General features: G+C 70.6%; 87 protein-coding genes and 3 pseudogenes (2 of these 90 cut by a window edge). 51 read left to right on the plus strand and 39 right to left on the minus strand.

From position 1 onward, the window contains the following. The 4 genes from MRQ36_RS28300 to MRQ36_RS28315 all read right to left on the minus strand — a co-directional run. Positions 1-1,555 carry the 5' portion of a malectin domain-containing carbohydrate-binding protein gene (locus MRQ36_RS28300; RefSeq protein WP_242799801.1) on the minus strand. Its footprint begins 716 nt before the window's first position, so the window shows 1,555 of its 2,271 coding nt (coding positions 1-1,555); the start codon lies at positions 1,553-1,555; its stop codon lies off the left edge, out of view. A 357-nt stretch (positions 1,556-1,912) separates the two neighbouring features. Continuing rightward, entirely contained in the window at positions 1,913-2,938 is a 1,026-nt protein-coding gene (locus tag MRQ36_RS28305) for a LacI family DNA-binding transcriptional regulator (RefSeq protein WP_242799802.1), read from the minus strand. 157 nt (positions 2,939-3,095) lie between these two features. After that, positions 3,096-4,064 (minus strand): LacI family DNA-binding transcriptional regulator, encoded by a 969-nt coding sequence (locus MRQ36_RS28310; protein WP_242799803.1) that lies wholly within the window; start codon positions 4,062-4,064, stop codon positions 3,096-3,098. 236 nt (positions 4,065-4,300) lie between these two features. After that, positions 4,301-5,899, minus strand: a complete 1,599-nt coding sequence (locus tag MRQ36_RS28315) for an endo-1,4-beta-xylanase (protein ID WP_242799804.1) — start codon at positions 5,897-5,899, stop codon at positions 4,301-4,303. Between the two features lie 303 nt (positions 5,900-6,202). On the opposite strand from MRQ36_RS28315, the gene uxaC reads away from it, so the two are divergent. From uxaC to manD, 3 genes are read left to right on the plus strand one after another with little or no spacing between them, the layout of a single operon-like run. Further along, positions 6,203-7,663, plus strand: coding sequence for a glucuronate isomerase (uxaC, locus tag MRQ36_RS28320; RefSeq protein WP_242799805.1), 1,461 nt, complete (start codon positions 6,203-6,205; stop codon positions 7,661-7,663). Next, positions 7,660-8,982 carry a mannitol dehydrogenase family protein gene (locus tag MRQ36_RS28325; protein ID WP_242799806.1) on the plus strand — a complete coding sequence of 441 codons (1,323 nt, stop codon included), beginning with the start codon at positions 7,660-7,662 and terminating at the stop codon, positions 8,980-8,982. Before uxaC ends, MRQ36_RS28325 begins: the two co-directional genes overlap by 4 nt. Positions 8,983-8,992: 10 nt before the next feature. Next, on the plus strand, positions 8,993-10,237 hold the full coding sequence (gene manD / locus MRQ36_RS28330) for a D-mannonate dehydratase ManD (RefSeq protein ID WP_242799807.1): 1,245 nt from the start codon (positions 8,993-8,995) through the stop codon (positions 10,235-10,237). Here manD and MRQ36_RS28335 read toward each other — a convergent pair. Then, on the minus strand, positions 10,193-11,317 hold the full coding sequence (locus MRQ36_RS28335) for a LacI family DNA-binding transcriptional regulator (RefSeq protein ID WP_242799808.1): 1,125 nt from the start codon (positions 11,315-11,317) through the stop codon (positions 10,193-10,195). The two genes, manD and MRQ36_RS28335, sit on opposite strands and share 45 nt — an antisense overlap. Before the next feature lie 138 nt (positions 11,318-11,455). Here MRQ36_RS28335 and MRQ36_RS28340 point away from each other — a divergent pair, with 138 nt between their 5' ends. From MRQ36_RS28340 to MRQ36_RS28370, 7 genes are all read left to right on the plus strand, one after another. Beyond that, positions 11,456-12,778, plus strand: coding sequence for an extracellular solute-binding protein (locus MRQ36_RS28340; RefSeq protein WP_242799809.1), 1,323 nt, complete (start codon positions 11,456-11,458; stop codon positions 12,776-12,778). After that, a complete protein-coding gene (locus MRQ36_RS28345) occupies positions 12,779-13,756 on the plus strand; it encodes a carbohydrate ABC transporter permease (protein WP_242799810.1) in 978 nt (325 codons plus the stop codon). After that, positions 13,753-14,607, plus strand: a complete 855-nt coding sequence (locus MRQ36_RS28350; RefSeq protein ID WP_242799811.1) for a carbohydrate ABC transporter permease — start codon at positions 13,753-13,755, stop codon at positions 14,605-14,607. Before MRQ36_RS28345 ends, MRQ36_RS28350 begins: the two co-directional genes overlap by 4 nt. Continuing rightward, the gene (locus MRQ36_RS28355) at positions 14,604-15,437 is read left to right on the plus strand and encodes a sugar phosphate isomerase/epimerase (RefSeq protein ID WP_242799812.1); all 834 of its coding nucleotides are present in this window, start codon (positions 14,604-14,606) and stop codon (positions 15,435-15,437) included. The genes MRQ36_RS28350 and MRQ36_RS28355 overlap by 4 nt, the downstream gene beginning before the upstream one ends. Next, positions 15,434-16,609, plus strand: coding sequence for a Gfo/Idh/MocA family protein (locus MRQ36_RS28360; protein WP_242799813.1), 1,176 nt, complete (start codon positions 15,434-15,436; stop codon positions 16,607-16,609). The genes MRQ36_RS28355 and MRQ36_RS28360 overlap by 4 nt, the downstream gene beginning before the upstream one ends. Continuing rightward, positions 16,606-17,466, plus strand: a complete 861-nt coding sequence (locus MRQ36_RS28365) for a sugar phosphate isomerase/epimerase (RefSeq protein WP_242799814.1) — start codon at positions 16,606-16,608, stop codon at positions 17,464-17,466. Before MRQ36_RS28360 ends, MRQ36_RS28365 begins: the two co-directional genes overlap by 4 nt. Positions 17,467-17,552: 86 nt before the next feature. After that, a complete protein-coding gene (locus MRQ36_RS28370) occupies positions 17,553-18,077 on the plus strand; it encodes a gluconokinase (RefSeq protein WP_242799815.1) in 525 nt (174 codons plus the stop codon). Positions 18,078-18,181: 104 nt separating this feature from the next. Here the strand turns inward: MRQ36_RS28370 and MRQ36_RS28375 are convergent, their stop codons facing one another. Next, complete coding sequence (locus MRQ36_RS28375; RefSeq protein ID WP_242799816.1) at positions 18,182-19,051, minus strand: helix-turn-helix transcriptional regulator; 870 nt, start codon at positions 19,049-19,051, stop codon at positions 18,182-18,184. A 101-nt stretch (positions 19,052-19,152) separates the two neighbouring features. Between MRQ36_RS28375 and MRQ36_RS28380 the strand changes: the two genes are divergently transcribed. Beyond that, positions 19,153-19,914 (plus strand): SDR family NAD(P)-dependent oxidoreductase, encoded by a 762-nt coding sequence (locus tag MRQ36_RS28380; RefSeq protein WP_242799817.1) that lies wholly within the window; start codon positions 19,153-19,155, stop codon positions 19,912-19,914. A 79-nt stretch (positions 19,915-19,993) separates the two neighbouring features. Here the strand turns inward: MRQ36_RS28380 and MRQ36_RS28385 are convergent, their stop codons facing one another. Further along, positions 19,994-20,680 (minus strand): HAD family hydrolase, encoded by a 687-nt coding sequence (locus tag MRQ36_RS28385; protein ID WP_242799818.1) that lies wholly within the window; start codon positions 20,678-20,680, stop codon positions 19,994-19,996. 316 nt (positions 20,681-20,996) lie between these two features. Here MRQ36_RS28385 and MRQ36_RS33625 point away from each other — a divergent pair, with 316 nt between their 5' ends. The 5 genes from MRQ36_RS33625 to MRQ36_RS28405 all read left to right on the plus strand — a co-directional run bounded on the left by MRQ36_RS33625 (position 20,997) and on the right by MRQ36_RS28405 (position 24,263). Beyond that, a complete protein-coding gene (locus tag MRQ36_RS33625) occupies positions 20,997-21,128 on the plus strand; it encodes a hypothetical protein (protein ID WP_278187619.1) in 132 nt (43 codons plus the stop codon). A gap of 361 nt (positions 21,129-21,489) precedes the next feature. Continuing rightward, positions 21,490-21,693, plus strand: a complete 204-nt coding sequence (locus MRQ36_RS28390; RefSeq protein ID WP_242801421.1) for a helix-hairpin-helix domain-containing protein — start codon at positions 21,490-21,492, stop codon at positions 21,691-21,693. Positions 21,694-21,759: 66 nt separating this feature from the next. Continuing rightward, complete coding sequence (locus MRQ36_RS28395; protein ID WP_374250855.1) at positions 21,760-22,200, plus strand: hypothetical protein; 441 nt, start codon at positions 21,760-21,762, stop codon at positions 22,198-22,200. A gap of 452 nt (positions 22,201-22,652) precedes the next feature. Continuing rightward, positions 22,653-23,105, plus strand: coding sequence for a dihydrofolate reductase family protein (locus tag MRQ36_RS28400; RefSeq protein WP_242799819.1), 453 nt, complete (start codon positions 22,653-22,655; stop codon positions 23,103-23,105). A gap of 66 nt (positions 23,106-23,171) precedes the next feature. Beyond that, on the plus strand, positions 23,172-24,263 hold the full coding sequence (locus tag MRQ36_RS28405) for an IS630 family transposase (protein ID WP_242795455.1): 1,092 nt from the start codon (positions 23,172-23,174) through the stop codon (positions 24,261-24,263). An 822-nt stretch (positions 24,264-25,085) separates the two neighbouring features. Here the strand turns inward: MRQ36_RS28405 and MRQ36_RS28410 are convergent. Further along, complete coding sequence (locus MRQ36_RS28410) at positions 25,086-25,712, minus strand: nucleoside monophosphate kinase (protein WP_242801423.1); 627 nt, start codon at positions 25,710-25,712, stop codon at positions 25,086-25,088. 417 nt (positions 25,713-26,129) lie between these two features. Between MRQ36_RS28410 and MRQ36_RS28415 the strand changes: the two genes are divergently transcribed. Next, positions 26,130-26,750, plus strand: a complete 621-nt coding sequence (locus MRQ36_RS28415; protein ID WP_242799820.1) for a TetR family transcriptional regulator — start codon at positions 26,130-26,132, stop codon at positions 26,748-26,750. A 122-nt stretch (positions 26,751-26,872) separates the two neighbouring features. Beyond that, complete coding sequence (locus MRQ36_RS28420; RefSeq protein WP_242799821.1) at positions 26,873-28,372, plus strand: FAD-dependent monooxygenase; 1,500 nt, start codon at positions 26,873-26,875, stop codon at positions 28,370-28,372. Positions 28,373-28,464: 92 nt separating this feature from the next. Here the strand turns inward: MRQ36_RS28420 and MRQ36_RS28425 are convergent, their stop codons facing one another. Beyond that, complete coding sequence (locus MRQ36_RS28425; protein ID WP_242799822.1) at positions 28,465-29,160, minus strand: DinB family protein; 696 nt, start codon at positions 29,158-29,160, stop codon at positions 28,465-28,467. 151 nt (positions 29,161-29,311) lie between these two features. Here MRQ36_RS28425 and MRQ36_RS28430 point away from each other — a divergent pair, with 151 nt between their 5' ends. Further along, on the plus strand, positions 29,312-29,737 hold the full coding sequence (locus MRQ36_RS28430; protein ID WP_242799823.1) for a hypothetical protein: 426 nt from the start codon (positions 29,312-29,314) through the stop codon (positions 29,735-29,737). A 225-nt stretch (positions 29,738-29,962) separates the two neighbouring features. Then, positions 29,963-32,890 carry an AfsR/SARP family transcriptional regulator gene (locus MRQ36_RS28435; RefSeq protein ID WP_242799824.1) on the plus strand — a complete coding sequence of 976 codons (2,928 nt, stop codon included), beginning with the start codon at positions 29,963-29,965 and terminating at the stop codon, positions 32,888-32,890. Positions 32,891-32,909: 19 nt separating this feature from the next. Here the strand turns inward: MRQ36_RS28435 and MRQ36_RS28440 are convergent, their stop codons facing one another. Next, on the minus strand, positions 32,910-33,065 hold the full coding sequence (locus MRQ36_RS28440; protein ID WP_242799825.1) for a hypothetical protein: 156 nt from the start codon (positions 33,063-33,065) through the stop codon (positions 32,910-32,912). 181 nt (positions 33,066-33,246) lie between these two features. Between MRQ36_RS28440 and MRQ36_RS28445 the strand changes: the two genes are divergently transcribed. The 10 genes and pseudogenes from MRQ36_RS28445 (at position 33,247) to MRQ36_RS28490 (ending at position 58,907) form a co-directional block, all read left to right on the plus strand. After that, complete coding sequence (locus MRQ36_RS28445) at positions 33,247-33,744, plus strand: cobalamin B12-binding domain-containing protein (protein ID WP_242799826.1); 498 nt, start codon at positions 33,247-33,249, stop codon at positions 33,742-33,744. After that, entirely contained in the window at positions 33,738-35,075 is a 1,338-nt protein-coding gene (locus tag MRQ36_RS28450) for a methylaspartate mutase (protein WP_242799827.1), read from the plus strand. Before MRQ36_RS28445 ends, MRQ36_RS28450 begins: the two co-directional genes overlap by 7 nt. Then, a complete protein-coding gene (locus MRQ36_RS28455; protein WP_242799828.1) occupies positions 35,072-36,079 on the plus strand; it encodes an asparagine synthetase A in 1,008 nt (335 codons plus the stop codon). Before MRQ36_RS28450 ends, MRQ36_RS28455 begins: the two co-directional genes overlap by 4 nt. Beyond that, positions 36,076-37,359, plus strand: coding sequence for a glutamate synthase-related protein (locus tag MRQ36_RS28460; RefSeq protein WP_242799829.1), 1,284 nt, complete (start codon positions 36,076-36,078; stop codon positions 37,357-37,359). Before MRQ36_RS28455 ends, MRQ36_RS28460 begins: the two co-directional genes overlap by 4 nt. Next, complete coding sequence (locus MRQ36_RS28465; protein WP_242799830.1) at positions 37,356-38,633, plus strand: MFS transporter; 1,278 nt, start codon at positions 37,356-37,358, stop codon at positions 38,631-38,633. The genes MRQ36_RS28460 and MRQ36_RS28465 overlap by 4 nt, the downstream gene beginning before the upstream one ends. Then, entirely contained in the window at positions 38,630-38,869 is a 240-nt protein-coding gene (locus MRQ36_RS28470) for an MbtH family protein (RefSeq protein ID WP_242799831.1), read from the plus strand. Before MRQ36_RS28465 ends, MRQ36_RS28470 begins: the two co-directional genes overlap by 4 nt. 186 nt (positions 38,870-39,055) lie before the next feature. Next, a pseudogene (locus tag MRQ36_RS28475) lies at positions 39,056-43,888 on the plus strand (amino acid adenylation domain-containing protein); the annotation flags it as partial. Positions 43,889-43,988: 100 nt separating this feature from the next. Then, positions 43,989-57,347, plus strand: coding sequence for a non-ribosomal peptide synthetase (locus MRQ36_RS28480; protein WP_242801425.1), 13,359 nt, complete (start codon positions 43,989-43,991; stop codon positions 57,345-57,347). Continuing rightward, entirely contained in the window at positions 57,344-57,721 is a 378-nt protein-coding gene (locus MRQ36_RS28485) for a nuclear transport factor 2 family protein (RefSeq protein ID WP_242799832.1), read from the plus strand. Before MRQ36_RS28480 ends, MRQ36_RS28485 begins: the two co-directional genes overlap by 4 nt. 106 nt (positions 57,722-57,827) lie before the next feature. Continuing rightward, positions 57,828-58,907, plus strand: coding sequence for a branched-chain amino acid aminotransferase (locus MRQ36_RS28490; protein ID WP_242799833.1), 1,080 nt, complete (start codon positions 57,828-57,830; stop codon positions 58,905-58,907). 248 nt (positions 58,908-59,155) lie between these two features. Here the strand turns inward: MRQ36_RS28490 and MRQ36_RS28495 are convergent, their stop codons facing one another. After that, entirely contained in the window at positions 59,156-59,719 is a 564-nt protein-coding gene (locus MRQ36_RS28495; protein WP_242799834.1) for a PadR family transcriptional regulator, read from the minus strand. Positions 59,720-59,792: 73 nt separating this feature from the next. Here MRQ36_RS28495 and MRQ36_RS28500 point away from each other — a divergent pair, with 73 nt between their 5' ends. Beyond that, a complete protein-coding gene (locus MRQ36_RS28500) occupies positions 59,793-60,038 on the plus strand; it encodes a hypothetical protein (RefSeq protein WP_242799835.1) in 246 nt (81 codons plus the stop codon). 16 nt (positions 60,039-60,054) lie between these two features. Further along, a complete protein-coding gene (locus MRQ36_RS28505) occupies positions 60,055-61,080 on the plus strand; it encodes an LLM class F420-dependent oxidoreductase (protein WP_242799836.1) in 1,026 nt (341 codons plus the stop codon). Positions 61,081-61,127: 47 nt separating this feature from the next. Here MRQ36_RS28505 and MRQ36_RS28510 read toward each other — a convergent pair whose 3' ends face one another. After that, on the minus strand, positions 61,128-61,424 hold the full coding sequence (locus tag MRQ36_RS28510; RefSeq protein ID WP_242799837.1) for a hypothetical protein: 297 nt from the start codon (positions 61,422-61,424) through the stop codon (positions 61,128-61,130). A 165-nt stretch (positions 61,425-61,589) separates the two neighbouring features. On the opposite strand from MRQ36_RS28510, the gene MRQ36_RS28515 reads away from it, so the two are divergent. From MRQ36_RS28515 to MRQ36_RS28525, 3 genes are all read left to right on the plus strand, one after another. After that, positions 61,590-61,763, plus strand: a complete 174-nt coding sequence (locus tag MRQ36_RS28515) for a hypothetical protein (RefSeq protein WP_242799838.1) — start codon at positions 61,590-61,592, stop codon at positions 61,761-61,763. Positions 61,764-61,784: 21 nt separating this feature from the next. Then, on the plus strand, positions 61,785-62,270 hold the full coding sequence (locus tag MRQ36_RS28520; RefSeq protein ID WP_242799839.1) for an N-acetyltransferase: 486 nt from the start codon (positions 61,785-61,787) through the stop codon (positions 62,268-62,270). A gap of 178 nt (positions 62,271-62,448) precedes the next feature. Then, on the plus strand, positions 62,449-62,712 hold the full coding sequence (locus MRQ36_RS28525; RefSeq protein ID WP_308194931.1) for a DUF1883 domain-containing protein: 264 nt from the start codon (positions 62,449-62,451) through the stop codon (positions 62,710-62,712). Positions 62,713-62,857: 145 nt separating this feature from the next. Here the strand turns inward: MRQ36_RS28525 and MRQ36_RS28530 are convergent, their stop codons facing one another. The 9 genes from MRQ36_RS28530 to MRQ36_RS28570 all read right to left on the minus strand — a co-directional run bounded on the left by MRQ36_RS28530 (position 62,858) and on the right by MRQ36_RS28570 (position 72,784). Further along, positions 62,858-63,253 carry a hypothetical protein gene (locus tag MRQ36_RS28530; protein ID WP_043328857.1) on the minus strand — a complete coding sequence of 132 codons (396 nt, stop codon included), beginning with the start codon at positions 63,251-63,253 and terminating at the stop codon, positions 62,858-62,860. A gap of 32 nt (positions 63,254-63,285) precedes the next feature. Then, positions 63,286-65,295 carry a hypothetical protein gene (locus tag MRQ36_RS28535; RefSeq protein WP_242799840.1) on the minus strand — a complete coding sequence of 670 codons (2,010 nt, stop codon included), beginning with the start codon at positions 65,293-65,295 and terminating at the stop codon, positions 63,286-63,288. A gap of 353 nt (positions 65,296-65,648) precedes the next feature. Beyond that, the gene (locus tag MRQ36_RS28540) at positions 65,649-66,149 is read right to left on the minus strand and encodes an NADAR family protein (RefSeq protein WP_242799841.1); all 501 of its coding nucleotides are present in this window, start codon (positions 66,147-66,149) and stop codon (positions 65,649-65,651) included. A gap of 591 nt (positions 66,150-66,740) precedes the next feature. Then, positions 66,741-68,309 carry an ISL3 family transposase gene (locus MRQ36_RS28545; RefSeq protein ID WP_242792175.1) on the minus strand — a complete coding sequence of 523 codons (1,569 nt, stop codon included), beginning with the start codon at positions 68,307-68,309 and terminating at the stop codon, positions 66,741-66,743. A 35-nt stretch (positions 68,310-68,344) separates the two neighbouring features. Continuing rightward, the gene (locus MRQ36_RS28550) at positions 68,345-69,076 is read right to left on the minus strand and encodes a hypothetical protein (protein ID WP_242799842.1); all 732 of its coding nucleotides are present in this window, start codon (positions 69,074-69,076) and stop codon (positions 68,345-68,347) included. A 73-nt stretch (positions 69,077-69,149) separates the two neighbouring features. Continuing rightward, positions 69,150-69,503 carry a hypothetical protein gene (locus tag MRQ36_RS28555; protein WP_242799843.1) on the minus strand — a complete coding sequence of 118 codons (354 nt, stop codon included), beginning with the start codon at positions 69,501-69,503 and terminating at the stop codon, positions 69,150-69,152. A 443-nt stretch (positions 69,504-69,946) separates the two neighbouring features. Continuing rightward, positions 69,947-70,093, minus strand: a complete 147-nt coding sequence (locus MRQ36_RS28560; protein ID WP_242799844.1) for a hypothetical protein — start codon at positions 70,091-70,093, stop codon at positions 69,947-69,949. 966 nt (positions 70,094-71,059) lie between these two features. Continuing rightward, positions 71,060-71,896: a tetratricopeptide repeat protein gene (locus MRQ36_RS28565; protein ID WP_242799845.1), complete on the minus strand. Its 837-nt coding sequence runs from the start codon at positions 71,894-71,896 to the stop codon at positions 71,060-71,062. Between the two features lie 9 nt (positions 71,897-71,905). Continuing rightward, positions 71,906-72,784 (minus strand): alpha/beta fold hydrolase, encoded by an 879-nt coding sequence (locus tag MRQ36_RS28570; RefSeq protein WP_242799846.1) that lies wholly within the window; start codon positions 72,782-72,784, stop codon positions 71,906-71,908. 90 nt (positions 72,785-72,874) lie between these two features. On the opposite strand from MRQ36_RS28570, the gene MRQ36_RS28575 reads away from it, so the two are divergent. Further along, the gene (locus MRQ36_RS28575; RefSeq protein WP_242799847.1) at positions 72,875-73,372 is read left to right on the plus strand and encodes a CGNR zinc finger domain-containing protein; all 498 of its coding nucleotides are present in this window, start codon (positions 72,875-72,877) and stop codon (positions 73,370-73,372) included. 802 nt (positions 73,373-74,174) lie between these two features. Then, a complete protein-coding gene (gene abc-f / locus MRQ36_RS28580; protein ID WP_242799848.1) occupies positions 74,175-75,812 on the plus strand; it encodes a ribosomal protection-like ABC-F family protein in 1,638 nt (545 codons plus the stop codon). A gap of 484 nt (positions 75,813-76,296) precedes the next feature. On the opposite strand, the gene MRQ36_RS28585 is transcribed toward abc-f, so the two are convergent. Further along, complete coding sequence (locus MRQ36_RS28585) at positions 76,297-76,617, minus strand: hypothetical protein (RefSeq protein WP_242799849.1); 321 nt, start codon at positions 76,615-76,617, stop codon at positions 76,297-76,299. 16 nt (positions 76,618-76,633) lie between these two features. Here MRQ36_RS28585 and MRQ36_RS28590 point away from each other — a divergent pair, with 16 nt between their 5' ends. From MRQ36_RS28590 to MRQ36_RS28600, 3 genes and pseudogenes are all read left to right on the plus strand, one after another. Beyond that, complete coding sequence (locus tag MRQ36_RS28590) at positions 76,634-77,185, plus strand: RNA polymerase sigma factor (RefSeq protein WP_242799850.1); 552 nt, start codon at positions 76,634-76,636, stop codon at positions 77,183-77,185. Further along, positions 77,185-78,195, plus strand: a complete 1,011-nt coding sequence (locus tag MRQ36_RS28595) for a CU044_5270 family protein (RefSeq protein WP_278187620.1) — start codon at positions 77,185-77,187, stop codon at positions 78,193-78,195. Before MRQ36_RS28590 ends, MRQ36_RS28595 begins: the two co-directional genes overlap by 1 nt. A gap of 115 nt (positions 78,196-78,310) precedes the next feature. Beyond that, positions 78,311-78,723, plus strand: a pseudogene (locus tag MRQ36_RS28600) (acyl-CoA dehydrogenase); the annotation flags it as partial. A 2,110-nt stretch (positions 78,724-80,833) separates the two neighbouring features. Here the strand turns inward: MRQ36_RS28600 and MRQ36_RS28605 are convergent. Further along, positions 80,834-81,172: a hypothetical protein gene (locus MRQ36_RS28605; protein WP_242799852.1), complete on the minus strand. Its 339-nt coding sequence runs from the start codon at positions 81,170-81,172 to the stop codon at positions 80,834-80,836. A gap of 227 nt (positions 81,173-81,399) precedes the next feature. Between MRQ36_RS28605 and MRQ36_RS28610 the strand changes: the two genes are divergently transcribed. Next, a complete protein-coding gene (locus MRQ36_RS28610) occupies positions 81,400-84,228 on the plus strand; it encodes a BTAD domain-containing putative transcriptional regulator (RefSeq protein WP_242799853.1) in 2,829 nt (942 codons plus the stop codon). Between the two features lie 253 nt (positions 84,229-84,481). Here MRQ36_RS28610 and MRQ36_RS28615 read toward each other — a convergent pair whose 3' ends face one another. Both MRQ36_RS28615 and MRQ36_RS28620 read right to left on the minus strand, forming a co-directional pair. After that, complete coding sequence (locus MRQ36_RS28615) at positions 84,482-85,330, minus strand: SgcJ/EcaC family oxidoreductase (RefSeq protein ID WP_242799854.1); 849 nt, start codon at positions 85,328-85,330, stop codon at positions 84,482-84,484. A 70-nt stretch (positions 85,331-85,400) separates the two neighbouring features. Then, complete coding sequence (locus tag MRQ36_RS28620) at positions 85,401-86,375, minus strand: sigma-70 family RNA polymerase sigma factor (RefSeq protein WP_374250865.1); 975 nt, start codon at positions 86,373-86,375, stop codon at positions 85,401-85,403. Between the two features lie 743 nt (positions 86,376-87,118). Between MRQ36_RS28620 and MRQ36_RS28625 the strand changes: the two genes are divergently transcribed. After that, positions 87,119-87,490, plus strand: coding sequence for a helix-turn-helix transcriptional regulator (locus tag MRQ36_RS28625; RefSeq protein WP_242799856.1), 372 nt, complete (start codon positions 87,119-87,121; stop codon positions 87,488-87,490). A gap of 116 nt (positions 87,491-87,606) precedes the next feature. On the opposite strand, the gene MRQ36_RS28630 is transcribed toward MRQ36_RS28625, so the two are convergent. From MRQ36_RS28630 to MRQ36_RS28640, 3 genes are all read right to left on the minus strand, one after another. Next, a complete protein-coding gene (locus MRQ36_RS28630; protein WP_242799857.1) occupies positions 87,607-88,677 on the minus strand; it encodes a hypothetical protein in 1,071 nt (356 codons plus the stop codon). Between the two features lie 206 nt (positions 88,678-88,883). Beyond that, on the minus strand, positions 88,884-89,489 hold the full coding sequence (locus MRQ36_RS28635; RefSeq protein WP_242799858.1) for a helix-turn-helix domain-containing protein: 606 nt from the start codon (positions 89,487-89,489) through the stop codon (positions 88,884-88,886). A 338-nt stretch (positions 89,490-89,827) separates the two neighbouring features. After that, the gene (locus MRQ36_RS28640) at positions 89,828-90,865 is read right to left on the minus strand and encodes a helix-turn-helix domain-containing protein (RefSeq protein WP_242799859.1); all 1,038 of its coding nucleotides are present in this window, start codon (positions 90,863-90,865) and stop codon (positions 89,828-89,830) included. A 154-nt stretch (positions 90,866-91,019) separates the two neighbouring features. On the opposite strand from MRQ36_RS28640, the gene MRQ36_RS28645 reads away from it, so the two are divergent. Beyond that, positions 91,020-94,715 (plus strand): S8 family serine peptidase, encoded by a 3,696-nt coding sequence (locus tag MRQ36_RS28645; protein WP_242799860.1) that lies wholly within the window; start codon positions 91,020-91,022, stop codon positions 94,713-94,715. Positions 94,716-94,832: 117 nt separating this feature from the next. Here the strand turns inward: MRQ36_RS28645 and MRQ36_RS28650 are convergent. Further along, positions 94,833-94,925: pseudogene (locus MRQ36_RS28650) on the minus strand (uridylate kinase); the annotation flags it as partial. 682 nt (positions 94,926-95,607) lie between these two features. Between MRQ36_RS28650 and MRQ36_RS28655 the strand changes: the two are divergent. Then, positions 95,608-98,556, plus strand: a complete 2,949-nt coding sequence (locus MRQ36_RS28655; protein WP_242799861.1) for an AAA family ATPase — start codon at positions 95,608-95,610, stop codon at positions 98,554-98,556. A 134-nt stretch (positions 98,557-98,690) separates the two neighbouring features. On the opposite strand, the gene MRQ36_RS28660 is transcribed toward MRQ36_RS28655, so the two are convergent. From MRQ36_RS28660 to MRQ36_RS28675, 4 genes are read right to left on the minus strand one after another with little or no spacing between them, the layout of a single operon-like run. Continuing rightward, positions 98,691-101,366, minus strand: a complete 2,676-nt coding sequence (locus MRQ36_RS28660) for a glucosidase (RefSeq protein ID WP_242799862.1) — start codon at positions 101,364-101,366, stop codon at positions 98,691-98,693. Further along, positions 101,363-101,605 carry a hypothetical protein gene (locus MRQ36_RS28665; RefSeq protein ID WP_242799863.1) on the minus strand — a complete coding sequence of 81 codons (243 nt, stop codon included), beginning with the start codon at positions 101,603-101,605 and terminating at the stop codon, positions 101,363-101,365. Before MRQ36_RS28665 ends, MRQ36_RS28660 begins: the two co-directional genes overlap by 4 nt. Positions 101,606-101,625: 20 nt before the next feature. Further along, on the minus strand, positions 101,626-102,264 hold the full coding sequence (locus MRQ36_RS28670) for an HdeD family acid-resistance protein (RefSeq protein ID WP_242799864.1): 639 nt from the start codon (positions 102,262-102,264) through the stop codon (positions 101,626-101,628). Between the two features lie 22 nt (positions 102,265-102,286). After that, on the minus strand, positions 102,287-102,721 hold the full coding sequence (locus tag MRQ36_RS28675) for a hypothetical protein (RefSeq protein WP_242799865.1): 435 nt from the start codon (positions 102,719-102,721) through the stop codon (positions 102,287-102,289). 177 nt (positions 102,722-102,898) lie between these two features. Here MRQ36_RS28675 and MRQ36_RS28680 point away from each other — a divergent pair. The 6 genes from MRQ36_RS28680 (at position 102,899) to MRQ36_RS28705 (ending at position 108,650) form a co-directional block, all read left to right on the plus strand. Further along, positions 102,899-104,061 (plus strand): IS3 family transposase gene (locus tag MRQ36_RS28680; RefSeq protein ID WP_242799866.1). Its coding sequence is split into 2 segments (ribosomal slippage): positions 102,899-103,177 and positions 103,180-104,061, totalling 1,161 coding nucleotides; the frame shifts between segments, so codons are not numbered across the junction. A gap of 136 nt (positions 104,062-104,197) precedes the next feature. Continuing rightward, complete coding sequence (locus MRQ36_RS28685; RefSeq protein ID WP_242799865.1) at positions 104,198-104,632, plus strand: hypothetical protein; 435 nt, start codon at positions 104,198-104,200, stop codon at positions 104,630-104,632. A 22-nt stretch (positions 104,633-104,654) separates the two neighbouring features. Then, complete coding sequence (locus MRQ36_RS28690; RefSeq protein ID WP_242799864.1) at positions 104,655-105,293, plus strand: HdeD family acid-resistance protein; 639 nt, start codon at positions 104,655-104,657, stop codon at positions 105,291-105,293. An 88-nt stretch (positions 105,294-105,381) separates the two neighbouring features. After that, positions 105,382-105,741 (plus strand): DUF1003 domain-containing protein, encoded by a 360-nt coding sequence (locus MRQ36_RS28695; RefSeq protein WP_242799867.1) that lies wholly within the window; start codon positions 105,382-105,384, stop codon positions 105,739-105,741. Between the two features lie 341 nt (positions 105,742-106,082). Then, on the plus strand, positions 106,083-108,350 hold the full coding sequence (locus MRQ36_RS28700) for a lysylphosphatidylglycerol synthase transmembrane domain-containing protein (RefSeq protein WP_242799868.1): 2,268 nt from the start codon (positions 106,083-106,085) through the stop codon (positions 108,348-108,350). 159 nt (positions 108,351-108,509) lie between these two features. Then, a complete protein-coding gene (locus tag MRQ36_RS28705) occupies positions 108,510-108,650 on the plus strand; it encodes an SDR family oxidoreductase (RefSeq protein WP_242799869.1) in 141 nt (46 codons plus the stop codon). A 30-nt stretch (positions 108,651-108,680) separates the two neighbouring features. Here the strand turns inward: MRQ36_RS28705 and MRQ36_RS28710 are convergent, their stop codons facing one another. Both MRQ36_RS28710 and MRQ36_RS28715 read right to left on the minus strand, forming a co-directional pair. Then, on the minus strand, positions 108,681-110,342 hold the full coding sequence (locus MRQ36_RS28710; RefSeq protein WP_242799870.1) for a hypothetical protein: 1,662 nt from the start codon (positions 110,340-110,342) through the stop codon (positions 108,681-108,683). A gap of 120 nt (positions 110,343-110,462) precedes the next feature. Further along, positions 110,463-111,116: a hypothetical protein gene (locus MRQ36_RS28715; protein ID WP_242799871.1), complete on the minus strand. Its 654-nt coding sequence runs from the start codon at positions 111,114-111,116 to the stop codon at positions 110,463-110,465. A gap of 372 nt (positions 111,117-111,488) precedes the next feature. Between MRQ36_RS28715 and MRQ36_RS28720 the strand changes: the two genes are divergently transcribed. Continuing rightward, complete coding sequence (locus MRQ36_RS28720) at positions 111,489-113,489, plus strand: AfsR/SARP family transcriptional regulator (protein WP_242799872.1); 2,001 nt, start codon at positions 111,489-111,491, stop codon at positions 113,487-113,489. A gap of 125 nt (positions 113,490-113,614) precedes the next feature. On the opposite strand, the gene MRQ36_RS28725 is transcribed toward MRQ36_RS28720, so the two are convergent. The 4 genes from MRQ36_RS28725 to MRQ36_RS28740 form a co-directional block, all read right to left on the minus strand. After that, positions 113,615-113,770 carry a hypothetical protein gene (locus MRQ36_RS28725; RefSeq protein WP_242799873.1) on the minus strand — a complete coding sequence of 52 codons (156 nt, stop codon included), beginning with the start codon at positions 113,768-113,770 and terminating at the stop codon, positions 113,615-113,617. A 251-nt stretch (positions 113,771-114,021) separates the two neighbouring features. Next, positions 114,022-114,447 carry a hypothetical protein gene (locus MRQ36_RS28730; protein WP_242799874.1) on the minus strand — a complete coding sequence of 142 codons (426 nt, stop codon included), beginning with the start codon at positions 114,445-114,447 and terminating at the stop codon, positions 114,022-114,024. Positions 114,448-114,569: 122 nt separating this feature from the next. After that, complete coding sequence (locus MRQ36_RS28735; RefSeq protein ID WP_242799875.1) at positions 114,570-114,896, minus strand: hypothetical protein; 327 nt, start codon at positions 114,894-114,896, stop codon at positions 114,570-114,572. Between the two features lie 29 nt (positions 114,897-114,925). Further along, on the minus strand, positions 114,926-115,343 hold the 3' portion of the coding sequence (locus tag MRQ36_RS28740; RefSeq protein ID WP_242799876.1) for a hypothetical protein. 35 nt of this gene lie beyond the right edge of the window; the window shows 418 of its 453 coding nt (coding positions 36-453); its start codon lies beyond the right edge, outside the window; the stop codon is at positions 114,926-114,928.

The raw sequence follows: 115,343 nt of genomic DNA on the forward strand, positions 1-115,343 counted from the left end.
CGGCGGCCCCGCCGAGCAGGCTGTTGTACTCGGTGTCCAGCCAGTCGCACTCGTCCGGGCCGAAGATCTTGATGGTCGGGTCGACGGCCTTCATCGCCGAGGAGATGGGCTTGATGTAGTTGGCGATGGTGACGGCGACGGCGCTCTGGTCGGGGCGGCCCCGCTCGAGCCACGGCTCGTTGCCGATGTTCCAGTACTTGACCTTGTTGCCGGTCTGCTGGTTGAAGTACCTGACCACGTTGGCGGCGTCGGTCGCGCTCTTGTAGGAGGAGACCTGGATCATGGGCTCGGCGCCCATTGCCTTGATCTTGTTGACCCAGGTGGTGAGTTGTGCGGTGGAGGGGAAGTTCTGGTCGTACTCGATCCCGCCGATCCGGATGATCTTCAGGCCGGCGCCGCCGCTGACGTTCCAGACCGCGTCGCTGGGGTTGTACCAGACGTTGTTGCCGACCAGCAGCGGGCTGATGGCCGGGCCCTGCGGTCCAGGGCCGGTGGGGTTCGGGCTGGGCGACGTGGTGGTCGGTGACGGGTTCGCGCCGCCGCCGATGATCTCGATGCCGTTGACCAGGGCGCTCTGTGCGACGGCGGTGAAGCCGATGTTGAGCTGCCCGTCGGTCACCGTGACGGTGGCGGTACGGGTGAGTGCCGCGTTGCGGCCGACGGCGGCGAAGATGTCGATGTTGTTGATCGCGGTGCCCTCGACGTCGACGTTGAACACCCGTTGCCCGGCGGCGGTGATGCCGGTGTATGTCTCGGCGAAGAGAAGGTTGACCGTGTAGGCGCCGTTGGGTACGCCGACCGCGTAGCCGCTCATGCCGTACCGCTCGGTCTGGAAGATGCGCGGGTTGCTGGTTCCGGCGATGGCGATGTTGCCCCGGTCGGCGATCGCGCCGCCGGTGAACCCGCTGTCCGCGGCCCACACGTTGCCGGCGGTGTCGGTGTAGGCGGCCGTGCCACCCGCCTCGACCCGCACGGTGGCCGGCGCGGCGGGCACGACCTCGATGCCGTCGATCGTCGCGTTGTTCGCCGCGCCGTTGGTGAAGGCGACGACGATCTGACCGGCGGCGGACGCGGTGGCAGGGAACTCCCGGACCACCGCCTTGTTCGCGGCGCCGGCCGCGCCGACGATGTCGAAGTTCGTCAGTACCTGCTGGCCGTTGACGGCCGCGTTGAACTGCCGCTGACCGGCCGCGGTGAAGTATGTCTCGGCGAAGTGCAGGCGGACCGTGTACGCCGCCTGCGAGGTCAACCCGGGAAGCGTGTAGGTGGACGGCCCGTACCGTTCGGTCTGGTACACCGCCGTCGGTGCGGCACCCGGCACACCGGACACGTCGATCACGTTGGGGTGGGTGGCCACGGTTCCGCTGGTGAAGTAGGCGTCGGTGGCGAACGTTCCCGACGCCGGGCCGCCGGCGTTCACGCTCAACACCGCTTGGCCTGCCGCGGCGTTGGCGTCGGACAGGCGGTAGCCGCCGAGGAGGGCGAGGACGGTCGTCAGGGCGGCAATGACCGCGACGACCTTCCCGGTGCGTTGTCGTACGTCCACCAGGGACATGCAACCCATGGCGGGACCTCCGATCACTGAGGAAGACAGGGTGGTGTCGGTTGATCCCGCTGCCGTTGGACCGGCCTGAGTGGAGTGCCGCCGAGAGCGTGAGCATCGGGACGCGTAAAGACTCTTCGATGTGTGCGGGTCAAGTCAAGGAAAACCTGGGAGCGCTTCCAGATTTTTCTGAACGGCGAACCCAGGTGGCTCGTCCCCACTGATAGCTGCCCAGCGCGCGCGGTACTGCCGCAGCTGGCGTGCCGACGATGCTTCGAGCTGGGTACTCCGGGTGAGAAAACTGGGACCGCTTCCAGACGTGGCGTGCCGAGGGGACGTAAGGCGTCCGGGGCGTCGCGGTACGGCCGGTCAGTCCACGATGGCTGGCGCGGAGCCGCGGACCACCAGACGCGTGGGCAGGATGAGCGGGCTGGGATCCTCACCGTCGATGATGCCGAGCAGCATCCTGGCCATCTCGTGGCCCAGCTGCCGGATCGGCTGGTGGACGGTGGTCAGCGCGGGATCGGTGTGCCGAGCGATCATCAGGTCGTCGAACCCGACGATCGCCACGTCTGCGGGGACCGACCGGCCGTGTGCCTTGAGGGCGCGCAGCGCTCCGGCGGCCATGTTGTCCGAGGCGGCGAAGACCCCGTCGAGGTGCGGGTACCTGGCGAGCAACCGGGTCATCGCCGCGGCGCCGCTCTCCTCGCTGAAGTCGCCCGCCTCCGCCATGCCGGGGTCCATCCCGGCGACCGCCATGGCCTCCCGGAACCCGCTGTGGCGTACGACGGCCACCTCGGTGTCGGACGGTCCGGTGATGGTGGCGACGTGACGGCGGCCCGCCTTGATCAGGTGCTCGGTGGCCAGGCGGGCGCCACCCCGGTTGTCGGCGTCCACGTACCAGCGCGGCTCGGTGCCGAGCGGCCGGCCACAGTAGACGACCGGGACGTCGGTGTGCCCACCGAGTCGGCTGAGCAGGTCGTCGCCCCGTACCGCCACGATCATGACGCCGTCCGTCCGGCCCGAGCGCAGCACCCGCTGCAGCCGCTTCTGCCCCTGCTGTGAGTCGGCGAGCACGAGCATGAGCTCTACCTCGGACTTCTCCAGGGCGCCACTGACCCCCACCATGACCTGCACGTAGAAGGGATCGGCGAGGGCTGCCGGATCGTCGTGGGACACCGCGAGGACGACTGCGCCGACCTTGCGGGTGGCCAGCGCGCGGGCGGTCGGGTTGGGCACGTACCCCAGCTCGCGGACGGCGCGCTCGACGGCCTTGCGCTTGGCGCCGCTCACGTACTGGGCGTTGTTGATGACCCGGGACGCCGCGGAACGGGACACGCCGGCCCGCTCGGCGACCTCGGCGAGCGTCGGCCGTCTCGGCGGGGGCGTCTCCATGAACCGTTGGTACCTCTCTGCGGCTCCGCGCCGGGCTGCTCATCGCTTAAGGTAGCGCTCCGTAGCTGCGAAACAGCTTAGCCCGGACGCGACGCGGGTGGCCGTCCACCTGCCGCCGTGCCTCGTCCCGTCCAGCCTGGCCCGGCCCCGGCTGGCGTCAGCGCCTGATCGGTGCCGGACCGGTGCTGTGCCGGATCACCACCTCCGGGGTGAACTGGACGTCCGGCGACGGCTCCTCGCCCGCGAGGTGCGACCACAGTCGGTTCCAGGCCTGCCGCCCCAGCTCATCGAGCGGGATGGCGACCGTCGTGAGCGGCGGGTTCGCGTACCGGGCGAAGGGGATGTCGTCGAAGCCCGTGACGCTGACCTCCTCCGGCACCGAGATGCCGAGTTCGGCCATGCGCGCCAGGGCGCCATACGCGACCAGGTCGTTGTAGCCTACGACAGCGGTGGCGCCGGTGGCGAGGAGGTGTTCCACGGCGGCGTGGCCGTCTTCGAAGTGCGCGCCGCCGGCGACCCGATGCAGGTCGAAGCGGCCGGTGCCGGCGGCCCGTAGGGTCTCGAGCCGCACCCGGTTCGCCGCGCTGTTCGCCGGCCCGCTCAGGTAGGCGACCTGACGGTGGCCGAGCCCGGCGAGGTGCGCGGCGATCGCGCGCATGCCGTGCGCGTGGTCGACCGACACGGTGGGGACGTCGAGGCCGTCGAGCCGTCGATTGAGCAGCACGACCGGAGTGCGTGCGGCGGCGACCTGCCGGAGCACCTCGTCGGGCATCCGGGGGGCGCAGAGCACCAGGCCGTCCGAGCGACGCCGGATTTCCCGGGCGAGGATTGGCTCCTCCTCGGCCTGTTCGTGGCTGTCGGCGATGAGCACCCGGTAGTCGCGCTCGCCCGCCGCCGAACTCAGGCCGCGCAGTACCGCTTGGAACACCGGGTTGCCGAGGTCGGGCACGATGATCCCGACCACGCCGGTGCGGCCTAGCGCGAGGCTCTGGGCGGTTCCGTCGGGTTCGTACCCGAGTGCGGCGGCCGCGACCCGGACCCGTTCCGCCAGCTCCGGGTCGACCGTGGGTAGCCCGTTCATCACCCGGGAGACGGTGGCGCGGGAGACGCCCGCCTCCTTCGCCACCGCGCCGATCGTCGCCCGACCGCTGTGGCGTCGGCGTGACGGCGGCCCACGGTGGCCCGACGGGCTGGGCGCCGTGGGTGCGTGGGAGGCGTCGATGGCATCTCCTCGGACGGGTGAGCCGGGGGTCGCGGGACGCGTTCGGCGTCCTCCATCGTAGTGGCGCACCCGTCCACGGGGACGAGCCGGCCGCCGGGAAGCCAGCTTCCCGGCGGCCGGTCCGTCACCACGTACGCGGGTCAGCGCGGTGCGTTCGCCGCCACGCACTCGCCCTCGTTGGTGTACTTCTCGACGAAGTACACCCAGCCGCCGTTCTTGCACTGGTCCCAGAGTTTGATCTTGGGCTCCTTGGCGAGCCGGGTGGGATCGACGACGCCCCAGTACGCCGGCTTGGCCTGCAGGTTGTCGTCGAAGAACAGCGGTGCCTCGGCCCGCTTCATCGGCCAGTTGCGCAACCAGGTCTGGGTGTCGTAGATGCCCCACGTCGTGACCGACACCAGGTCGTCGGCGTGCGCGGAGAAGACCTCGAACAGCCTCTTGTAGTAGTAGCCCTGCTGGACGAGCAGCTCGTTGCTCACCGAAGGCAGTGCCAGGTCACGGGAGCTCACGCCGACGTCGAGTTCGGTGATGGCCTGGTCGATGCCCAGGTCGGAGAACCGGTTGAGGCTGTCGTCGACCTCCTCGATGGTGGGGTTGAACATGGTCAGGTGCATCTGGTGGCCGATGCCGCTCACCGGGACCCCGCGGGCGATGAGGTCCTTGAGCATGTCGTGGACGGGGCCGGCCTTGAAGGCGAACTCGGTCTCGTAGTCGTTGTAGTAGAGCTTCGCCGTGGGTACGGCGGCATGGGCGTACTCGAATGCCTTCGCGATGTAGTCGGGGCCGAGGATCTCGTACCAGCGGGAGTGCCGGTAGCCGTCGGCCTGCTTCGTGTCGATGGCTTCGTTGACGATGTCCCAGATCGGGATGTCGTCGCCATAGCGCTGCATGACCGTCGTGATGTGGGTCTTCATCCGGTTCAGGAGGATCTGCTGGTCGGCCGGGCTGTTGGTGAGCGGCGCGCCGGTCACGGGGTGGTTGAAGAGCCAGCCGGGCACGCCCTGGTGCCAGACGAAGGTGTGGCCACGCACCGTCATGCCGTTGGCCTTGGCGTACGCGACCAGGCGGTCGGAGTCGGCCCAGGTGAAGTGACCCTCGGTGGGTTGGATGTTGGCCCACTTCATCTGGTACTCGGCGGTGATCGAGTTGAAGTGCTTGCCGAGCACCTCGGAGACCTGACCGGTGAGGTGGGGGGTCTTCACCGCCGCGCCGATGAGGAACTGGCCCTGGTAGACGTCCTTGAGGCTCGGGATGTCCTGCTGCACGGGAGGCGGCGGCGGGAGCTGGGTCACCGTCACGTCGTCGACGTAGAAGTCGAGCCCCGCGTCGCCCTCAATCTTGAACCGGTAGCTCGTGAAGGACGGCGGAAGGGCGACCGTCGCGGCGACCTCGGTCCAGCCGGCGTCGTTCACCAACGCCGAGCCGAGGCTGGCGTACTGGCTGCCGTCGGTGATCGAGGTCGTGTTGAGGCGGCCGGAACCCTCGCCGGCGGCCAGCCGCAGCCAGACCGAGACGCGGTAGCGCTCGCCGGGCTTGACGGTGCCGGTGAGGGTGCGACCGGCACCCATGTACGTGGCGGTGCGGCCGGTGACCAGCAGGCTCTTCGTGCCGGTGCGCGCCTGGGCGGTGCTGACCGCGATGGTCTCGACGCCCGCGGCGGAGGCCCAACCCGTTGCGGTGCCGTCCTCGAACGTGTCGTTGACGACGACGTTGTCGGCGGTTGTCTCGGCATGGGCCACGACTGAGGGTGCCGCCAGCGCCATCGCCAGAACGAGGACCCCTACTGCGGGGATTCTTCGCCGAACTAAAGACATTGATTCCTCCGATTCCAGAAACCGGTTTCTGGGGCGCTAGTCAAGCACCAGCCACCTGGCCGGGCAAGGGAGTGCACGGGTTTGCCGCGCGTTTGCCACGGATCCCGCCGCGGACCCGGTGGCCGGTTCTTCGCCGGCCGACGGCAAACAATGGCAAACGGTTGCCTCAGCCCTGGCGGGCTCACTAGCTTCGCCTGAGTGACACACCCCTGCGGGAGGAACCTCGCTGTGACGACGCACCACGACCTGCCCGCGGTTGCCGACCCGGATCGGCTGTTCCCGGCTGATCCGACCACCCGAGCCGTTGCCCGGGAGCTGTTCGCGCTGGTGGAGAAGGCGCCGATCCTGTCGCCACACGGCCATGTGGAGCCACGGCTGCTGGCCGACGACGTCTCCTTCACCGACGCCGCGACGTTGCTCGTCACGCCAGACCACTACGTCACCCGACTGTTGCACGCAAACGGCGTCGGACTGGACCGGCTGCGGCCGTCGGAGGACACTTCCCCACGGGACGTCTGGCGGGCCTTCTGCGCCGGGTGGCCGGCCTTCGCCGGCACCGCCTCCGGCTACTGGATCGCCAGCGAGCTGCACCACGTCCTCGGCGTCGGCCAGCCGTCGGAGAAGCACGCCGACGCACTCTTCGACGACATCGGCGCGGTGTTGGCGCGCCCGGACCACCGGCCCCGCAGCCTGTTCCGTCGCTTCGGCATCGAGGTGCTGGCGACGACGGACGACCCCCTCGACCCACTCGACACCCACGCCCGGCTCGCCGCGGCCGAGGACCGGTCCGGCGGGCCCGACGCGCCGCTCGGCGGTCGGGTGATCCCCACCTTCCGGCCGGACCGCTACCTGGCCGCCGGCGCCCCCGCCTGGTCCGCGGCCGTTGACGAGCTGATCGCCGTCGCCGGCGACGGGCACACCGGGTACGTCGGCTACCTCACCGCGCTGGCCAACCGACGGGCACACTTCGTCGCGCACGGCGCGGTCTCCGCCGACCACGGTGTCGCCACACCCGAGACGCTGGACCTGGATCCGGTGCCGGCGCGGGAGCTCTTCGACCGGCTCCGGGCCACCCCGGTCGCCGAACGTGACCCGGCCGACGTGGCGGCGTTCGAGCAGCACATGCTCGTGGAGATGGCCCGGATGTCGGTCGACGACGGGCTGGTGATGACCCTCCACCCCGGCATCCACCGCAACCACCACCCGGAGACCTTCGCCCGGTACGGGCCGGACACCGGCCACGACATCCCAGTCCGTACCGACTTCACCGCGGCACTGCGGCCCCTGCTGTCCCGGTTCGGCACCGAACCCGGGTTCCACCTGGTGCTGTTCACCACCGACGAGACGACGTTCTCCCGGGAGTTGGCGCCGCTCGCCGGCTTCTACCCGTCGGTGTACCTCGGCGCGCCCTGGTGGTTCCTGGACAGCCCGTACGCGATCCGCAGGTTCCGTGAGGCGGTCACCGAGACGGCCGGTTTCAGTCGCTCGTCGGGGTTCGTCGACGACACCCGGGCGTTCCTGTCCATCCCGGTGCGCCACGACGCGGCCCGGCGGGTGGAGGCGGGAGTCCTCGCCCGGCTGGTCACCGAGCATCGCATCACGCAGTCGCAGGCCGCCGGGATCATCGTCGACCTGGTCGACGCCACCCCGCGCCGCGTCTTCAAGCTGCCCAGCCGGCCCGGCGCATGACCGCACGGCGGGTCGTCCATCTCGGACTGGGCAACTTCCATCGCGCCCATCAGTGCTGGTGGACCGGGGCGGTCGCGGGCCGGGAGGACGCGGAACAGTGGTCCGTCACCGCGTTCACCGGACGACGCCCGGACGCGGCCGAGCTGCTGCGGGCGCAGGACTGCCGCTACACGCTCGTCGAGCGGAGCGATCGCGGCGACCACTACACCCTGGTCACCGCGATGACCGGGGCGTACGACGGCGCGGACCTCGACGCCCTCCGGTCGGCCATGTCCGATCCGCACACCGGCATCGTCACGCTGACCGTGACCGAGGCGGGATACCACCTGGGCGCCGGCGGCGTGCTCGACCTGGACCGGCCGGCGGTCGCCGCCGACCGGGCAGCCCTCACCGCACCGGACGGCGGGTGCGGCCCCGCCACCGCCCCGGGTCGCCTGCTGCTCGGCCTGCGGGAGCGGCTCCACGCGGACGCCGGCCCGCTCGCGGTCGTCCCGTGCGACAACGTCACCGGCAACGGCCAGGTGCTGCGCCGCGCGCTCCTGACGCTATCCGCGTCGCTGCCGGGTACGGAGTACGCCCGGCTGACGGAGTGGATCGAGTCCTCGGTCACCTTCGTAGACACCAGCGTCGACCGCATCACGCCACGCACCACCGAGGCGGACCGGGCGGCCGTCCGCGACGCGACCGGGTTCGCCGACCGCGCGCCGGTGGTCACCGAACCGTTCCGCGACTGGGTGCTCGCCGGCGACTTTCCGGCCGGCCGCCCCGCCTGGGAACGCGCGGGGGCGCGCTTCGTCACCACGCTCGCACCGTGGGAGCGCCGGAAACTCTGGCTGCTCAACGGCGCTCACTCGCTGCTGGCATACACCGGGATCGCGGCCGGACACCGGACGGTGGCCCAGGCGATCGCGGACCCTCGCCTGGCGGAGCTGACGCGGTGCTGGTGGGACGAGGTGGAGCCGCTGCTCGACGGCGCCGCGGGTGACGTGGCGGGCTACCGGCGCGACCTGATGAGCCGGTTCGGCAACACAGCGATCGCCCACCAGCTGACCCAGATCGCCGAGGACGGCCTGCACAAGCTGCGACTGCGGGTGGCCGAGCCGGCGCTGCTGCGTCGTCGGGCCGGGCTGTCGGCGGAGGTCGCCGCCCGGATCGTCGCGGCCTGGATCGACTTCACCCGTACTCCGGGCGCACGGCTCGGCGCTGCGCCGCCGGGCACCGGCCGGGACACCGCAGCGCAGGTCGCCGTGCTCTCGCCGGCGCTCGCCGACGACCGGGCCTTCGTTGACGCCGTACGCCATCACCGCCGCCACCGATAGGACGACCATCATGACCATCGCCTTCGCCGAGGTACTCGTCACCAGCCCCGGCCGGAACTTCGTGACTTTGCGGATCACCACCTCCGACGGCGTCACCGGGCTCGGCGACGCCACCGTCAACGGCCGGGAACTCGCCGTCGCCGCGTACCTGACCGAGCATGTCGTCCCGCTGCTGATCGGCCGGGACGAGCAGCAGGTCGAGGACACCTGGCAATACCTGTACCGGGGGGCCTACTGGCGCCGCGGACCGATCACCATGGCGGCCATCGCCGCGGTCGACACCGCGCTGTGGGACATCAAGGCGAAGATCGCAGGTCTGCCGCTCTACCAGCTGCTCGGCGGCCGGAGCCGGGCCGGGTGCCTGGCCTACGGTCACGCCTCGGGCAAGGAGTTGCCGGAGCTGTTCGACTCGGTCCGCGCCCATCTGGCCGAGGGCTACCGGGCGATCCGGATCCAGACCGGCATCCCCGGCCTCGATTCCGTCTACGGTGTCGCCTCCAGCGCCAATGCGGCCAGGGGTGCGGGGGAGTCGACCCGGTACGACCACGAGCCGGCCCGACGCGGCGCGCTGCCCGTCGAGGAACAGTGGGACACCCGGGCCTACCTGCGACATGCTCCCGCAGTCTTCGAGGCGGTCCGCAACGAGTTCGGCCCGGAGCTGCCGCTGCTGCACGACGCACACCACCGGCTCACCCCGATACAGGCGGCGAAGCTCGGCAGGTCCCTCGAACCGTACGACCTGTTCTGGCTGGAGGATGTGACCCCGGCGGAGAACCAGGACGCGCTGCGTCTGGTCCGCCAGCACACCACCACACCGTTGGCGATCGGCGAGGTGTTCAACACCATTTGGGATTACCGGAAACTGATCGAGAACCAGCTCATCGACTACGTCCGTTCTCCGATCACCCACGCCGGGGGAGTGACCGGGCTGCGCCGGATCATGGACTACGCGGCGGTCTACCAGATCAAGTCGGGCGTCCACGGGCCGACCGACGTCTCCCCGGTCGGGCTCGCCGCCGCACTGCATCTGGGCATCGCGTTGCACAATTTCGGCATCCAGGAGTACATGAAGCACGACCGCCGCACCGACGAGGTGTTCCGGCCGACGTACCGGTTCACCGACGGCCTGCTGATTCCGGGCGACGAGCCGGGACTCGGGGTGGGCTACGACGACGAGGTCGCCGGCGCCCACCCGTACGAGCAGGCGTACCTACCGGTCAACCGGCTGCTGGACGGTTCGCTGCACGACTGGTGAGACCGGCTGCGGGGCGGCCGGGCGGCGGTGCGTCGCCCGGCCGCTGGACTGCCGGACGGTCAGGTGGGTCGGCAGGATGACGGCGGGGCGGGCGCCTTTGCGTGCCGGGCTGTCCAGGTGCTCCAGCAGCATCGACACGGCGACCCGGCCGGCCCGCTCGATCGGTGCCGTGAGGGTGGTCAGCGGCGGGTTGCAGAAGTCGGCGCCGAAGATGTCGTCGCAGCCCACCACGCTGATTTCCCCTGGGACGTCGACGCCGCGTTCGGCCAGCCGGTCGAGGATGCCGATCGCGATCAGGTCGTTGAACGCGATGCATCCGGTCGCGCCGGTGTTTAGCAGCGCGTCCGCGGCCGCCGTGCCGGATGCGCGGGCCGACCCGAACGGGCCGATCCGGACCGCCGTCAGGCCGTGCCGGGCCATCGCGTTGCGCATCGCCCGCCAGCGCGCCTCGTTGGCCCACGAGTTCGGCGGCCCGCCGACGTAGACGATCTGCTGGTGGCCCAGCGAGACCAGGTGTTCGGTGGCCTGGGCGACGCCGTCGGGACTGTCGATGACGACGCTGCGTACCCCGGGGACGTTGCGGTTGATGGTGATGACCGGCATCTCGGCGGCGATGACGCTGAGCGTCTCCTCGGGCAGGCGGGAGGCGGCCAGGACCACGCCGTCGACCGACCGGCGCACCTTGCCCAGCAGGTGGCTCTCCAGTTCCGGCGACTCCTCGGTGTCGACGAGCAGTTGGGCGTAGCCGGCCGCGCGTAGCTGGTGCTGCGTGCCGCGGATGATTCCGAAGTAGAACGGGTTCGTCACGTCGGAGACGAGGACGGCGACGGTTCCGGTCCGGCCTGAGGAGAGCGCCCGTGCCTGGGTGTTGGGCACGTAGTTCATCTGGCGGGCGGCGGCCTGGATGCGTTCCCGGGTGACCCGGCTGACCCGTTCCGGGCGGCTCAGCGCCCGCGACACCGTGGAGGCGGCGACGCCGGTCAGCGCCGCGATGTCGTTGATCGTCACGCGGCTGTCCCCGCGGGGCGACGGCGGGTCGACGCCATTGTCGGCGGTGTCGGCCGGGCGATCGGTGGTCATGCGGCAAGCAGACCACCGTTGGCAACATATGGCAAGCGATTGCCGCCGGGTTTTGCGGTTGTTACGTTCCCTCCCACGCTGCACCTTCCGCATCGCCTAGGCCTTTCCACCAGCGCCCCCACCACGTAAGGAACGCAGATGAGAGCCCTCCGCACCATCGTCGCGGCAACACTGGTTGCCGCCGTCGGCATCCCCCTCACCGCCTGCGGCTCCGATTCCGCCGGAGACGGCCCCAAGGCAATCAACATGCTCGTCGGAGCCAACGCCATCTACGCCACCGAGCAGCAGGCGTGGTTCGCCGACGTCTCGGCGAAGTTCGAGAAGCTGACCGGGGCGAAGGTGAACTTCGAGACCTTCGCCAGCCCCACCGACGAACTCACCAAGATCCAGACGTCCATGCTGTCCGGTCAGGGACCCGACATCTACTCGCTGGGCACCACCTTCACGCCGACCGCCTACTCGACCGGCGCCTTCGTCAACCTCACCGCCGACGAATGGAGCAAGATCGGCGGTCGGGACCGATTCCTGCCCTCGACCCTGGGCATCTCCGGACCCGACGCCGAGCACGAGGTCGGGATCCCGTTCACCAGCCGGCCGTTCGTCATGGCCTACAACAAGGAGATGCTCGCCGCCGCGGGCATCGACAAGCCCGCCGACAGCTGGGACGGGCTGCTCCAGCAGGCCAAGAAGCTGACCAAGCCCGGCCGGTACGGCATGGCGATCGGCTACGGGGACACCTTCGACCCATGGAAGTTCGTCTGGGCGATGAGCGTGCAGGCCGGCAACCCGCTCGTCAAGGACGGCAAGGCGCAGTTGACCGATCCCGCCACGGTCAAGGCGTACCAGACCTACCTCGGCTGGCTGGCCACCGACAAGGTCGTCGACCCGGCCGCGACCGGCTGGAAGAACGCCCAAGCGCTCGCCGCGTTCGGCGCCGGCAAGGCCGCCTTCATGCCGATGGTCTCCGCGACGTCGCGGGTCAGCCTCGACAAGTCCGCAGTCGCCGGGAAGTACGGCTACGCGCTCATGCCGACGATCCCGCCGGGCGCCACCACCCTGCCGACCGGCGGGGTAGGTGCCACCAGCATCCTCTCCGGGGACAACCTGGTGATCGCCAAGTACAGCAAGAACAAGGACCTGGCGCTGCGCCTGGTGAACATGCTGACCAGCGCCGAGTCGCAGGAGATCTACTACAAGACCTTCGGTGAGCTGCCCACGAACGCCGAACTGGCGACGAAGCTCGCCACCGACCCCACGCTGGCGGCCTCCGTGGAATCCGCGTCCAAGGCACACGGCACACCGTTCCACGGCGGCTGGAGCCAGGTGCAGCTCGCCATGGTCAACGTCGTCGTCCAGTCGGTGCCGAACCTCGCCGCCGGCAAGGTCGACGCCAAGGCCCTCGATGCCCTGCTCGCCAAGGCCCAGTCCGACGCGCAGGCCGCACTCGACAAGGCGAAGTAGATGACGGTCACTGATCCCGTCACCACGGGCGCCCCGGGCACCGGCGATCTCCGCCGGCCCGGGGTGGCCCCCCGGGCACCGCGCCGCCGTCCCCGCTCCACCGCCGGTGCCGCTGGCGCCCTGTGGCTGCTCGCGCCGGGTGGCCTGCTCACCGTGGCCGTCATCGTGGTGCCGTTCACCGTTGCGATCATCATGTCGCTGCTCGACCTGGACCAGTACTCGTTCCGGCAGTGGCTCTCCGCGCCGTTCATCGGCCTGGGCAACTACGCCCAGGCGCTGGCCGGTACGAGCCTGCTGCACGCGGTGTGGGTGAGCGGCTCCGCGGCGGTCGTCGCGACGCTCCTCGCGCTGCCGCTGGGGGTGGCCGCCGCGCTCACCACGCACCTGCCCTACCGTGGCCGGGCCGTCGTCCGGTCGCTGTACCTCATCCCGTACGTGCTGCCCGCCTTCGTCGTCGGCATCATCTGGCGGATCATCCTGCAACCCGACGGCGTCGCCAACCACGGCCTCGCCCAACTCGGCATCGATGGCGGGCTCTGGCTCAACGGGCCGAAGAGCTACCTCGCCCTGATCCTCGTCCAGACCTGGTCGTCCTGGCCACTGATCTACCTGCTCGCGCTCTCCGGGCTGCAGGGCATCGACGGCAGCCTGCACGAGGCCGCCGCGCTCGACGGCGCGGAGTGGGCGGCGAAACTGCGGTACGTCGTCCTCCCGCTGCTGCGCGGCCCGATCTCGCTCGCCCTGATCATCTCGCTGCTGCACATGTTCAACAGCTTCACGCTGCCGTTCGTGATGTTCGGCGTGCCGGCTCCGCAGGACGTGGAGGTGCTGCCCGTGCTGACCTACGTGGAGAGTTTCCAGAACCTGCGATTCGGCCTGAGCGCGGCGATGGCCGTGATCTCGCTGGTGCTGATCCTGGTCCCGCTGCTGGTCTACCTGCGTACGGTCAAACTCGACACCGAGGAGGCTTCGGCATGACCACGGTGCAGCGGCTGCTGCCGCGCCCGCTCCACGTCGCACTGACAGTGATCCTGCTGGCCAGCATCGCCGCCCCGGTCAGCTACGTCTTCCTGGCCTCAGTCAACTCCGACCTGGCCGTCGCCGCCGGCGGTTTCTGGCCGGAGCAGGTCACCTTCACCAACTACGACCGGATCTGGTCGACGGTTCCGCTCGCCAGAGGGCTGGCCAACAGCCTGATCGTCGCCGGCTCGGTCGCCGTGGCCTGCGCGGTGGTCGCGGTCTTCTCGGCGTACGTGCTGGTGCGGTACACCTTCCGGGGTCGGCGTACGATCCTGCGCGCACTGCTCGGCATGCAGTCGATTCCCGGGACCCTGCTGCTCCTGCCCGTCTTCGTGCTCTTCGCGACCATCGGCAACACGCTGGGTGTGGCGACCATCGGCACCCGCTGGTCGCTGTTCGTCACCTACCTCACCTTCGGGCTGCCGTTCTCGACCTGGATCATGGTCACCTACCTGCGGGGGCTGCCCGGCGAACTCATGGAGGCGGCGCGGATCGACGGCGCCGGTACCTGGCAGATCCTGACCCGGATCGTCATCCCGCTGAGCTGGCCTGGCCTGGTCGTCGCCGCCATCTTCGCCTTCCTGCTCGGCTGGAACGACGTGCTGTTCGCCTCCGTCATGACCAACGTCGACACCCGGACAGCGGCCGTAGTGCTCCAGGTCTTCGGCTCGGCGCAGGAGGGCGGCGCCGTCCCGCCGTACGGGCAGGCGATGGCGGCCGCGCTCATCTGCGCGCTTCCCGTCGTCACCCTCTACCTCGGATTCCAGCGCTACATCGTCGGCGGCCTCACCGCGGGAGGCGTCAAGTGACGGCATGGACCCTGACCGGATTCGGGGACGAGATCGATCCGGACCCGGCCGTGCAGCTCGCGGTGCTCAGCGCCCTCGGCGCCCGCCACATCGAGGTACGCAGCGCGTGGCGTACCAACGTCGTGGACCTGAGCGACGAGCAACTCGACGCTCTGGCCGGCGCGATCAACGGGCGTGACATGGCGGTCTCGGCGATCGCCTCGCCGGTCGGCAAGGTCGACGTGACGACCGAGGACGGTGGGGAACTGGTGCGGCTACGCGCCGCCGTGGCCGCCGCGCACCGGTTGGGCTGCCGGTACATCCGGATCTTTTCGTTCTACCGGCCGGCGGAGGTGACCGCGGCCGAGATCCGCGACGCTGTGTTGACCCGGATGCGCGCCTTCGCGGACCTCGCCGAGAGCGCCGACGTCGTGCTGGTGCACGAGAACGAGAAGGACATCTACGGGGACGTGCCGCAGCGGGTCGCCGACATCGTCGAGTCGGTCGGCTCGCCGGCACTGCGCGTCGCCTGGGACAACGCCAACTTCGTGCAGGTCGGCGTGCGGCCGTACGACGACGGCTACGCCCTGCTGCGCCCGCATCTGGAATACCTCCAGGTCAAGGACGCGGTCATGGCGACCGGTGAGGTCGTGCCCGCCGGCCACGGCGACGGTCAGCTGGTCCGGACGCTTACGGCGCTGCGCGACGACGGCTACACCGGCTTCGCCTCCCTCGAACCACACCTCGCCAGCCAGCACGAACTCGGCGGGTTCTCCGGACCGGCGGAGTTCGGCCGGGCGGCACGTGCCTTCGCGAACCTCACCACCTCGATAGGAGTACGACTGCAATGACCGGACTTAGCGTCGTCATCGCGGGCAGTGGCGTCATCGCCCGCACCCACGCGGACGCGATCCTGCGCCACCCCGGTCTGCGGATCGCCGCGCTCGCCGACCCGGACCAGCGGGCCAACGACGAGCTCGCCGGCTGGATCACCGACCAGGGCGCCCCGACGCCGGAACGCTTCGGGTCGCTGGGCGATGCGCTCGGCGCCGTGGCGGCGGACCTCGTCGCGATCTGCACGCCCAGCGGATCGCACGCCGATCTCGCCGCGGAGGCGCTGGCGGCGGGCGCGCACGTGCTCATTGAGAAGCCGCTCGACGCCTCCCTGCCGGCCGCGCGCCGGATCGCCGACGTCGCCGCCCGCGCCGAGGCGGCCGGTCAGCTCTGCGCGGTGGTCTGCCAGCACCGGTTCGACCCGGCGAGCGTCGCGGTCGCCACCAGGGTGCGGGCCGGTGACTTCGGCCGGATCACCTCTGCGGTCGCCAGCGTCCCCTGGTGGCGAGGCCAGCGGTACTACGACTCGGCGGGCTGGCGCGGAACCTGGGAACAGGACGGCGGCGGCGCCACCATGAACCAGGGCGTGCACACCGTCGACCTGCTGCTCTGGCTGCTCGGCGAGCCCGAGGAGGTGTTCGCCTACGCCGGGGCGCTCGCCCACGACGGCATCGAGGTCGAGGATGTGGCCGCGGCGACGGTCCGGTTCACCAACGGCGCACTGGCCGTGCTGCACGCCACGACCGCGGCGTACCCGAGCCTCGGTGTGCGGCTGCAGGTGCACGGCTCGCAGGGCTCTGCGGTGCTCCACGACGACCAGCTGGAATACCTGCACGTGGCCGACGGCCCGGACGCCTCGGCCTACGCCCACGCGGCCGACCAGTCCGCCGACGCCGTTGCGCCGTCGGAGCTGCGCGGCGCGGTCAAGCCGGACGACGCGTTCGTCATCGGGCATCTGAGGCAGTACCAGGACACGGTCGACGCGATTACCGCCGGCCGGCGTCCCGGCGTCACCGCGGCCGACGCGCTGCTCGACGTCGCCGTGGTGAAGGCGGTCTACCTCTCCGCCCACCTGCACCGGCCGGTGCGCATCCGGGCGGTGCTCGACGGTGACTTCGACGATGTCCTCGTCGAGCTGGAGAAGTCGGCCACCGTGGCGGCCCTCGTTCCGGCGCGGGCAGCGCGATGAGGTACTCGGTCTTCACCGCCTCCACCCCGGACTGGACCCCCGAGGAGACGGTCGCGCAGCTCGCGGCGCAGGGCTGGGACGGCGTCGAATGGCGGATCACCGACCAGCAGACGGCCGAGCCGCCCGGCTTCTGGGCCGGCAACCGGGCCACCTTCCCCCTCACCGGCCTGGAGTACGAGCTGCTCCGGATCGCGGAGATCACCCGCACCGCCGGGCTGGCGATGTCCGGGCTCGGCGGGTACGTGCCGGCGTCGGACCATGCCAACGTCGAACGCATGCTCGCCGCGACCGCCACGCTCGGCGCCGAACGGGTACGGGTCACCATGCCGGCCCTGGCCAGCGGCGACTACCGGGAACTGATGGACGCCACCCGTCGGGACCTGGCCCGGGTCGCCGACCGGGCCGCCGAGTACGGGGTAACCGCCCTGGTCGAGCTGCACCACGGGACCATCGCCGCGTCCGCATCGGCGGCCATGCGGCTGCTCGACGGGCTCGACCCGCAACATGTCGGCGTCATCCACGACATCGGCAACCTCACGATCGAGGGCTTCGAGGATCCGCTGGCAGCCTTCCAACTGCTCGGCCCGTACCTCGCCCACGTCCACGTCAAGAACGTCGCCTGGATGGTGACCGGCACCCGGCCGGACGGCGGCCCGCGCTGGTCGGCCGAGTGGGTGCCGCTGCGCGAGGGGCAGGCGGACATCGAGGCGTACCTGGTTGCGCTGCGCCGGTTCGGGTACGACGGATGGGTGACCGTGGAGGACTTCTCCACCGTGACGCCGCTCGCCGAGCGAACCCGGGACAACCTGTCCTACCTGCGAGAACTCGATCGGCGGAGCAGCGGGCGCGGGGCGTGAGGACCGGGCCGGTGGGTCCGCGACCCGCTGCCACTGCCCGTGTGGACCGGGCCGGACTCGACCCGGTCCACGCCAGGCCCCGGGTCGTGATCCTTACGGGCGTCTCCGGCAGCGGCAAGTCGGTCGTCGGCACGGCGGTCGCGGAGGCTCTCGGTCTGCCGTTCGCGGACGGGGACGCCTTCCATCCGCAGGAGAACGTGGCGAAGATGTCGGCCGGCCGGCCACTGACCGACGCCGACCGGTGGCCGTGGCTGGACGCGATCGGCACGCTGATCGACCAGTGGCGGGCCGCCGGTCAAGGCGGCGTGATCGCCTGCTCGGCACTGCGGCGGGTCTACCGGGGTCGGCTTGCGGCCGGGCGCCCCGAAGTGGTGTTCGCGTTCCTGGACGTGCCGCAGGCCGTCCTGGCGTACCGGGTCGCGAACCGGCCCGGCCACTTCATGCCCGCGTCGCTGCTGGCGAGCCAGCTTGCCGCCCTCGAGCCACCGCACCCCGGTGAGCCGACCGTACGGGTGCTGGTCGGCGAGCGGACCACGGTGCAGGAGCAGGTGCTGGCGATCGTCGCGGCCGTCGCCCCCAGTCCGCCCGGTGCCGGCGGTGCGGTGGTGTGACGCTCCCGGTTCGGCTGCAAACAGGGAGTACGCCTCTGCGGTGTGCCGGCGCGAGGCCGGGTCTTGACCTCCACGGGGCAGGGTCTCCGGGTTGGGTGGTTCGGCTAGGTGGTTGTTCCGTTCGCTCTGTGTGCCTTGTCCGGATCGGTTGTCCAGCTGGCCAGCATGGGCAGCAGCCGCGCCGTGGGGGAGTCGGGTTCGACGGTGTAGACGATCAGGCGTTGCTCCGGATCGTGCGGCCCGACGACGAACTCGATGCCGAAGCTGAGCGGTCCGGCCGTCGGGTGGGCCAGGTGCTTGGTCACCGAGGTCCGGAAGGTGACCCTCTGGTCGTCCCACCACCGCGCGACGTCGGGATCGCTGCGGCGCAGCTCCCGCACCAGGTCGGCGAGTCGACGGTCGTCCGGGTGGCGTCCCGTCTCGTAGCGCAGCGCCCCCACCGCGGCGGCGGCGAAATCTGCCCAGTTCACGATCCGCACCCGCGCGTCGGCATCAAGGAACAGCCACCGCGCGAGCGACGACCCCGGCTCCAGAGCAGTCCCCAGCACCGCGCTCAACAGCCCGTTACGCGCCAGCACCTCCGAGCGGCGCCCCAGCAGCAGCACCGGCACGTGGTCGAGCACCCCCATCAGGCGCAGCATCCCCGGGTCGGGCCGCTGAGCGACCTCCGGTCCCGCCCACCGCCGGCGCGAGGTCGGAGCAGCCAGATCCCGCAGGTGGGCGCGTTCGATCTCGTCCAACTGCAGCGCCCGCGACAACGCCTGCACCACCTCATCGGTGACGGTGTGCTGGCGTCCCTGCTCCAGACGGCTGTAGTGGTCCGGGCTCAACCCGGCGAGCACGGCGAGTTCCTCCTTGCGCAGACCCGGCACCCGCCGCGGGCCGGGGAAGGCCTCGATTCCCGCCTGGGCAGGGGTCAGGCGGTCACGCCGAGACCGCAGGAACGCCCCCAGGGCAGCACGGTCAGCAGGCACCCGCCCAGTGTAGGAGCACCCCACAGCGCGAACCTGGTCATGGCGTGACCAGGCACGACGGGCCCTGGTGCGTGCTGCGCGTCCACGGTGAGGTGGGAACCATGACCTCCTCCGAGCAGACCCGCACCGTCCTGATCACCGGCTCCACCAGCGGCATCGGCGCCGCCACCGCCCGGACCCTGGCCGCTCAGGGATGGCGCGTCGTCGTCACCGGCCGCGATCAGCACCGCGGCACCGCCGTCGTCGCCGACATCGAGGACAACGGCGGACACGCGGTGTTCGTCCCGTCCGACCTGACCAGCCCATCGGAGGTGCTGCGGGACTTCGCCCGCGCCGCCACCGAGGCCGCCGGTGGGCGACTGGACGCGGTGGTCCACAACGCCGCTCTGTGCCCAGCCGTCGACACGGTGAGCCTCACCGACACCGATCTGGAGGCCACCCTCGCGGTGAACGTCCGCGCCCCTCATGTGCTGACTGCCGCGCTGGCCCCGATGATGGCCGCACGCGGCCACGGCGCGATCGTCGTCATCGGCTCCTGGATGGCCCACGTCGGGCACCCCTTCGTCGGGCTGTACTCCGCGACCAAGGCCGCCGAGATTCAGCTCGCCCGCAGCTGGGCCGCGGAGTTCGGTCCCCGCGGCGTGCGGGTCAACACCGTCTCCCCGGGGGCAACGCGTACCCCGATCAACGCAGCCGACGGCGACGTCATCGCTCAGATGACCGCCGGCACCCCCGCCGGACGCCCCGGAACCCCCGAGGAAATCGCCGACGCGGTGGCCTGGTTGCTCTCGGACCACGCCGGCTACCTCCACGGCGCGGAGATCGCCGTCGACGGAGGCATCACGGCGACCCGTACCGGTTGAGCCCAGCCGCACGGGCCCACAGACGACAACGCTGATGACCTCGCGCGAACTCGAACCGGGTTTGGCGGTACTGACCGCTCTACTCGGCCGGCGCCATGACCTTGGACGCCTCTCGGAGTATGGCGGCCAGGTCGCCCAGGGTAGCGAAAGCTGGCCCGCCCCAACCAGGATCGGTGTCGTTGTGTTCCATGGTCCGGAAGACGGTCATACCGACCGCTGCCGCCCCGGCCAGCTCACCGTCTGCGCCGTCGCCGACAAAGACGCATTCCGCCGCCTCGACCCCCAGGCGCTCGGCAGCAAGGTGGTAGATCGCCGGGTCGGGCTTGGCCAGCCCGACATCGCAGGAGAGGATCGCGACATCGAACCGTCGGGCGAGCGGACTCTGCGGCCATGCTTCGGCAGTGTCCGAGGTGGCATTGCTGATGAGGGCCAGCGGATGCCCGTCGGCGCGTAGCGCGTCGAGCACGTCCAGGGTGGCGGTCGAGACGTTGTTCAGCACCCGGCGCCCGAGAGCTCGCCGATGCTCACCGGCGCGGGTCACCTGTTCGTTGGTTGGTGTGCCGCCGAGGCGTCCGGCGAGGATGCGGACGGTCTCCTCCACGTCCCACCGGACCAGCCGGTCCCGCCAGGTGGCGTGGTACGCGGCGACCAGCTCGACAGGAGCCACCCCCACCATGACCGCCATCTCGCCGACCACCCGGTCACGCTCCTCGTCGGCCCCCTGGATCAAGGTGTGGAAGAGGTCGAAGATCACCGGTTGGGACATCTCGGCATCCTACTGAGATCGTCACCCTGGCCACGGTCTGTTCGGACAGCCTGCGCCGATGGCTGGCGGGATGGCATCCCACCGCCGAGGAACGGCTCGCCGGCGGAGAGGTGGGTCGGATCTCGGCCTGGACCGGCTGCACCTGCAGGGGCACAGCGTCACCGCTTGGCGGTACGCAGACCTGAGATCACCGGTGGAAATTCTGGTGGAGCCCAGTTGACCCGAACAGCCGCACTTCTGCTACGACGGGCAGCGGTGATGGCCAACACCCGACCTCTCCCTCGACACCGTCGAGCAACTCAGGCAGGCTGCGCCGGTGGCGATCGACCGAAGCGGCGAGTTCTGGCGCGGCGAGGACTTCGCAGACCTTGCCGACCACCTCCGTGAGTTCCCGCCCGGCGGCTATCTGGTGGCGCGGGTAAAGGAGGGTGGTCTGCCTCCGGTGTGAAGGCAAAGCGTTCACTGTCCTCGCTGACGATGCGGAGGGCTGCGCGCAAGTCTGCTGCGTGGCCTGTGGTGAGCGTGCCTTCATCGCGGACAGCGCGGATTACTGGCCGGACGCCGAGCCTGACGAATGTGCGTGCCCATGCGGCGGTGAAGTCTTCCAAGCTGCCCCCGGCTTCGCCCTACGCACGGACGGTGAGGTCCGATGGATCAGCGTTGGACTGCGTTGCACTGGCGACGGCACGGTGGGCGTCTACGCCGACTGGAAGATCGACTACGTCACTTGGCTTCGGCGTTGGACGTAGCTGAGGCAGATCGCGGCGCGCTACGGGATGACGGTGCAGTTGTGGATCGGACCCGACATTATGAGGAGCGTGGACTCTTCCCTCGGCACTCTGCCGAAGATCGGTGCGCCAGCGACGCGGGCCTTGAACAACGCTGGTTACACGGCTCTGAGTGAGCTTGCCGGGGTGCCGCGTACTGAGCTGGCCAAGCTACACGGCATGGGCCCGAAAGCGCTCGAGATCATCCAGAGCACGCTTGAGGAGCACAACCTGAGTCTGGGCTAGCACTCCACCGTCACTTGGCTTCGACGTCGGGCGTGGCGTGGGCACCACAACCGCACCACCGGCGAGTTGGCCTTCTACCTGTGCTGGTCACCCCGCCCGGTGCCGCTGCACACCCTCGTCACCGTCGCCGGCTCCCGCTGGAGCATCGAAGAGCTGTTCCAGACCGGCAAAGGCCAGGTCGGCCTGGACCACTACCAGGTCCGCGGCTGGACCGGCTGGCACCGCTTCATCACCCTGGCCATGCTCGCCCTGGCCGTCCTGAGCATCCTCGCCGCCACCGCGCAGCAGCCCGACGCTGATCCGGAGATCATCGCGCTGACCGTCGCCGAGATCCGCCGACTCCTCAACGCCTTCATCCTCGCCACACCGCTACCGTCAGCACACACCCTGCACTGGTCGATCTGGCGACGAACATCCCAAGCCCGAGCCCGACGATCCCACTACCAGCGCAGACAGGCCAAGTGGCGTTGGAGTATTAGAAGAAGAATCGCGCGTGGATCCGGATGACGGCCGCACACGGGCACCTCCGGCGCGGGCTCGTCAGGCTGCCTCGGCCAGCGACCGTGGCTGGGCGGGGAGGGACGGCGTGACCGCTTGGCTCTACTCGGGACCGAGGTCAACCGATGGAAGTTCTGGTGGAGCCCAGGGGACTTGAACCCCTAACCCCTGCCTTGCAAAGATCAAGACGGCTGTCTGCCGGCGTCGGTCAGTACCGCTCAGCAGCACGCCATTTCGCCCGTGGTCTGTCCCGGGCTGTGTCCGTCGGCGGGCTTGGCTGTACCGATGGCTGTACAGCCACCTGCTAATCCGCAGGTTTTGTTGATGGCTCCCTTCAGCGGAGCGTGCGCTCGGACGTCTCGGAATGGTGTTCGTAGTCGTGGACCAAACGGCGGTGTCTTACGCTAAACCCACCGCATCGTCATCGCGGCGACCGCCGCCGGACCGGAGGACACCAAATTATGCGTAAGGTCGTGGTCTATGAGCTGCTGTCTTTAGACGGAGTTGCCGAAGAGCCGGGAAACTGGATGTTCGACGTCGATCAGCAGGTCTTCGAGAACCTTTCCAGCGTCATCAGCACGCAGGATATCGTGCTGCTGGGACGCGGTACGTACGACTACTGGGTGGATTACTGGCCCAGCTCGGACGTCGAACCGTTCGCCACCTTCATCAACCGCACAGCCAAGCACGTCATCACGTCCAGTAAGCCCGCCACGGAGTGGGCTGGGACGGTCTTGGTGGATGTTCCGGTCGCCGACTATGTTGCGTCTCTCAAGCGTCAGGAGGGCGGTGACATCGGAGTGCACGGCAGCATCAGCTTGGCCCAGTCTCTCCTCAAAGCGGGATTGGTCGACGAGCTGCGACTGGTCATCACTCCGGCGCTAGTGCCTCGTCTTTGGACGTTGGCCGTGTAATCCGTCGGTTCGGAGGCCGTCTCGGGCAGGCTGTCCCTCTCGCTGTTGTGTGGGAGGTGATGCCGGGTGGGACGACGCCCGGAGGTGTTCGTGCGGGCGCTGTCGATGGCCGAGGGCCAGCGGCTGCAGAAGATCACGCGGACCGCGAAGAACCCGGTCAAGCTGCGCCGGGCGATCGTGGTTCTGATGTCTGGCCAGGGCCAGCCGGCGCCCGACATCGCGTACCTGCTCAAGGCCACCGAGGACTACGTCCGCGACGTGATCCACGCGTTCAACGAGCGGGGGTTCGACGCGCTGGACCCAAAATGGAGAGGGGGCACACCGAACAAGATCAATGAGCAGACCCGCGACTGGATCTGTGTGATCGCCCGGTGTGACCCCCGCTTCCTCGGCCAGCCGTTCTCGACCTGGTCGCTGTCCAAGCTGCGTGACTACCTGATCGCCACTGGCCAGGTGGACACGATCAGCATCGAGACCGTCCGGCGGATCCTGCACGAACGCGGCGTCACCTGGCAGACGTCGAAGACGTGGAAAGCCAGCAACGACCCGGACTTCACCGCCAAGATGCGTCGGGTCCTCGACCTCTACGACCATCCACCGGCCGGCGGCCGGGTCATCTGCGTCGACGAGTTCGGGCCGCTGAACCTGCAGCCCCGGCCGGGCAAAGCCTGGAAACCGCAGGGCAACCCGGTCCGACTCCGGGCGACTTACCACCGTGACCACGGTGTCCGGCACATGATCGCCAGCCTCGACCTGGCCACCGGACGAATCCACTACCGGATCCGGGACCGGAAACGATCGAGCGAGTTCCTCGACTTCCTCAAGACCCTGCGGCGCCGCTGGCCAGGACAGACGCTGCATCTGATCCTGGACAACTTCTCCCCGCACAAGCACCCCACCGTCCGGGCCTGGTGCCAGGCCAACGACGTTGAGCTGGTCTTCCTGCCGACCTACAGCTCCTGGCTGAACTGGATCGAAGCCGAGTTCGCCGCTTTGCGCTACTTCGCCCTCAACGGCACCGACCACCGCACCCACGCCGAGCAGGACACCGTCATCGGCGACTACATCCGCTGGCACAACCAGCGCGCCCGTCCGAAAACGGGATACGCGACCAAGTCCAAGATCCGCCACCCAGATTACCCCTTCAAGGCCGCGTGACGAGGCACTAGCCCACGACGGGCGAAAGCTGTTCGACCACGACGACACGCTGCGCCGGCTGACGCTGCTTGACGCGCAGTCCACACCTTCCGGACACCTGCTCTTGGGGTACCGCGCTCTTCCGGCCTGAGCGCCGATCGAGATATGCCGCTCACCCTGACCGTTACACGAGGTACAAGCGGGACTCGTGAGGGAGATCGAGCGGCGAGGCGCCAGTCTGCCCCCATCCCGCGGATAGATGCCAAGGACTGCGGCGCCCGATCGGGGTCAAGGGTGGCCGTAGGCCATCGGCATGCCGACGCGCAGCGCCCTTGACGCCGGCCGTAGAGGATTGGGCATCCGGGGGAAGGACCATGCCCTGGCTCTCGTCGTCGAACCGCGAACAGTGCCCGCATGGCTCGGAGGCAAGCAGCTCTGCTGCGCGGCAGCGATCGCCCCGCCCTCGATGGAGAGCAACCGCGATGGCGATCGTCCCGCCTCAACCCTTCATGCTCCAGGTGCTCCGGAGCGTGGCCGGCCGGCCCGGCCGATGCCGGCCGGAGGTCGCCAGCAGGCCGGGGCCGGGCCGGCGCGGCCCGCTTGCGGGCCGCCTTGATCTGTAGAGCGGAATTCGGCAACCAACTGCTACCGCGTCAAGCATGTGGTGGGACTAGACAACTGCTACCGCGTCTCGGCTGACCGCTTCGAGATCGTGGTCCGGTCGATGACCGACCCGGGGCGGCGGTTGACGCCGGCGCGGCGAGTGTCGACGCGGCCGGGTGTTTCATGGAGGTGGCGCGTGGGTGGTTCCTGCTGTGTCCGGGCTGCGGGGGTGCTCGCCGGTTATGCGAGTGCTCCGGTGGTGATCTCGACCGGGGTGAGGGTGGCGTCGATGGAGATCAGCTTGCCTGATGCGCGGTAATGGTTGAGCGTGACCGCTGCGGCTGGTCGGTAGGACTGCAGGCCTGCGGTGATGCTGTGGGAGCTGTCGTCGGGGCGTTGGAACAGTTCGCCTCCACAGCGATCGCAGACGCCTTGGTGTGCGGGGGCGGCGAGCTCCGTATGCCAGGTTCTGCCGCAGCCGCGGCAGGTGCGACGGCCGGTCAGGCGGCGTAGGACCTCGGTGTCGGGTAGGACGAGGTCGATTGCCCGGTCGAGGGGTGTGCCGAGGTAGGACAGCAGGGCGTCGAGCGCGACCGCGGTGACGACGTGGTTGGGGAAACCGTCGAGGACGAAGCCCTCGGCGACGTCTGGTTGCGTGAGCCGGTTGCGGATCATGGACAGGAGGACATGATCTGGTACGAGTCGACCAGCGTTCATATACTTCACGGCTTGGAGCGCCGCCGGCGTCCTGGCGGAAATGTCGGCTTGGACAACGTTGGCGAGGCTGATGCAGGGAACGCCGAGACGTTCGGCGATGGCGCTGGCGACGGTGTCACGGCCGGAGCCGGGTGGTCCGAGAACGGCCATGCGCACCCGCGCAGCCTATCCGTGCGGCAGCGGGACAGGGGCGGGGCGTCGAGACGGTCATCGCTGGGTGCGGCTGCGGTCGGCTCGTGGGCTGGCCTGCCGGCCGCCCGGAGGGAACGTGCAAGTGAGGAGAAGTAGTTCCTCGCCGCGTCGCCGCCTCAGAGTGCCTTGGATTGCCGGCAGAAGGGCTGCGATCGGGGAGCAGGTGGGAGCGGCAGGGGGGTACAGAACGACCTTCAACTGCGGTGCTGCGCCTGGTGCGAGGGAGTGGCTCGGTGCGGCGGTTGAGGTGGGCGGCCACCGTGGACGATGCCATCGGTGCTCCGCCTTTGCTGAGTGATCTCTTGCGACGCAGCAGGGAGAATTATGCGTGGCGCGCATCTTTGCGTCTTGCGCAAGAATTGATAGCGTGGTGGCATGACGGGGCTGCGGGAGCGCAAGAAGGCCGAGACGAGGGCGGCGCTCGGCTGGGCCGCGATCCACCTCACCGCCGAGCGCGGCTACGACAACGTCCGCGTCGAGGACATCGCCGAGGCGGCCGGTGTCTCCCCGCGTACCTTCAACAACTACTTCTCCAGCAAGGCGGAGGCGATCGCCTCCCGCCACCTGGACCGCAGTCTGCGCACCGCCGCCGCGCTGCGCGAACGGCCCGGCGACGAGCCGCTCTGGGTGGCGCTCACCCAGGCCGCGCTGGAGCAGTTCACGCGCGGCCCCGAGGTCGAGGCGATGCCATCGCCCGCACACCCCCAGTGGGCGGCCGGCGTACGCGCCATGCTGGCCGAACCCGCGTTGCAGGCCGAAGGGCTGCGGGCGGCTGCGATCGCCGAGGCCGAGTTGGCCGCCGCGGTCGCCGAGCGTACCGGCACCGACCTTGCCGCCGACATGTATCCGAGGCTCGTCGCGGCCGCCGCGAGCGCGGCCGTCGGCGTCGCCATGCGGCACTATCTCGACAGCGGCGACCCGCCCACCCCGATCGATCGCCTCATCATCGACGCCTTCACCCAGATCGCCGCCGGACTCCCGGTGCCGTCCCGCTGACGCCCAGGTTCGCGCAGGACACCAGCTCACCCACACCTCCAGCCGCGTCACACCCCGCGGCGGGCCCGGCCGCGTGCCGCGCCCGCCGGGGCAATGCCGCACGCCCCGAAAGGATCACGATCATGATCGATGTCGTCATCGTCGGAGCCGGCCCCAACGGGCTCATGCTCGCCTGTGAACTGGCCCTCGCCGGCGTACACCCGGTCGTCCTCGAACGCCACGCCGCGCCCACCGGCGAGCCCCGCGCCAACGGCCTCGTCGGTCAGGTCGTCCGCCTGCTCGACCGGCGCGGCCTCTACGCGCGGCTCAGCGGCGAGAACGCCCCGCCGTCCCCCCTGCCGGCCTTCACCTTCGGCGCGTTCCCGCTGGACCTCACGATGCTCGCCGAGAACCCGCACTACGCGCTCGGTGTGCCCCAGGCCCAACTGGAGGCCACTCTCGCCGCCCGCGCGACCGAGCTCGGAGTGCACCTGCGCCGCGGTCATGAGGTCGTCGACCTCCGGCAACGCTCCGACGCGGTCGAGGTCCAGCTTGCCGACGGTACGCGGCTCACCTGCCGGTTCCTCGTCGGCGCCGACGGAGGCCGCAGCGCGGTGCGCCGACTGGCTGGTATCGACTTCCCCGGCGTCACCAACGACCGGTCGGTCTCCCGCACCGCCACCGTGACCGTCCCCGCGTCCTGCCTCGACCCCGGGACCGGCGGCCTGGTCGCCCTCGGCTACGGGGTGGTCCCGCCGTTCCAGCACACCCGCACCGCGCGCGGCCTGATCGCCTGGGCCCCGTTCCCCGGCCGCCCGGCGATCCTCAGCACGACGGAGTGGCCGGACACGCCGACGAGCGACGGGACCCCGATGAGCCTGGCGGAGCTACGCGCCAGCGTCGCCCGGGTGCTCGGCGTCGACATCCCCCTCGGTGCTGCTGACGGCCCCGGCCTGCTGCGGCGGCTGGCCGGCGGCAACACCCGCATCGCCGCCCGGTATCGCGCCGGGCGGGTGCTGCTGCTGGGCGACGCCGCGCACGTGCACTCCGCGATCGGTGGCCCCGGTCTCAACCTGGGTCTGCAGGACGCGGTCAACCTCGGTTGGAAGCTCGCCGCCACGGTGCGGGGCTGGGCGCCGTCGGGCCTGCTCGACACGTACGAGACCGAGCGCCGACCCGTCGCGGAACGGGTCGTCATGTCGTCCCAGGCGCAGTCGGCACTGATCGGGCCCGGCGACGAGATCACCGGCCTGCGGGAACTCTTCGCCGAACTGCTGCGCAAGCCGGAGGTGACCGGGCACATCGCGGCGCTGATGTCCGGCGCGGACATCCACTACCCGGCTGACCCCGCCGACCCGTTGGCTGGCCGCTGCGCCCCCGACGTGGTCGTGCACGACGCCCACGGCCCGATCCGCCTCGCCGAGCTGACCCGCACCGCCCGGCCGCTGCTGCTGGACGCCACCGGTGCCTACGCCGAGGTCGCCGCGCCGTGGCGGGACCGGGTGGACGTGGTCACCGGCACCTTGCAGGGCACGGCCGCGACCGCGTTGCTCGTACGCCCCGACTGCTTCGTCGCCTGGTCCGCGGGGGACGCCGGCACGCTGCGCGCCGCACTCACCCGACACTTCGGCCTTCCCCTCTGACCGAGAGTCAGATCCTGAATCGCCGGCGGGTGTCGGCGAGATCTCGGGAGCCTGTTCGCCCTCCGTGTGAGCGCGTGTCTGCAGACGGAGCTTCAGCGGGTCACGTCATGCACGTGATGCTCGATGTCATGCAGGAAGTAGATCGCGAAGGTCTTCACCGTGAACAACGACCCGTTACTCCGCCGACCCGGACGGTCCCACTGATCCGACTTCACCCCGTCAAACGCTGCCGCCGTCGCCTCAGCCTCCGCAGCCAGTTGGTCGGCCACCTCCGTCGGAACCTGATGGAAGTAATCCGCTTTGACAGCGGTAACGTCCTGGTCCCAATTCGCGAAAGTCGGATCGTCCTCCCTCAGCATCAACTCCAGCCGCTCACGGAAGATCCGACAGGTGTCGCGTACGTGGCACGCGTACTCCACGGGAGACCACACCGTCGGTTCCGGCCGCTGAGAGGCGTCCTCCCGGGACAGCGACTCCCGCCAGAAGGGGATCGTGGCCCGCAGCCGGTCACCCGTGGACTCGACGTCCTGCGCCGAGAACCCGCACTGCTGGCACCCCATGCCGATGACGAAGGTCCAGTCGGCTGTCTCAGCCGGAACGGCTGGTGGTTGCTGCGTCATGCTACGCAGCCTGCCCAAGTAGCGATCTTCCGTCAACGTACGCTCCCGCCGCTGAGCATGCTCGCCGCCGCCGCCCACCACGTCGCCATCGGGCGCGACCTCTGATCGGACTCGAAGGTGGTCGCGGTGCGGGAAGCAGCGACGTCCAAGGGCGTGGCTGATGGCCATGGCGCTGTCAATTGCCTGGGAGTTCTCGCTACCGCCCCCGTCGGCATCGTTCCGGCCTGACGGTCGCGCGATCTGCTGTTCCAGGGATTGGAGGAAATAGCGCCGCGATGGGGGTCGGTGCGAGCGTGGTCAGGAACTGAGGGTTCAGGGGATGAGGTGGGTCGCGATGGACCGGGACGGGGTGCGGCGGGGCCTGCGGATCGATGCAGCGCTGGCGGCGGCCGTGGACCACGTCCGGCTCTGCTACGTCTACCTGGACACCGGAGATCTTGACGGGTACGCCTCGCTGTTCGAGGCGGGGACACCACCGATGGGGTCCGGCGGCGGGGCAGCCGTACCCGAGATGCTCGCCTGGTTGCTCCGGTCGGGGTCCAGCGTGCACCACGCGGTGATCGACGTGTTCGGGTCGGACCGGCGGCTCGCTGCCGTGTATCGGTTGACGGTCGGCGGCGAGACATACGACTTGGTGGACATCTTTCGCGTATCCGACCATGCTCTTTTCGTCGACCGGCAGTGCTTCGCCACGTCTTGGACACCCTGGTCGCCACCTCCTGCCCACGGGGACGCATCCAGCTGATTCGCACGTGGTGCCGCGGACCCGACTCGACGACCGACCGTGGTCCGGCCGGTGGTCCGACCACTGCAGTTGTCACTCCGCCATCACCCGGATACGGTCTGTGTGAGACCGCTGCGGCAGGCGGGTACCTGTTGTCGCAGGCAGCGTGGAGAAGAAAAGACGGGGATGGACGCCGGACTTCCGGGTAACGCCGTGGCCGATGTGGTTTTCCGGATGCTCGGGCCCATGGAAATCGGTCCCGATGACGCGCCGGTACGCATCCCCCCGGGCCGTCAGCAGGTGATCCTGGCCGCGCTGCTGCTCGACGTCAACCGGGTCGTCAGCGTGAACTCCCTGATCGACGCGGTATGGGCCGATCGGCCACCGGTGACCGCGCGCAGCCAGGTCCAGATCTGCGTGTCGGCCCTGCGCGCCACGCTGGCCACGATCGGTCTGACGGACGTCATCGTCACCCAGCCCCCGGGCTACCTCCTGCGAGTTCCCGAGGACAGCGTCGACATCTGCGTATTCCGTGGTCTGGTGGCCCAGGCCGTCGACGCCAAGCGCTCCGGCCTGCTCACCGAGGCTGCGGAACTGCTGCGCCGCGCGTTGGCGTTGTGGCGCGGGCCGGCGCTCGGCGGGGACGTCAGCGAGTCGCTACCCGCCCGGGCGGTGCCCCTCGGCGAGGAACGCCTCAGCGCCATGGAGGAATGCATCGACGTCGAGCTCCAGCTCGGCCGTCATCACCGGTTGGCCGCGGAGCTCGGAGGTCTGGTAGCTGCTCATCCGCTACGGGAACGGCTGCGCGGTCAGCTCATGGTCGCCCTGTACCGGTCCGGTCGGTCGGCCGAGGCCCTGGAGGCATATCGCGCCGGGCGGCGGATCACCGTCGACGAGTTGGGTATCGAGCCGGGTGAGCAGCTACGCCGGTTGGAGACCGCGATCCTGGCCGAGGACCCGTCGCTGCGCCTGACGCCTGCGGAGGCGGGCCCGCCCCGGACCGTCCCGCATCAACTCCCAGCGGACATCGCGGACTTCACCGGTCGAGACGCGCAGGTCGCCCAGATCATCTCGGTCATGGCCGAGCCGGACGACCGCGCGGTGCCGGTGGTGGTGATGGCGGGCAAGGCCGGGGTGGGCAAGACCGCGCTGGCGGTACACGCGGCCCACCGGCTCGCCCGCGACCGGTTCCCGGACGGGCAGCTGTACTGCAGCCTGGCCGGGATGCAGCAGACCCCGGCGGACCCCGCGGAGGTGCTGGCCCGGTTCCTCCGGGCGTTGGGCCTGCCCGGTCCCAGCATCCCCGACGACCCCGGCGAACGGGCCGACCTCTACCGCACCCTGCTGGCGGACAAGCGCGTCCTGGTGGTGCTGGACGACGCCGCGACCGGTAACCAGATCACCCCGCTGTTGCCGGGCAGCGACACGTGCGCGGTCCTCGTGACCAGCCGGGCCCGGCTCACCGACATCTCCGGGGCACAACTGGTCGATGTGGATGTGCTCAGCGCCGAGCCGGCGCTGACCCTGCTCACCCGCGTGGTCGGTGCCGAGCGTGTGGCGCGGGAGCCGACCGCGGCGCTCGCCCTGGTGCAGGTGGTCGGCGGCCTGCCGCTGGCGCTGCGCATCGTGTCCGCCCGGCTGGCCGCGCGGACCCACTGGTCGCTGGCGTCGATGGTGGGCCGGCTCGCCGATGAACGACACCGTCTCGACGAGCTGGCGTACGGGGAGATGATGGTGCGCGCCAGCCTGACCCTCACCTACGACGGACTGGAGCAGCGGACCGCCCGCCTGTTCCGGCTGCTGGCGTTGGCGTCCCGGGACAGCGTGCCCCCGTGGGTCGCTGCCGCGCTGCTGGACGACGATCTGCGCCGGGCCAACGCGGAGCTGGACCTGCTGGTCGACACCCAGATGCTCGACGTGCGGGCGGTGGGTCTGGAGGCCGAGGGGCGGTACGCCTTCCACGACATCATCCGGCTCTACGCCCACGACCGGTTGGCCTCCGACGAGGATCCGGCCTCGGTCGCCGCCGCACGGATCCGCCTGCTCGGCGGGTGGCTGGCCCTCGCCGAGCAGGCGCACACGAGGCTCTACGGGGGTGACTACACCGTCCTGCGGGGGACCGCTCCACGCTGGTGTCCACCGGGTGGCTTCCCGCCGGGGACGCTCGACGACCCGCTGCGCTGGCTCGACGACGAACGGCTGAACCTGTGCGCCGCGGTCGACGCCGCTGCCGCCGCGGGCATGGACGAGCTGAGCTGGGAGCTGGCGGTGAGCCTGGTGACCCTGTTCGAGGCGAACCGGTACACCGAGGACTGGGAACGGACGCACGAGACGGCTCTGACGGCGGTACGCGCCGCGGGCAATCGGCGCGGTGAGGCGGCGCTGCTGTGCTCCCTCGGATCGCTGCACCTGAGCCGGGCCCGCTTCGGTGCCGCGCGGGCCGTGCTCACCCCCGCCCTGGACATGTTCACCGATCTCGGTGACACCCACGGTCTCGCGATGGTCTGGCGGAATCTGGCCTCGGTGGACTACCACGAGGGCGCTCAGGACCAGGCCGCGGCCGGATACGCCCGGGCGATCGCCGCCTTCCGCGAGGTCGGCGACAGCATCGGCCAGGCCCACGCGCTCAACCAGCTCGCCCGCATCGACCTGGACGTGGGTGAGTACGGACGAGCCATTGACAACCTGAACGCGGCGCTGGCGATCTGCCAGGATGTCGGCGGAACCCGGGTGGAGGCGCAGGTGCTGCACCGGCTGGGTACGGCGATGCGCCTGCAGGGGCGGGACACCGAGGCCGAGCTGGTCACCGAGACGGTCCTGGAAATGGTCCGCGGCAACCGGGACGTGTACGGAGAGGTCTACGCGCTGCACGCGCTCGGGGTGATCAAAGCCCGGCTGGGCAGGCAGGACGAGGCGGAGCAACTGCTGCGGGCGGCCATGGCGAGCGGGCGGAAGATCCTCCACCAGGTCGGCGTCGCCCGGGCCGGCTTGGACCTGGCGTTACTGGTCTCGGAGAAGGAACCGGACCACGCGATCGCGCTGGCGACCGAGGCGCTGCGTACCTTTGTCGATCGTGGCCTGCCGGCCTGGGAGGTCAAGGCCCGCGAGGCGCTGCGGTCACTGTCGGGGGAGCCGCCCGCCCCGCAGTCCGACCCTGAGGCGGGTCGCGCATAGCGTGTCCGGCCGGGTCGGGCTACTCCCACGGAGTGTCGATCATGACGACGGTGGTCGAGGTGCCCTGATCGGCCGAGGCGTGGCCGTCCGTGCCGTGGCCGGCTGCCGTCACCAGCCCGGTGACGATGCCGGCGGCGAGCGTTGCGATAGCGATGGCCCGGCGGATGCTGCCCATTTCTGACTCCTTCGACGGTTTTCCGGACCTGATCCCGATGTGGTCCGGGTTGACGCGATTGACGCTAGGGACCGGTGCTATCGGCCCCATATTGTCGGGCCGGGTGCCGGCGATGTTCGCCGGTGAACGGTGAGGACGTGGCAATAACCTGCCGATAGAACCTCCACCGACGATTGCCGGCATGGGAAACCACGACGCCACGGCGGCCCCGGTCACGGCACGGCTCAACATCGTCATCAGTGGCGTGTCCTCCGACGCGCACACCTGGAACCTGGTGTTCCTCCAGCTCCTCCTCCAGGAGTGGGGCCACCGGGTGACCAACCTCGGCCCCTGCGTACCGGAGGCACTGCTCCTCGACGAGTGCGCACGTGCCACCCCCGACCTGGTGGTGGTCAGCAGCGTCAACGGACACGGATTCCACGACGGCCTGCGGCTGATCGGCGCGCTGCGGCAGCGTGCCGACACCGCGCGGCTGCCGGTGGTCATCGGCGGCAAGCTCGGCGTGACCGGTGAGCAGGGCGCCGCCGACCGGGTCGCCACACTCATCGCCGCCGGCTACGACGCGGTCTTCGGCGACGACATGGTCGGCGTTGCCGGTGAGGACGTGGACCCGTTCGCGGAAACCCTGCGGCTGTTCCGTTCCTTCGTCGATTCGCTGCCCGCGGCCGTGACATGCTGACCGGTCCGACACCCGCTGCCGTCACCGACGTCGCCTTCGGGGACTTCGTCAGCCAGGCCGCCGCGTCCGGACACCTGGTGGTGCAACCGCGCATGGGGTTCAGCGACCCGGAGCGGATGCGCGCCGGGCTGCACGCGGTACGTTCGGCGCCGGCTGTCACGGTCGGCACGCTGACCCTGGACAGCTACACCCGCGTCGGAGACCACCGGGCCGCCCGCGACGCCCTCGCCGCCGGCACCGACCTCAACGGCTACCCGCTGGTGGCGCACGACCCGGCGACCACCCGTGCGGTGCTGCGTGACGTGCACGGACCCGAGTTTCCCGTCCAGGTACGGCACGGCTCAGCCGACCCCCGCCGGATCTTCACCGCCCTGCTCGACGTCGGCCTCCACAGCACCGAGGGCGGCCCGGTCTCCTACTGCCTGCCCTACGGCCGAACCCCGCTGCGCGAGTCGGTACGCAACTGGACCGAGTCGTGCCAGACGCTGGCCGCAGCCGCCGGTCGGGGCCCCGAACCGCACCTGGAGACATTCGGTGGCTGCCTGATGGGCCAGTTGTGCCCGCCGGGGCTGCTGGTCGCCATGAGCGTGCTCGAAGCGCTCTTCTTCCGCGCCCACGGACTGCGCAGCGTGTCGCTCAGCTACGCCCAGCAGACCGACACCGACCAGGACGTCGCCGCGGTGCGGGCACTGCGCCGGCTCGCCGGGGAGTACCTGCCCGACCTGCAGTGGCACGTCGTCGTCTACACCTACATGGGCGTGTACCCGCGCAGCGTGCCCGGCGCGACCCGACTGCTGGAACTCGCGGCGGAGATGGCCGTACGTGCCGGCGCCGCCCGCCTGATCGTGAAGACCGCCGCCGAGGCGCACCGGATCCCGACGGTCCAGGAGAACGTGACCGCGCTGCGGGCTGCGGCCGCCGCCGCGGACCGGACGCGCCCCGACGTCGGCGCCGGTGGTTCTGCGAATGTGCTGCCCGGCGGCGGCGGTCCGGACGACCTCGTCGGCCAGGTGTACCGGGAGGCGAGCACCCTGATCGAGGCGACTCTGGCATTGCACGCCGACATCGGTCGGGCGCTGCTGTCGGCGTTCGCCCGTGGGCACCTGGACGTCCCCTACTGCCTGCACCCCGACAACGCCGGCCGCAGCGCCACCTTCATCGACGAGTGGGGCCGGTTGCGCTGGGCCCGAACCGGAAACATGCCCATCCCGGCGGACATCGCGTGTCCGCGCCCACTCACCGCGTCCGACCTGATGAAAGCCCTGTCCCATGTGGAGCGCCGGTGCGACGCCGGCCAGACCACCACAACCCGAGTGGAAGTTGAGCGATGACCACCACCTCCGAACGAACCGTCACCCCGTCGCTGCCCGGCACGCCGGGTGAGCATCTGTCGGCACCGGTCACCCGGGCCGCGCTGCGGGTCCAGCACGGCATCCTCACCGCCGCCCGCGCATACCTCGCGGACGCCGGTTTCGTCGAACTGCTCGCACCGATCATCGGCCCCGTCACCGATCCGGGCGCACGCGGCGCCAAGCAGGTCGACGTCGACTACTACGGTCACCGCTACAAGCTGATGACCAGCGTCATCCTGTACAAGCAGGCCTCGCTGCAGGCGTTCGACCGGATCTACTCGATCGCCCCGAACGTCCGGCTGGAACCCCTCGAGACCTGCAACACCAACCGCCATCTGGCGGAATTCCACCAGATCGACGTGGAGATGGCCGGAGCCGGCCGCGACGAGGTCATCGCGGTGGCCACCGGCCTGATCACCCACGCCGTCCGGCACGTGGTCACCCACCACGCGGAGGACCTCGCCGTGCTCGACCGGCAGGTCAGCGCGTTCGACGAGCTGCTCGCGGGCCCCTTCGACCAGTGCACCCACGCCGAGGCGGTCGCCAGGCTGCGGGCGTCGGGGCACGACCAGAGCTCCGCGGCGGAGATCGACTGGACCGGCGAGGAGTTGCTGTCCCGCGCCGCCGCACGGCCGTTCTTCGTCACCGACTATCCGAAGGGCTCCCGCGGCTTCTACGACCGGGAGGACCCGGACCGGCCCGGGACGCTGCGCAACTTCGACCTGATCGCCCCGGAGGGCTACGGCGAGCTGATCAGCGGCGGCGAACGAGAGTCCGACTACGCCACCGTGGTCGCCCGGATGCGGGAGACGGGGGAGAACCCCGCCAAGTACGGGTGGTACCTGCGGATGCTGCGCGAGAGCATCCCGCCCAGCGCCGGGTTCGGCATCGGCGTGCAGCGGCTGACCCGCTACGTGGCCGGGCTGGACGCGGTGTGGCAGGCCAGCGCCTACCCGAAGGTGCCCGGGGTGGTGGCGCCGTGAGCACGAGCGGCGCACCGGCCGCCCTGCGGGCCGACACGTTCCCCGAGGAGGCGGTCAGACACCGGGCCCGGACCGGCACCGAGGCGGTGTTCCCGCCTCGGGCGAGCTACGGCAACACCCTCCTCGGCGCCGGCGACGTCACACCCGCCGACGGGCTCGACGCGTTGCGCCTGGTGCCGCCGGTCTTCATGCCGTTGCGGCTGGAGAAACTGATCGACCTGGCCAGTGAACCGACGTACCGCGACGTCGAGCTGCACACCCGCGTCGGCGGGTTCGCCGCCCCGCTGCCGGCGTACGTGTCCGCCTTCGGCTCGACGCAGGTGGCCGGCGCGGACCTCGGCCGGGCGGTGGCCCGGCAGGCGGGCACCCTCGGCCTGCCGATGGTGATCGGTGAGAACGTCGTGCCGGTCAACGGGTACGGGCGGCTCGGACCGGCCGGCGAGAGCGCGCTACTGGGAAGGCTGCGCGAGTACTGCGCCGCCGTCCCGGACGGGCTCGGCGGGGTGGTCGTGCAGCAGAGCACCGAGGACGCCGACGCCGAGGTGTGGAACCTCGTGTACAGCGACCCGTCCGCGCAGCCGCTGCTGGACAGCGGTCGGCTGGGCTTCGAGTTGAAGGTCGGCCAGGGCGCCAAGCCCGGGCTCGGCGGCATGACCCTGGTGTCGGAGCGGACCGCCGGCCGCCTCGGCGACCAGTACCTGCTCGACCCCGTGTTCGGCGCCGACTGCCCCAGCGTGCTGCGGTCCAGCGCCCCCGGCACGTTCACCCAGGAGATCCTGGCGCACCAGATCCACCTGATGCGCAACAACTACCCCCGGGCTCGGGTCTGGGTGAAGCTGCCGCCCGGCCGCGACATCGCCGAGGCCACCGAGGTCGCCTGGACCGCCGGCGCCGATGCGGTGACCGTCGACGGGGCCGAGGGCGGCACCGGCTGGGCGCCGTCGGTGTTCCTCGCCCACGTCGGCCTGCCGCTGGTGGAGTGCCTGCGCCGGATCGGCCGGTCACCGGCCAGCGGGCCCCTGCTGGTCAGCGGCCGGATGTGGGAGGGCGCGAGAGCCACCAAGGCGCTCGCCCTCGGCGCGAACGCGGTCGGTCTGGGTCGGGCCGCGATCCTGGCCGCCGACACCGACCCGGAGGCGGGGCTGATCCGGCTCGTCGACTGCTTGGCGCTGGAACTGCGGCTCCTGATCAGCGCGCTGGGCCGGTACACGGTCGCCAGCCTGTCCGAGCAGGACACCTGGCATCCGCAGTGGCCGGAGCGGGAAGTGGAGCTGGCATGAATCTCACCGATACGCCGCCGGTCCGGGCACCGGACGGTCTGCTGCGCCACCGGAACTTCCGGCTGCTCTGGCTGGGCGAGGCGACCAGCAAGGCCGGCAGCGCGGTGACCGGCGTGGCGTTCCCCCTGGTGGCGGTCGTGACCCTGGACGCCACCCCGGTCACCATGGGCGTGATCAACGCGATGGCGTGGCTGCCCTGGTTGCTGATGGGCCTGCCCGCCGGGGCGTGGATCGACCGCTACCCGCGCCGACGGACCATGCTGTCCGCCAACGCCGTCTCGATCGCCGTGCTGGTCAGCGTCCCGCTGGCGGCGTGGCTGGGCCTCCTGAGCGTCGGACAGTTGATCGTGGTGTCCTTCGTCGCCGGCACCGCGTCGATGTTTTTCAGCACCGCCTACCAGGCTTTCCTGCCGGCGGTGGTGGACAAGACCGACTTGGCCGAGGCGAACGCCAAACTCCAGGGCACCGACCAGGTGGCCAACCTGGCCGGGCCGCCGCTGGGCGGCCTGATCACCCAGGCCGCCGGCGCGGTGACCGGGCTGCTGGTCGACGCGGTCACCTTCGTCGTCTCGGCGGTGTGCCTGCTGCGGATGCGGGTCGCGGAAGTGCTGCCCGCTCCCGCCGCGCACCGCACCAGCACCCGACACGAGATCGGCGAAGGGCTGCGGTACGTGGGACGGGACCGGTACCTGCGGATCCTGGCCATCAGCGCAGCCGTGGACAACTTCACCCTCAACGCGATGTACGCGCTCACGGTGCTCTTCCTGATCCGCACCGTCGGTGCCGCGCCGGGCGCCGTCGGGTTCCTGCTCGCGGCGGACTTCGTCGGCGGTCTGCTCGGCGCGATCATCGCCCGGCGGGTGGCCGGGCGGCTCGGGACCGCCCGTACCCTGCTGCTCTTCTCGATCGGGACCGCACCCTTCTGCCTGCTGGTACCCCTGACCCAGAACGGGCCGGGGCTGGCCCTGTTCGTCCTCGGGATCCTCGTGCCGTCGATCGGCATGGTGGTCGGCAACGTCGTCGTCACCGGGTTCCGGCAGTCGTACTGCCCGTCACACCTGCTCGGCCGGGTCTACACCAGTTCGCGGTTCATCCAGTTCGGGATCATCCCCGTCGGTGCGGTTCTCGGCGGATGGCTCGGCGCCGTGCTCGGCGTACGGCAGGCGCTGTGGGTGATCACCGTCGCCGTGATCCTCGGCAAGCTCGTCCGGCTCATCGGCCCCATCAAGTCCGCCCGGGACTTTCCCACCGCACCGAAGGAGGACGTGTCGTGACCAACCCGTTCGAGGACGAGGACGGCGTGTACCTGGTTCTGGTCAACGCCGACAACCAGCACTCGCTGTGGCCCGCCCGGATCGCCGTGCCGGCCGGGTGGCGGGTGACCTTCGGCGAGGACAGCCGGCAGGCCTGCCTGGACCACATCGAACGCTGCTGGACCGACCTGCGCCCGGCGGGCCTCTCCACCGGCGCGAACCCGGCCGTCCTGACCGGGCGCGCCACCGACAAGTAGGGATGGTCGACGGTGACTCAGTCACAGCAGCGGCTCGGCGACGTCGGGGCACCGGCCGGCACGGGAACAGGGACGCGGGGAACGGATGATGCTCGCCTCGAGCCGCGCCGACCGGACGAGGTGCCCGGTCACGTCGAGGTGCCCCCGCCCAGGTGGCCCGACGCCGGGTGGAACGACACCGCTGCCGTGTTCCCGGCCGACGCGTGCCTGCACGACCTGATCGCGGAGCAGGCCGCCCGCACGCCGACGGCGACCGCCGTGGTGTCCGGGAACGACCGGCTCAGCTACCGGGAGCTGGACGAGCGCGCCGACCTGCTCGCCGCGCGCGTACGCCGACGGGGCGCCGGCCGCGGTCAGGTGGTCGGCATCTGCCTGGAGCGCGGACCTGAGCTGGTCGTCGCGGTGCTCGCCGTGCTCAAGGCGGGAGCCGCGTACACCCTGCTGGACCCGGCGTTCCCGCCGTCCCGGCTGGGTACGGTGCTCGCCGAGGCCCGCTGCCAGCTCGTCGTCACCGACCGCGACGCGGCCGACCGGCTGCCCGACGCGCCCGTCGAGCTGATCCGGGTCGACGCCGGCACCACCACCGGCTCACCCGCTGTGCCGGACGGCGACGGCGTCGGCGTCACTGCCGGGGATCTCGCCTGTGTCATGTTCACCTCGGGCTCCTCCGGCCGACCCAAGGGGATAGCCACGCCGCACCGGGCCGTCGTGGGCACGCTGCTCGGCCAGTCCTTCGTGGCGTTCGGTCCGGCGCAGGTGTGGTTGCAGTGCGCGCCGGTGTCGTGGGACGCCTTCGCCCTGGAGCTGTTCGGTGCGCTGCTGCACGGCGGGACCTGTGTGCTGCACCCCGGCGGTAGGCCCGAGCCGCTGACCATCGCCGACCTCGTCGAGCGGCACGGTGTGACGGTGCTGCACCTGTCGGCCAGTCTGCTCAACCACATGCTCGACGAGCACCCCGGGGTGTTCGACCGGGTGGGGAACGTGTTGACCGGCGGTGAGCCGGCCTCGGTCGCGCACGTGGCCCGGCTGCTGCGCCGCCGCCCCGACCTGAATCTCGTCAACGGCTACTCACCCGCCGAGTCGACCATCTTCACCACCTGCCATCGGATCGCCCCGGCGGACACCGCGCGGGCGATCCCGGTGGGCGGTCCGCTCCGCAACAAACGGGTGTACGTGCTCGACGACAACCTCGACCCGGTGCCCGTCGGGACCGTCGGCGAGCTGTACATGGCCGGTGTCGGGCTCGCCGACGGGTACATCCACCAGCCCGGGACGACGGCACAGCGGTTCGTGGCGAACCCCTTCGACGCGCCCGGGGAGCGGATGTACCGCACCGGTGACCTCGTGCGCTGGCGCGCGGACGGGGTGCTGGACTTCCTCGGCCGGGCGGACGAGCAGGTCAAGATCCGTGGTTTCCGGGTGGAGCCCGGTGAGATACGGGCGGCGTTGACGCAGCATCCGGCGGTGCGCCAGGCGGAGGTCGTCGTCCGGGAGGACCGGCCCGGCGACCGGCGGCTCACCGCGTACGTGGTGCTCGTGCCCGACGCCGAGGCCAGTGCGGCGGACCTGCGGGCCGACGCGCGGACCCGGCTGCCCGAACACCTGGTACCGGCGGCCGTGGTGATCCTCGACGCCCTGCCCATCACCGCGAACGGGAAGCTCGACCGCGCCGCCCTGCCCGCCCCGACGACGCAGGTGCGCGGTCGCGCGCCACGGACACCGACGGAGGCGACGCTCTGCGCGCTCTTCGCCGACGTGCTGGGGCTGCCCATGGTCGGCGTCGACGACGACTTCTTCGACCTGGGCGGCCATTCCCTCCTGGCGTCCCGGCTGATCAGCCGGATCCGCGCCGAGCTGACGGCGGAGATCGACATCCGGACCCTGTTCGAGGCGCCGACACCGGAGGCGCTCGCCGACGTGGTCCCGGCGGCACCGGCGGCCCGCCCGCCACTGCACCCCCGCCGCCGGCCCGCCGAGCTGGAGCCGTCGGCGGCCCAGCAGCGACTGTGGTTCCTCGACCAGTTCGAGCGGGCGCCGGAGAAGTACAACCTCGTTCGCGTGGTGCGGGTGGCGGGCCCGCTCGACGTCGCCGCGTTCGGCGCGGCGGTGCGGGACCTGGCGGAACGGCACGAGGTGCTGCGTACCGTGTTCCCCGCCGTCGACGGGCGCCCCCGGCAGCGCGTCGCCGACGTCACGTCGGTGTCACCGCGGCTGCGTACCGCCCCGGTCGGCCCCGATCCCGACGCGGCGGTACGCGCGGAGGCGACCGAGGCGTTCGACCTCGCCGGCGAATCCCCGTTGCGGGTCACCGTGCTGCACGCCCCGCACGAGACGCTGATCGTGCTGGTGCTGCACCACATCGCTGGCGACGGCTGGTCCATGCGTCCGCTGCTGCGCGATCTCGGCCTGGCCTACCAGGCCCGGCTCGCCGGACATGCCCCGGACTGGGACCCCCTGCCGGTGGCCTATGCCGACTACACGCTCTGGCAGCGTGACGTCCTCGACGGTGGCGTCGCCGACCGGCAACTCGCGTACTGGCGCGAACGTCTCGACGGCGTGCCCGCCGAGATCCCGCTGCCCGCGGACCGGCCGCGTCCCGCCGAGCCGACCCACGCGGCCGGCACGGTGCCCTTCCGGCTGCCCGCGGACCTGCACGCCCGGCTCGTCGAGGTCGCCCAGGCAGCTCGCGCCACCGTCTTCATGGTGCTGCACGCGGGGCTCGCCGCGACCCTCACCCGGCTCGGCGCCGGAACCGACGTGCCGGTCGGCACGGTCGTGGCAGGCCGTGCCGACGTCGCCCTCGACGACCTGGTGGGTTTCTTCGTCAACACCCTCGTGCTGCGCACCGACACCTCGGGCAACCCGTCCCTGCGTCGGCTGCTCGACCGGGTCCGGGACACCGACCTGGCCGCCTTCGCGCACCAGGACGTCCCGTTCGACCAGGTCGTCGAAGCGGTGAACCCGCACCGGCACCCGGCCCGGCACCCGCTGTTCCAGGTGCTGTTGGTGCTGCAGAACGCGACCGGGACGGAGACCGTGCCGGGCATGGGCGCCACGGTGACGGAGAGCCGGCCGGCGGCGACCAAGTTCGACCTGATGCTCGATGTGGCCGAGCAGCACACCGCCGACGGTGAACCGGCCGGCATCACCGGTGTGCTGGAGTACGCCACCGACCGGTTCGACCACACCACCGTCGCCGCGCTGGCCGAGCGGCTGGCGACGGTGCTCACCGCCGACCCGGGACTCCCGATCGGCGACCTGGACCTGCTCACCCCGGACGAGCGGGCGGCCCTGACCGACTGGAACGACACCGACGCGCCCTGTCCCGCCCGGTGCCTGCACGACCTGATCACCGAGCAGGCGGCGCGGACCCCGGACGCCACCGCCCTGACCACCGGCGACGCGATGCTGACCTACGGGGCGCTGGAGTCCCGCGCGAACCGGCTCGCGCACCGACTGGTCGAGGCCGGGGTACGGCCGGGCGTCGTCGTCGGCGTGTACCTCGCACGCGGTGTCGACCTCGTCGTGGCGCTGCTCGCGGTGCTCAAGGCAGGTGGGGCGTACACCCTGCTCGACCCGGCGTTTCCCGCCGCCCGGATCGCCGCGGTCGCCGCGCTGACGCCCCTCGTGGTCACCCGGCGACCGGATTCCGGCCGCCTGCCCGCCACCACCCGACGGCTGCACCTCGACGACGGGACCTCGGAAGACGGCCCCGCCACGCCGCCGGCCGTCGCGGTCCGACCCGACGACCCGGCATGCGTCATGTTCACCTCGGGCTCCACGGGAACACCCAAGGGGGTCGTGGCGGCCCACCGGGCGTTGGTGGGCACCTACGCGGGCCAACGGTACGCCGACTTCGGCCCGGCAGAGGTCTTCCTCCAGTGCGCCCCGGTCTCCTGGGACGCGTTCGCGCTGGAACTGTTCGGGGCGCTGCTGTTCGGTGGCGTCTGCGTGCTGCACCCCGACGGCCGGCCGGACCCCGAACGGATCACCGAACTGGTGGCCAGGCACGGGGTCACCATGCTGCAGACCTCCGCCAGCCTCTTCAACCACCTCGTCGACGAGTACCCGCAGTCGTTGCGCGGGGTGCGGCGGGTCTTCACCGGCGGGGAGCCGGCCTCACCGGGGCACGTCGCCGCCGCGCTGCGCCGATGGCCCGGGCTGGTGGTGGTCAACGGCTACGGACCCGCCGAAAGTCTCGGCTTCACCACCTGGCACCCGCTCAGCGACGTCACCGAGGTCACCGGTGCGACCGTACCGATCGGCCTGCCGGTGGCGAACAAGCGGGCGTACGTCCTCGACGGCGACCTGCGCCAGGTCCCGCCCGGGGTGGCCGGCGAGCTGTACGTGGCCGGCGTCGGTCTCGCCGTGGGCTACCTGGACCAGCCCGGACAGACCGCGGCCCGGTTCGTGGCCGACCCGTCCGGTCCGGCCGGGGCGCGGATGTACCGCACCGGCGACCTGGCCCGGCGCCGCGCCGACGGGGTCCTCGAGTTCCTGGGCCGGGTCGACGACCAGGTCAAGATCCGTGGGTTCCGGGTGGAACCGGCGGAGGCGGTGGCGGCGCTGACCGCCCATCCGGCGATCAGCCAGGCGGCCGTGGTGGCGCTCGCCGACCCCGCGCACGGCAACCGACTGGTCGCCTACGTGGTCTCCCGGTCCGTGACCGCCGCCGAGGTACGGGCCCACGCGGCGGAGCTGTTGCCCGGTCACCTCGTCCCCTCCGCCGTGGTCCTGCTGACCGAGCTGCCCCGCACGGCCAACGGCAAACTGGATCGGGCCGCGCTGCCCACCCCGGACTTCGCCGCCGCGTCGGCGGGTCGGGCGCCCCGCACCCCGCGCGAGGAGATCCTCTGCGGCCTGATGGCCGAGGTGTTGGGGCTGCCTGCGGTGACCGTCGACGACGACTTCTTCGCCCTCGGCGGGCACTCGTTGCTGGCGACCCGGCTGGTCAGCCGGGTGCGCGCGACGGTGGGGGTGGAGGTGCCCCTCGCCGCGCTGTTCGCCGCGCCGACCGTGGCCGATCTCGCCGTCCGGCTCGACGGCTCGCCGCCCGCACGGCCGGCGGTCAGCGCCAGGCCGCCGGACGCACCGCCAGTCGTCGCACGCCCAGCGCCGGCTGTGGTTCCTCGACCAGACCGACGACGACGGCCGCACCTACAACGCGCCGCAGGCGGTGCGGGTCCGCGGCCGGCTCGACCCGGACGCGCTGCGGGCGGCGCTCGGCGACGTGATGGCCCGCCACGAACCGCTGCGCACCCTCTTCCCGGCGGTGGACGGCGAACCCCACGCGGTGGTGCCGGCCCCGGAGGACGTCCGACCGGTGCTGGACGTCGTCGCCACCCCGGCGCCGGACGCCGCGCAGGTCGTGGCCCGGGTGGCCCGCCACCGGTTCGTCCTCGCCGACGAAGCCCCGCTGCGGGCCACCCTGATCGAACTCGACGACGGTGACTCGGTGCTGGTGCTGGTCCTGCACCACATCGCGTCCGACGGCTGGTCGATGGCACCACTGGTGCGCGACCTGGCCGCCGCCTACGCGGCGCGGCACGCGGGAACCGCGCCGGAATGGGCGCCGCTGCCCGCCCGCTACAGCGACTACGCCCGCTGGCAGCACGCCCTGCTCGGCGACGAGAAGGACCAGGACAGCCTGCTGCACGCCCAACTGCGGTTCTGGACCACCGCGCTGGCGGGGCTGCCCGGGTCGCCCGTGCTGCCCACGGACCACCCCCGGCCGGCCGACGGCGCCACGGCGGGCGACACCGCCGCGCTGCGGATCTCGCCGCAGACCCACGCCCGCCTCGCCGACCTCGCCCGGGCCGGCAACGTCACGCTGTTCATGGTGCTCCAGGCGGCCCTGGCGGCCCTGCTCACCCGCCTCGGCGCGGGCACCGACGTCCCGATCGGCACGGCGGTCGCCGGGCGTACCGACGCGGCGCTCGACGACCTCGTCGGGTTCTTCGTCAACACCCTGGTGCTGCGCACCGACACGACGGGCGACCCGACGTTCCAGGAGCTGCTGGGCCGGGTCCGCGCCGCCGATCTCGCCGCGTTCGACCACCAGGACGTGCCGTTCGACCGGGTGGTCGAGGCGGTCAACCCGCCCCGTTCCACCGCGTGGCACCCACTGTTCCAGGTCATGCTGGTGCTGCAGAACACCGCCGACGGGGAGGTGCACCTCGGTGCGACGCCGGCCCGGCTGGAGCCGGTCCGCACCGGCACGGCCAAGTTCGACCTGAACGTCGAACTGCGGGAGTGCCGGTCCGCCGACGGATCGGCCGGAGGGCTCACCGGCGTGGTGGAGTTCCCCGGCGCGCTGTTCGACCGGTCCACGGTGGAAGCCTTCGCGGCCCGTCTGGTGCGGCTGCTCGACCAGGTCGCCGTCGCACCGGACACCCGGATCGGTGCCGTCGGCCTGCTGGACACCGCCGAACGGGACCGGCTGCTGCACACCTGGAACGACACCGGCGCACCCGCGCCGTCCGGCACCCTCCACGAGACGGTGACCGCCGTCGCCGTCGCCACCCCGGACGCGACCGCCCTGATCTTCGACGGTCACCGGGTCGGCTACGGCGAACTCGACGCCCGAGCCGACCGGTTGGCCCGACGGCTGGCCTCGGCGGGTGCCCGCCGCGGCACCGTGGTCGGGGTCCAGCTCGACCGGGGACCGGACCTGGTCGTCGCGGTGCTGGCCGTACTCAAGACCGGCGCGGCGTACACCATGCTGGACCCGGCCTTCCCGGCGCGGCGCCGCCGCGCGGTGCTCGCGGAGACCGGCGCGCCGCTGGTGGTCACCCACGACGGTGCCGGCCTGGACGGCGTGCGTTGCGTACCGCCCACCGACCCCGATGACGGCGGGCCGGACACCGGCTGCGAGCCCTGGACCGCCGTCCCGGTGGGCCCCGACGACCCCGCCTGCGTCATGTTCACCTCCGGCTCGACCGGACGCCCCAAGGGGATCCTGACCTCGCACCGGGCCGTGCTCGGCACCCTGCTGCACCAGTCCTACGTCGACTTCGGGTCGAGCGAGGTGTGGTTGCAGTGCGCGCCGGTGTCCTGGGACGCCTTCGCGCTGGAGCTGTTCGGGCCACTCCTGACCGGTGGCACCTGCGTCCTGCACCCCGGCGGTGCCCCCCAGCCCGAGCTGATCGCCCGACTGGTGCCCGAGTGCGGGGTGACCACCCTGCACGTGTCCGCCAGCCTGCTCAACTTCCTCATCGACGAGTACCCGACGGTGTTCGACCAGGTCCGGCAGGTGATGACGGGAGGCGAGGCGGCCTCGGTCGAGCACGTCGCCCGGCTACTGGACCGGCATCCCGACCTGCGTCTGGTCAACGGGTACTCGCCGGCCGAGAACACGATCTTCACGGTGTGCCACCGGGTCACCCGGGACGACGCCGACCGCGCCTCGATCCCGGTGGGCAGCCCGATCGCCGGCAAGCGGGTCCACGTGCTCGACGACCGGCTCGCCCTGGTGCCGGTCGGAGTCGTCGGTGAGCTGTACATGGCCGGGGTGGGGCTCGCCGACGGGTACGTGAACCAGCCGGGCACCACGGCGACCCGCTTCGTCGCCCACCCGTTCGGCGCGCCCGGCGAGCGGATGTACCGCACCGGCGATCTGGTGCGCTGGCGGGCCGACGGGGTCCTGGAGTTCGTCGGGCGGGCCGACGACCAGGTGAAGATCCGCGGCTTCCGGGTGGAGCCGGGCGAGGTGCAGGCCGCCCTGACCCGTCATCCGGCCGTCGCGCAGGCCGCCGTGGTCGTGCGGCAGGACCGGCCGGGGGATCCGCGGCTGACCGCGTACGTCGTCACCCGACCCGGCCCGGCACCCACCCCGGCGGCCCTGCGCGACCACACACGGGACCTCCTGCCGGCACATCTCGTGCCCAGCGCGGTCGTGCTGCTCGACGCCCTGCCGGTCACGCCCAACGGCAAGCTGGACCGGGCCGCGTTGCCCGCACCCGCTGCCGACCCCGGCACGGGGGTCGTGCAGCCACCGGCCGACGCCCGTGAGGCGATCCTCTGCGGGCTCTTCGCCGACATTCTCGGCCTGCCGGAGGTGGGCCGGCACGACGACTTCTTCGCCCTGGGCGGGCACTCGTTGCTCGCCGCCCGCCTCATCGCCCGGGTGCGGGCCACGTTCGCCGCCGAGGTGGACATCCGCACCGTGTTCCGGACGCCGACCGTGGCCGGCCTGGCCCGGATGCTCGACGGGGCGGCGGCACGCCGGCCGGCACTGCGACGCCGGACCGATCCGGCCGTCGTCCCCGTGTCGCACGCGCAGCGGCGGATGTGGTTCCTCCGCGAGGTCGACCGTCCGGAGGCCTACAACGTGCCGCTGGCGTACCGGCTGCGCGGCCGGCTCGACCGGGCCGCGCTCGTCCACGCGCTGGCCGACCTGGTGGACCGGCACGAGGTGCTGCGGACGGTCCTCCCGTCGGTGCACGGGCAGCCGCAGCCGGTCACGTTGACCGGTGTGCCGCCCGTGGTCGAGGTCGTCACCTGCCCGCCCAATGATCTTCCCGCCGCCCTGGGACGCGCCCTCGCGTACCCGTTCGACCTGGCCGTCGAGCTGCCGATCCGGGTGACCGTCTTCGAGGTGGGCGCCGAGACGGTGCTGTTGCTGCTGCTGCACCACGTGGCGTGCGACGGCTCGTCGGTCGGGCCGCTGACCCGTGACCTCGCCACCGCCTACACCGCCCGCCACGCCGGCACCACTCCCGACTGGTCGCCGCTGCCGGTGCAGTACGCGGACTACGCCGCCTGGCAGGACCTGCTGCTCGGCGCGGCCGACGAGCCGGAGAGTGTGACCGCCACCCAACTGCGGTACTGGACCGCGGCACTCGACGGGCTGCCCGACGCGCCGGTGGTGCCCACCGACCGGGCCCGCCCACCGGTCGTCGGCGTGGCCGGGGAGTCGGTGCCGGTACGGTTCACCGCCGACACCTGCCACCGCATGGCCGCCCTCGCCCGCGCGGCCCGGGTCACGCCGTTCATGGTGCTGCACGCGGCGTTGGCGGCGGTGCTCACCCGGCTGGGCGCCGGCACCGACGTGCCCATCGGTAGCCCCGTGGCGGGACGGCCCGACGAGGCGTTGACCGATCTGGTCGGGTTCTTCGTCAACACCGTGGTGCTGCGGACCGACACCTCGGGCGACCCGACCTTCCGGGAACTGCTCGGCCGGGTCCGGGAGACCGACCTCGCCGCGTACGCGCACCAGGATGTGCCGTTCGAACGGGTCGTCGAGGCCGTCAACCCGACCCGGTCGTCGTCGTGGCATCCGCTGTTCCAGGTGATGCTCGTGCTGACCGACAGCAGCGGTCGCGACCTCGACCTGCCCGGCCTGGAGTGCGCGCCCGCACCGGTCGAGGTGCCGGTCGCCAAGTTCGACCTGACTCTCACGCTCACCCAGGGGCCGGACGGCATCACCGGTTCGCTGGACTACGCCACCGACCTGTTCGAGCGGGCCACCGCGCAGACCACGGCGGACGCCCTGATCCGGCTGGTGTCGGCGGTGCTGGCCGACCCCGACCGCCCGATCGGTGCGGTGGAACTGCTGGACCCGGCCGAGCGCCGGCTGGTCCTGACCGATTGGAACGCAACCGAGGTCGACGCGCCACTGGAGCTCACGCTGGGTGAGCTGTTCGAGCGGCAGGCCGCGTCCCGTCCCGACGCCACCGCGGTCCTGTTCGAGGGACGGCCGCTCAGTTACGCCGCGCTGGACGCCGCCGCCAACCGGATCGGCCACGCCCTGGTCCGCCTCGGTGTCGGCCCGCACGTCATCGTCGGGGTGCACCTCGACCGCGGGCCGGGCCTGGTGGCGGCGCTGCTCGGCGTCCTCAAGGCCGGCGGCGCGTACACCCTGCTGGACACCGCCTTCCCGGCGGGCCGTCTGCGGGCCGTGGTCGCCGACACCGGCATCCCGCTGGTCATCTCCGCCGACGACGGTGACCTGCTCGCCGGTCTGCCCACCACCGTGGTCCGGCCCGACACCCTCACCGGACCGTCGACACCCGTCGGAACGCGGGCCGTCCCCACCGGTCCCGCCTGCGTCATGTTCACCTCCGGCTCCACCGGCGGCCCGAAGGGGATCGTGGCACCGCACCGCGCGCTGGCCGGCACCTTCCTCGGCCAGTCCTACGTCGACTTCGACGCCGACCAGGTGTTCCTGCAGTGCGCCCCGGTGTCGTGGGACGGGTTCGCGTTGGAGCTGTTCGGTGCGCTGTTGACCGGTGCCACCTGCGTGCTGCACCCGGGGCAGCGGCCGGAGCCGGACACCATCGCGGCCCTCACCGCGGCGCATGACGTGACCATGCTCCAGATGTCGGCCAGCCTCTTCAACCTCCTGCTCGACGAGTATCCCGCGGCGTTCGAGGGGCTGCGTTGGGCGATCACCGCAGGGGAGTCAGCGTCCGTGGCACATGTGACGAAAGCGGTGCGCCAGTTCCCGCACCTGTCGGTGGTCAACGGCTACGGCCCGGCGGAGAGCATGGGCCTGACGACGGCGCACCGGGCCGGTGCCGCGCCGGCGGGCGCGACCTCCGTGCCGATCGGCGGGCCGGTGGCCAACAAGAAGGTGTACGTGCTGGACGTGGCCCTGCAACCCGTGCCCCCGGGTGTGACCGGCGAGGTGTACGTGGCGGGCGTGGGTCTGGCCAACGGCTACGTCAACCGGGCCGCGTCGACCGCCGAGCGGTTCGTGGCCAACCCGTACGGCGGGCCCGGCGAGCGGATGTACCGCACCGGGGACCTGGCCCGCTGGCGGCCGGACGGGGTGCTGGACTTCGTCGGGCGGGCGGACGACCAGGTGAAGATCCGTGGCTTCCGGGTGGAACCGGGCGAGGTGGAGGCGGTGCTGCACCGGCACCCCGCCGTCGCGCAGGCCGCGGTCGTCGTCCGGGAGGACCGGCCGGGGGACCGGCGGCTGGTCGCCTACGTCGTACCGGTGCGGGGCAACGACCCGCTCCCGGGCCTGCGCCGTTACCTCGAGGAGCGGCTGCCCGCCCACCTGATGCCCGCCGCGATGGTGGCGCTGCCCGCGCTGCCGCTGACCGCGAACGGCAAGCTCGACCGGCGGGCGTTGCCGGTGCCGGAGGTCGGTCCGGACGCCACCGGGCGGGGTCCCCGCAATCCCCGCGAGGAGATCCTGTGCGGGTTGTTCGGCGACGTTCTGGGCCTGACCGGGGTCGGTATCGACGACGACTTCTTCGCCCTCGGGGGACACTCGCTGCTGGCGACGCGGCTGATCAGCCGGGTCCGGTCGGTGCTCGGCGCCGAACTGCCGATCCGTGCGGTGTTCCAGTGGCCCACCGTGTGCGGGCTCGCCGACCGGCTCACCCGGGCGGAGCGTCCGCCGGTACGGTCGCGGCCGCGCCCGGAACGGGTGCCGCTCTCGTTCGCCCAGCAGCGGCTGTGGTTCCTGGACCGGCTGGACGGTCCGAGCGCCACCTACAACGCGCCGCTGGCGGTGCGGCTGCGCGGCCCGGTCGACCTGCCCGCGCTGGCCGGGGCGGTCACCGACGTGGTGGCCCGGCACGAGGTGCTGCGTACGGTGTTCGTGGTGCAGGACGGCGAGCCGAGCCAGGTCGTGCTGCCGCCCGCCGAGGTGGACCTGGCGGTGGTGGACTGCACGGCGGAGGGTCTCGACGCGGCCGTGGCCCGTGCCGTGGCCGAGCCGCACGACCTGAGCCGGACCGACCGGGCGCCGGTACGCGCCACGCTGCTCGCCGTCGGGCCCGACGACAACGTCCTGCTGCTGATGCTGCACCACATCGTCAGCGACGGCTGGTCCCTGGGCCCGCTGCTGCGTGACCTGTCCGCCGCGTACCGGGCGCGACGGGAAGGGGCCGAGCCGGAGCGGGATCCGCTCGCCGTCCAGTACATCGACTACACGCTGTGGCAGCGGGAGCTGCTCGGGGCCGAGGACGACCCGCACAGCCTGCTGTCGCGTCAGTTGGCGTACTGGACCGAGGCGTTGGCGGGGCTGCCGGAGGAGCTGACGCTGCCCACCGACCGGCCCCGGCCGGCCCGCCCCAGCCACCGGGGTGACGTGGTGACGCTGGACCTGGGCGGTGAGCTGTACCCGGCCCTCACCGGGCTCGCCCGGGAGACCGGGGTCACCCTGTTCATGGTGTTGCAGGCCGGCCTGGCGGCGTTGCTGACCAGGCTCGGCGCGGGCACCGACGTGCCGATCGGTTCACCCGTCGCCGGCCGCACCGATCAGGCGCTCGACGACCTGGTGGGGTTCTTCGTCAACACCCTGGTGCTGCGTACCGACACCTCCGGCGAGCCGAGCTTCCGGGACCTGCTGGCCCGGGTCCGGGAGACCGACCTGGCCGCGTACACCCATCAGGACGTGCCGTTCGAGCGGCTGGTCGAGGCGCTCAACCCGGCGCGCTCGACCGCCCGGCACCCGCTGTTCCAGGTGAACCTGGTGGTGCAGAACAACTCCGCGGCCACGGCCGAGTTCCCCGGCGTACGGGCGCAGATCCTGCCCGTCGGCGCCGACGTCGCCAAGTTCGACCTGGGGCTGGCCTTCGTGGAGCAGCTTCCCGAGGGCGGGTCCGGTGGCCTCACCGGCTACCTGGAGTACGCCTGCGACCTGTTCGACCGCGCGACCGCCGAGGCGATCGGCCGCCGCCTGGTACGCCTGCTGTCCGCCCTGTCCACCGACCCGGACCTGCCCATCGGCGCGGTGGACCTGTTCGACCCGGGCGAGCGGACCCGGTTGATGCACGAGTGGAACGACACCGCCACTGTCGTCCCCGACGCCTGTCTGCACGAGATGTTCGAGGCGCACGCCGCCGACCGTCCGGAGGCGACGGCGCTGGTGTGCGGGGACCGCACGGTCAGTTACGCCGCACTGAACGCCGACGCGGACCGGATCTCCCACGGACTCAGCCGGGCCGGGATCGGCGTCGGCGACGTGGTGGGGGTGCACCTGCCGCGCGGGCCGGAGCTGGTGGCCGCCGTGCTGGGCGTGCTGAAGGCGGGCGCCGCGTACACCATGCTCGACCCGGACTTCCCGCCCGAACGGCTCGCGGCCGTCGTCGCCCAGGCGGCCGTGGCGCTGGTGCTCACCGACGAGGTGGGGTTCGCCGGCCACCCCGCCACCCGACAGATCGCCGACCTGCTGCGCGACCCCACCGTCGCCGGGACCGGCTCCGGTGACGGGCCGGCGCGCCGGGCCCGCCCCGGCGACGTCGCCTGTGTCATGTTCACCTCCGGCTCGACCGGCCAGCCCAAGGGCATCGCCTCCCCGCACCGGGCCGTCGTCGGCACCCTCTGTGGGCAGGACTTCGTCCGTTTCGGACCCGGGGAGGTGGTGCTGCAGTGCTCACCGGTCTCCTGGGACGCGTTCGCGCTGGAACTCTTCGGCGCTCTGCTGTTCGGCGGGACCTGCGTGCTGCACCCCGGTGGGAAACCCGAACCGGCCGTGATCGCCGAGCTCATCGCCCGGCGGCACGTCTCCACCGTCCACCTGTCGGCCAGCCTGCTCAACTTCCTGCTCGACGAGTATCCGGGCGTGCTGACCGGGGTGGACCAGGTGATGACCGGCGGTGAACGCGCGTCGGTGTCGCACCTCGCCGCCCTGCTGGAGGCGTACCCGGGCGTCCGCGTGGTGAACGGCTACTCGCCGGCGGAGAGCATGATCTTCACGACCTGCCACACCGTGGAGCCGGCCGACGTGGCCCGGGGGACCGTCCCGGTCGGCCGTCCGATCCGCAACAAGCGGGTGTACGTGCTCGACGAGGCACTGCGACCCGTGCCGGTCGGGGTCGCCGGTGAGCTGTACATGGCCGGCGTGGGGCTGGCCGACGGGTACGTCCGGCAGGCCGCGCTGACCGCGGAGCGGTTCGTCGCCCACCCGTACGGCGCACCCGGCGAGCGGATGTACCGCACCGGCGACGTGGTGCGCTGGCGTGCCGACGGGGTGTTGGACTTCCTCGGCCGGGCCGACGACCAGGTGAAGATCCGCGGCTTCCGGGTGGAGCCGCGGGAGGTCGAGGCGACCGTCGGCGGCTATCCCGGTGTGGCACGTACCGCGGTGGTGGTGCACGAGGTGGGGCCGGGGGACAAGCGGCTCGTCGCGTACGTGGTCGCCCGCGCCGGCACCGCGGTCAGCGTGACGGACCTGCGCCGCCACGTCGCCGACCGGCTGCCCGAGCACCTGGTGCCGCAGGCGTTCGTGCTCGTCGACGCGTTCCCGCTGACCCCGACCGGGAAGCTCGACCGGCGGGCCCTCCCGGTGCCCGAATTCACCGGCACCAGCAGCGGACGTCCGCCCCGCACACCGCGTGAGGAGATCCTCTGCGGGCTGTTCGCCGAGGTGCTCACGCTGCCCGGGGTGGGCGTCGACGACGACTTCTTCGCTCTCGGCGGGCACTCGCTGCTGGCGGCGCGGCTGATCAGCCGGGTCCGCGCCGCTCTCGGCGCGGAGCTGGCGATCCGGACGCTGTTCCAGTACCCGACGGTGGCCGGCCTGGCCGGCCGGCTGGACGACGAGACCCAGATCCGTCCGCCGGTCGCCCGCCGGCCGCGCCCGGACCGGCTGCCGCTGTCGTCGGCGCAGCGCCGGCTCTGGTTCGTCGACCAGCTCGAAGGACCCAGCGCCACATACAACGCGCCCTTCGCGTTGCGCCTCACCGGGCCGGTCGACCCGGCCGCCCTCGCCGCGGCACTCACCGACGTGGTCGCCCGGCACGAGGCGCTGCGGACCGTGTTCCAGACCACCGACGGCCTGCCCTGGCAGCGGATCCTCCCCGCCGACGAGGTGCGATTCTCGGTGCCGGTGCGCACCTGCGCGGAAGCGGACCTCGGCCGCGCCCTGGAGCAGGCCGCCCGCGTGCCGTTCGACCTCGCGACCGAGGTGCCGATCCGGGCCGAGCTGTTCGCACTCGACGCCGACAATCACGTCCTGCTCCTGACGTTGCACCACATCGCCTGCGACGGCTGGTCCACCGGTCCACTGCTGGCGGACCTGGCCGTCGCGTACGCCGCCCGGCACGCCGGTGAGCCCCCGCAGTGGTCGCCGCTGCCGGTGCAGTACGCGGACTACACGCTGTGGCAGTGGGACCTGCTCGGCGCCGAGGACGACCCGGACAGCCTGCTCACCCGCCAGTCGCAGTACTGGGCCAGCGTCCTGGCCGACCTGCCCGACGAACTGGACCTGCCGACCGACCGGCCCCGCCCCGCACTACTGCGCTCCGGAGGCGGTGTCGTCGACCTGCGGCTCGACGCGGAACTGCACGGCCGGCTCGCCGCCGTCGCCCGGGCACACCAGGTCACGCTCTTCATGGTGCTGCAGGCCGCGCTGGCGGCGCTGCTCACCCGGCTCGGTGCGGGCACCGACATCCCGCTCGGGACGCCGGTCGCGGGGCGTACCGACAGCGCCCTCGATGATCTGGTCGGCTTCTTCGTCAACACGCTGGTCCTGCGCACCGACACCAGCGGCGATCCCACCTTCGACGCGCTGCTGCGCCGGGTCCGGGACGCCGACCTGACCGCCTTCGCCCACCAGGACGTGCCGTTCGAGACGGTGGTCGACCTGGTCCGCCCGCCGCGCACGCCGGCCCGGCACCCGCTGTACCAGGTGAGCCTGGTGGTGCAGAACAACGCGCGCGGCGAGCTGGCTATCTCGGGCCTGACGGTGCGGACCGAGCCGGTGGGGACCGGCGTGGCGAAGTTCGACCTCACCTTCGCCTTCGGCGAGAACCGCGACGTCGACGGCACCCCGGCCGGCATCGACGGCGCCGTCGAGTACGCCCGGGACCTGTTCGACCACGCCAGCGTGGAGGCGATCGGGCAGCGGTTCGTGCGGCTGCTCACCGCCGTCGCCGCCGATCCCGAGATCCGCATCGGCGACGTCGACGTGCTGACCCCCCAGGAGCGGCACCAGCTGCTCGTGGAGTGGAACGACACCGCCCGCGACGTGCCCCTGGACCGCTGCCTGCACGACCTGGTGGCCGAGCAGGCGGCCCGGACACCCGACGCCACCGCCCTGATCCACGACGACCGGGAGATCTGCTACGCCGAGCTGGACCGGGCGGCCAACCGACTGGCCCACCACCTGATGTCCCTGGGGCTCGGCCGGGGCGCGCTCGCCGGCGTCCACCTGGAACGCGGCCCGGATCTGGTGGTCAGCCTCCTCGCCGTGCTCAAGACCGGCGCCGGGTACACGCTGCTGGATCCGGAATTCCCCACCGAGCGGCTGCGCTGCGCGCTCGCCGACACCGCCGCCCCCGTGATCATCACCCGGTCCGGTCTGCTCGACCGGCTCGGCGCGGGGGACGTCACCCACGTCCGGGTCGACACGGACGCCGCCGTCATCGTCGCCCACCCGGCCCAGGCGCCCGCCGTGTCGGCCGATCCCGGTGACACCGCCTGCGTGATGTTCACCTCCGGCTCCAGCGGGCGACCGAAGGGGGTCGCGGCCCCGCACCGCGCGCTGGTCGGCACGTTCCTCGGCCAGTCCTACGTCGACTTCGGCGCCGGCCAGGTCTTTCTGCAGTGCGCGCCGATGTCGTGGGACGCGTTCGCGCTGGAGCTGTTCGGTGCCCTGCTGTTCGGGGGCACCTGTGTGCTGCAACCGGGTAGCCGGCCGGATCCGCAGGCGATCGCCGGTCTGGTCGCCGCGCACGGGGTCACCATGCTGCAGATGTCCGCCAGCCTGTTCAACTTCATGACCGACGAGAACCCGACGGTCTTCGAGGGGCTGCGCTGGGCGATCACCGCGGGTGAGGCGGCGTCGCCGGCCCACGTGCGCAGGGCGATGCGGCAGTGGCCCGGGCTGCGGGTGGCCAACGGGTACGGCCCGGCGGAGAGCATGGGCCTGACCACCGCCTACGAGGTGCCCCGCGAGGACGGGCCGCCCGGCCGCACGGTGCCGATCGGCGCCCCGGTCGCCAACAAGACCGCTCACCTGCTCGACGTCTCGCTGCAGCCGGTCCCTCCCGGCGTGGTCGGGGAGCTCTACCTCAGCGGTGCCGGGCTCGCCAACGGTTACGTGGCGCAGCCGGCCCTGACCGCCGAACGGTTCGTGGCCAACCCGTTCTCCGGCGACGGCTCGCGGATGTACCGCACGGGTGACCTGGGCCGGTGGACCGTCGACGGGGAACTGGAGTTCGTGGGCCGGGCCGACGACCAGGTCAAGATCCGTGGATTCCGGGTGGAGCGGGCCGAGGTCGAACAGGCCCTGCTGCGCCATCCGGCGCTCACCCGCGCGGCCGTCGAGGTGCGCGAGGACCGACCGGGAGACCGGCGGCTCGTCGCCTACGTCGTCGGTGCGGCGGAGCCCGGTGAGGTCCGCGCCCACCTGGCCCGGCAGCTGCCCGAGCACATGGTGCCGTCGGCGGTCGTGGTGCTCGACGGGCTCCCGATGACCACCAACGGCAAGCTGGACCGCGCCGCGCTGCCCGCCCCGGAGTACCGCACCGCCGGCCGACCGCCGCGTACCGACGTCGAACGGCACCTGTGCACCCTCTTTGCCGAGGTACTGGGACTGCCGGAAGTCACGGTCGACGACGATTTCTTCGTCCTCGGCGGGCACTCCCTGCTCGGTGCGGTGCTGGCCGGGCGGATCTCCCGAGACCTGGGGACCCCGGTCAGCGTGCGGTCGCTGTTCGAGGCGCCGACCGTGGCCCGGCTGGCCGAACAGCTCGACACCTGGGCCGACCCGCTGGCGACGATGCTTCCGCTACGTAAGGACGGCAGCGCACCGCCGCTGTTCTGCGTCCACCCGGCCGCCGGCTTCGGCTGGGTCTACGCCGGGCTGCGCGGGCACCTCCCCGACCGGCCGCTGTATGCGCTGCAGTCACCCGCGCTCGCCGACCCGCACCGGCACACCGACGACCTCGACGCGTTGGTGTCGTACCACCTCGCCGAGATCCTCGCCGTCCAACCGACGGGCCCGTACCACCTGCTCGGCTGGTCCTTCGGCGGCGCGCTCGCCCACGGGATCGCCGCCCGGCTCCGCGCGGCGGGGGAGCAGGTGGCGCTGCTCGCCCTCCTGGACGCCTACCCGTTCGAAGCGGACCCCGGTGCCGCGCCCCTGCACCCCGACGACCCGGCGGCGATCGCCGCCGTCCTGGACTCGCTGGGACGGCCGGTGCCCGACGGGCCGCTGACGCTCCACGACCTGTCCGGGCTGGACCTGGACTCCCTGGGCGCCACCGCCGCGTCGGTGCTACGGGTCTTCGTCGACCACGTGAACCTGACCCGGTCGGTCACCTCGCCCCCCTTCGACGGGGACCTGCTTCTGTTCACCGCCGCCGAGTCCACCGCGGCACGACGGTGGCCCTCGTACGGGACACGGCACGTCGAGGTGCATCCCGTGCCGTTCTCCCACGGCCTCATGACAAGCCCGGCGGCGCTGGCCCACATCGGGCCGATCCTCGCCGCCCACCTGACCACCACGCCGAACGCCGGCCGGGTGACCGGCTCCACCCCCGGACCGGCCACCCCGAAAGGAGAAGCACAGTGACTGACACCGTCGTCCATCCCGAGCTGCACGCCCGGACCGTGCGTGACTACTTCGGTCTCATCGACACCGGTGACCTACTGGATTCGGTCGCCCTGTTCGCCCCCGACGCCGTCTACCACCGCCCCGGCCACCCACCGATGGTCGGCCGGGAGCGGATCGCCCACTTCTACTGCGAGCTGCGACCCATCCGATCGGGCGTGCACACCCTCGACGCCGTGATCGCCGACGGGACTGGTGTCGCCGCCCACGGCGGGTTCCGGGGCGTGGCCCTGGACGGATCACCGATCGACCTGCGCTTCGCCGACTTCTTCGAGTTCGACGGATCCGGTGCCATCACCCGCCGGGAGACCTACTTCTCCGCCCCGCTCGTCTGAGTCCCGTCACCGTTCACCGCAGTCCCGTCGGGCTCGACCCACCCGCGTCCACGCCCCGCATGCCCGCGCGCCCAGGCACCACCGACCCTGAGGAGCACTGAGCACCATGACCCAGACCCACGCCCCCGTCTCCCGCACCCCGCACGTCGAGCACGGTGCGCAGTTCACCGACACCCTCGTCACCGCGACCTGGACCCCGTCCACCGGCTGGAGCCCGGCCACCCGCGGCCCGCTGACGAACTTCGCCATGCACCCCGGCATGATCGGCCTGCACTACGGCCAGGTGGTCTTCGAGGGCCTGAAGGCCCACCGGCAGGTCGACGGCTCCATGGCGGTGTTCCGGCCCCGGGACAACGCCCTGCGGTTCCAGCGCTCCGCGCGCCGGCTCGCGATGCCGGAGGTGCCCGAGGAGATGTTCCTCCAGGCGGTCGACGCAGTCGTCGCCGCCGACGGCCACCACATCGACGACGACCCGAACGTCAGCCTCTATCTGCGCCCCCTGCTGTTCGCCAGCGAGGCCAACCTGATGCTCCGGCCGGCGAACGAATACACCTTCATGATGATGGCCTTCGTGGCGGGCGGATTCTTCGGCAGCGCCGTCGAGCCGGTGCGGGTGTGGGTGAGCCGGGACACGGCCAGGGCGTTCCCCGGCGGCACCGGCGACGTCAAGTGCGCCGCCAACTACGCGGGGGCGTTCCTGACCCAGCGCGAGGCGCAGATGCAGGGCTGCCACCAGGTCGTCTGGCTCGACGCCAGGGAGGGACGCTGGGTCGAGGAGCTCGGCGGCATGAACCTGTTCTTCGTGCGGGGCAGCGGTGCCGACGCCGAGGTGCTCACCCCTGAGCTGACCGGCACCCTCCTGCCCGGCGTCACCCGGGACACCCTGCTCACCCTCGCCACCCGGCTCGGCTACCGCAGCGGCACCACCCGCCTGTCCGTCTCCCAGTGGCAGCAGGAGTGCGCCGACGGCACCATCACCGAGGTCTTCGCCTGCGGGACGGCCGCAGTGGTCACACCGGTCGGCGCGGTCCGCGACGGCAGCACCGAATGGACGGTCGGCGACGGGACGCCCGGCCCGGTCACCATGCGGTTGCGCGAGGCGTTGCTCGACCTGCACCACGGCAAGGCCCCGGACCCGGACAGCTGGATGTATCCGGTGAGAGCCGGCAGTCCTCACCGGCAGTAGCCTCGCCGGCACACGCTGGACCGTGCGTGGGCAGGGCAGCGGGGCGACGGCGGAGGCCGACGCCCCGCTGCCCCGTCAGCCGGGCCAGGTCCGCCCATCGGGGTCAGCATGCGCAGCTCGCCGCGAACAATGCCGCGACATCTGCCTCGGCCGCCGTCACCGGACAACTGGAGCCAGCGGACCGCGATCACCCCTGATCGCGGTCTTCTGGCGTTGCTCCGGCACCGCCTACGTCGGGCACCCTCGGGTCAGCCGCGCAACGGCGCTCGGTTGCGCAGCAGCGCCGCAGTCTGCTCGCACCACTCTCGGTTCTCCTGCTCGAACCGGCGGCCGCGTAGACACGTCAAATACGGCCCGATGCGCTCGCTCTCGCGGAGGAACGTCTCCTCGTCCTGCTCGCCACGTAGCCGCTGCAGCATCCGATCGAAGATTTCCACCTTCGCTGCCGCCATGACCGCACGCTCCTGGAGCTGAGCGATGACCGGGGTCGGATCCAGCCGGTCGACGGCTTGGACCATGACGAGCAGATCCTCCCGGATGAACGGCGGCTTCGACGGCACCGCGGCGAACGCGGCCAGCTCCGCGAGGCCGGCATCGGTGACCGTGAACAGTCGCTTGTTGGGCCGGTCCCGTTGGATGACCTGCCGGCCGGTGATCAGTCCCGCACGCTCCAGCTTGGTCAGCTCGGCATAGAGCTGCTGGGGCACCGCGTACCAGAAGTTCGACAGCGACACGTCGAAGGCCTTGGCCAGCTGGTACCCGCTGTACTCGCCGTCGAGCAGTGCCGCCAGCACCGCGTGCCGTAACGCCATTGCCCGGACCTCACACTTCCCTGGCTACATAGTCAGTGATATGACTATTCCTATCGTAGAATATGGGGAGGCCATGGTGACGACCGTCGAGCGGTTCCGCGCCGCCGTCGAGGCCGGGGACCCGGACGCGTTCGAGTCGCACATCCTCGTCTTCCGCGCGACCGTACGTGGCAAGCAGATCCACGGCCTCGATCTGCTCCAGCTCGACGACGACGGTCTGATCGATGAATTCACGGTCATGGTCCGTCCCCTGTCCGCCGTCACCGCCCTGAGCGAGGCGGTCGCCGCCGGTATCGCCGCCGATGGCATCTCGGCGTGACACGGAAGGCCCGGCAATGAAACTCGGGTACACCACCGGTTACTGGTCCTCCGGACCCCCCGCCGGGGTCACAGAGGCCATCGCGGAGGCCGACCGCCTCGGCTTCGACTCGGTCTGGGCCGCCGAGGCCTACGGCTCGGACTGCCTCACCCCGCTCGCCTGGTGGGGCGCCAGCACCTCCCGTGTGCGGCTGGGCACCAACATCATGCAGATCTCGGCCCGCACGCCCACCGCCGCCGCGATGGCGGCGCTCACCCTCGACCATCTGTCCGGCGGTCGGTTCGTCCTCGGGCTCGGCGCCTCCGGCCCGCAGGTCGTGGAGGGATGGTACGGCCAGCCGTACCCCCGGCCGCTGGCGCGTACCCGGGAGTACATCGACATCATCCGCGCCGTTCTCGCCCGCAACGGTCCGGTCCGGTACGACGGCGAGTTCCACCAGCTACCGCATCGCGGTGGCACCGGCCTGGGTAAACCGCTGAAGTCCACCGTCCACCCGCTGCGCACCGACATTCCCATCTTCCTCGCCGCCGAAGGGCCGAAGAACGTGGCGTTGGCCGCCGAGATCGCCGACGGCTGGTTGCCGTTGTTCTTCTCTCCGAAGGCGGACGGGTTCTATCGGGCCGCGCTGGCCGAGGGCTTCGGCCGACCGGGCGCCCGCCGCAGCCCGGACGAGTTCGAGATCGCCGCGACGGTGCCGATCATCGTCGCGGACGACGTGGAGTGGGCGGCCGACCGGATCCGACCGTTCGTCGCGCTGTACGTCGGCGGCATGGGCGCCAAGTCGGCCAACTTCCACCGGGACGTCATCGCCCGGCTCGGTTACGAGCGGGAATGCGACCTCATCACCGAGGCCTACCTGACGGGCAGGAAACAGGACGCCATCGCCGCCGTGCCGACCACGCTGGTGGAGGACATCGCGCTGATCGGGCCCGCCGCGAAGATCAAGGACGAGCTGCAGCGGTGGCGCGAGAGCGTCGTCACCACCCTGCTGGTTTCGGGCGGCCCCCGGCAGCTGCGCCAGATCGCCGAGCTGATCGACTGACGACAGGGCTTTCTGCGAGTCGCCGGGGTCGACGACGGAGCCGGGGCTCAGCGACTGTTACCGCCTTCCGCACGCTCACGATCGGCGCTTACCCGGACGTCGCGAAAGTCCAGTACGGCCGCCCGAGCGGTGCGAACGAGCGTCGCAAGATTGCCGCGCGCCAGCAACAGCACGTCGTCGAGGACCTGCGGAGGCATCTCAAGCTCACGCGGGCCGTAGCAGTCGTGCCACGCCATGTCCGTGAGGTGCAGCAGATCGAGCGCGGCCTCGACCTCCCGCGCAGCGAACAGTGCCTCGACACGAGGCCTGCGTTCCTGGCGGCGCTGCTCACTTCCGGTCGCCATCGATGTCCTCCCAGCCGTGCCCGTAGGTCAAGAGGATCGCCCACCACCGCTCGCGTCGGCAACGGCCAGGTTCGCTTCACCTCCGTGCCGGACCCCGGGATGGCACGAGGCAGGCCGCAAATTAGTTTGTGCTGGCGACGCCCCTGCACCAAGCTGCCGCTAACGGTGGCTCGGTACTGGCAGCGCAACACCGCCGAGCGGCGCGTGAACAATCTCAAGCAGTTCCGCGCCGTGGCCACCCGCTACGACAAGCACAACTACATGTACGTGGCCACGGTGAAAATCGCCACCCTGAAGATCTGGCTAAGCGAACTCGCCCGAGGTGATCCAGTGGCTTGACCGGTCGGCCACACTTGCGGCGTGACGACGACAATCGTGCCAGTAGCCTGTACCCATTCGGCGTTCGATCAGGTAGCTGCCCTTTTCGACGACTACCGGGTGCACTACGGCAGACCGTCATCTCCCGAGGTGACCCGCTCCTGGTTGCACGAACAGCTCAGACAGCACCGGATCTGCGCTGCTGCCGCCGTTCAGGCCGATCATGTGTGCGGCTTCATCACCCTCACGATCATGCCCGCCTCGCTCATGCTGGGCACCGTATGGTCGATCCGCGACCTGTACGTGGCGCCACGCTATCGCCGTAGCGGTATCGCGAACGCACTCCTGCAGCACACCATCCATGACGCGCGCGCCGCCGGCGCGCTTCGCGTGTCACTCCAAACCGAGGCCGACAACATCCCGGCTTTGACGCTCTACACCGATGTCGGCTTCCGGCCCGTCACCGGCCTGCAAATACTCAATCTAAGCTTAGGTTCCACCCCTCAAGACCCAGGAGACACGACCTAGAAGCAGCGTGGCTGGCAGATCATCCGCTGCTGGGGTGAAGACCGTCCGATGGTGGTGGAGAGGCGACGTAAAGTCCGCCGGCCGACGCGGACACGGCCCGCCACACGGCAGGCCGCGCCGAACCGTCCTCGCCCGGCAGGTCTTCCTACCGGGCGTGGCGATCCGCTACACATAGCGTGTGGATCACCTCTATTGGAACCTTGGCGCGTGCGCGGGCGGCGCCGTGTTCGAGATCGGGTTACGCGGGTCGACCGCCCGGGTCTGCCTCATGGACGACGATGAGTACCAGGCGTACCTCGACGGTGACGAGTACGAGTTCTTCGGCGGCTTCTACGACCTCACCCCCGTAATCCTGGAGGTCCCCTACGACGACCAGTGGTGGCTCGTGGTGGACAGCAACCCCAACAACATCAGGGTCACGGTGAACCAGGTCTTCGACTGACTTGCCTGCTGATCGGCTGCCCCCGTCCCCCGGGTGATTCCGTAGGGCCAACGCCCGGCCGCCCGCCGCTGTACGAAGATTCCTCGATCTCCGCGTTGGCGCACGGCCGGGGCCTGAATGGCCATTGGAGCCGCTGTTCGGCGGGCTACAGGTTGTTGATTCGGGCCAGCAGTTCTGCCTCGGTCAGGTTTTCCAGGACCGCGTCCTGCTTGCGGCCCAGGACCGCCAGCAGCTTCTCCTTCTCCAGCTTCTTGGCCGCTGCCGCCTTCGCCGCCTGGTCCTCGGCGAGGCGGACGGCGATGACGTGCTTGACGACCTCCAGCTTGGTCTCCAAGGTTGCCTTGGCCGGGTTGGCTTCGGTGGCCACGAACGACTCGGTGTCGACGGCCTTGAGTTCGGCGTTGACCGCCTTGGCCACATCATCGAGGCTGAAGCCGGACTTGGCGGTCAGCGGAAGCTCCCACAGTTGTTCCGTGGTCAGCAGTCCCTTGGCCGACGGATAGCGGAACTTCTCCCGGGTGGCCTTCTCGAAAATGGTCACGGTGGCCTCTCTGGGGTATCTGGGTGGGGAGATCAGAACTGGATGTTGATGAGGCGGCGCCGGCCGCCGGTCATGGTCACCTTGGCGACCACAGAGCTGCGGACGGTGGAGCTGAAGCCGAGGCCGGAAAGCTGGTCCGGAGTCGGTTCGCACTTGGTGCGGTCGCCGAGTACCTCGAACACCTTGCGGTGCGGTTGCAGGTCGCTGCGGAGGAACTCGTTGTAGATCCCCCGCGTCGGCTGGTCGTTCACGCACCCCGTCAGGATGAAGAAGTAGTGCCGGTTGCCGACCTCGTTGTCGTCGAAGTAGTTCGGCGAGTACATGATGGTGGACACCGGTACGAACTGTTCGGTGGTGATGCCCCACAACTCCTTGCCCGCACTGCCCGTCTGCACGTCTTTGCCCGGCCGGAAAGCTGTGATCACACCGCCGGTGACCGTCATCCGGCCCACTTCGACGGTCTCCTTGTGGCCGACCGCGCGCTCGTGGCGGTAATTCTCGATCTTCCCGTTGCTCTCGGTCTCGATCACGAAGCCGCCCTGGGTGCTGTCCCGCTTGCGGTACTGGTTGACCTCGATCCGGTACTCACCGTCGGGGACACGGTCGGTCCACGTGACGTTCTCCACCGGCTCGCGGGAGAGCGCCCCGCCGGCGTTCATGTCGACGTCCAGCTTGTTGCGCTTCTCCTGGTACCAGATGTGGTCACCGTTGGGTTCGTACACGTGCAGGTCGAGGTCGTCGTGGTTGAACCACGACAAGCTCACCCGCAGCTTGCCGGTGACGTTGCCGCCGGCCCGCTTGACCTTCTCCCTGATCGAGTCGGTGACGTTGCCGCCGTACGACCAGGCGAAGTCGTTGTCCCACTTGAACAACCGCGGAGCAGTAGGGTGCCGGCCGGTGGTGAGGCTGACGAGGTGCGGCTCGTAGGAGTTGGCAACCCACAGGTCGATGGCGGCGGCTGCCGGCAGGACGTCCTTCATGAAGGAGACCACGCCGATCTCCTCCGGCTCGGCGTCGCGAAGGAGCGCACCTGACGACCGAGGGGTGGCCGCCTGCATGAGCAGTCCTTCGATGCCGTCCTTCATCCGTGCCTGGGTGTCGTTGTTGACCCACAGCACGTTGGTGACCGACACGTCGGACAGCCGGGCGAACCGTCGCTGCAACGACTCCTCGATGCCCAGCTCAGCAATGGTCTTCATGGCGGCCCTGACCATGGCCGGCGTGATCAACGCCGTGGGGCGCTGGTAATTCTGCGGCGCCACCTTTGCCTCGAACGACCGGACCGCCTGCTCCAGGTCGACGCCCTCGGAGAGATCCTGGACGAGGGTGCCGATCACCGTGTTGCGGAACCGGGCCGCCGGGTTCATGGCGTTGGCGAAGACGAAGGCACGTCGGTCGGCGGCCTGCGTCCACCGGCTCTGCAGCGAGCGGAACTCGGTCACCGCCCGGCGATGCTCCGTGCCACGGTAGAGGGCGTTGTCGTCGACGAGGTCGACTACGGTGTCCAGAGCGTGCCGGGTCAGCTCGGCCAGGCCACGTTCGAAGACCTGCACTGCGGCGTTGAAGGAACCCTGCGCCGCGCCGACGTCCTCTGTGCGATGCCGCTCCGCCACCCGACCGTGCAGGTGGTGCCACACCTCAACCTGGCCGTCGCGCAGCGTTCGCGTGGTCTTCGTTCCGTACTGCGGCTGAGCGGACCGGAAGATGGTGGACAACGGCAGCGACAGAACGAACTCGTCCAGAGCGGCGGCGACGACGGAGAAGACCGGGTCGGATGCCGACACCCCGGACCAGACGGTACGGACCCGCCCGTCGTGGATCTCGACGACGTTGCCGAAGTGCTTGATGAAACCGCGGCAGGTCGAGCAGTCGTACTCGGATCGCTCACGGAACCGCAGATTGATGCCGGCGGGGAAGGAATCGAGAAAGGTGAGCCAGAGCGAGTCCCGGTCGAGACCGTCGCCGACGACGTACAGCTCACCCCTGGACATGGTGGACAGACATGACGTCACGTCCGTCGCGAACTGCTCGAAATCGCCCACCGTTCCATCCCCCTTGAATCGCCGGTGATCTTACGGAGCGAACGCCAACCGGAGAAACACGTTTCCGGCTGCTCGCACGGTCACAAACGGGCACCGGTGGCCGGCGGTCAGTCGACCGAAGCACGTACTGCGGTAGGGTGCCGCGCCGGCGGTCACCAATTTCCCCAGTTGGCCGGTGGCGCCGATGAGAACATCCCGGCTCACGCTGTGGAGGCCTTCCCCGGCACCGGCAGGCCTGGGTGGCCCTCAACCTCAGCGACCGGTGGCATGGTGGTCAGGTCGAGCTGGTCCACGGCCGCGCCGGTCAGCCTGGTCACCGTGTCGGCAGGCGTCAACCCACGATGGGCTCAGTGCTACCGCCGCTGGCGGCGGCCCTGGGTGAGGTCGGCGCGTAGCTGGGTGCGGGTGCGCATCAAGATTCGTCCGAGCATGTTCTTGCCGGTGCCACTCCGGCCGCGTCCCCAGTAGTGGTCAGTGCTGGTGTCCTCGACGATCTCCTCGTCGCCGGTGTCCAACAGGACGGCGCGGATGTCGTCATGGGCGCTGAACTTGGCCGTCACGGCCCGGCGCATCACGTCGTCTTTGACCCGTTCCCAGTCGCGGCGCAGCGGCCGGGACCGGTCGCGGCCCAGCTCGGCGGCCCGCAACGGGGTCGCCGTCCGCCGGATGAGTTCGGCGTGGCGGGTACCGGGGAACTTCTGGGCCTGGAAATAGTGCTCGGAGGTCGTCCACCAGTGGCCGTCGAGGTCGAAGCCGTGGCCCGAGAAGTTGGAGAAGCAGCCGTACGGAACCTCGTCGGCACCGTAGAAGTAGATCGTCATCTGGGCCTCGGAGCGGGGGTCGGGGAACCGCACCGTGTCACAGGCGACGCCAGGCGGCAACCCAGATCGCTGGCCACCGTCCGGATCAGCCGGTGACCGCGCGCCAGGTCCGTCTTCGCTACCTTCGGTGACGGCCGTGGCAGGCGTAGGTCGGGTCAGTTGGCCGATACTCCAGGGCGGAGCCCTCCCGGTGAAGGTAGCGAGAAGGCAGCGGGAGCTCTGCTGCGAGCCGGGTCCGCACGTCAACCGATGACCCTCCGTCCGTGGCCCCCGACACGGTTCGTTCTCGATACGGTTCGCCCAAGTGGGACACGTCCTCGCCGACAACAACGGCACGTCGAACGACTGTTGCTGGCCGGGCGTGACCAGGTGATGCGGGAGGGCATGCGGGATCGCGCGGGAGGAGGGCGCCTTGCCGTCGGTAGTTCTGGCGCCGCACGCTGAAGAGCTGGATCAGCAGCTCCAGTCGCCCCATCGCCAAATCTTCCACGTGGCCTTCGGGCGACCGTGGTACTCGCAGCCCACGCTGCCGCCTGTGCTTCCTGTACCGCCTGTGCCTATAGCTGTCGGCTCCGCCTGAAAACTGGCTCTGGCGCAGATTCTGTGATTGATCTTGATGGCGGCTCACGAGTTGGTCAGGACGCGTTTGCGGAGGAGGTCGAGGTTCGCCCGGCCATACATCTGTCGCTTGATCGTCTTGATGCGGTTGACCTGGCCCTCGACCGGACCTGAACTCCATGGCTGGGCGAGGCCGGCGACGACGGCGTCGCGGTCGCTGACAAGACCGGCGGCGAAGCCGCGGATCTCGGGGTATCCGGCGCGGCGGGCGCGGTTGATCCAAGCGTCGAGGTGCTGCCCGGTGCCTTGGTGGCGGACCAGGGCGGCAAACCCGCGGGCGAGGTCGGCGACGGTGTCGAGGTCCGGGCAGCGGCGGCGGGCGTCGGCGAGAGCGGCGTGTTCGTCGTCGGTGAGTTTGTGGCCGGGTCGCATGATCCAGGCGGTGATCCGCCGGGCCGACGGCACCCGGACTGCGGTCGCAGGGGCGGGTCGGTTGCGGTTGATGGTGAGCCAGTCGCGCAGCACCCGCAGGCTGCCGTGGTAGCCGCGGGCCAGGATCTCGGCGTGCAGGTCAGCGGTCTGATGGACGCCGTCGGTGAGGCGTTGCTGCAGGTAGGAGTGGAACGGGGCGAGGACGCTGGGTCTGCTGCTGGCGTTCGGGCCGATCAACGCCTCGGCGGTGGAGGCGTGGGCGTACTTGCGGGCGGTTCTGACGTTCATGTCGAGGCGGCGGGCGGTCGCGCTGATCGACAGCCCCTCGGCTCGCAGAGCGTGCACGGCCGCGTGGCGTTGGCGCGTGTTCGCCGCCCGACGCCCCGTCTCGCCCGGCTCGTCGGCCGGCGCGGCCAGGGCAGATGTTGGTTCGGTGTGGGTGCGTAGGCATCGGCGGTGCCCGCGGATGACTTTCTCGACGGTGTCGCTGAGGTTCTTTAGCAGGTGCCACCGGTCGGCGACCTGGATCGCATCAGGTGCTCCCTTGCGGGCGCCGTCTGCGTAGCTGCCGCCTCGATCGCGGCAGATGATCTGAACACCGGGATGTTCGTGCAGCCAGGCGGCGAGGGTGTCGGCGGTGCGGTCGGGCAGGACGTCGATCGGTCGGCGGGTGTGCATGTCGAGCAGCACGGTCGCATAGCGGTGCCCACGACGGCGGGCGAAGTCGTCCACGCCCAGCACCGTCGGTGTCACCGGCGGCGGGTCGGGCATCCGGCGGATCATCCGGATCAACGTTGACCGGGAGACCGACACCGCCAACCGATGCGCCAGCCTGCTGCCCGGGCGACCGCCCAACGCCACCGCGACGGCCTCCAGGTCACCGGCCGCCACGACGGTGTGACGGGCATGCCGACGAGTCAGCCCGGGCACCTGCTCAACGAACGTCCGCCGCCCGCATTCGCCGTTCACGCAGGTGAATCGGCGGACCGTCAACGCGACCAGCACCTCGTGACCACCCAACCTGACATCCGCCAGCCTCCGCACATAGCGGCCATGCACAGTGGTCGACCAGGTGCTGCAGGTGCCACACCGCGCCCGCACAGTCTGTGTCGCCGCATCGATCCTGACCCCGACACCCCGGACCACCACCGCGTCCAACCGCAGGCCCGTCAGGTGCGGCAGCAACGCCGGAATGATCTCCATCCCGGCACCCAACCCGAACTACCGACGAGCGCGACTCACAAAATGTGTGCCAGAGCCCCGTTTGAGGCGGCGTTGACAATAGCGCCTGACTGGTTTTCCCATGGCTGCTGTACGTAGCAGAGGCCCGTCTTGCCGGAGCCTGGCTTCCCGTTCGGTGGCTCCCCGATCGCCTCGGTGAGGTTGTTCGATGCGTAGAAGTGGGCGTCGCCGGCATCATCTGGTCCGAGTAGCGAGCTGTTCCACTCTTCTTCGTAGCTTTCTCGCGCCTTGCCAACCAGGTCATAGGCGTGCCACATGTCGACATTGACAGGATTCGCGTCTGCGCCATCTGGCGCAGCCAGCGCTGCCTCGTTGTAACTGGAGTGCGGCAGCGACACGAGCGCGTCGGCGATCGCCTGCCCAGGATCGAATGCTTCAACCTCAGCCCACAGGGCGTCTGCCTGCGCCTCTCGCTTGCTGTTGTCGAGCGCGACGCCGTTCTTGTACTGGGTCCTGCGGAGGTCCGAGATTCTGTCGCCCTGAGCCGCAAGGTGGATGAACGTCTTGGCGTAGGTGGTGCACCACGTGGCCGGCGTCATCTTGCGTCCTGGCGGCAAGGTGAGCGCCGTGGGTGCAGGTTCCGGGTCCGGGGTGGTCGATAGGGCTTCCGCCGATCGTGTGAGCGCCGGTGTAGGAGCTGTCACGGGCTTGGTGGCCCCTTGGCCGCATCCAAGAGCCACGACTACTGCCGCGGTGGCTCCGAGCCAGGTTACGGGTTTCTTGCTCACAGATTCTCCTTGCAACAGCGTCCCTCAGGCTGCGGTTGGACCGCTGGCTGCGGGATGCCAGGGGCTTCGCGGATCAGCAGATGTTGGCCTTCGCCAACGCCACTACCTTCGCCGCCTGGGTGCTGTTGATGGTGGCGTCGCCGCCCGACAGTCGTTCCGCCGCTCGATCGGCGAGCTGCTTGTCGTTGAACTCGCCGCCCTTGACGTCCAGGCAGATGTTTTGCGCCCGGCGGATCGCCCGCTCCTCGTTGGTCACCAGGCCTTTATCAATCTTCTTGAGGCCCGCTAGGTAGTTCTTCTCCTTGGCGGTGAAGTCGGCCTGGGCAGGGGCGGCCGCGCTTGTAGTTGCAGGCGTGGCGTTGTCGGCGGACTTGGTGCCGCTGCACGCCGTGCTGGCCAGGACAAGGACAGCCGCGATTGTGATCATGGGTCGACGCATCGGCACATTCTGCGGTACGGGTTGCGTCGGGCGGTCCCGGGGATGGGCCAGCAGACAGTCGTGACAGTCCGTAACGGGTCGAGAGCTAGAAGCTGTGGTGACGTAATGCTCAGGAGGCTTCATATGCGTGCAAGCCACAACTGGTGCGGTCTACAACGGGGATCGGCGCCAGACGGGGCCGCCGCGGCTTGGGTCGGTAGCCGACGGTGGCTCTGGAAATGCAGGAACGCCGGTAGAGGTGTCGGTGAACCGCAGGAGGTCGATCGTCACGATCATCGGTACCACCCGGGCGCTTCGGTGTTGCTGCGGCGGAATCGCCGCCTGCGATGACGACAACAGCAAGGATCTGGCCGCCCTCTGCGGAGACCGCTACCGCCCCGATCTGTGGTCTGGTCGGGGCAGCCATGTCGCGGACACCGTGCACCAGGCCGTCATGCGAGCTGACGCCGGCGCGGCCCCCGCATCGTGTGTCCCACCACCCTTCCCTCGTACGCGGAGACGCCGGCGCCGTGCTCCGGTCCGTTCGCGAACGCCACCGTCACCGTGCCGACCTGGGGCACCACCGACACCACCTGCATCACCGGCCGGGTGCGGATCGTTAACGGGCAGTACTACAGGGGGGCCGGGGACGCGGCCGGTGAACGTGCTGTCGTGGGTCACGGCGGACGTGGACGGCGACGGCAGGGACGCCTACGTGGCGCACCTGAAGTGTGGTGAGGGCACAGAGTCGCCGGCCGAGCAGGTGGTCGCTTTCCGGCGGTCGGGTGGGCAGTTGCTGCCGCTGGGCCGAGTGGTCGGGACGCAGGACGGGCCGCCCATGCTGACCGCGATCGAGGCTCGCGCTGGCGGCCGGATCGTGGTGCAGGTTCTCGCCGAGGTGACCGACAGCAGCGCCCAGTTCGTTCCCCACCAGTGGCGCGTGTACGGCTGGCGGGGACACGGTTCCGGCAGGCAGCCGAGCCGACCTCGTTCTTCGCCGATCCGCCGGCAGCCGCGTTGTCCGTGCGGTCGAGTGCCTTGACCTTCCACCGCGCGAGCGGCGGGTACGCGGGTGAGCTGAACGTCACCATCCATAACGGCGGCACCTCGACGTGTCCCGCGCCGAGCTGGCGGTGTTCGTACCGGCTCAGGTGCGGCCGGCCGGCGACGGGTGGACCGGTTGCACGGTCGGCGCCGACGCCGAGGCGGTCGTGCTGCGGTGTATGGTGCGGGGCCTCGGGCGGGGGCGAGCCGGCAGCTCCACCTCGGGTTCGTCGCGCCGCCGATCCAGGGCCGCCCCGACGAGGCGATCGGGGCGGACAGCCACGACCACTACCTCACGTTTGACCAGCGTCCGCCCTACGTCCTTGAGAAGCCTAGGGACGCGTTGGAGGCGTCATTAGCCAGAGAAGTGAGTACCCATGGCTCAGGTTTCCAGGCCGACGTCCGCTCATGCCCGAATTGAGTGCCCTCGCAGGATCGGTCGACCGGACCTCCGGGTTCCAAAACTTTGGCCTGGTCGTTGAGCTGCGTAGAAGCGCGGCGGTCACGGACGCCTACAGGCATCAGTCAGGAGGTGACTGGATGGACCACGGCGCGGCGGTTGCACCGCCGGGCTCGATGCCGTAGTGGGCCAACGCTTCGTCGTTCTCGAGATACGACACGGCGCCAAGGTGGCCGATCTCTATGGCCGTCCTATGCATCCGGTCCACACCATCTAGATCGCCGGCCCGGCGCAGGATATCGATTGCCCGTCCCAGGGATCGGTGATCGCCACGCCGCACGAACGGATGCCAGACCTCGACGGCCTCGTACGGGCGTCCGGCGTTCTCGAGCCAGTTGGCGAGCGCGCGTGCGCCTTCCACGCTGTCCCGGGCCGCCGTACGGAGCCATCGTTCGGTCTCGGCCGGGTCGGAGAGATGCTCGCCGAGAAAGAGCATCGCGGAACGGTTTCCGCGTTCGGCGGCCTCCCGCGCCAGCGCCTCCGCCTCCTGACGGCGGCCATTGCCGGTCAGCAGTTCCGCGAGCGGTACGACGGCCCACGGCCGGCCCGCATCCACCGCGCTCTGCCACAGAGTCATCGCGGCGTCGGGCTCGCTGCGGGCGAGGTGGAGGTCGGCAAGCTGGCGCAGCGCTGATAGGTCGCCGGCGACTGCGGCAGCGTGGTACATGCGCTCGGCCGCGTCCTGGTCACCTGCCGCCTCGAGCAGGCGCCCTAGATACCACATGGCGGTGGGGTCACCGTCCTCGACCAGGGGTAGCCAAACCCGGCGGGCGTCCTCGGATCGGCCGAGCCGGATCAGCCAGTTGCTGGCGCGGGCGACCGCCCTGAAGTTGTGCTGGACAGCCGCAAGGACGACGCCTTCCCAACGTCGTCGCCGTCTCCATGCGCCGCAATCCACCCGCGTTGATCAGCTGTCTGCCTTCGCGGGCAGGGTCCGGCCGAGGAAGTCGCGGATGAGGTCGCCGGCCTCGTCCAGGTTGCTCTCCAGCAGGAAGTGCCCGCCGTCGAGGAGGTGGACCTCGGCGTCCGGCAGGTCTTCGCCGAAGGCGGTCGCCCCGGCCGGTGCGAAGATCTGGTCGTTGCGGCCCCACGCCGCCAAGACGGGGATCCGGTCCGCCCGCAGGCGTTTGTGGAGTCGGGGGTAGAGCGCGCGGTTCGCCGGGTAGTCGCGGAACAGGCGTAGCTGCGCCTCGTCGTTGCCGGGACGTTGGAGCAGCGCGTGGTCCAGGGTCCAGGTGTCCGGGCTGACAACGCTGGGGTCCGGGACGCCGTGGGTGTACTGCCAGACGATCGCGTCGCGCTCCAGGGCGGCACGCATCGCGGCCTCGGTCTCGCGGTTCGGATCGTCGGCGTACGCCCAGACCGGTGCCCAGAACTCGGGGACGAAGCCGGCCTCGTAGCCGTTGCCATTCTGGGTGATGACGGCGGTGACGGGGGAGTTCGCTTGGAGCACGAGTCGCCAGCCGATCGGTGCGCCGTAGTCCTGAACGTAAATGGCGTAGCGGTCCAGGCCGAGTCGGTCGAGCAGCCCGGCGGTGAGGCGGGCGAGCGAGTCGAAGCTGTAGTCGAACTCGTCGACCGTGGGGTGGTCGGACTGGCCGAAGCCGAGATGGTCGGGCGCGATCACATGGTAACGGTCGGCCAGTATCGGAATGAGGTCACGGAACATGAACGAGCTGGTGGGGTAGCCGTGCAGTAGGACGACGGCGGGAGCATCGGTCGGTCCGGCTTCCCGGTAGAAGAGTCGCTGCCCCTCGACGGTGGCGTACCGATGGAACACACGCATACCTAACCTCCATGAAATTTCAATGTGGTTAGGACTCTACTGGTAGACTCCTAACCAGTCAAAAGCGCTTGAGCGGTTAGGGGTGTCTGGGTGGTATCGACCGACGAAGATCTCCTGCTGCTCATCCTCAACAGCACCCCAGTGGTCGACGGCGAGCCGCGCGACCTGCTCGCCGACTCCACTCGTGCCCGCGCGACCCTGCGTGAGTTCGGCGGCACCGGCACCCACGAGGAGTGGGACGCCGTCCGCTCCGCCCGCCCCCTGCTGCAGGGAGTCGCGCGCGGCGAGCTGGCGAGCGACTCCCTCGCACCGCTCCTGACGGACGCCTGCCGGGTCCCGCACCTGACCGCCACAGGGCTCGACTGGTCGTTGACCGCGCCGCCGGACCGGCAGTGCGTGGTGCGCGCGGTGCTCGCTTGGGCCGACCTACGCGAGGTCGCCCCCGGCCGGCTCCGACCCTGCGCCAACGACGAGTGCCGGCTCTTCCTGATCGACCGCAGCCGGGCCAACACCGCCCGCTGGTGCTCGATGGCTGCCTGCGGCAACCGCCTCAAGGCCCGTCGGCACTACCGCAGGGCACGCACATAACCCTGTGAAATAGTCACCCGCACAGCCCGCTGGACGAGCCCCGCAATCACCGGTCCGTGACGTCACCTACGACGAGGACCGCAGCCAGATCCAAGCCGGCACCGGCCCCCAGGTCATGGCCGCTCTACGAAACGCCGCGGTCCGCGCCCTACGCCTGACCGTTGATGGAACGGGAATGGGGCAATGTCGCATGCTCGGACACCGCACCAAGCCGCCACGGTTGGCGCGCGAAGCCCGACGGAAACCCAGTCCTACCAGCACTGGACCCGTTCTAGGAGCGGATCCTGTTGCGGCGGTGTCACCTGCCGTGCTGACCCCGAACCAACGACCGCCACCCTGGCCATGCTGCGGCCAGGTCGGCGTTCACGCTGCCCGAATCTCGGGGTGGCGCGTCGGCGTTACGCCAGAGAAAGTGGGTCGGCTCGACTAGTGGCAGTCGGTCACCGAGGCGGTGACCAGCTACTGCGCGGCCGGCTGCCACGCCTCGACCTGGTAGGACGGCGCCGCGTGTTCCGGCTGGTCGCCGGTCGCGGCGAGCTCAGCCCGTCGGTCACCCAAAAGCGCGAGGCGGTTGCGGTGCCGGTAGCACGTCGGAAGTTGTTAGGCTGGCGCTGCGCGGCGGAGACCGCGATGAGGGCGTCGAGGGAGCGGATCATGGTGACGGGGGACGACGACATCTCGGGGTGAGTGGCCCCGGCCGCCTGCCCGCCTGCGCCGACGGTGGCCTGTCTTGTCGTAGACCTGTCTGCCCGACCGGGGCGTTTGTCGCGTACCCCGGCTCTCTCTTCGAGGGTGTCTCCCGATGTCTGACGTCAGCATCGTTTGTACGAACCTGTCCTTTTCCTGGCCGGACGACACTCCTGTCTTCCGGGATCTGTCCTTCACCGTGCCCCCCGGCCGCACGGGCCTCGTCGCGCCCAACGGCGCCGGCAAGACCACCCTGCTCCGGGTGATCGCGCGCGACCTCACCCCGACCGGTGGCGGCGTGACGGTCGAGGGTGTCCTCGGCTACCTGCCGCAGGACCTGCCCCTGGCCGGTGACCTGACCGTCGCGCAGATCCTAGGGATCGATGCGGTCCTCGCGGCACTGCGTGCCATCGAGGCAGGTGACGCGGCGGAGGAGCACTTCACGGCAGTCGGGGATGACTGGGACGTGGAGGAGCGCAGCCGCGTCGAGCTTGACCGGCTGGGCCTCGGTGACGTGAGGTTGGAGCGCCGCCTGCGTACTCTCAGTGGCGGGCAGGTGGTGTCGCTCGGCCTGGCGGCGCAGCTGCTCAGGCGTCCGGACGTGCTGCTGCTGGACGAGCCGACCAACAACCTCGACATCGACGCCCGGCACCGGCTGTACGCGGTGCTGGAGGGCTGGTCCGGGTGTCTGCTGGTGGTCAGCCATGACCGGGTCCTGTTGGACCTGATGGACCGCATCGCCGAGCTCGACCGTGGCGAGGTGCGCCTGTTCGGCGGGAACTTCACCGCGTACGAGGAGGCGGCGCGCGTGGCACGCGAGGCGGCGCAGCGGAGCGTGCGCAGCGCCGAGCAGGACGTGAAGCGGGAGAAGCGGGAGATGCAGCAGGCCCGGGAGCGGGCCGATCGCCGCGCCAGCAACGCCGCGCGCAACCTCGGCAACGCCGGTCTGGCCCGGATCGTCGCTGGTGGACTCAAGCGCAGCGCCCAGGAGTCGGCCGGCCGGGCACAGCAGGCGCACGCCAACCGGGTCAGCGAGGCCCAGAACCGGCTCGACGAGGCCAGTCGGACGCTGCGCGACGACCAGATGCTGACCCTGGACCTGCCCGACACCACCGTTCCCGCCGGCCGCACCGTGGTCGCCGGCGAGCGTATGCAGGTCTACCACGACGACCGGGCCGTCTTCGCCGGCGCCGGCGCCGACCTGACCATCCGGGGACCGGAGCGGATCGCGCTGACCGGCCCCAACGGAGCCGGCAAGTCCACCCTGCTGCGCCTCTTGCAGGGCGACCTCGACCCGGACGCCGGGCAGGTGCACCGCGCCGACGGTCGCGTCGCGTACCTGTCGCAACGCCTGGACCTGCTGGATCTCGACCAGACGGTCGCGGAGAACTTCGCCGCGTACGCCCCCGACCGACCGCAGGCCGAACGGATGAACCTGCTCGCCCGGTTCCTGTTCCGCGGCGCCCGAGCCCACCTTCCCGTCGGTGTGCTCTCCGGCGGTGAACGGCTGCGCGCCACCCTCGCCTGCGTCCTCTATGCCCAACCGGCACCCCACCTGCTGTTACTCGACGAACCCACCAACAACCTCGACCTGGTCAGCGTGAGCCAACTGGAGAGCGCCCTCACCGCCTACCGGGGTGCGTTCGTGGTAGTCAGCCACGACGAACGGTTCCTCATCGACATCGGTGTGCAGCGGTGGCTCCGCATCGACGGTGGCCACCTGCGCGAAATTCCCGCACTCGACCTCGCCTGACCAACGACTCCGCCCGCTTCGGGCCACGGGCCCCGCCGGCCCGTGGCCCGGGGCACCCGAAGATGACCCGACATGCCCGAGTCGCCAACATACCCACGTCCAGGGGCGAGCGCACGGCGTCGGAGTCCTCGCACATCACGTCCGGGACACTGGCCGGCGTGCATGGCCTCCGGGATGTAGCCGGCGCTCACGGCTCTGCCGAGTGAAGGCGTCTGACAGGTGCACCAAGGGGAATGGCATCCACGGGTGGCATCTCGATCGGTATTCGGGCAATTCGAGCGGGCCGGGCCGATGTGGCCCGGCCCCACTGCTGATCAGGATGGGCGAAGCGACGTGAAGAACTGCCTCAGTTCGCCAGCGAGCAGGTCCGGTTCTTCCAGGGGCATGAAGTGTCCGCCCCTACCTGGTTCGCTTCAGTGTCGGATGTCGGTGCAGGCGCGTTCGGCCATCTTTCGGGGGTAGTTGGCATACGAGGGCTCGGTGCTCACCGTGAACCCTGCGGGCACGTGATGTCGGGCCGTGGGCTGTTGTGGTGGAAGCTGTAGTACTGCCGGAACGAGGAGCCGATGGCGCCGCTCGCCCAATAGAGGGTGATGGTCGTCAGCAGGGTGTCCCGGTCGAAGCGGCTTTCCAGGTCTCCGTCGTTGTCGCTCCAGTCGCGGTACTTGTCGATGAGCCAGGCGGCCAGTCCGGCTGGGGTGTCGGCTAACCACGCGGCGATGGTGTCCGGCCGGGTGCCCAGCTGGAGAGGCTCGTCGGTAATCGTTGGGCTCGTCGCGACATAAGCCAGGGTGAGAGTCGCCAAGGCAATGGGGGTTCGGGTGGGTCCACCGAAGAAGAGGGACGAGGACTGGTTCACCGGCCTCTACGTCGCCGAGTACGCGAACATAGTGAGGTATGGCCTGCGCCGACTCGCGGACCCCGACGCGTCAGCGGAACTCGCGCAGGAGGTATTCGTCGTCGCCTGGCGTCGTCGCCACGAGGTGCCGGACCGCAGTCTGCCCTGGTTGTACGGGGTGGCCCGTCGGCTCCTTGCGAACCACTGGCGGTCGCGGCGCGCCGCCCCCGATGTCCTGCTATCACCGGTGCCGACCTGGAACGGGTCGCCATCTCGTCGGGTGCCGACACCACCGTCGGGGTCGCCGATATCCGGGCCGCGCTGGCGATCCTCAGAACTCGATCAGGAAATTCTCCGGCTGATCGGCTGGGAGGAGTTGACGGTGTCCGAGGCGGCCCAGGCTCTTGGCTGCACTCGGGCGACTGCGGCGGTGCGCCTGCATCGCGCCCGCCGCCGCTTCGCCGAAGCGATGTCGGACCGGCCCGTTCAGTCCCAGCGCCGTCCCGTACTGGCGATCACGCGAGAGGAACTGTGATGTTCGGAGTAGAACGCACCCGTACCCTCCTCGGCCCGGTCGACCCGGCCCGGAGCGCCGCCGTCGCTTCGCCGCTGGTCTCGGCACATGAACTGATCAACCGTGCCGGCACCACCGGGATGGTCGCCGGACGTCGTCGCGTACGCCCGACCCGCCGGCTGGTTCTGGCCGCTGGGACGCTGGCGGTCGCGGTCGGTGCCGTGTCCGTTCTCCGACCGCTCGACGGGCCCTCACCGGATGTCCCGGGCGGGCCCGGGAACGCAGCGGGATCGGTGCTCGTGCCGGTCTCGTACCAGTTCGACACTGATCCGCCGGAGGCTGGCCCGCGATTGCGCGCGCTGGCGGGCACGATCAAGGACGCGGAGTACGACCACCTCGGTGGGCGCTACATGTACCACCACATGAAGGTATGGGGCGATCCGGTAATGACCTCCGCCGACGGTCGCCACCAGGTCGCCTTCGTCGGCGAGACGAAGGTCTGGCAGGCCGCCGACGGGACCGGTAGCCAGACAAACACGCAGTTGGAGCCGCAGTACCCCGACCAGGAGTCCCGCGACTACTGGCAACGCAACCTGGACTCACGTCCCGCAGCCGGCGCCGCGGCGGCTCCGGCCCTGATCCCGCTGCCGCCCATGGAGCTCACGCCTCCGTCGGCTGACCCGTCGCGGCTACGCGAACTGCTCAAGGTCGAGTACGGGCCAGGCGCCGCGAGCAAGGAGGTCAACACTCTCTATGCGCAGTTCGTCATACCGCGTGCGGTGCGAGCAGAGATCCTGCGGGTCCTCGCCGACGTGCCCGGCTTCCGCTGGCGGGGGCAGGTGACAGATCGCGCCGGTCGGAACGGCCTCGCCGTCACTTTCGACGACCGCGAACACGACGCGCAGTCTCTCCTGATCTTCGACCCGAAGACGGGTGAGCTGCTCGCCCATGAGCGACTGACGCTGTCGCCCATGCAGATCAGCGCGTACCAGGTGATCCTCGATACCGCCTGGACTGATCGAATGGGTTGAACGCCGAACTCAGGGGCCGCTCCTTCCGGGAGCGGCCCCGATTGACCTGAATCCCCCGGATCCGCACACCGCGACTCCCTGACGGCGGCGTGCGGTACGTTGAGCGGGCCCCTGCAAGCTCGCCCGGTCGACGTTTACGCCATGTCGCGCTGGCAGGGCGGGCTGGAACACAAAGAGGCCTTCCTCGGCCGCATCGTCGACATCGGCGCGGAGCCGTTCGCCATGTCGGCGGTGTGCGTCCGCGCCGGCTCGGAGCGGGAGCACCGGGCAGCGGGCACGGAGCTGGCCGACCTGTTCTGCCGGCAGGCCCGACTGCGGGCGAAGGCCCTGTTCGCCGCTCGCTGGGACAACACGGACCCGATCGACGTCGAGGCGTCCCGACGGATGGTGTCCGGCCGCTACGCCTTCCTGGAGGAGGGCGTCATCCCGCGGCCCGCCGAGGGCGCCTGGGTGTCCGCCTGGGAGTCGGGCCCGGCCACGGCGGACGACGTGCGCCGCCGCATCCGCCCCTTCCCGACCGGGGACTGACCCGGGCAGGGACAAGCGGGACGGCTCACGGCCGCGCACAGGACGGATCCGGCCGCCACCGCGACGATCGTCAACGGCAGCGCGCTGGTGAGCGTCGTCGCCGGAATCTCTCCCGAGCCGTACTGGCCCCGCAGCGCCAGCGCCGCGCCATAGGCCACCGCGGTGACGATTCCACACGCGATCATCAAGGCCGGAAGCATCGCCCATGCCGAGGCTGCGAGTGTGATGCGACGGCTCTCGACAGCAGGATCGACGAAGCGCCGGTGCCGGGTGAAGCTGACGGCGGCGTCGAGCGCACCCGCCACCACGACGATGACGATTCCGATCATGGTCAGGAGACGCACCCAGCCGGCGTCATCGTGGGACTTCCGGACAGCGCCGAGCCATTCCTGACCGGGCAGGCTGACTTCCGGCAGCGCGACGAGCGCGAACGCGGCTTGAGCGATCGTTCGGTAGCCGGACGCGCCGTCGGGGTTCAGGACGAGCAGGGCCCGCAGGCCGTCCGCCTCACCGGCCGGCACCGGTGCTTCGGCGGAGCGGGCTGTGACTATCCCCAGTGTCACGAGCGCGCGACCGAATTCGCTGGGCCGGGTGGTGATCTGATTGATCGGCGTGGGCGCGGACGGGCAGGTGGGACTGGACCCGAGCTGCGCCAGCGCGGCGCAGGCGCCGGTCACCACCACCCTGCGCTCGCGGGTCGTCACCCCGAGCACCCGCTCGGCGCCGAACCGCTCAACGAGCCGGGCTCGGCCGGCGGTCAGGTCACTGCTGGTGATCTGGATGATCCGATCGCCGACGGTGGCGCGCAGGTGGAGGGCCGCGGCCTCCTCAGCGCCGGTCCGCGTGACAGTGCACAGGACGACCGTGGAGCCGATGAGAACCAGGCTGAGCAGGGCGGCGAAGCTGGCGACCGGCGCGGACCCGGTGCGGAGCCATCGCGCGGCGGCAGCCAGGTGCTCGTGGCCTCCGGCGGATGCGCCGAGCCGCCGACCGAACGCGACAGCGCCGCGTCGCGCCACGAACGGCGTCGTCACCATGAGGACGAGACCAGCGGCAGCAAGCACCCAACCACCGAGCGGCATGCCCGTTGCGGCCAGGATCGCCACGATAACGGCGCCGGTGGCCAGGCGGCGCGGCCAGGCGCTCTCAGTCGACGGGCCGCCGGCGCGCAGCGGCCGGCCGGTCGAGCGCCGGTGAGCAGTGAGGTCAGGTATCGACGCGGCAACGGCGACACCGACAGCTGCGGCGACGACGAGCGCGACGAAACGCTCGAGCCCTCCGTCGACGTCGCCGGCCGTGAGCCGGAAACCGGTGATCGGCAGCGTGACGCCGAGCTCGAGAGCGCACCTCCCGAGCGCACAGGCCGTCGCGGCTCCCACGGTGGCGGCGACCAGCGTCTCGATCACAGAGCGGGCGAGTCCCACTGGCGTCCGTTCCTGAGGGCGACGACGTCGCCGGGTCCGCCCGGCGACATGGGCCAGGAGAACGGCGGGTGGACCGGCCAGGCACACCACGAACCCGGCGAACACCTCCGGAGAACGGTCGCGGGCGCTGCTCACCCAGGCGAAAGGGTGGGACTGGCCCCACGCGGAGATCGAACGCCAACCCTCCGCCGTGGCGGCAGGTGGGTCGACCGGCCGGTAATAGACGAAGAACTCGTTGAGATCGGCCAGGCCGGCGGCCCCGATCGCGCCGGCGAACCTGCCGTACCGGCTCCGCAGGTCCCCCGTCTCGTCGGCGGCCAGCAGGGCCGGAGACAACCACGCCTCACCCGGTTCCGGCCAGCGGGGCAGCCCCGGTGGCGGGGAGCCATCGGCCAGCGGCACCAGGCCGACCACGGAGAACTGACGTCCGTCGAGGACATCACCACTCTCCCCGTAGCGGGCAAGGGTGGGCGCGGCGCCGCTGACCATGACCGGCGACCGCTGGGACAAACGCTCCTGCCGGGCCGCGTCGATGTCATAGCCGCCCACCACGAGCCAACTAACCAACGCCGCCACCGCACCGGCCAGCGCCACGACGGCAGAACGCACGATGAGGGACACCTCAGTCCAATCGATTGCGCAACGGGTCGGCGGCCGCCGGAGCGACCGCCGACACCTCGGTGGCCCTAGTAACCGGTCCGCACGGTGTTGCCGCAGCTCCAGCCGTACCATTCGCCACGGCAGGCCGCGATGCGGTTGATCAGGGACGACTCGTACGCCGAGTCCGCGCACGTCCCGTTGCCGCCGTAGTTCTCCACGGCGGTTGAGCCGCCGTTGTTCATGTAGTACTCCGCCCTGACCGGCTTGCTGTCGCCCTTGCTGTCGCAGGACGTGACCTTGTGTCCGTAGCTCCAGTCGAAGGCGTACGAGCCGGTGATGCTGGCCGTCACTGCCTGGGCCGGCACCGGCGTCGCCAGGACCGACGCACCGGCCAGCATCGCGGCCGCGATCCAGGTTTTTGTCACATTTCCTATCATTCCCGTTCCTTCCGAAAGGACGCTGCCGCCACCGACCGCCCGATGCTCCGGCCCGCGTCTGATGCGCCTACCAGGCTGAGACGCCCCGGCCCTGGTTCGGTACCGAGCCGGTCTCCGTCCGGTATTGATGCGGTATTCCGCAGCGGATCACCGAGATCCGGTAATTTCGATATCGTGATGGCGTTGCCGTGCTCGATACGGATGGTCGCCGATACATGGACTTCAGGCTGCTCGGTCCGCTCGCTGTCAGCGTCGACGGACATGAGGTGCCCCTCGGTGGTGTCCGATCGCAACTGGTCCTGGCCGGCCTCCTGCTGAACGCGGGACGGACCGTGACCGTTGCGGAGCTGGTCGACCTGACCTGGGAGGAGGCTCCGCCATCGACCGCCCGCAAGCAGATTCAGACCGTCGTCTCGCAGCTGCGCCTGCTGCTCGGCGACCATGCGGGCGGTCGTCTGCACACGGACAGCGCGGGTTACCGGCTCGAGGTCGACGAGGAGCGGGTCGATGTCCTCCGGTTCATGACCGGCGTGGCCGACGCCCGGGCCCGACTGTCCAAGGGTGATTTGCGTGGCGCAGCCGACCGCTTCCGCGAGGTGCTGGCGCTGTGGCGCGGAGGTCCACTGGCCGGCCTGCCGGGCGCCATGGTCCGGTCGCACGCCAACCGGCTCGATGAACTGCGTCTGACGGCGCTGGAGGAGACGGCCGAGATCGAGCTACGGCTGGGCCGGGCACGGCACCTGATTCCGGAGTTGCAGGCGCTGTGCGACACCCACCCCCTGCGCGAGCGGATCACCGGCCTGTTGATGACCGCACTGGCCGCCGAGGGGCGGCGGGCGGACGCCATCGCGTTGTACCACGACACCGCCGCGACCCTGCGCAATGAGCTGGGTGTCGAGCCGGCCGAAGCGCTTCGCGATGTGTACCTGGAGGTGCTCCGGGAACCGCAACGCGCAGCGCCGGCTGTCGACGCCGCAGCCGGACCGCGCGACGGGACGGCCGTCGCGCCGGCCCAGCTCCCCCTCGACGTGCGCGGCTTCGTCGGTCGTGAGGCGGCGCTCGCTGAACTCGATGGGCTCGCCGACGCGGCCGTGTCGACCGATGCCGCCGTGGTCGTCTCCGCCCTGTCCGGAACGGCCGGGGTGGGCAAGACCACGCTGGCGGTGCATTGGGCACACCGGGTCCGGCACCGGTTCCCGGACGGACAGCTTTACGTCAACCTGCGCGGCTTCGACCCGGCCGGCGCGGCGCTGACCGCCAGCGAGGTCCTGCACGAGTTCCTGACCGCGCTGGGAGTGCCACCGGTGCGGATTCCGGCCGACCTGGTCACTCGGTCAGCCCTCTTCCGTACCCTGCTCACCGGCCGGCGCATGCTGATCCTGCTGGACGATGCCCGCGCGGCCGACCAGGTCCGTCCGCTGCTTCCCGGCGCGCCCGGATGTCTGGTCCTGATCACGAGCCGGAACAGGCTCACCAGCCTCGTCGCCTCCGAGGCAGCGCACTGGGTGCCACTGGATCTGCTGAGCTTCGACGAGGCGAGGGACCTGCTCGCCCAACGCGTCGGCAGCGACCGTACCGCCACCGAATCCGACGCCGTCGCCACGATCATCGGCTGCTGCGCCCGCCTCCCGCTCGCCCTCGCTGTCGCCGCCGCGCGGGCGGCCACCCAACCCAACCTGCCGCTCGCCGTGCTCGCCGGCGAGCTCCGTGGTGGCGACCGGCTCGACGCGCTGTCCACCGGGGACGCCGGCACCGACATGCGCTCGGTGTTCTTCTGCTCCTACCGGTCGCTGAGTGTGGCCGCGGCGCGCCTATTCCGCCTTCTCGGCCTGCATCCCACCGCGGAGTTCTCCGCCGCGGCCGCCGCCAGCCTGGCCGGGCTGCCGCCGCCACAGGTCCGGCCCCTGCTGGCTGAGCTGGTCCGGGCGCATCTGGCGAGCGAGCCCGCATCGGGCCGGTACGTGCTTCACGCCCTCCTGCACGAGTACAGCAGCCAGCTGCCGCACGACGAACCACCCCACGCCGCGACCGGCCGGATGCTGGATCACTACCTGCATTCGGCGCGGGCCGCCGACCGGCTGCTGGAACCCGCACGCGATCAGATTCCGGCCGGCGCGCCGGGCGCGGGGGTCACCGTCGAGGTACCGGCGGACCATGAGCAGGCACTGCGCTGGTTCACCGCCGAGCACCGTGTCCTGCTCGCCGCAGCCGACCACGCCACCCGCGCCGGCTTCGACCGCTTCGCCTGGCTGATCGCCGATGCCGCTGCGACGTTCCGGTACCGGCGGGGGATGTGGCACGACCAGGTGGCCGCTCAACGTCACGCGCTCGACACCGCAACGCGGTCGGGCGACGTTCCCGCACAGAGTTCCGCCCACATCCACCTCGCGCGTGCCCACCTCCGGCTGCGTGACCATGACCAAGTCGAGGCTCATCTGCGAGCGGCGCTCACCCTGTGTCGGCAGCACAACGACCCGAGCGGGCAGGCCCAGACCCATCACTACTTCGGCGCGTTGCGGGAGCAACAGGGCCGATACCAGGAAGCCGTCCGGCACGGTGAGCAGGCGGTGACCCTGTGCCGGGCGAGCGGCCTCGGCTTCGGTCTCGGGCACGCGTTGAACGCGGTCGCCTGGCATCGCGCCCGGCTGGGCCGCCACCACGATGCCATCGCCCCCTGCCGGGAGGCCATCGAAGTCACCGAGAAACTCGGCGACCGGTCCGGACAGGCCAACGCGTGGGACACCCTCGGGTACGTCCAACAGCACGTCGGCGAGTTCGGTCCGGCCATCCTCAGTTACCGGCGAGCCATGGACCTGTATCAGGACCTGGGGGATCGGTACTTCGAATCCGTGGCCCTGACACACCTGGCTGAAACTTACCGGGCGGCCGGCCAGCCGGACTCGGCCCGCAAGGCATACCTGCAGGCTCTCGACGGACTCGACGAACTCGGCCATCCGGACGCGGACGGGGTCCGCGCCGCCCTCTCCCGGCTCGACGCCGACGGCGCCCAGGTGAGGATCCCGCCGTCCACGGCCGGAGGCTGATCAGGGCCTGCCCGGTAGCGGGGTCGAACGGCACCGACTCGTGGTCGTAAACGATCAGCGAAGCGGCTGTTGTCAACCCGTTGGCGTAGCCAAAGCGAATATTGGCCAGCTGAACTGCGTCGGGGGCGTTCGCATCGGCGTCACGGTGACGCCGATGCGAACGCCCCGGAAGCGAGGCGGGTGCGTCGGTGTGGACGCCCGAAGCGTCAGCGTGACGCTGAGTACGTCCGTTGGTTGTCGAGCGGGCTTGCCGTCAGGGCCGCAGGTCGGTACGAACGGCCCCGGTCTGCGGATCCAGGGGGTAGGAGAGGTGCTGGTGCACCATCGACCATGCCGATTCGGTGCGGCGGAACACGCGGGTGCCGCGGGACCACGTCTCGATCAGCTGCCCGTCCGGACCCTCGGCCTGCACGCGGTTGAGGCCCCAGGCGACGGCGAGGTCGTCCGTGGTGACGACGGTGAGGTTCGGTACCTGCCAGGTCACCTCACCGGTTCCTGCCTCTAGCCCGTCCCGACAGACCTGCCGGACTTGCGCCCGGCCGATGTGCTCCAGGGGTGCGATGTGCTCGTATGAGACGACGTCGTCGGCGATGCCGGCCATCAACCCGTCGAGGTCCTTCGCCGCCGTCCGTTCGAACCATCGTTTGTGCAGGGCTCTGATCTCCAGCTCCGCGGCCGCCCGGTCAGCCGGTTCCGCCAGCGGGAACGAGTGGTGTTCATGGGCGATGAGCCACCGGTCGGATTCCTTGCGGAGACCCAGCGTGATCCGCAGCCGATGGTCGGGACGGCGGGCGAGATCGTCTGGGGTGCCGCACCGTAACAGCACGTGGGCGAAGGCAACCTCGGCTCCGGCGGTCACTTCGGTGGAGACGATCTCGAACACGGCGCCGCTGGCCAGCCATTGGAGGAACGGCGGCCAGGCGTCCCGGTACGCGTCGATGCCACGGACACCGTCCTGGGGCGGCGGCACGTCGAACATCACGATGTCGTCGGCGTGACCGGCGAGGACACCCGGAAGGTCACCTGCCCGGATCGCGGCCACCCACTGCTCGATCAGTTCGGTGATGAGTTTCTCGTCGTCTCGGTGTTGCTGCACAACCATGTGTGCCTCCCTTCACCGGTACAACCCGGCGCAGGCGGCAGATCCATCGCCGTCCGGCAGAATTTCGCCGTCATCCGGGCAGGCCCGCCGGCAGCCCGAACTCCGGGAGATCGGCATCCAAGAACGACACGACCTCCCCGATATGCCCATCGCGCAGGGCCAGAACGTCCAGACCCCCGGGAAGGTACGCGGCCTGCTGCTGGTCCCAGCGGTACGTCCCGAAGGCGAGCTGGCCGTTCGCCGTCGTGGGCAGGAATCGCCAGCGACACTGCAGCGGGCCGGCGAGCAGGAATCCGCGGATGGCTGCCCGGCCGGCGAACCAGGTCGCCACCGGCGGCATCGAGTACCGCGCGTCGTCGGTGAGCAGCGCTACGATGGTTTCGACATCGCCGGACTCCCACGCTCGCGCGTACCGCTGGGCCAGTGCTCCGACCGCCGCGTCGCCCAGCTTGCGCATCGTGGACTGCTGCGTCGCGGCAGGCAGAGCCGGGGCGAGGACCGCGCGCGCTCGTTGCATCGCGCTGTTGACGGCGGCCACGCTCGTGTCGAGCTGTTGCGCCACCTCACGCGCGCTGAAACCCAGCACCTCGCGCAGCAGCAACACCGCACGCTGCGGACCGGACAGCCGCTGCAGAGCAGCCACGAACGACAGCTCGATACTCTCCCGCGCCATTGCCTGCGGCTCCGGCCCCAACCGTTCGTCTGCGTAGGGCTGCAACCAGAACACCTCGTCGCCGGCTCCCACAGCGTCAAGATGGACGGGAAGCTCCCGGCGACCCCGCCGCTCCAGCATCGACAGGCACCGGTTTGTGGCGATCCGGAACAACCACGGCCGTACCGATCCGCGTGCCTCGAATCGTCCGAGTGCCCGCCACGCCCGCACCAGCGTCTCCTGGACAGCATCCTCAGCGTCGTGGAACGAGCCCAGCATCCGGTAGCAGTGCGCGTGCAACTCCCCACGCAACGGACCGATCACAGCTGCGAACGCGTCCGTGTCTCCCGCTTGTGCCGCCACCAGCAGAGTCGACTCCGAACCCGAGACCACAGCGTCGGTCCTCCCGCAGAGGGTCACATCTTCCGATCCGGATGGTAGCGCTGGGTCAGCCGCACGCCGTCTGCCGCTGGGACACGAGCTCACACCACACATAGTCTGGCTTCAACCAATCCGACCACTCCTTACCCTCAACATGACCGCTTGCGTATCTGCGACCTCGGAGTCCCGGCGCGTCCCGGCCGCTCAGCCGTACTCCGCCGAGGACGCGGGCGGTCGGTACGGGTCCGCCGCAGCTTGCAGGCAGTGACAGTAAGGCCGCACCTGCGGGCTGAGGCCTTCCGCGGCCAACGTCCGCACCCCTGTCATCGGCTCGGAACGCGGTCACCGCTACCGCCCGGCGACCCGGACCTGCAGGTTCGGGCGGCCGCAGCATACGTCTTGGCCCAGACGGAAGGCCCCGCCACGGCGCCGCGCAACGCGCAGCCGTAGAGAAGACCCGCATGTCCTCGCGACGATGGTGCTTGCATGGGCCGACTCGACCCCGATGGCGCGGCCGGTCGTCCCGTTAACTGCCGTTCCGTCGAGGTACGGATCGCGCGGCGCTCGCCGCGATCCGCGCTGGCCCGCCGCCGTCCGACCCGCGGCCGCCGTGGTGACTGCGCTCGACGAGGGCATGCGGCCAGATCCTGTGATGACATGTCATGCCGTCAGCGTCATGTCGGATGGCCCGCTACAACGAACTTACGGTGATCCTGTCCTCATTCACCAGCTGATCGACGGTGTTTGCTGCGACGATGCAGGACGTGGCAATTGTGAAGACCGCGACGCCCGCCATCTCGCCCCTCGCCGGGGAGCCGATCGAACGCGCCGACGCCGAACGGCTCGCCGGAGTGCTCAAGGCGATCGCCGATCCGGCGCGGCTGCGGCTGCTCAGCCTGATCCAGTCGGACCCGCAGGGGGAGGCGTCCGTCAGTGACCTCACCGCGCCGCTCGGACTGTCCCAGCCGACCGTCAGCCACCACCTGCGGATCCTCACTGAGGCCGGCCTGCTCGAACGGGACAAGCGCGGCGTCTGGGCGTACTACCGTCTGGTGCCGTCCGCCATCGCCGCGATCGCTGACCTGTTGACGCCACCCCGCAAGCGAGCGACGAAGAAGACCCGCTGACCAACGCGGTCGAAGACCGCCGCCAGCGCCTCTCGACCCGCGGTGCGAGAGCCGAATCCGGCAGGTCGCCGCGATGACCGTTTTCGCCGGGAAGGATCCTATGCCGGGCGTCGGGACTATCCGTAGCGGTGACCAGGTGGGGGTTGGGGCGCGGTCAGCAGGTAGGCACCGCAGGGATCCCAGTCAACCCGCCAGCCGGCCGCGACCGCCTGCTGCAGCACGGCGCCTACGACGTGCTGCCAGGCGCTGGCCGCAGCCGGGTCCTCCCGGCGTAACGCGGCAATGTCGGTCGGCACGGCAACCAGTGCGGCGCGAGCGGCGGACCAGGCGTGATTGAGCGCCGGTAGCCCGTCGACGGCAGCGACCGCACACACCGGCTCGGCGTTGCCGCTGTGTGCGGTGTCGGATTCACCGGTGAGGCGCCAAGCGACCAGTAACCGGTCGTAGGGGAGTGAGGTGTGGGTGTCGGCGTCGCGGAGACCTTCGTAGCCGGGTATGAACCCGGCCACGGTTGCGCCGAGCCGGCGCAGGTTGAGGTTGGCGTTGACGGCGGCCATCGCGTCGAATGTCCAGCGGATCTCGCTGACGCCTCGCTCGAGTGCCCACGCTCGCTGGGCGAGCTTCAACGCCACCGATACACTGCGGCCGCGGGCGGTGGGCAGTACCGCCATCGGGCCTGACTGTACGAGCGGCCGGCCGTTGGCGGTCCACCCCGGCAATGCGAGCACTACGCCGACAGGAGTGTCACCGTCCCACGCCACAAGCATCGGCGCGCCGGCGGCGAGCAGGTTGCGTAGCAGGCTCGGTGGATAGAAGTGGTGTCCGCCGCCAGGGGCGAAGACCCTGTCCAGGACGCTGGCGGCGGCGGCGACGTCGGCGTGCGTCTCGATAGGGCGGATCCCGACGCCGGCGCGGAAGGCGGCTGCTGCGGCCGGCTCGGCCGGTGCCCGGCGGGCAAGGGCCGCGATCGGATCGGCCAACGGGTCAGGCGCGAAGACCTGCCGGTTGGTCGCCTCAACCAACTCGGTGACCGTCGCAGTGGCCTCCACCGGATTGGCGTTGAGCGCCTGCGGGCCCTCGGCGGACAGCAGTTCGGCAATGCCCTCGCCGCTGACAGCTTCCGGCACGTTCGCGCACGGCACGACGGCGACGGGACCGGCAACGGGGTCGGTGACGAGCTCGGACACGGCGGCCTGCCTTCGGCGCTACGGAAGAACTGGCGACCCCGATGGCCGCAGCCGGGGCTTGGGCCAGTCACTGTCCCGGCACTGGTACTCCAACCAGTGACTAGGCGGTAATCCGCTGGTGAAGGATCCCGGAACTCGTTCACGACCACGCCCACCTCGTGCAGTACCTGCGCCGGGCTGGTCCGCGCCGGCGGGCCGGTACCTCCCTATCCCGCGGAGTCGATGCGGTGAACTCCACGATGTTGGAGAGCCTTACCGGAGGTCGCCGGCCAGCAGTTCGGATCGGCAGGGCCCGCAATTGGCGGCCAGGCTGCCGCGGTGGTGGGGCACTGGTCCGCCGCGCGGGCAACGGAGGGCGCAACGGGGCGTCGTAGGGCGCCGCTCGAGGTGAAGGCTTGCTGGGGGAGATGGCTTCTGGGCGGAAGCCGGTGCCCGCCCGGCTCGGTGCGCTGGCCGCGGAGCTTCATGTGGTCTTCACCTGCTTCGGGTGACACCGTATGGGTGTCACCCCTGACGGCGTCGTTTGGCACCCCGTCGCGCTGGTTGTCACCCCCGGGCGTGTCCGGCTGGCCGCTCAGGAGGCGGTAGATCCGGGTGGCGAGGGAGGCGGCCTGGCGGACGGCCAGCCGGCCGAGGTGTACCAGTTTCGCGAGGGTGCGTTGCACGGTGCGGACCGAGACGCCGGCGTAGTCGGCGATCGTGGCGACGGACGGCCATGCGTCTCCGTCGCGGTTGGTGTGCGCGGCGATGGCGACCATGATCAGCCGTTCTGTGGGGCGGAGGCCCTTGGATGCCAGGAGGGTTGCCTTCACGGCGGCGGCACCTCCGGGGTGGGGAGAACGTGGAATATTCATGGGTCACGCCTGCGGTGATTGATCTTGCCACGGTGGGCGCAGTGCGAAACCTGCGCCGACGTGATCCACGCTCATCTCTGCGGCAAGGTCAAGTCAGGGCGAGATCCCAGCCGGGGATGGTTTTGCCTGTGCTGGTTCGACGCCGTTCTCGGCAACGGCATGGCCCGTCGATGCTCGACGAAATCAACTGGTCGGGGATGACGCAGGCCTATGCCCTGCGGATGACATTCCCGAGCTGCTGCGTGCGACCGCCGACCGCCTCGACGAGCTATGGAACTACTCTTCGGGCGTCCCGATCATCGCGGAGCGGCAAGCGCTGGAGACTCTGATGCTACGGCGGCGGTGCGTCGTTCGTTTCGGCGGTGACCCGTCTCGGGAAACCAGCCCAACCGGGCCGCCTGGTAGCCGAGCTGCATCCGGGTCTGCACCCGCGCCAGGTCCATCAGCCGGCGGACCCGGCGCTGCACCGTCCGAAGGGACGTGCGGAGATGGCCGGCGACCGCCTGGTCGGTCAGCCCGGCGAGCAGCAGGGTCAGGATCCGGACGTCGAGGTCGTCCACCCCGGTGCCGGAGAAGCCGTCCGCCGAGGTCACCACCTCGGTGGCGGTCGCCCACTCCCGCTCGAACAGAGCGATCAACGCGTCCAGCAGGCCGCTGCGGTGCACCAGCAGGGCGCCGGTGGTGGCCACGTCCGGCGAGCTGACCAACGGGACGATGGCGATCTCCCGGTCGACGATGAGCAGCTTCAGGGGCAGGCTCTCCGCGACGCGGAGCTCCTCCCCGGCGTTGTGGGCGGCCCAAATGCTGTCGATGTCCCCGTCGTCGTCGAGCATGGCGCGCTCCAGCAGTACCCGGTAGTGCACGCCCCGGGCCACGGCGGTGTCTTCCGCGGTGTTGTCTCGGGCGCTGATGATCTCCACCGGCGGCTTGACGAAGGCCATCACCTCCGTACGCGCCCCGAGCTGGAGTAGCTCCAGCTGCTGCCGCAGGGCCGGCGCGCCAATGATCACGTCGACCACCTCGGCGACGCCCCGACCGGCGCTCGCCGCCCGGTACAGCTCGGTCAACGAGCTCAGTTCCAGCTCGGCGAGGCGAAGCTCGTTCTGCCGTTGCCGCAGCATCGCACCGAACGCGGTGGCCGGTGGGGAGGCGACGAAGCGGGCGATGTCTCCCACGCTGCGCGCGGCCAGTCCTCTGTCCTCCAGCACGGCGAGGATCCGGGCCGCCTCGCTCTCGGCCGTGCCGAGCTGAGCCGCCAGCTCGGCAGGGGCGGCCGAGGCCATGGAGACCAGAGCCCGGTACGCCCGCGACTCCTCGGTGTCCACTCCCAGCACGTCCTGCACCTTGTCACGCCTCCGCCGTCGTGGATCGGCACAAGTGTGGCGGCTTTACGTCAAGGAGGAAAGCCGCCAGGGCTGAGGCGTTGCCCCGGCGGGCAGCCCCGTCCGAGGGTTGGCGGCGTTCACCGTCTTCACAGAGAGGCCACCCATGCGACGACGTCTCCGCCGGCTGGTCGCCGCCGCGGCTGCGGCGGCCATCGCGGCCGTACCGGGGACGCCGGCCGCCGCCGGCAACCCCGTCACGCCGTCCGTCCCGGCAGCCACCGGCACCACCGCCACCGTCACGCTGATCACCGGCGACGTCGTCCGGGTCACCCACCCGGGCTCCGGTCCCGACGTGGTCACCATCGACCAGCGCGCCGGCTCCACCGGCGGGATCCAGACCCAGACTCTCGGCGGCGACCTGTACGTCATTCCCGACGCGGTGCAGCCGTATCTGGCCGCCGACCGGCTCGACAGGGAACTGTTCAACGTCACCGACCTGATCGAGGACGGCTTCGACGACGCGCACGCGGCCGCGCTGCCGCTGATCGCCACGTACCCCCGCAGCGCCTCGGCCCGAACGGCCGCGCCGAACCCGCCGGCCAGGGCCCGCAAGGTCCGCGATCTGCGCAGCATCAACGGCATGGCGATCAGCACGGCCAAGCGGGACGCGGGGTCGTTCTGGCGGGCGCTGGCCCCGGCCGCGGGCTCCGACCGGTACGCCGGCGGCGTCGGCAAGATCTGGCTAGACGGCCGGGTGAAGGTCGACCTCGCCGACAGCGTCGCCCAGGTGGGCGCGCCGAGCGCCTGGGCCGACGGGTACGACGGCAAGGGCGCCACCGTCGCCGTTCTCGACACCGGTGTGGACGCCACCCACCCGGACCTCGCCGGGAAGATCAAGGAATCCGTCTCCTTCGTGCCGGGCTCCGACACCGTGGACCGCCGGGGCCACGGCACCCACGTCGCCTCGACGGTGGCCGGCAGCGGCGCCGCCTCGGGTGGCACCGAGAAGGGCGTCGCGCCCGGCGTGGACCTGGTCATCGGCAAGGTGCTCGACGACAACGGATCCGGTTTGAACTCGTGGGTCATCGCGGGCATGGAGTGGGCCGCGCACCACGCCAGGGTCGTCAACATGAGCCTCGGCTCGCCGGAGCCCAGCGACGGCACGGACCCGATGGCCGAGGCGGTCAACCGCCTGACCGCGGAGACCGGCGCGCTGTTCGTCATCGCTGCGGGCAACAACTACGGCGAGACGACCATCGGCAGCCCCGGCGCCGCCGACGCCGCGCTCACCGTCGCCGCCGTTGACGGCACGGACGTCCGAGCCAACTTCTCCAGCCAGGGCCCCCGCTTGGGCGACAACGGCTTGAAGCCCGACGTCGCCGCCCCCGGGGTGCAGATCCTCGCCGCCCGGGCCGCGCAGAGCCCCGGCAGCGGCAGCTACGTGACGATGAACGGTACCTCCATGGCCACCCCCCATGTGGCCGGAGCCGCCGCGATGGTCGCCGCTAAGCACCCGGACTGGCCGGCCGCCCGGATCAAGGACGCACTGATGTCCACGTCGAAGGCGCTGGCCGGCACCACGCCGTACCAGGTGGGCACCGGACGGCTCGACGTACCCGCGGCGCTCGGCGACATCCAGGCCAGCGGCTCGGCCGACCTGGGCTTCCACGCCTGGCCGCATTCCGACGACCAGCCGGTCACCCGCACCGTCACCTACGCCAACGCCGGCGCCACCCCGGTCACCCTCGACCTGGCGTTGACCGTGACCGGGCCGGACGGCCAGCCGGTGGCCCTCGGCACGGTCAGCTCGAAGCAGCTCACCGTGCCGGCCGGGGGCACCGCCACCGCCACCGTGACCGGCGACCCGAACGCCGTCGCCGGCACCGGCCGCTACACCGGCGCCCTGGTCGCCACCGACGGCAGCGGCACGGTCCGCGCGCACACCGCCGTCGCCCTGGTCAAGGAGGAGGAGCGCTACAGCCTCGCCCTGAAGGGCACCGACCGCGACGGCGGGCCGATCGGCGGGTACGTGACCGTCTACCGCTACGGCGACGACTTCACCCGTACCGTGGCGCTCGACCCGGCCACCGGCACCGCGTCGGCGCTGCGCCTGCCGCCGGGGGAGTACAACGTCACCGGCTTCCTGCCAGTGACCGGGGACAGCGGCCCCGACTCGATCGGTGTCGCCCTGCTCGGCATGCCCAGCCTGTACCTCGACGCCGACCGGGCCGTGGAGCTGGACGCCCGGCAGGCGCACAAGGTCACCGTCGCCACGCCCCGCCCCAGCGAGGACAGCTACCGGCGGATCCAGTACTTCCGGGACTCGGGCATCGGCGGTGACTACGCCGCCTTCAGCGCCCTCTATGGCGTATCCCCGCAGGTCGACGACGTGTACGCGGCGCCCACCGGCACGATCACCGGCGGCAGCTACGAGTTCGCCGCCCGCTGGGACCGGGGCGTGGCGCACCTGAAGCTCGCCGCGCACACCCCTGCCACCAGCCAGCTCGACCCGCTCTACCAGAGCGGCTCCGCCCGGCTTGACGGCAAGGTCGAACTGACCGGCGTCCTCGCCGGCACCGGCCGCGCCGAGGATTACCAGGGCCTCGACCCCAAGGGCAAGGCGGTCCTGGCGACCCGGGACGACACCGTGACGCCAGCCGCCCGGGCCCAGGCCGCCCAGGCCGCCGGGGCCGCGCTCCTGGTGGTCGTCAACGACCGGCCGGGGACGTACTACGAGTATGCCGGCGGCACCAACCTGCCGGTCATCTCGCTGACCCGCGCGCAGGGAGAGCCGCTGCTGGCCGCCGCCCGTGCCGGCACCCTGGTCCTGCGGGGCGACGCGGTGGAGTTCAGCCCCTACCAGTACCACCTGATCCGGTCCTGGGCCGGCGAGGCGCCGGCCGACCCGACGTACGCGCCAACCGCGGAGGAGCTGGCCCGGGTGGACCAGACGTTCCGCTCCGGCGCCCCGACACTCGCCTTCGACCTGATCGCCGAGTGCCGCCCGTACTACTGGCCGCCGTGCCAGGGCATGTACGAGCCGGTAGCCGCGCCGTCCACCCGGATCGACTACTTCTCCACCCGGGAGGGCACCACCTGGTACCAGGAGGCCAGGACCGTGTCTGGCTGGGAGCAGCGGCACGACCGGATCGTCTACCAGCCCGGCCGGCGACTGACCCGCAACTGGTTCAACCCGGTCACCCGGCCGCGACTCGGCCCCGGTTTCTGGCTGCCGAACCGGGAGGGCGACTTCCTTGCCGTCAACGTGCCACCGCACAGCGGTGACACCGACCTGACCGGCTTCGACGGCGCGGCCACCGTGAAGTCCCGGCTCTACCAGAACGGGGTGCAGGTCGGCCGCGAGCAGCTGACGCAGGCGGTGCAGACCTTCGTGCCCGCCACCGACGGCGCGGCCGAGTACCGCTTCGAGCAGGAGAGCACCCTGCCGGCCGGCCCGTGGATCGCCCCCACGAGCACCCGGACGGCGTGGACCTTCCGCTCCGCGAAGCCGACGGTGGACGAGCCGGTGCTGCTGCCGCTGCTCCAGCTCGACTACCGGATCGACACCGATCTGACCGGTTCGGTGAAGGCCGGTGGCCAGCAGAAGATCGGACTCGTCGCCGTCCACGTCGACGGGGTGACCGGTGCGGGCAAGCCGGCCGGCGGCACGCTCAGTGTTTCCTACGACGACGGCGCCACCTGGCGGCCGGTGACCCTCGCGACCGACGGCACCGGTGCCTGGTCCGCGATGCTCAAGCACCCGTCGGCCGCCGGGTTCGTCTCGCTCAAGGCCACCGCCTGGGACGATGCCGGCAACAAGGTCGAGCAGGAGATCATCCGGGCGTACCGGATCCGCTGACCATCACGGCACGACCGCCCGGCATGGACCCGACCAGGGCCGTGCCGGGCGGCGCCCGTCCCGGCGGGCCGCCACGTGAGCTGCACATCGGTGGTCCTGCCGAATTCGGTGTCATGCGCGCAGGACGACTGCCGGCTCGTCGGCGAGCGTGGTCTTGCCGGCGGCGGGCGGTCCGTCGATGGCGACCCGAGTCAGGTGTACGACCGTGATGGACCCGACCGCCTCCTGCCAGGCGACCCAGAAACCGGACTTATGTGGACGAAAACTGACACGAGCGGGGGTCGCATCCCGCAGCACGACAGTGCTGATCCGTCCACCACGCGGCCCAGTGAACGGCCGAGAGTGCGGCTCGGTGACCGAGTCCGGGCGTCGAGCGGTCGTACCTTTCGATCAGCGGCACCATGCGTGCTCGCTTTCCTGTGGCGCCCTTGTCGATCAGACCGCCGGGCCCCGGTGTGGTCTGCCGGCGCACGGTCTCCATCCCTTGTCTTCCGGTCGTTCTCGCCCCGGTCGCCGGGCACCTCGCCGATCCGCGCCGCCACCCGGACCAGCACGGCAACCCTCTTCTTGACGGTCGACCGGCTTCAGTACGGTTAGGGTCCAGCGTCTGCTCCAGACTGCGCCGCGCCAGCGTCATCACGCTCTCCGACGAGCGGTCGAGTCAGTTGTTCTCGCAACGGCAGCATGGCCGACACGTCTGCCGCGCACTCCCTGCCACCAGCCAGCTGATCCGGTCACTGAGGTCCTCGCTCGCGAGATCATCGAGGCTCTCACCAGCCGCGTTCGCGGCGCCCGCGGCCGCCGCCGTCGCGCTGGAGGCCGCCTCGGGAACCGACACGAGCGCCTGCCTACAGATGTCGGTTTACGAGTCCAACGGGCCATGATGAGCCTATTGCTCCGCGACGTCGAGTTTCTCGATATGGGTGCCGGGCACGTCGGCATCAACCGACGGGGTGCCGGCTCCTGTAGCGTCCGATCGTTCGACACCTCGCGACCGCAGAGGAGTGCCGCCATGATAGGTGGGCCTTCCGCGCCGGGGCTGGTGGGACGGGGAGCGGAGCTCGCCGAGCTCGCGGACTTCCTGCGCACGGCAGCCGAATCCGGCGGCGTCGAGCTGGTCACCGGCGACCCCGGCGTGGGCAAGTCCTCGCTGCTCGAGGCCGCGGTCCGCGCTGCGGCGGCGACGACCGGGTTCCGGGTGCTGCGGGCGTCGGGCGTGGAGTTCGAGGCCGACCTCGGGTACGCCGGTCTCCACCAGCTGCTCCTGCCGGTCGCCGACGCCATCGACGAGCTCCCGGACCGCCACGGCGCGACTCTCCGCGCAGCCCTCGGCCTCGGCTCGGAAGGCACGCCCGACCTGCTCGGGCTGACCACGGCGACGGTCGCCCTGCTGGGGCACCTGTCGCGCGATCGCCCGCTCCTGATCGTCGTCGACGACCTCCAGTGGGTCGACCGCGCCAGTCTCCTCCTGCTCAGCGTGGTCGCCCGGCGGCTCAACGGTTTCGCCGTCGCCCTGCTGCTGGCCCAGCGATCGGGGCACGAGACGTTCTTCGACCGGGCGTCGATCCCCACCCTGGAGCTGTCGCCCCTCTCCGACGACGACGCGGATGCGCTGCTGCGGGTGAGCCACCCGAACCTGCTGCACCCATCGGTGCGCAAGCGGATCGTTGCCGAGGCGGGCGGCAACCCGCTCGCCCTGATCGAGCTCCCCCGCGGATTGACCGCCACGCAGGAGACGGCCGTCGACACGCTGCCGGCGACCCTGCCACACAGCGTGCGCCTGCGACGGCTCTTCGCGTCCCGGATCGCGGAGCTGCCCGAATCCTGCAGGCGGCTGCTGCTCCTGGCGGCGCTGCACCACGGGGACGACGCGGAGCTGGTCCAGATTGTGGCAGGATCCTCGGCCGACCTCGCGCCCTGCGAGGTCGCCGGTCTTGTGTCGATCCAGCCCGACCCTCGACGGGTGCGATTCAGTCATCCGCTCGTCAGGGCTGCGGTCGTCGACCAGGCCACCGATCCTGAACGTCGCGCCGCCCACCGGCGTCTGGCCGAGCTGACCCACGACCGCCACGTCCGGGCGCTGCACCTCGCCGACTCCACCCTCGGAACCGACGACCACATCGCGGGGCTGCTCGACGGCGTAGCCGACGCCGCCCTGAGCCGTGGCGCCGCAGATCGGGCCGTCGCCGTGCTCCTGCGCGCCGCGGACCTGACCTCGGGAGGACCGGCAAGGGCCCGACGACTGGCCGCCGCAGCGTACCTCGGTGCCAACGTCACCGGGAGCCTCGCCGGCGCCTCCGCGCTGCTCGCGCGGGCTCGCTCGGCCGACCCGGACGCAACCGAGACACTCCAGATGGCGACCGCTGCGGCGGCCCACCTGCTCAACACCGACGGTGGTGTGGAGACCGCGCACCGCATGCTGACCCGCGCCCTCGCCCCCTCACCCACAGAGCCCGGGAGTCGAACCACGGGACTCCACGAGTGCCCCTTCTGCCGTCAGCCTTTCGCGGACGCGGACGACCTGCGCCATCACCTCGAGGGTGTGGTGAACAACGCGGTGCACACCCTGATGGTGGTGTGTGCGTTCGGAGGCCGCGAGGACCTGTGGTCCGGCTTCACCGAGACGGTCACCAGGCTGGCGCCCTGGCTCTCCCCGGTGCTCCGCCTGGCGGCGACCACGTTCGCCGACCCGGCGAGGGCGACCCCCGGGCAGCTGGCCGAGCTCGACGGGTTGGTGGCCGCTGCCGACAAGAGCACCAACCCCGTGGAGGTGCTCGAGGTCGCGATGGCCGGGCAGTACGTCGACCGGACTCCGGCCGCCGCCCTCGACCGGGTGGTGCAGGCCGGTCGTGCCGGTGGCCCGGCGACCCTTGCGGCCCAGGCCCTCCTGATGCAGGCCACAACGGCCGTCCACGAAGGCCGGTGGGCGGATGCGGCGGCGCTCGTCGACGAGGGTCTCGCGCTCTGCGCGCAGCACGACCTGCGATTGCTGGAGTGGGGCCTGCTGATCCCGCGGATGATCTTGGACGCGGCCCGGGGTGACATCGACGACCTCGCGCGGGTGCGCGACCGGATGCACCAGTGGGCTCTGCCTCGGCAGATGCTGGCTGCCCGGACCGTGACCGCGAACGCCGATGGGTTGGCGGCGCTCAGCGTGGGCCGGTTCGTCGAGGCCTATACCGCGTACTGCACGATCGCCGAGCCCGGCCGCTTGCGACCCTATGCACACGTGCTGGTCGGGAACCCGCTGGACGTGGTGGAGGCAGCGGTGCGTAGCGGGCACCTCGACGAGGCGCGCCGGCACGCCGCGGTGATGGCGTCGACGCTCGCTCCGATCTCGCCGCGGCTGGCCTTCCAGTCGGCCGCGGCGGCGGCCCTGGCCGCGCCGGTGGAGGACTACGCCGAGGTCTTCGACCGGGTGGTCGACGACCCGGACTCGGCGCGGTGGCCGTTCCACCTGGCTCGGGTGGAGCTCGCCTATGGCGAGCGTCTGCGGGTCGACCGTGCGATGCGGCGCGCGCGACCGCATCTCGAACGCGCGTGTGAGCTCTTCCACGCGCTCGAGGCCTCGCCCTGGGTCGAGCGCGCCGAGGCGGGCCTCCGGGCGACCGGGCGCACGCGGCTCGCCGCGTCTGCCGACACTGCCACCCGACTGACCCCTCAGGAGGCTCAGGTCGCCTTCCTGGCCGCGACCGGCCTGAGCAACCGGGAGATCGGGGAGCGGCTGACGTTGTCCCCCCGCACTGTGGGGGCCCACCTGTACCGCGTGTTCCCGAAGCTCGGGGTGACCTCGCGGGCCGGCCTGCGTGATGCCCTGTCCGGGCACGAGGACACCCCTTGAGAGTGACACGGGTCCGGCCATGGTGAGGTGCACCGGCCCTCGATGCGACATCGTCAGGCGTCCGCCCTCAACGCGGCCATAACAGTGTGTCGCCGCCCGCCCGCGAACCGGCCGATCGCGCACGCCTGAGGTGTCTATCCGTCGGGAGAGGACCGGCGACCGAACACCTGCCGGGCTCGGCTGGGCGGGTCGAGGAGCAGGTCGACCACGAGCGCCGTCCATCCGGTCTGGTGGCTGGCCCCGAGTCCCGCGCCGTTGTCGCCGTGGAAGTACTCGTAGAAGAGAAGGTTGTCCTTCCAGGCAGGGTCGTCGGCGAGGAGCGGCTGACCGCCGAAGACCGGGCGCCGCCCTGACCGGTCGGGCAGCCAGATGCCGACGAGGCGGTCGGCGAGGTCGGCAGCCACCTCGCGGAGCGTGTGCTGGTGGCCGGAGCCGGTGGGGTGCTCCACGGTGAACTCGGAGCCCAGCAGCTCGTCGTAGAGCAGCAGCGAGCGCACCACGAGGTGGTTCGTCGGCATCCAGACCGGTCCTCGCCAGTTCGAGTTCCCGCCGTACATGGGGGTGGTGGACTCGGCCGGCTCGTAGTCGATGGCGGCGCCAGGCGGCCCGGGCATGACATACGGCTCGAGGTGCCTCCGGGACAGGGAGCGTAGCCCGTGCGGCGACAGGAAGGCCTGCTCGTCGAGGAGGTGGGCCAGCGTCCGGCGAGCCTGGTCCGGGGTCACCAGCGAGACCACGGCACGGTGCACGCCACCGGACTCGCGGACCGGGAAGAACTGGCCCTCGTCGCGCTCGGAGGCATTGAGGCGGCGCGCCGCGGCCTTGCGCAGCGTGGCGAGCCGCTGCACCCGGTCGAGGGGCACCCCCGCGGTGGCCAGGACGGGGATGACGCCGGCCAGGGTCTGCACCTTGATCGGCGTGCTGTTGCCGGCCGCGTCGATGAGCCGGTCGTAGAAGAAGCCGTCGTCCGCGTCGTAGAGACCGGAGCCCTTCAGCGCTTCGGAGATCATGGCGAACTGTTCGAGGAACTTCACCACCATGTCGTCGTAGACCGGGTTCTCGGCCGCGAGCAGCAGAGCCAGTATCGACATGGTCAAGGAGTAGGCGGCCATCCATGCGGTGCCGTCCGCCTGCTCGATCCGTACGCCGTCGGGGAGGTGCGACCGGTCGACGGGACTGATGTTGTCCAAGCCGAGGAAGCCACCGCCGAAGAGGTTGTTGCCGTCCGGGTCCTGGCGGTTGAGCCACCAGGTGAAGTTCAGCAGGAGCTTCTGGAAGACCCGCTCCAGGAACACCGTGTCGGTGGACCCGTCGATGACGAACACCCGCAGCGCCGCGAGCGCGTGCACGGGCGGGTTCACGTCGTCGAAGCTCCACTCGTACGCCGGCAGGGCGCCGTTGGGGTGCTGGAACCACTCGCGCAGCAGGACGGTGAGCTGGTACTTTGCGAACGCCGGGTCCAGGTGGGCCCAGGCGATCGCGTGGAAGGCGAGGTCCCACGCGGCGAACCAGGGGTATTCCCACGGGTCCGGCATCGCCAGCACGTCGAAGGCGTCGAGGTGGCGCCAGCCTGCGTTGCGGATGTGCCGGTGCGATTCCGGCGGGGGAGGGCCGGCGGGATCCCCGTCGAGCCATCGGCCGACCCGGTAGGGGTACATCTGTTTGCTCCAGACCAGACCTGCGGCCGCCTGCCGGAGCACGCGCATCCGCTCCTCGTCGAGGTCCCGTCCGAGGGCGGCGTAGAACTCGTCGGCGTCGCGGCGCCGTGCCGCGAGCACCCGGTCGGCTGCCTGGTCGTCCCAGGGCGACGCGGCCTGCGGCCGGTGGAGGCGGAGACGGACGTGCGTCGTCCCGCCGGCCGGCACCGTGATCCGGTACCAGAAGGCCGCCTTCGTGCCCTGCTGGCTCGGGTTCACAGTGTCGGCACCGCCGACGACGTGGTCGTTGATCCCGTCCTTCGGAAATGCAGTGACAGTGGGTGCGCCGTACAGACGCCGCAGGTTCGTCTCGTTGTCGCAGAAGAGCGCCTGGGGCGGGCCGCCGTCGGGCGCGGGAGCGGCCTGGAGACGGTAGCCACCCAGCCGAGGGTGGTCGACCATGATGGAGTCCCCGTCGAGGGACAGGCCCGGCAGGTCGGTGCGCCCCGTCCAGCGCCACGTGTTCCGGAACCAGAGCGTGGGCAGGACGTGCAGGGTCGCCTCCTCGGGCCCGTGGTTCGTGGCGGAGATCGACATGTAGAGGTCGGTGGACGAGTCCTTGGCGTAGGTGACGTCAACGGACCAGTAGCGCCCGTCGTCGAAGATGCCGGTGTCCATGAGTTCGAACTCGAAGTCCCTGAGCCCGCGGCGCGCGTTCTCGTCGATGAGCCGCTGGTAGGGGAACTCCGCCTGCGGGTAGTGGTAGCGCCACTGGAGCAGAGCGTGGCTGGGCAGGCCCTCCAGGTACCACCAGTACTCTTTGGCGTCCTCGCCGTGGTTGCCCTGCGGCCCGGTGAGGCCGAACATGCGCTCCTTGAGGATGGGGTCTCGGCCGTTCCACAGCGCGAGGCCCAGGCACAGCTCGTGGCGGATGTCGGAGATCCCCGCCATGCCGTCCTCGTTCCAGCGGTAGGCCCGCGACCTCGCGTGGTCGTGCGGGAACGACGACCACGCGTTGCCGTCCGCGCTGTAGTCCTCGCGCACCGTGCCCCAGGCGCGCTCGGAGAGGTAGGGGCCCCACTCGTACCACGGGTTCGCTGCGAACAGGTCGTCCTCGGCCTTGCCGGTGGCCTCGGCCAGGCGGCGGTGCTCGGCGGTGTCGGCGCGGGTCATGAGGCCTCTTCTCCTGCGGGTGTCGGCTCGTCGACGTGGAACAGGTGCCAGCCCCAGGTCGGCAGCTCGACGTAGCGCTCGTGGTTGACGTCGTGGCCGGTGCGGTCCCAGTTGACGTAGCAGCGGTCCAAGCCCTGCTGCTGCAGCGCGAACTCTCGACCTCGATAGGCCTCGGCGACGAACAGGAAGCCCGGGGCCGTTCGGTGGGCGGCGCGCGGGTGGTTCCGCGCGCCGCCCACTGTCGGTGGTGGGCATGGTGTTAGCCGACTGGGTGCAGGGGCGTGTCGGTGGTGGCCGCGGCGACGGTGGTGCTCGCCTTGTTGAGGCGTTGGGGTAGTTTCTTCACCTCGATCGCGGCCACGATCTCCAGGGCGCCGTACAGCATCCAGGCGAACCCGATGGCCAGCACCGCGGCGATGAGGGTGATGTCCGGTCGGCTCAGCAGGTAGAGCGCGACGAGGGCCTCGACGATGCCCATCACCAGCACCACCCCCCAGTACGGCAGGTATCTGCGACTGCTGATCGCCCCGACGATGGCCGAGCTCCCGCGAAACAGCAACAGCCAGCCGATGGACAGAGCCACCACCAGCAGCGTCGGACCGGGCCACACGAACACGCCGATACCGACGAAGATCTCGACCAGGCCGATCACCACCGACCAGGTCCGTAGCGAACCATCGACCGGGATGCTGAACATCGTGAACGCGCCGCGGATGACCAGCAGCGTCCCCACGAAGACGACCAGATCGCCGACGGTCCAGGGGATGAAGAAGGTGAGGCAGCCGGCCACCAGGCTGACCACCCCGCTCACCAGCAGCACCCACCATCCCTTACTGATCGTGTCGACCTGCGCCCGGGTCCAGCTACGCAGCTCGTCGATCGGACTTGTCACCATCATCAGGTTCTCCTCCCCGCGCCGCTCAACTCGCCGGCTGCGCCGCGGCGAGCTCGTCAGCCCTCTTCTGCGCGAGGACGGCGTCGAGCACGGCGTACTCCGCCTCCTCCACCGCCGCCAGGGTGTAGTCGATCAGGTAGGACGCGTACTCGACGGCGTCCTCGGCGTCGCGCTGCGCCGCCTTGAGGTCGTGCTGTTCCTTCTTCTGCTCGACCCGCTCACGCATCCGGGCGATGTGCTCGTCCCACGCCCGACCCATGTCGGTCCACCACGCCGCCACCTCCGCCTCACGGGCGTCCAGCGCCTTACCCAGCGCCACCGCGTCCGCGTCCGACGTCGCACGCGCCGCCTGCACCTCACGCTGAAGCTCGTCACGCGCCTTGTCACCAGCGGCAACCGCACGAATCTCCAACGCCTTCGTACGAGCAGCAAGCTGACTGAGCTGATCTGACAATGCCATCTCTAATGCCTCCAAGACTGGGTTGGTTCCACCAGTCTTCAGCCAGACACGACCACCTAACATCCGACGGGCGACTGCATCACGCCCACCCCACTACCTAAGTGTGCTGTCCAGGGTCTGCTGCACCGATAGGTGACACCTGAGATGGCTTGCCCTGTGGGTGGGAAGGATGTTGCTGTGCCCAAGCCCTATTGCCGAGAGTTCCGCGATGACGTTGTGCGTGTCGCTCGTGACCGCGAGCCAGGCGTGACGGTCGAGCAGATCGCGAAGGACTTCGGCGTGCACCCGATGACGTTGTTCAAGTGGCTGCGCCAGGCCAACGTCGACGCCGCGCCCGGGACGGCCGGCAGCGAGTCGGCCGAGCTGCGGGAGGCGCGTAAGCGGATCAGGTTGTTGGAGCAGGAGAACGAGGTCCTGCGCCGGGCTGCTGCCTACTTGTCGCAGGCGCATCTGCCGGGAAAAGGCTCTACCCGCTCGTGAGCGAGTTGGCCGCTGACGGGATCCCCGTGGCGGTGACGTGCCGGGTATTGAAGATCGCTCGTCAGCCCTACTACCGGTGGCGTGCCCGCCGTGTCACCGACGCCGAACTGGTGGCGGCGTATCGGACGGACGTGTTTTTCGACGCTCACCGCAATGATCCGGAGTTCGGCTACCGGTTCCTGGCCGATGAGGCCCGCGCTGCCGGCCAGCCGATGGTCGAGCGCACCGCCTGGAAGATCTGCTCTGGCATGGGCTGGTTCAGCGCGTTCAGCAAGCGCAAGCGTCGGGGCAAGGGCGGCAAGGTCGGTCCGCCGGTGCACGACGATCTGGTGCGCCGCGACTTCACCGCCGATGGCCCGAACCGGTTGTGGCTGGCCGACATCACCGAGCACCGTACCGGTGAGGGCAAGCTCTACCTGTGCGCGATCAAGGACGTGTGGTCCCACCGGATCGTCGGCTACTCCATCGACTCACGAATGAAGTCGAGGCTGGCCGTCAACGCCCTGCACAACGCCGTAGCCCGCCGTGGTGACGTGGCCGGCTGCGTGCTGCACACCGACCGCGGCTCGCAATTTCGAAGCCGGAAATTCGTCCATGCCCTTAACCAGCACCACATGACCGGGTCGATGGGCAGGGTCGGCGCCGCCGGCGACAACGCCGCCATGGAGTCGTTCTTCGGCCTGCTGCAGAACAACGTCCTCGACCGCCGAACCTGGACGACCCGGCAGCAGTTGAGGACCGCGATCGTGACCTGGATCGAGCGGACCTACCACCGCCGCCGACGCCAACGATCCCTGTCCCGGTTGACCCCCGTCGAGTACGAGACCATCATGACCCGACCGGCCAGTCAGGCCGCGTGACTACGACTGTCACCTATCGGTGCAGCAGACCCCTCTTAGGTAGTGGGGTGGGCGTGATGCAGTCGCCCGTCGGATGTTAGGTGGTCGTGTCTGGCTGAAGACTGGTGGAACCAACCCAGTCTTGGAGGCATTAGAGATGGCATTGTCAGATCAGCTCAGTCAGCTTGCTGCTCGTACGAAGGCGTTGGAGATTCGTGCGGTTGCCGCTGGTGACAAGGCGCGTGACGAGCTTCAGCGTGAGGTGCAGGCGGCGCGTGCGACGTCGGACGCGGACGCGGTGGCGCTGGGTAAGGCGCTGGACGCCCGTGAGGCGGAGGTGGCGGCGTGGTGGACCGACATGGGTCGGGCGTGGGACGAGCACATCGCCCGGATGCGTGAGCGGGTCGAGCAGAAGAAGGAACAGCACGACCTCAAGGCGGCGCAGCGCGACGCCGAGGACGCCGTCGAGTACGCGTCCTACCTGATCGACTACACCCTGGCGGCGGTGGAGGAGGCGGAGTACGCCGTGCTCGACGCCGTCCTCGCGCAGAAGAGGGCTGACGAGCTCGCCGCGGCGCAGCCGGCGAGTTGAGCGGCGCGGGGAGGAGAACCTGATGATGGTGACAAGTCCGATCGACGAGCTGCGTAGCTGGACCCGGGCGCAGGTCGACACGATCAGTAAGGGATGGTGGGTGCTGCTGGTGAGCGGGGTGGTCAGCCTGGTGGCCGGCTGCCTCACCTTCTTCATCCCCTGGACCGTCGGCGATCTGGTCGTCTTCGTGGGGACGCTGCTGGTCATCCGCGGCGCGTTCACGATGTTCAGCATCCCGGTCGATGGTTCGCTACGGACCTGGTCGGTGGTGATCGGCCTGGTCGAGATCTTCGTCGGTATCGGCGTGTTCGTGTGGCCCGGTCCGACGCTGCTGGTGGTGGCTCTGTCCATCGGCTGGCTGTTGCTGTTTCGCGGGAGCTCGGCCATCGTCGGGGCGATCAGCAGTCGCAGATACCTGCCGTACTGGGGGGTGGTGCTGGTGATGGGCATCGTCGAGGCCCTCGTCGCGCTCTACCTGCTGAGCCGACCGGACATCACCCTCATCGCCGCGGTGCTGGCCATCGGGTTCGCCTGGATGCTGTACGGCGCCCTGGAGATCGTGGCCGCGATCGAGGTGAAGAAACTACCCCAACGCCTCAACAAGGCGAGCACCACCGTCGCCGCGGCCACCACCGACACGCCCCTGCACCCAGTCGGCTAACACCATGCCCACCACCGACAGTGGGCGGCGCGCGGAACCACCCGCGCGCCGCCCACCCGAAACACCCGGCGAGCACCATCCTGCGATCGTGGCCCAGCTCCAGGAACGAGCCGAGAGCGCTCAGCTCAGACTCTCCGACCGGATCACCGCGTTCGCCGGATCGATGCAGTTCGTCTACCTGCACGCTGCGCTGTTCGCCGCGTGGATGATCGTCTTCGAGAAGAGTCCGTGGCCGACGCTGACGCTCGCCGTCAGTCTGGAGGCGATCTTCCTGTCGACGTTCGTCATGATCGGCCAGAACCGGCAGGCCGCGTTCCAGCAGGCGAAGGCCGACAGCGACTACGCGAACGTCGACCAGCTGCTGGAGGAGAACGTCCGGCTCACCCGGCTGGTCCACCAGCTGACGGTCGAGGTCCACGAGCACGTCATCCGCGATTCGGAGTCGTGACGCCGGGACGATGGCGGGCGTCAGCGAAGCCCGCTGGGCCCCCAGGCGGGAAGACGTCCGGTGCGCCGAATGATGGCCCACGGCGTGCCGCCTGGCACGAGGCGCTAAGGCGGAAGCCGGGCACCCCGGACTGTGTCCCGTGAACACCGACATAGGTGGCCGTCGGCCCCTCCAACGAGTTGTACCGGTGAGGCGCGCCGTCGAGGCCGTGCTGGAAGGCGAGGACGCGCATGGCAGTGGACACGCAACCCCGACACGGTGTACGCGCCCCGCTGGTACTGACCGAGTACGAGGCCGGCCGTCGGAACCGGCGCCCCCTCGACGCCTTGATCCTCGGATCCATGGCGATTCTGGTGAGCCTCGCGGCCACGATCGCGCACTCCGCCCCCCGCGAGGACCAGGCGGTGGGGCAGGCGGTGGTCACCGTCCTCGGATGGGCCGAGAACGTGTGCCGTGCGGCGGTGCTCTGCGCACTCGTGCTCTCGGTGCTCCTCCTCCTGGTCATCGCCATGCGGCGGCGCTGGGCACTGCTCCGGGACGCGGCGATGGCGCTGGTCGTACTGGCCGGCACCGGCAGCGTCGTCGGGCGCATCGCCGGTGCTGACTGGCTGCCCATCGACGACGACCTGTGGTCACGATGGGGGTTCCCGGAATACCGGCTCGCGGCGGCCATCGCGATCCTGACAGTGGTCGGGCCCGAACTCGTTCGCCCTGTCCGTGCCGTTCTCGCCGGACTCGTCGTCGCTGCCGGCGTCGGCCAGCTCGCGATCGGATCAGCGCTGCCCTCCGGCGTCCTCGGCGCCGTGGCATTGGGCCTCGGCGCCGCAACGCTCGTCCGTCTCGTGTTCGGTTCCGCGGCCGGCGTCCCGCCGTCGGCGGAGGTTCGTGACTTGATGATCGAGGTCGGGGTCGAGCTCGACGACCTTCGACCGCTGGCGCGTCAGGAGATCGGGTCCGCGGTGTACGCCGGCCACGACCACAGCGGCCGTCCGGTCCGCGTCAGGATCCTCGGACGCGACGCCCAGGACACGCAGCGGCTCGCCCGGCGGTGGCACCTGTTGGCATACCGCGATCTGCGTCGCAGCGCCCCCGTGGGGCGTTTGGAGCAGGTCGAGCACGAGGCGTTGGCCACGCTCATGGCCAGCCGGGCGGGAGTGTGCGTTCCGGAGGTCGTCATCGCCGCGCTCGGAAGTGGGGGTGACGCTGGCCTGGTCACCCGACAGGCCGACCTCGATCCGCTCGAGCTGGTCCCGGGCGCCCAGGTCAACGACGAGACGCTCGTGCAGCTGTGGCGAGAGGTCGCGAGAATGCGCGGCGCAGGAATCTCGCATGGCCGGCTCAACGCGTCCCAGGTGATCGTCGATCACGAGGGTCGCCCAGTCATCGTCGGGCTTGCTGCCGCCACGATGGGCGCGCCGCAGCTGGCACTCGACATCGACGTGGCCGAGCTCCTCGTCTCCACCACCGTCCTGGTCGGCCCGGACCGCGCGCTGAAAGCGGCTGTCGGCGGTGCGGGCGTCAACGCCGTCAAGGGAGCGCTGCCCTACCTCCAACGCGCGGCGCTGACACCCCACACGCGCGAGCGCGCCAGGTCCCACGAGGTCGCACTCCGAGAACTGCGGAGTGCGGCGGCCGCAGCGGCGGGGACTGATCCAGTCGAGATCGCGCCGATGGCCAGGATCCGGCCACGCAACGTGCTGCTCACCGCCGCTGTGCTGTTCTCCGTCTACGCCCTCGTCGCGCAGCTGGCCGACTTCGGCTTTGCGGCTGTCGCCGACAACCTGCGGCATGCCCAGCCGGCGTGGGTCGTCGTCGCGCTCGTCGTCTCGACTTTCGGACTCGTTCCCGAGGCCATCTCGCTGCGCGGGACTGTGGCCACGCCACTACCGCTGCTTCCCTGCGTCGTCTTCAAGTCGGGGCTCAAGGTTGTCAGCCTCACCGTTCCCGGCCCGGCCGGCACGGTGGCGGCGACAGTGCGCTTCGTACAGCGTATGGGCGGAACCGCGACCGAGGCGGTCGCATCCGGAGCGGTCGACGACGTCGCGGAGAAGGTCGTCCAGATTCTCCTGGTCGTTCTCATGCTGCCGTTCGTGCGAGAGGGCCTCAGCCATGTCCATCTCGATGTCGGCGACCCCGACTACAGGTTGGTCGCTGCGATCGTGGCGACGATCGTCGCCAGCGGGTTGGTGGTCGGGCTCGTCCCTGCGGTGCGCAAGAGAGTCGTCCCGCCTCTTCGCGAGGGCCTGCGCATCGTCGAGGTCGTGCTCCGTGATCGCCGGAAACGGCTCGAGCTGTTCGGCGGGAACGCCCTCGGCGAGCTGACGTTCGCGCTCGGCCTCGGCGCCGTATGTCACGCCTACGGCGTCGGCCTCACGATCGCCGAGCTACTCGTCATCAACATCGGCGCGTCCGTGCTCGCTGGCCTGATCCCCGCGCCCGGAGGGGTCGGGGTCGCCGAGGCGACGCTGACGGCGGCACTGATCGCGTTCGGCGTGGACGAGTCGACGGCATTCGCCATCGCCATCACCACGCGCCTCTGCACCCACTACCTCCCGCCCCTCTGGGGCTACCCCTCTCTCCTGTGGCTGAGAAGACAAGGATTCGTGTGATGCGGCCTCCGGCGCAGTTCGTCGGTCACTCGTCGTGGGCTCGACACGCCCTGCTGGTGAGCCCTCGCCACCGGGTTCACCAGCGCACGTCCTGGGTCGTGCCGCGCGCCGCCGGCCTGTCCCGTGCCGGCGGTCGGGAGTGTTCGTGCTGCTCCAACCATGTGGCCGTCGACGGCGGTCAGCGCGGCCACACCGGCGTTCGCCGACGCGGTGGCCTGGTTGCTCTCGGACCACGCCGGCTACATCCACGGCGCGGAGATCGCCGTCGACGGAGGCATCACGGCGACCCGTACCGGTTGAGTCGAGCCGTTCGAGCCCACGGACACCGCACTAGCGGCGGGGAAGGGTCCTCCACCAGGGCGCGTCGCAGGCTTCGGGCTTCTCGACCAGCTCGCTGAGGCGCAGCGCGGCGTAGAGTTGCGCAATCGTGGTGGTGGGCCGGATCTGCTCCAGGCCGACCTCACGGGTGACGGCCTGGCGTAGCGCGGACCGGTCGGGCAGGTAGCGGGTGGGCTGGCCGAGTAGGCAGCCGGCCTCGGCGCGGTACCAGGTGTCGACGATGTTGGGACCGGCGGGCTGCTCGGTGGTGGACGACAGGCGTGCCTGGTCGACCGCCTCGACCAGGGCGTTGGTCAGACGCTGTTGGTCACCGCCGCCGCAGCCCGCGGTGGTGGCCACCAGCAACGCCATGTGGACCAGCCGGTAGCTGTTCTGGTGGGGCAGGTCCGTCGCGGCGCTGAGGGTGCGGCGCAGCTCGGTGGCCTGCTTCGGACAGAACCCGGGGTACGCCGACGCGAGGTAAGCCAGCGTCATGGTCGACGGCGGTTGTGCCTCCATGGCGGCGGTTGCCTGCTCGACGGTGGGTAGCTGCCGCCGGTCGTAGGCCAACGCCAGGATCGTCCGGTCCAGTAGGGTGAGTTCCGCCTGCCAGTTGGCCGGTTCGGGTGCCGAGCTGCCGAGGCGGCGCAGCAGGTCCACAGCGAGGGCGGTCTCCAGCGGATCGCCTTGGCCTACTCCGTCGACCAGTCGGGACTCCGAGCGGACGACTCGGCGCAGTGTCTCGACCTGGTTCGCCGGGAGGGTGGCCCTGATCCCGGCCGACGCCATCGCGTCGACGACGGTGATCACCGTCCCCTGACCGATGGCGCCGCCCCGGTCGTACCGGGACTGGCCCAGCGTGGTCAGTACGGTACGCGCCAGGACGCCGAACGTTGCCCGGTCGATGATTCCGGCCTCGGCCAGCGGGGCGAGGTTGGCGACGGTGTCGAGTTGCTGGTCCAGTTCGGTGCCCGCGGCGGCGAGCCGGGCTCGGGCGGTGTCGGCCACCGGGGCGGGCAGCGGGCAGGGCCGCTTCGCGGCCGAGGCAACGATGGCGGAGGTCGCCGCGGTATCCACCGTCGCCGACCGGTCGCAGGGGAGCCGACCGGCGGCGCGCTCCAGGAGAGCGGCCAAGCCGGCAGGAGCGGGATCGCCGGTGTCCAGGATCTGCCGGGCGAGTTGGGCGGCGACCAACACCCGGCGAGGATCGCCGGGCGCCGCCGCCAGCGTCGACCCGGTCCAGGTCAGCATGGGGGCGAGCCGGTCAGTCGGGAGCCGGTCCAGGGCGTCGAGTGCCCGCAGCGCCTTGGTCAGGGCCAGCCAGCGGAAACCGTCCTCGTCCGCGGCCGGTTTTGTCGGCCACCAATCGGTGATCAGTACGACGGCGCGGTCCCGCTGCTCCTGCGGAAGCTGACCGGAGACGGCCAGCACCCGGACGGCGTCGGCATAGAGGGTGGGGTCGGGGTCGATGGGTCCGGCCACCACTGGGTACGCCGGCCCCTGATAGATCAGGTCGGTGGCGCGTACGGCGGCCTGCTCGGCCCAGTGCGCGGTCAGGCCCGGGGGAACGGGGCGTTCCGGCCGCTGCGAGGGCTGCGACGCGGCCGGTGAACATCCCGCCAGCGTCACCAGCAAGACCGCGACGGCTGCGATCCGGCCCCTGCGCTTCCCCACCATCATGACCTCCACCACGAAGAAGAATCCGGTCGCTGGCGGCGCCGGGAGCCTGACCGTGCGCCCGACGGTGCGGAGCTCGGAAGGCTTCTCCGGACTCCGCACCCGGCACGGGAGCGCCTAGAAGTCGGTCTGCGGGATCTGGACCAGCAGCCGCCGGTACGCGTTGCTGGACGCGTACTCGATGGTGCTGCTGCTGGCGTGCTCGATCTTGGCGACGGAGTTGTTGTGCGGGAACTGGAGGTTGGTCCGGCTCTGCATCAGGTTGTTGGCGATCGGGGCCTGGCGGGTCATGGAGAGGTACACCTGGGTGGCGGTGACCTGAGACGGGTCGCTGGGGTTCCAGTCGAACAGACCCCAGGCGATGGAGATGCTGCCGCCGCCGCTGCCGAGCGCCTTGAAGGTCTGGGTCAGCCGCATCCGCCGGTAACCGGAGCCGGTCCGCTGGTCCCAGACGTTGCTGACCCCTTGGATCTGGGTGGGGTAATCGTTGCAGCAGCTCGGCGAGTAGTACGTGTACGTCGACTGGTACGCGCCCGTGCTGCCGAAGGTCGACGGGGTGCTGGAGTTGGTCTGCCACGACTCGCCCCGACGCGAGCAGGTGCGCAGACCGTTGTTGGTCTGGCAGGACGGCGTTCCGATCACAGTGGCCACCGGGTGGTCGGCGAAGGCGGGCACCGCCGGGAGCAGCGTCACCCCGACCACGGCGGCCAGGAGCAGCGCCAGGCGCGACGAACGGGCACGCACCACGGTGGCGCCCCGCGCGGCCGTCACCAGGAGTGTGAGGAGGGACGGGAAGGGCCGCGTGGGGCGCGGCGTACGAGGGGATCTCATGGACTTCTTCCTCTTCTCTGCCGGACCGGATCGGTTGGGGGATCGGCAGGCGGTGCCGGAGTGGCACCGACCAGGAGCAGTCTGGGGAAACCTCGTACCGGCGAACAAGACCCGGACCGGGCAGGTAAGGGCCGGGTAAGCGCCGCAACAACGCGCGGGACGTTTTGTCGATGAGATTCGATTGCCCATCGGGTGCCGGTACCGCACGATGGCAACGTGCCGGCTGATCCGCCATCACCTGTCGCGCCGGCCTCGCAGTCGGCTTTCCTGTTCGGCGGCGTCCGTTGGGTCCGCGACGGCCGGGAACTGCCGGTGCCGGGGCAACAGCGGCGACTCCTGCTGGGTCTGCTCATGCTCTACGCCCCGGAGCCCGTCGGGCTGCCCCGGATCGTCGCCGCCATCTGCCCGGACCGTTCCGTCGCCGACGCCAAGCCCGCCCTGCACGTGCAGATTCATCGCCTTCGGCGCCTGCTGGAGCAACCCGGGTCGCCCGGCGAGCCGGTGCTGTCCACCTGCGACGGTGGGTACGCCCTACGCATCGAGGCCCTCACCGTCGACGTGCGGGACTTCCGGTGCCAGGTCGACCGGGGGCTACGTCTGGTCGGCGAGGGCCGCCACGGAGCGGGCTCGGCGCTGCTGCGACAGGCGACGACGCTCTGGGCCGGCGACCCGTTCGGCGCCGCCTACCCGCGCGTCGGGCGGTGGCCGGAGGTGAGGGAGCTGGTCGAGGTCCGGCAGCGGGCGTTGGAGGCGCTCTTCGACGCCGAACTCGCCCTCGGCCGCCACGTCGACCTGGTGGCCGAGATACAGGAGGCGGTGGACCGGTATCCGGCCCGGGAACGGCTACGGGAACACCTGATGGTCGCGCTCTACCGCAGTGGCCGCCAGGTCGAGGCGGGGGAGTGCTACCGGGCGTACCGGTCGTGGAAGAACGCCACCACGGGTCTGGAACCCGCGCCCCGCCTGGTCGAGTTGCACCGGGCGGTGCTGCGACACGACCCGTCGCTGCGGGCCGCCGAGGCGTCGACGCAGGGTGTGCACACCGCGCCCGTGCGGTCCGCCCTGCTGAGCGCCGCCGCCTTCGCCGAGCAGATGGGCGGCCACGGGCAGGTCGTCGAGTCGTTGCGGTTGCTCGTGACCGGCCTCGGGTCCGACGACCCGGAGCGGGCCCGGCTCCTGCTCCGGCTGGCCGGTGCCCGGGCGCGGACCGCCGTCGGTGCCGGCACCGAGGAAGCGGACGAGGCGCTGCGCCTCTTCACCGCCGACGGCGACCGGCTCGGGATCATCGAGACCGAGCTGACCCGCGCCCGGATCGCCTGGTGCGCCAGCCGGCACGGCGCGGCGCGGCAGTCGCTGACCCGGGCCCGGCAGCTGATGGCGGCGCTGCCGGGCGGTCCACCGCCGGGGTCCCTCATGACGTCGGCGGTGGGCCTGCTCGCGGTGACCGGGGAACCGGCCGCCGCGCTGGACCTGGCCGACGCCGCACTCCGGAACGACCGACACCGCGCCACCGGTTGGGAGAACGCCCGCCTGCTCACCAACCGGGGGCTCGCCCGACAGCGGCTCGGCGACCCGGGCGCCCTCACCGACCACCGGTCGGCTGTCGCCCGGCACGAGGAGGCGGCCGGTTGGGTCGGCGTCTCCCTGCTCGTCAACGTCATGGATGCCGCGGCCAGACTCGGGGACCTTGGCGAGCACCGCCGGACGCTGGACCGCGCCGATGCGATGGCCCGGATACGCGGCTCCTCCCTGGACCTGCGCTACCTCGACGCCGCTCGGGCCTGGAAGGAGTTCTGGGCCAACGATCTGACCGCCGCCGGCCGCCGGGTGCGGCGTTGGCTCAACGCCGACGACGACCACTTCCTCACCGACCGTTGCCTCTGCCTCGACGCCCGACTGCGTTTGATCGCCGGGGACCACGACGGCGCCGGCCGGGTCGCCGAACGGATGCTCGACCGGCTCGGTCGGGCCAGCCTGCGCGACGTCACCGTCACCGCACCGGTGATCGCCGCCGCGCTCGCCGTCCGCCGGGACCGACCCGACCGTAGCGTCGGGGAGCTGGTGGAGCAGGCGCTCACCGCCGTCGGGTCGGGTTTCCTGCCGTCGGAGCTCGGCGTGGAGCTGCCGTACGCCATGCGGGCCTGCGGCATGCCACCGAGCGCGCTGGAGGCGATCGCGGCGAGCCCGTGGCGCGACGCGGCCCGCGCCTACCTGCGCGGCGACGGGCGTACGGCGGCCCACCTGTACGTCCGGATCGGTTCGCGCCCCGATGCGACGGCCGCCACCGGTACCCGGTCGGGCCTCGGCCGGTAGGGGGCCGGGACCGTCAGTGAGAGATGGGGTGACGGCTGTTCAACTCCATGTTCCGCCGGCTGGGGTGGCCGAACGGTCCGAGACCGGGGTCTTGACGTCGTCGACCCACCGGAAGCTGATGTTGATCAGCGACAGGAAGGGCAGCCGAACTCCGCCCCTGAGCCCGCCCGTTCGGCCTCTCGGCTCTGCTCGAGGACGGACAGGATATTGCCGGCCGGGTCGGTGGACCAGGCGATCGTCGGCCCCTGCCCGCGCATGATCCCCTTCTCGTCCTGCGGCATCCCGTCCATCCCGTCGTCCCGCGTGACCCGCAGGCCGAGGGTGTGGCTCCCTGGCCACGTTCACCACCAACCTGGGCAACTCGGTGACGGGATACCTCGACCATTCCGACTTTGCCTGAGCCAAGGGCGCGTCGGCAACAGGCGGAAATAGGACCGGCTGCCGGGCACTGCACCCTGCACTTGCTCGGCCTGACTCCGTCCCGCCCGCCCGCCTGGCCAGGCGGGCGGGCGGGCGAGACCAAACGGATCGATCAGAGGGGAGTGACCTGGATGTTCGAGGGACTGTAGCCGTACACCCGCAGGGTCAACTTCTTGTACGCCCCTGTGTAGTTGAGGAAGGTTTCGGCGGGGACGCTGATCGTGCAGGTGGGACCCGTCCAACAGTTGCCCTGGTAGATGGGCCTGGCCTGCTTGCCGTCGGCCCACCAGCGGTAGTCGTAGAAACCGGCGGCGACGGTGAACGTCGCGCTGACGGTGAACTGGACCTTGGTCGACACATCGATGACGTTGCCGAAGGCGATCGACGGGTAGGCGTCGAGCGTCACCGTCGGGGCCAGAGCGGTCCGCGCCTCGGTGACGGACACCGGGGCCGCAGCCGCCGGGGCTGCGCCGGCTAGGAGGGCCAGCATCGCCCCGATGGCGACGGCCGACCGACGCATGGCACCTGTTCGGAACATGGAACCTCCTGGTGTGTGGGACGCCGCTGACGGCGTCTTGAGCCGTTCCGCTGGCGACGTGGTCCGCTCCGTGACCCGTCGTGATCCGTCGGCTGGGACAGGCCGCTCGCCGCGCAGGGCTGTCATTTGTAGAGCACCAACAGGGTGTACGAGTCGGGGTAGTAGTTCTGCAGCTGGCAGGACGCCGTCCGGTAGCCCTGGAACTGGTACTGCGACAGCTGGTTGTAGGAGTAGAGCCGGCAGTTCTCGAACCCGTTGCTGTAGTAGTCCCCCCAGCCGTAGACGGCGGCGAGGCACGGGCCACCCGGGTCCTGGGTGGTGCTGCATGCCGGGAAGTAACTTGCCGGCGGGGCCGTGGCGGCGATGGCTTGGGTCGGCGCACCGACCAGGCTGAGCGCCCCACCGGCCAGCGCCGCGACCGCCAGGCTGGCGATACGTTGAGGAAGCATAGTTTATCTCCCGTTCTGGCGGGCGCCGATCAGTAACTCCCCAGCGAACAGGGCGTGTTGCTGGCGAGCCAGCACTGCCGGGACGTGGTGGAGGTGCGCGGGATGTAGGGAGTGACCTGCACGTAGCCGTTGTAGTCGTTGATGGTCGCCTGCGACTGCGGTGGGGTGAGCACGCAACCCTGGATGCACTGGGCCGTCACCGAGTACGTTCCGGCGACGCTGATCGGGTAGGTGACGGTCCCGGACGTGCCGGGCCCGTTGAAGACGTAGTTCTGCTGCCCGGTCGGGCCGCTGATGGTGACCTGGATGTTGCGCTGCTGCATCGGGTAGCCGGCCGGGTAGGTCGGGATCGACCAGTTGATACCCAAGCTGCTGCCGGCCGGTACGGCCGCCGCCGGGGACGCCGGAACGGCCGCGGCGGCCAGCGCTGCGGTGGCGGCGGTGGCC

It is taken from the genome of Micromonospora sp. R77, assembly GCF_022747945.1.
Lineage (GTDB): Bacteria > Actinomycetota > Actinomycetes > Mycobacteriales > Micromonosporaceae > Micromonospora.

Bases quoted from the DNA above. Each gene is read 5' to 3' on its own strand.
- MRQ36_RS28305 (WP_242799802.1), bottom strand. From the start codon at position 2,938: ATGGAGACGCCCCCGCCGAGACGGCCGACGCTCGCCGAGGTCGCCGAG.
- MRQ36_RS28325 (WP_242799806.1), top strand. From the start codon at position 7,660: ATGACCGCACGGCGGGTCGTCCATCTCGGACTGGGCAACTTCCATCGC.
- manD (WP_242799807.1), top strand. From the start codon at position 8,993: ATGACCATCGCCTTCGCCGAGGTACTCGTCACCAGCCCCGGCCGGAAC.
- MRQ36_RS28335 (WP_242799808.1), bottom strand. From the start codon at position 11,317: ATGACCACCGATCGCCCGGCCGACACCGCCGACAATGGCGTCGACCCG.
- MRQ36_RS28340 (WP_242799809.1), top strand. From the start codon at position 11,456: ATGAGAGCCCTCCGCACCATCGTCGCGGCAACACTGGTTGCCGCCGTC.
- MRQ36_RS28345 (WP_242799810.1), top strand. From the start codon at position 12,779: ATGACGGTCACTGATCCCGTCACCACGGGCGCCCCGGGCACCGGCGAT.
- MRQ36_RS28350 (WP_242799811.1), top strand. From the start codon at position 13,753: ATGACCACGGTGCAGCGGCTGCTGCCGCGCCCGCTCCACGTCGCACTG.
- MRQ36_RS28360 (WP_242799813.1), top strand. From the start codon at position 15,434: ATGACCGGACTTAGCGTCGTCATCGCGGGCAGTGGCGTCATCGCCCGC.
- MRQ36_RS28365 (WP_242799814.1), top strand. From the start codon at position 16,606: ATGAGGTACTCGGTCTTCACCGCCTCCACCCCGGACTGGACCCCCGAG.
- MRQ36_RS28380 (WP_242799817.1), top strand. From the start codon at position 19,153: ATGACCTCCTCCGAGCAGACCCGCACCGTCCTGATCACCGGCTCCACC.
- MRQ36_RS28385 (WP_242799818.1), bottom strand. From the start codon at position 20,680: ATGTCCCAACCGGTGATCTTCGACCTCTTCCACACCTTGATCCAGGGG.
- MRQ36_RS28390 (WP_242801421.1), top strand. From the start codon at position 21,490: ATGAGGAGCGTGGACTCTTCCCTCGGCACTCTGCCGAAGATCGGTGCG.
- MRQ36_RS28400 (WP_242799819.1), top strand. From the start codon at position 22,653: ATGCGTAAGGTCGTGGTCTATGAGCTGCTGTCTTTAGACGGAGTTGCC.
- MRQ36_RS28410 (WP_242801423.1), bottom strand. From the start codon at position 25,712: ATGGCCGTTCTCGGACCACCCGGCTCCGGCCGTGACACCGTCGCCAGC.
- MRQ36_RS28415 (WP_242799820.1), top strand. From the start codon at position 26,130: ATGACGGGGCTGCGGGAGCGCAAGAAGGCCGAGACGAGGGCGGCGCTC.
- MRQ36_RS28420 (WP_242799821.1), top strand. From the start codon at position 26,873: ATGATCGATGTCGTCATCGTCGGAGCCGGCCCCAACGGGCTCATGCTC.
- MRQ36_RS28425 (WP_242799822.1), bottom strand. From the start codon at position 29,160: ATGGCCATCAGCCACGCCCTTGGACGTCGCTGCTTCCCGCACCGCGAC.
- MRQ36_RS28430 (WP_242799823.1), top strand. From the start codon at position 29,312: ATGAGGTGGGTCGCGATGGACCGGGACGGGGTGCGGCGGGGCCTGCGG.
- MRQ36_RS28435 (WP_242799824.1), top strand. From the start codon at position 29,963: ATGGAAATCGGTCCCGATGACGCGCCGGTACGCATCCCCCCGGGCCGT.
- MRQ36_RS28440 (WP_242799825.1), bottom strand. From the start codon at position 33,065: ATGGGCAGCATCCGCCGGGCCATCGCTATCGCAACGCTCGCCGCCGGC.
- MRQ36_RS28445 (WP_242799826.1), top strand. From the start codon at position 33,247: ATGGGAAACCACGACGCCACGGCGGCCCCGGTCACGGCACGGCTCAAC.
- MRQ36_RS28450 (WP_242799827.1), top strand. From the start codon at position 33,738: ATGCTGACCGGTCCGACACCCGCTGCCGTCACCGACGTCGCCTTCGGG.
- MRQ36_RS28455 (WP_242799828.1), top strand. From the start codon at position 35,072: ATGACCACCACCTCCGAACGAACCGTCACCCCGTCGCTGCCCGGCACG.
- MRQ36_RS28465 (WP_242799830.1), top strand. From the start codon at position 37,356: ATGAATCTCACCGATACGCCGCCGGTCCGGGCACCGGACGGTCTGCTG.
- MRQ36_RS28490 (WP_242799833.1), top strand. From the start codon at position 57,828: ATGACCCAGACCCACGCCCCCGTCTCCCGCACCCCGCACGTCGAGCAC.
- MRQ36_RS28495 (WP_242799834.1), bottom strand. From the start codon at position 59,719: ATGGCGTTACGGCACGCGGTGCTGGCGGCACTGCTCGACGGCGAGTAC.
- MRQ36_RS28500 (WP_242799835.1), top strand. From the start codon at position 59,793: ATGGTGACGACCGTCGAGCGGTTCCGCGCCGCCGTCGAGGCCGGGGAC.
- MRQ36_RS28505 (WP_242799836.1), top strand. From the start codon at position 60,055: ATGAAACTCGGGTACACCACCGGTTACTGGTCCTCCGGACCCCCCGCC.
- MRQ36_RS28510 (WP_242799837.1), bottom strand. From the start codon at position 61,424: ATGGCGACCGGAAGTGAGCAGCGCCGCCAGGAACGCAGGCCTCGTGTC.
- MRQ36_RS28545 (WP_242792175.1), bottom strand. From the start codon at position 68,309: ATGGAGATCATTCCGGCGTTGCTGCCGCACCTGACGGGCCTGCGGTTG.
- MRQ36_RS28555 (WP_242799843.1), bottom strand. From the start codon at position 69,503: ATGATCACAATCGCGGCTGTCCTTGTCCTGGCCAGCACGGCGTGCAGC.
- MRQ36_RS28560 (WP_242799844.1), bottom strand. From the start codon at position 70,093: ATGCAGGTGGTGTCGGTGGTGCCCCAGGTCGGCACGGTGACGGTGGCG.
- MRQ36_RS28570 (WP_242799846.1), bottom strand. From the start codon at position 72,784: ATGCGTGTGTTCCATCGGTACGCCACCGTCGAGGGGCAGCGACTCTTC.
- abc-f (WP_242799848.1), top strand. From the start codon at position 74,175: ATGTCTGACGTCAGCATCGTTTGTACGAACCTGTCCTTTTCCTGGCCG.
- MRQ36_RS28595 (WP_278187620.1), top strand. From the start codon at position 77,185: ATGTTCGGAGTAGAACGCACCCGTACCCTCCTCGGCCCGGTCGACCCG.
- MRQ36_RS28610 (WP_242799853.1), top strand. From the start codon at position 81,400: ATGGACTTCAGGCTGCTCGGTCCGCTCGCTGTCAGCGTCGACGGACAT.
- MRQ36_RS28615 (WP_242799854.1), bottom strand. From the start codon at position 85,330: ATGGTTGTGCAGCAACACCGAGACGACGAGAAACTCATCACCGAACTG.
- MRQ36_RS28625 (WP_242799856.1), top strand. From the start codon at position 87,119: ATGCAGGACGTGGCAATTGTGAAGACCGCGACGCCCGCCATCTCGCCC.
- MRQ36_RS28645 (WP_242799860.1), top strand. From the start codon at position 91,020: ATGCGACGACGTCTCCGCCGGCTGGTCGCCGCCGCGGCTGCGGCGGCC.
- MRQ36_RS28660 (WP_242799862.1), bottom strand. From the start codon at position 101,366: ATGACCCGCGCCGACACCGCCGAGCACCGCCGCCTGGCCGAGGCCACC.
- MRQ36_RS28670 (WP_242799864.1), bottom strand. From the start codon at position 102,264: ATGATGGTGACAAGTCCGATCGACGAGCTGCGTAGCTGGACCCGGGCG.
- MRQ36_RS28675 (WP_242799865.1), bottom strand. From the start codon at position 102,721: ATGGCATTGTCAGATCAGCTCAGTCAGCTTGCTGCTCGTACGAAGGCG.
- MRQ36_RS28685 (WP_242799865.1), top strand. From the start codon at position 104,198: ATGGCATTGTCAGATCAGCTCAGTCAGCTTGCTGCTCGTACGAAGGCG.
- MRQ36_RS28690 (WP_242799864.1), top strand. From the start codon at position 104,655: ATGATGGTGACAAGTCCGATCGACGAGCTGCGTAGCTGGACCCGGGCG.
- MRQ36_RS28700 (WP_242799868.1), top strand. From the start codon at position 106,083: ATGGCGATTCTGGTGAGCCTCGCGGCCACGATCGCGCACTCCGCCCCC.
- MRQ36_RS28705 (WP_242799869.1), top strand. From the start codon at position 108,510: ATGTGGCCGTCGACGGCGGTCAGCGCGGCCACACCGGCGTTCGCCGAC.
- MRQ36_RS28725 (WP_242799873.1), bottom strand. From the start codon at position 113,770: ATGCCGCAGGACGAGAAGGGGATCATGCGCGGGCAGGGGCCGACGATC.
- MRQ36_RS28730 (WP_242799874.1), bottom strand. From the start codon at position 114,447: ATGTTCCGAACAGGTGCCATGCGTCGGTCGGCCGTCGCCATCGGGGCG.
- MRQ36_RS28735 (WP_242799875.1), bottom strand. From the start codon at position 114,896: ATGCTTCCTCAACGTATCGCCAGCCTGGCGGTCGCGGCGCTGGCCGGT.